97 protein-coding genes, 1 tRNA gene and 1 riboswitch (2 of these 99 only partly in view) are annotated in these 115,064 nt (G+C 67.5%); of the genes, 39 read left to right on the top strand and 59 right to left on the bottom strand.

All coding sequences use genetic code 11. The annotated features are described in order from the left end of the window. From E6O51_RS05390 to E6O51_RS05370, 5 genes are all read left to right on the top strand, one after another. Positions 1–435, top strand: partial view of a dienelactone hydrolase family protein gene (locus E6O51_RS05390; protein WP_136383939.1) — the 3' portion only. Its footprint begins 252 nt before the window's first position; 435 of the gene's 687 nt are visible here — the last part of the coding sequence; its start codon lies beyond the left edge, outside the window; its stop codon occupies positions 433–435. A gap of 109 nt (positions 436–544) precedes the next feature. Further along, positions 545–4,009 carry a transcription-repair coupling factor gene (gene mfd, locus E6O51_RS05385; RefSeq protein ID WP_136383938.1) on the top strand — a complete coding sequence of 1,155 codons (3,465 nt, stop codon included), beginning with the start codon at positions 545–547 and terminating at the stop codon, positions 4,007–4,009. 134 nt (positions 4,010–4,143) lie between these two features. Beyond that, positions 4,144–4,554 (top strand): DUF4332 domain-containing protein, encoded by a 411-nt coding sequence (locus tag E6O51_RS05380; RefSeq protein ID WP_136383937.1) that lies wholly within the window; start codon positions 4,144–4,146, stop codon positions 4,552–4,554. 211 nt (positions 4,555–4,765) lie between these two features. Then, positions 4,766–4,975 (top strand): transcription antiterminator/RNA stability regulator CspE, encoded by a 210-nt coding sequence (gene cspE, locus E6O51_RS05375; RefSeq protein WP_136383936.1) that lies wholly within the window; start codon positions 4,766–4,768, stop codon positions 4,973–4,975. Between the two features lie 135 nt (positions 4,976–5,110). Further along, positions 5,111–6,970 carry a DEAD/DEAH box helicase gene (locus E6O51_RS05370; protein WP_136383935.1) on the top strand — a complete coding sequence of 620 codons (1,860 nt, stop codon included), beginning with the start codon at positions 5,111–5,113 and terminating at the stop codon, positions 6,968–6,970. 87 nt (positions 6,971–7,057) lie between these two features. On the opposite strand, the gene E6O51_RS05365 is transcribed toward E6O51_RS05370, so the two are convergent. The 3 genes from E6O51_RS05365 to yaaA form a co-directional block, all read right to left on the bottom strand. After that, entirely contained in the window at positions 7,058–7,354 is a 297-nt protein-coding gene (locus tag E6O51_RS05365; protein ID WP_136383934.1) for a hypothetical protein, read from the bottom strand. A gap of 169 nt (positions 7,355–7,523) precedes the next feature. Beyond that, a complete protein-coding gene (locus E6O51_RS05360) occupies positions 7,524–8,648 on the bottom strand; it encodes a M14 family metallopeptidase (protein ID WP_136383933.1) in 1,125 nt (374 codons plus the stop codon). Between the two features lie 7 nt (positions 8,649–8,655). Further along, positions 8,656–9,441: a peroxide stress protein YaaA gene (yaaA, locus tag E6O51_RS05355; RefSeq protein WP_136383932.1), complete on the bottom strand. Its 786-nt coding sequence runs from the start codon at positions 9,439–9,441 to the stop codon at positions 8,656–8,658. 145 nt (positions 9,442–9,586) lie between these two features. On the opposite strand from yaaA, the gene bioA reads away from it, so the two are divergent. From bioA to bioD, 5 genes are read left to right on the top strand one after another with little or no spacing between them, the layout of a single operon-like run. Further along, positions 9,587–10,906 (top strand): adenosylmethionine--8-amino-7-oxononanoate transaminase, encoded by a 1,320-nt coding sequence (gene bioA / locus E6O51_RS05350; protein ID WP_136383931.1) that lies wholly within the window; start codon positions 9,587–9,589, stop codon positions 10,904–10,906. Positions 10,907–10,908: 2 nt separating this feature from the next. After that, positions 10,909–12,069 carry an 8-amino-7-oxononanoate synthase gene (gene bioF / locus E6O51_RS05345; RefSeq protein WP_136383930.1) on the top strand — a complete coding sequence of 387 codons (1,161 nt, stop codon included), beginning with the start codon at positions 10,909–10,911 and terminating at the stop codon, positions 12,067–12,069. Then, positions 12,066–12,806: an alpha/beta fold hydrolase gene (locus E6O51_RS05340; RefSeq protein ID WP_136383929.1), complete on the top strand. Its 741-nt coding sequence runs from the start codon at positions 12,066–12,068 to the stop codon at positions 12,804–12,806. The genes bioF and E6O51_RS05340 overlap by 4 nt, the downstream gene beginning before the upstream one ends. Beyond that, positions 12,799–13,581, top strand: coding sequence for a methyltransferase domain-containing protein (locus tag E6O51_RS05335; protein ID WP_136383928.1), 783 nt, complete (start codon positions 12,799–12,801; stop codon positions 13,579–13,581). Before E6O51_RS05340 ends, E6O51_RS05335 begins: the two co-directional genes overlap by 8 nt. After that, on the top strand, positions 13,578–14,258 hold the full coding sequence (bioD, locus tag E6O51_RS05330) for a dethiobiotin synthase (protein ID WP_136383927.1): 681 nt from the start codon (positions 13,578–13,580) through the stop codon (positions 14,256–14,258). The genes E6O51_RS05335 and bioD overlap by 4 nt, the downstream gene beginning before the upstream one ends. A 1-nt stretch (position 14,259) precedes the next feature. On the opposite strand, the gene E6O51_RS05325 is transcribed toward bioD, so the two are convergent. From E6O51_RS05325 to rpsB, 18 genes are all read right to left on the bottom strand, one after another. Beyond that, the gene (locus E6O51_RS05325; RefSeq protein WP_136383926.1) at positions 14,260–14,730 is read right to left on the bottom strand and encodes a hypothetical protein; all 471 of its coding nucleotides are present in this window, start codon (positions 14,728–14,730) and stop codon (positions 14,260–14,262) included. Between the two features lie 108 nt (positions 14,731–14,838). Continuing rightward, positions 14,839–15,642, bottom strand: a complete 804-nt coding sequence (locus E6O51_RS05320; RefSeq protein WP_136383925.1) for a TrmH family RNA methyltransferase — start codon at positions 15,640–15,642, stop codon at positions 14,839–14,841. A 7-nt stretch (positions 15,643–15,649) separates the two neighbouring features. Beyond that, the gene (locus E6O51_RS05315; RefSeq protein ID WP_136383924.1) at positions 15,650–16,105 is read right to left on the bottom strand and encodes a CopD family protein; all 456 of its coding nucleotides are present in this window, start codon (positions 16,103–16,105) and stop codon (positions 15,650–15,652) included. Next, positions 16,102–16,713 (bottom strand): ribonuclease HII, encoded by a 612-nt coding sequence (gene rnhB, locus E6O51_RS05310; protein WP_136383923.1) that lies wholly within the window; start codon positions 16,711–16,713, stop codon positions 16,102–16,104. Before rnhB ends, E6O51_RS05315 begins: the two co-directional genes overlap by 4 nt. After that, positions 16,689–17,861: a lipid-A-disaccharide synthase gene (lpxB, locus tag E6O51_RS05305; RefSeq protein WP_136383922.1), complete on the bottom strand. Its 1,173-nt coding sequence runs from the start codon at positions 17,859–17,861 to the stop codon at positions 16,689–16,691. Before lpxB ends, rnhB begins: the two co-directional genes overlap by 25 nt. A 5-nt stretch (positions 17,862–17,866) precedes the next feature. After that, a complete protein-coding gene (gene lpxA, locus E6O51_RS05300; RefSeq protein ID WP_136383921.1) occupies positions 17,867–18,637 on the bottom strand; it encodes an acyl-ACP--UDP-N-acetylglucosamine O-acyltransferase in 771 nt (256 codons plus the stop codon). After that, positions 18,634–19,071: a 3-hydroxyacyl-ACP dehydratase FabZ gene (fabZ, locus tag E6O51_RS05295; protein WP_136383920.1), complete on the bottom strand. Its 438-nt coding sequence runs from the start codon at positions 19,069–19,071 to the stop codon at positions 18,634–18,636. Before fabZ ends, lpxA begins: the two co-directional genes overlap by 4 nt. Positions 19,072–19,077: 6 nt before the next feature. After that, positions 19,078–20,109, bottom strand: coding sequence for a UDP-3-O-(3-hydroxymyristoyl)glucosamine N-acyltransferase (gene lpxD, locus E6O51_RS05290; RefSeq protein ID WP_136383919.1), 1,032 nt, complete (start codon positions 20,107–20,109; stop codon positions 19,078–19,080). 16 nt (positions 20,110–20,125) lie between these two features. Continuing rightward, on the bottom strand, positions 20,126–20,629 hold the full coding sequence (locus E6O51_RS05285; RefSeq protein ID WP_136383918.1) for an OmpH family outer membrane protein: 504 nt from the start codon (positions 20,627–20,629) through the stop codon (positions 20,126–20,128). 35 nt (positions 20,630–20,664) lie between these two features. After that, positions 20,665–23,013, bottom strand: coding sequence for an outer membrane protein assembly factor BamA (gene bamA, locus E6O51_RS05280; protein ID WP_136383917.1), 2,349 nt, complete (start codon positions 23,011–23,013; stop codon positions 20,665–20,667). Between the two features lie 6 nt (positions 23,014–23,019). After that, entirely contained in the window at positions 23,020–24,384 is a 1,365-nt protein-coding gene (rseP, locus tag E6O51_RS05275; protein WP_136383916.1) for an RIP metalloprotease RseP, read from the bottom strand. Next, positions 24,381–25,571 (bottom strand): 1-deoxy-D-xylulose-5-phosphate reductoisomerase, encoded by a 1,191-nt coding sequence (gene ispC, locus E6O51_RS05270; RefSeq protein ID WP_136383915.1) that lies wholly within the window; start codon positions 25,569–25,571, stop codon positions 24,381–24,383. The genes rseP and ispC overlap by 4 nt, the downstream gene beginning before the upstream one ends. Positions 25,572–25,574: 3 nt before the next feature. Next, a complete protein-coding gene (locus E6O51_RS05265; protein ID WP_136383914.1) occupies positions 25,575–26,402 on the bottom strand; it encodes a phosphatidate cytidylyltransferase in 828 nt (275 codons plus the stop codon). Then, the gene (locus E6O51_RS05260) at positions 26,395–27,183 is read right to left on the bottom strand and encodes an isoprenyl transferase (protein ID WP_168735191.1); all 789 of its coding nucleotides are present in this window, start codon (positions 27,181–27,183) and stop codon (positions 26,395–26,397) included. The genes E6O51_RS05265 and E6O51_RS05260 overlap by 8 nt, the downstream gene beginning before the upstream one ends. 55 nt (positions 27,184–27,238) lie before the next feature. Further along, entirely contained in the window at positions 27,239–27,796 is a 558-nt protein-coding gene (gene frr, locus E6O51_RS05255) for a ribosome recycling factor (RefSeq protein ID WP_136383913.1), read from the bottom strand. Positions 27,797–27,806: 10 nt separating this feature from the next. Then, complete coding sequence (gene pyrH / locus E6O51_RS05250) at positions 27,807–28,523, bottom strand: UMP kinase (RefSeq protein ID WP_136383912.1); 717 nt, start codon at positions 28,521–28,523, stop codon at positions 27,807–27,809. A 10-nt stretch (positions 28,524–28,533) separates the two neighbouring features. Further along, positions 28,534–29,424: a translation elongation factor Ts gene (gene tsf / locus E6O51_RS05245; RefSeq protein ID WP_136383911.1), complete on the bottom strand. Its 891-nt coding sequence runs from the start codon at positions 29,422–29,424 to the stop codon at positions 28,534–28,536. Positions 29,425–29,506: 82 nt separating this feature from the next. After that, on the bottom strand, positions 29,507–30,265 hold the full coding sequence (rpsB, locus tag E6O51_RS05240; protein ID WP_136383910.1) for a 30S ribosomal protein S2: 759 nt from the start codon (positions 30,263–30,265) through the stop codon (positions 29,507–29,509). A 281-nt stretch (positions 30,266–30,546) separates the two neighbouring features. Between rpsB and map the strand changes: the two genes are divergently transcribed. Next, positions 30,547–31,374 carry a type I methionyl aminopeptidase gene (gene map / locus E6O51_RS05235; protein WP_136383909.1) on the top strand — a complete coding sequence of 276 codons (828 nt, stop codon included), beginning with the start codon at positions 30,547–30,549 and terminating at the stop codon, positions 31,372–31,374. Between the two features lie 10 nt (positions 31,375–31,384). Then, positions 31,385–33,973 (top strand): [protein-PII] uridylyltransferase, encoded by a 2,589-nt coding sequence (locus E6O51_RS05230; RefSeq protein WP_136383908.1) that lies wholly within the window; start codon positions 31,385–31,387, stop codon positions 33,971–33,973. Positions 33,974–33,999: 26 nt separating this feature from the next. On the opposite strand, the gene E6O51_RS05225 is transcribed toward E6O51_RS05230, so the two are convergent. Beyond that, on the bottom strand, positions 34,000–34,518 hold the full coding sequence (locus tag E6O51_RS05225) for a TIGR00645 family protein (protein WP_136383907.1): 519 nt from the start codon (positions 34,516–34,518) through the stop codon (positions 34,000–34,002). Positions 34,519–34,653: 135 nt separating this feature from the next. On the opposite strand from E6O51_RS05225, the gene E6O51_RS05220 reads away from it, so the two are divergent. From E6O51_RS05220 to E6O51_RS05190, 7 genes are all read left to right on the top strand, one after another. Further along, entirely contained in the window at positions 34,654–37,035 is a 2,382-nt protein-coding gene (locus E6O51_RS05220) for a serine/threonine protein kinase (protein ID WP_136383906.1), read from the top strand. Between the two features lie 178 nt (positions 37,036–37,213). Beyond that, complete coding sequence (locus E6O51_RS05215; protein ID WP_136383905.1) at positions 37,214–38,050, top strand: GGDEF domain-containing protein; 837 nt, start codon at positions 37,214–37,216, stop codon at positions 38,048–38,050. 25 nt (positions 38,051–38,075) lie between these two features. Next, positions 38,076–38,645 carry a slr1658 superfamily regulator gene (locus tag E6O51_RS05210; protein WP_136383904.1) on the top strand — a complete coding sequence of 190 codons (570 nt, stop codon included), beginning with the start codon at positions 38,076–38,078 and terminating at the stop codon, positions 38,643–38,645. 14 nt (positions 38,646–38,659) lie between these two features. Further along, positions 38,660–39,004 (top strand): slr1659 superfamily regulator, encoded by a 345-nt coding sequence (locus E6O51_RS05205; protein WP_136383903.1) that lies wholly within the window; start codon positions 38,660–38,662, stop codon positions 39,002–39,004. A gap of 15 nt (positions 39,005–39,019) precedes the next feature. Beyond that, positions 39,020–40,564: a PP2C family protein-serine/threonine phosphatase gene (locus E6O51_RS05200; RefSeq protein ID WP_211091326.1), complete on the top strand. Its 1,545-nt coding sequence runs from the start codon at positions 39,020–39,022 to the stop codon at positions 40,562–40,564. Between the two features lie 35 nt (positions 40,565–40,599). Beyond that, positions 40,600–41,367: a substrate-binding periplasmic protein gene (locus tag E6O51_RS05195; RefSeq protein ID WP_136383902.1), complete on the top strand. Its 768-nt coding sequence runs from the start codon at positions 40,600–40,602 to the stop codon at positions 41,365–41,367. Between the two features lie 97 nt (positions 41,368–41,464). Beyond that, positions 41,465–41,549 (top strand) — tRNA-Leu (locus tag E6O51_RS05190). Here E6O51_RS05190 and pth read toward each other — a convergent pair. The 4 genes from pth to E6O51_RS05165 form a co-directional block, all read right to left on the bottom strand. Then, positions 41,504–43,324, bottom strand: coding sequence for an aminoacyl-tRNA hydrolase (gene pth, locus E6O51_RS22480; protein WP_408003397.1), 1,821 nt, complete (start codon positions 43,322–43,324; stop codon positions 41,504–41,506). The genes E6O51_RS05190 and pth overlap by 46 nt on opposite strands. A gap of 257 nt (positions 43,325–43,581) precedes the next feature. After that, a complete protein-coding gene (locus tag E6O51_RS05175) occupies positions 43,582–44,691 on the bottom strand; it encodes a lipocalin-like domain-containing protein (protein ID WP_136383901.1) in 1,110 nt (369 codons plus the stop codon). A 2-nt stretch (positions 44,692–44,693) separates the two neighbouring features. After that, positions 44,694–47,192 carry an ABC transporter permease gene (locus E6O51_RS05170; protein WP_136383900.1) on the bottom strand — a complete coding sequence of 833 codons (2,499 nt, stop codon included), beginning with the start codon at positions 47,190–47,192 and terminating at the stop codon, positions 44,694–44,696. Continuing rightward, complete coding sequence (locus E6O51_RS05165; protein WP_136383899.1) at positions 47,189–47,857, bottom strand: ABC transporter ATP-binding protein; 669 nt, start codon at positions 47,855–47,857, stop codon at positions 47,189–47,191. Before E6O51_RS05165 ends, E6O51_RS05170 begins: the two co-directional genes overlap by 4 nt. Positions 47,858–47,952: 95 nt before the next feature. Here E6O51_RS05165 and hpnC point away from each other — a divergent pair, with 95 nt between their 5' ends. From hpnC to hpnE, 3 genes are read left to right on the top strand one after another with little or no spacing between them, the layout of a single operon-like run. Further along, complete coding sequence (gene hpnC / locus E6O51_RS05160; RefSeq protein WP_136383898.1) at positions 47,953–48,786, top strand: squalene synthase HpnC; 834 nt, start codon at positions 47,953–47,955, stop codon at positions 48,784–48,786. Then, entirely contained in the window at positions 48,783–49,616 is an 834-nt protein-coding gene (gene hpnD, locus E6O51_RS22205) for a presqualene diphosphate synthase HpnD (protein ID WP_230976706.1), read from the top strand. The genes hpnC and hpnD overlap by 4 nt, the downstream gene beginning before the upstream one ends. An 8-nt stretch (positions 49,617–49,624) precedes the next feature. Continuing rightward, entirely contained in the window at positions 49,625–50,935 is a 1,311-nt protein-coding gene (hpnE, locus tag E6O51_RS05155; RefSeq protein ID WP_230976705.1) for a hydroxysqualene dehydroxylase HpnE, read from the top strand. A gap of 9 nt (positions 50,936–50,944) precedes the next feature. Here the strand turns inward: hpnE and E6O51_RS05150 are convergent, their stop codons facing one another. From E6O51_RS05150 to E6O51_RS05130, 5 genes are all read right to left on the bottom strand, one after another. Beyond that, entirely contained in the window at positions 50,945–51,442 is a 498-nt protein-coding gene (locus tag E6O51_RS05150; RefSeq protein WP_136383897.1) for an HAD domain-containing protein, read from the bottom strand. 177 nt (positions 51,443–51,619) lie between these two features. Then, positions 51,620–51,949, bottom strand: a complete 330-nt coding sequence (locus E6O51_RS05145; RefSeq protein ID WP_136383896.1) for a DUF3301 domain-containing protein — start codon at positions 51,947–51,949, stop codon at positions 51,620–51,622. A 31-nt stretch (positions 51,950–51,980) separates the two neighbouring features. Then, entirely contained in the window at positions 51,981–53,564 is a 1,584-nt protein-coding gene (locus tag E6O51_RS05140; protein ID WP_136383895.1) for an inorganic phosphate transporter, read from the bottom strand. Positions 53,565–53,648: 84 nt separating this feature from the next. After that, positions 53,649–54,005: a nucleotide pyrophosphohydrolase gene (locus tag E6O51_RS05135; RefSeq protein WP_136383894.1), complete on the bottom strand. Its 357-nt coding sequence runs from the start codon at positions 54,003–54,005 to the stop codon at positions 53,649–53,651. Then, on the bottom strand, positions 54,002–54,847 hold the full coding sequence (locus tag E6O51_RS05130; protein WP_136383893.1) for a 23S rRNA (adenine(2030)-N(6))-methyltransferase RlmJ: 846 nt from the start codon (positions 54,845–54,847) through the stop codon (positions 54,002–54,004). Before E6O51_RS05130 ends, E6O51_RS05135 begins: the two co-directional genes overlap by 4 nt. A 196-nt stretch (positions 54,848–55,043) precedes the next feature. On the opposite strand from E6O51_RS05130, the gene E6O51_RS05125 reads away from it, so the two are divergent. The 4 genes from E6O51_RS05125 to E6O51_RS05110 all read left to right on the top strand — a co-directional run bounded on the left by E6O51_RS05125 (position 55,044) and on the right by E6O51_RS05110 (position 57,498). Continuing rightward, on the top strand, positions 55,044–55,583 hold the full coding sequence (locus tag E6O51_RS05125) for a gamma carbonic anhydrase family protein (protein WP_136383892.1): 540 nt from the start codon (positions 55,044–55,046) through the stop codon (positions 55,581–55,583). A gap of 81 nt (positions 55,584–55,664) precedes the next feature. Next, on the top strand, positions 55,665–56,363 hold the full coding sequence (locus E6O51_RS05120) for an SIMPL domain-containing protein (protein WP_136383891.1): 699 nt from the start codon (positions 55,665–55,667) through the stop codon (positions 56,361–56,363). A gap of 45 nt (positions 56,364–56,408) precedes the next feature. Beyond that, positions 56,409–56,969 (top strand): C40 family peptidase, encoded by a 561-nt coding sequence (locus tag E6O51_RS05115; protein WP_136383890.1) that lies wholly within the window; start codon positions 56,409–56,411, stop codon positions 56,967–56,969. A 94-nt stretch (positions 56,970–57,063) separates the two neighbouring features. Beyond that, on the top strand, positions 57,064–57,498 hold the full coding sequence (locus E6O51_RS05110; RefSeq protein ID WP_136383889.1) for a CBS domain-containing protein: 435 nt from the start codon (positions 57,064–57,066) through the stop codon (positions 57,496–57,498). An 84-nt stretch (positions 57,499–57,582) separates the two neighbouring features. On the opposite strand, the gene ftsB is transcribed toward E6O51_RS05110, so the two are convergent. From ftsB to rluB, 5 genes are all read right to left on the bottom strand, one after another. Further along, positions 57,583–57,909, bottom strand: a complete 327-nt coding sequence (gene ftsB, locus E6O51_RS05105) for a cell division protein FtsB (RefSeq protein ID WP_136383888.1) — start codon at positions 57,907–57,909, stop codon at positions 57,583–57,585. 118 nt (positions 57,910–58,027) lie between these two features. Beyond that, positions 58,028–59,317, bottom strand: coding sequence for a phosphopyruvate hydratase (gene eno / locus E6O51_RS05100; RefSeq protein ID WP_136383887.1), 1,290 nt, complete (start codon positions 59,315–59,317; stop codon positions 58,028–58,030). A 54-nt stretch (positions 59,318–59,371) separates the two neighbouring features. Next, positions 59,372–60,211: a 3-deoxy-8-phosphooctulonate synthase gene (kdsA, locus tag E6O51_RS05095; protein WP_136383886.1), complete on the bottom strand. Its 840-nt coding sequence runs from the start codon at positions 60,209–60,211 to the stop codon at positions 59,372–59,374. An 11-nt stretch (positions 60,212–60,222) separates the two neighbouring features. After that, a complete protein-coding gene (locus tag E6O51_RS05090) occupies positions 60,223–61,854 on the bottom strand; it encodes a CTP synthase (protein WP_136383885.1) in 1,632 nt (543 codons plus the stop codon). Positions 61,855–62,017: 163 nt separating this feature from the next. Then, positions 62,018–63,001 (bottom strand): 23S rRNA pseudouridine(2605) synthase RluB, encoded by a 984-nt coding sequence (gene rluB / locus E6O51_RS05085; protein ID WP_136383884.1) that lies wholly within the window; start codon positions 62,999–63,001, stop codon positions 62,018–62,020. A 198-nt stretch (positions 63,002–63,199) separates the two neighbouring features. On the opposite strand from rluB, the gene E6O51_RS05080 reads away from it, so the two are divergent. Beyond that, positions 63,200–63,556, top strand: coding sequence for a type II toxin-antitoxin system prevent-host-death family antitoxin (locus E6O51_RS05080; protein WP_136383883.1), 357 nt, complete (start codon positions 63,200–63,202; stop codon positions 63,554–63,556). Positions 63,557–63,566: 10 nt separating this feature from the next. Then, a complete protein-coding gene (locus E6O51_RS05075; protein ID WP_211091325.1) occupies positions 63,567–64,190 on the top strand; it encodes an AAA family ATPase in 624 nt (207 codons plus the stop codon). Positions 64,191–64,229: 39 nt separating this feature from the next. On the opposite strand, the gene E6O51_RS05070 is transcribed toward E6O51_RS05075, so the two are convergent. After that, positions 64,230–64,622, bottom strand: a complete 393-nt coding sequence (locus E6O51_RS05070; RefSeq protein ID WP_230976704.1) for a DUF779 domain-containing protein — start codon at positions 64,620–64,622, stop codon at positions 64,230–64,232. A 60-nt stretch (positions 64,623–64,682) separates the two neighbouring features. Continuing rightward, positions 64,683–66,200 carry an aldehyde dehydrogenase gene (gene adh, locus E6O51_RS05065; RefSeq protein WP_136383881.1) on the bottom strand — a complete coding sequence of 506 codons (1,518 nt, stop codon included), beginning with the start codon at positions 66,198–66,200 and terminating at the stop codon, positions 64,683–64,685. A 353-nt stretch (positions 66,201–66,553) separates the two neighbouring features. On the opposite strand from adh, the gene E6O51_RS05060 reads away from it, so the two are divergent. Then, positions 66,554–68,455, top strand: a complete 1,902-nt coding sequence (locus E6O51_RS05060; protein WP_136383880.1) for a sigma-54-dependent Fis family transcriptional regulator — start codon at positions 66,554–66,556, stop codon at positions 68,453–68,455. On the opposite strand, the gene scpB is transcribed toward E6O51_RS05060, so the two are convergent. From scpB to E6O51_RS05025, 7 genes are all read right to left on the bottom strand, one after another. After that, the gene (gene scpB, locus E6O51_RS05055; RefSeq protein WP_136383879.1) at positions 68,452–69,045 is read right to left on the bottom strand and encodes an SMC-Scp complex subunit ScpB; all 594 of its coding nucleotides are present in this window, start codon (positions 69,043–69,045) and stop codon (positions 68,452–68,454) included. The genes E6O51_RS05060 and scpB overlap by 4 nt on opposite strands. Then, positions 69,023–69,856 (bottom strand): segregation and condensation protein A, encoded by an 834-nt coding sequence (locus E6O51_RS05050; protein ID WP_136383878.1) that lies wholly within the window; start codon positions 69,854–69,856, stop codon positions 69,023–69,025. Before E6O51_RS05050 ends, scpB begins: the two co-directional genes overlap by 23 nt. 23 nt (positions 69,857–69,879) lie before the next feature. Continuing rightward, the gene (locus E6O51_RS05045) at positions 69,880–71,082 is read right to left on the bottom strand and encodes a tryptophan--tRNA ligase (RefSeq protein ID WP_136383877.1); all 1,203 of its coding nucleotides are present in this window, start codon (positions 71,080–71,082) and stop codon (positions 69,880–69,882) included. A gap of 3 nt (positions 71,083–71,085) precedes the next feature. After that, positions 71,086–71,751 (bottom strand): site-2 protease family protein, encoded by a 666-nt coding sequence (locus tag E6O51_RS05040; RefSeq protein WP_136383876.1) that lies wholly within the window; start codon positions 71,749–71,751, stop codon positions 71,086–71,088. A 68-nt stretch (positions 71,752–71,819) separates the two neighbouring features. Beyond that, the gene (locus E6O51_RS05035) at positions 71,820–72,452 is read right to left on the bottom strand and encodes an L-threonylcarbamoyladenylate synthase (protein WP_136383875.1); all 633 of its coding nucleotides are present in this window, start codon (positions 72,450–72,452) and stop codon (positions 71,820–71,822) included. Positions 72,453–72,501: 49 nt separating this feature from the next. After that, complete coding sequence (locus E6O51_RS05030) at positions 72,502–73,335, bottom strand: 3',5'-nucleoside bisphosphate phosphatase (protein WP_136383874.1); 834 nt, start codon at positions 73,333–73,335, stop codon at positions 72,502–72,504. Positions 73,336–73,380: 45 nt separating this feature from the next. Next, positions 73,381–74,253: an alpha/beta fold hydrolase gene (locus E6O51_RS05025; protein ID WP_136383873.1), complete on the bottom strand. Its 873-nt coding sequence runs from the start codon at positions 74,251–74,253 to the stop codon at positions 73,381–73,383. Between the two features lie 74 nt (positions 74,254–74,327). After that, positions 74,328–74,413, top strand: a riboswitch (glycine riboswitch). Between the two features lie 168 nt (positions 74,414–74,581). Between E6O51_RS05025 and gcvT the strand changes: the two genes are divergently transcribed. From gcvT to E6O51_RS05005, 4 genes are all read left to right on the top strand, one after another. Continuing rightward, positions 74,582–75,682, top strand: a complete 1,101-nt coding sequence (gene gcvT, locus E6O51_RS05020) for a glycine cleavage system aminomethyltransferase GcvT (protein ID WP_136383872.1) — start codon at positions 74,582–74,584, stop codon at positions 75,680–75,682. 88 nt (positions 75,683–75,770) lie between these two features. Further along, complete coding sequence (gene gcvH, locus E6O51_RS05015) at positions 75,771–76,151, top strand: glycine cleavage system protein GcvH (RefSeq protein WP_136383871.1); 381 nt, start codon at positions 75,771–75,773, stop codon at positions 76,149–76,151. A gap of 35 nt (positions 76,152–76,186) precedes the next feature. Further along, positions 76,187–79,081, top strand: a complete 2,895-nt coding sequence (gene gcvP / locus E6O51_RS05010; RefSeq protein ID WP_136383870.1) for an aminomethyl-transferring glycine dehydrogenase — start codon at positions 76,187–76,189, stop codon at positions 79,079–79,081. Between the two features lie 147 nt (positions 79,082–79,228). Then, positions 79,229–80,932: a glycoside hydrolase family 17 protein gene (locus tag E6O51_RS05005; protein WP_136383869.1), complete on the top strand. Its 1,704-nt coding sequence runs from the start codon at positions 79,229–79,231 to the stop codon at positions 80,930–80,932. Here the strand turns inward: E6O51_RS05005 and E6O51_RS21800 are convergent. After that, positions 80,831–81,274 carry a hypothetical protein gene (locus E6O51_RS21800; protein WP_168735189.1) on the bottom strand — a complete coding sequence of 148 codons (444 nt, stop codon included), beginning with the start codon at positions 81,272–81,274 and terminating at the stop codon, positions 80,831–80,833. The two genes, E6O51_RS05005 and E6O51_RS21800, sit on opposite strands and share 102 nt — an antisense overlap. Positions 81,275–81,538: 264 nt before the next feature. Between E6O51_RS21800 and E6O51_RS04995 the strand changes: the two genes are divergently transcribed. Further along, the gene (locus E6O51_RS04995) at positions 81,539–84,184 is read left to right on the top strand and encodes a glycosyltransferase family 2 protein (protein WP_136383868.1); all 2,646 of its coding nucleotides are present in this window, start codon (positions 81,539–81,541) and stop codon (positions 84,182–84,184) included. Positions 84,185–84,224: 40 nt separating this feature from the next. Here E6O51_RS04995 and E6O51_RS04990 read toward each other — a convergent pair whose 3' ends face one another. Then, positions 84,225–85,151: a LysR family transcriptional regulator gene (locus E6O51_RS04990; RefSeq protein ID WP_136383867.1), complete on the bottom strand. Its 927-nt coding sequence runs from the start codon at positions 85,149–85,151 to the stop codon at positions 84,225–84,227. Between the two features lie 105 nt (positions 85,152–85,256). On the opposite strand from E6O51_RS04990, the gene E6O51_RS04985 reads away from it, so the two are divergent. The 5 genes from E6O51_RS04985 to E6O51_RS04965 all read left to right on the top strand — a co-directional run bounded on the left by E6O51_RS04985 (position 85,257) and on the right by E6O51_RS04965 (position 92,918). Continuing rightward, positions 85,257–86,033: a ferredoxin--NADP reductase gene (locus E6O51_RS04985; protein ID WP_136383866.1), complete on the top strand. Its 777-nt coding sequence runs from the start codon at positions 85,257–85,259 to the stop codon at positions 86,031–86,033. 163 nt (positions 86,034–86,196) lie between these two features. Then, positions 86,197–87,234: a cytochrome-c peroxidase gene (locus tag E6O51_RS04980; protein WP_136383865.1), complete on the top strand. Its 1,038-nt coding sequence runs from the start codon at positions 86,197–86,199 to the stop codon at positions 87,232–87,234. After that, positions 87,231–89,849: an EAL domain-containing protein gene (locus tag E6O51_RS04975; protein WP_136383864.1), complete on the top strand. Its 2,619-nt coding sequence runs from the start codon at positions 87,231–87,233 to the stop codon at positions 89,847–89,849. Before E6O51_RS04980 ends, E6O51_RS04975 begins: the two co-directional genes overlap by 4 nt. A gap of 59 nt (positions 89,850–89,908) precedes the next feature. Continuing rightward, positions 89,909–91,573 (top strand): energy-dependent translational throttle protein EttA, encoded by a 1,665-nt coding sequence (ettA, locus tag E6O51_RS04970; protein ID WP_136383863.1) that lies wholly within the window; start codon positions 89,909–89,911, stop codon positions 91,571–91,573. Between the two features lie 130 nt (positions 91,574–91,703). Continuing rightward, the gene (locus E6O51_RS04965) at positions 91,704–92,918 is read left to right on the top strand and encodes an ATP-binding protein (RefSeq protein WP_136383862.1); all 1,215 of its coding nucleotides are present in this window, start codon (positions 91,704–91,706) and stop codon (positions 92,916–92,918) included. A 68-nt stretch (positions 92,919–92,986) separates the two neighbouring features. Here E6O51_RS04965 and E6O51_RS04960 read toward each other — a convergent pair whose 3' ends face one another. From E6O51_RS04960 to E6O51_RS04905, 12 genes are all read right to left on the bottom strand, one after another. Continuing rightward, positions 92,987–93,283: a DUF2059 domain-containing protein gene (locus tag E6O51_RS04960; RefSeq protein WP_136383861.1), complete on the bottom strand. Its 297-nt coding sequence runs from the start codon at positions 93,281–93,283 to the stop codon at positions 92,987–92,989. A gap of 56 nt (positions 93,284–93,339) precedes the next feature. Further along, positions 93,340–93,795 (bottom strand): DUF2846 domain-containing protein, encoded by a 456-nt coding sequence (locus E6O51_RS04955; protein ID WP_136383860.1) that lies wholly within the window; start codon positions 93,793–93,795, stop codon positions 93,340–93,342. A 393-nt stretch (positions 93,796–94,188) separates the two neighbouring features. Continuing rightward, positions 94,189–94,485 (bottom strand): colicin immunity domain-containing protein, encoded by a 297-nt coding sequence (locus E6O51_RS04950; RefSeq protein WP_136383859.1) that lies wholly within the window; start codon positions 94,483–94,485, stop codon positions 94,189–94,191. Next, positions 94,485–97,355: a DUF637 domain-containing protein gene (locus E6O51_RS04945; protein WP_136383858.1), complete on the bottom strand. Its 2,871-nt coding sequence runs from the start codon at positions 97,353–97,355 to the stop codon at positions 94,485–94,487. Before E6O51_RS04945 ends, E6O51_RS04950 begins: the two co-directional genes overlap by 1 nt. A 247-nt stretch (positions 97,356–97,602) precedes the next feature. Continuing rightward, complete coding sequence (locus E6O51_RS04940; RefSeq protein ID WP_136383857.1) at positions 97,603–98,226, bottom strand: hypothetical protein; 624 nt, start codon at positions 98,224–98,226, stop codon at positions 97,603–97,605. An 86-nt stretch (positions 98,227–98,312) separates the two neighbouring features. Beyond that, positions 98,313–98,816, bottom strand: a complete 504-nt coding sequence (locus E6O51_RS04935; RefSeq protein WP_136383856.1) for a hypothetical protein — start codon at positions 98,814–98,816, stop codon at positions 98,313–98,315. Positions 98,817–99,358: 542 nt separating this feature from the next. Beyond that, positions 99,359–102,283, bottom strand: a complete 2,925-nt coding sequence (locus E6O51_RS04930) for a hemagglutinin repeat-containing protein (RefSeq protein ID WP_330997909.1) — start codon at positions 102,281–102,283, stop codon at positions 99,359–99,361. A 298-nt stretch (positions 102,284–102,581) separates the two neighbouring features. Continuing rightward, complete coding sequence (locus E6O51_RS04925; RefSeq protein WP_136383855.1) at positions 102,582–103,079, bottom strand: contact-dependent growth inhibition system immunity protein; 498 nt, start codon at positions 103,077–103,079, stop codon at positions 102,582–102,584. A 5-nt stretch (positions 103,080–103,084) separates the two neighbouring features. Further along, positions 103,085–111,331 (bottom strand): two-partner secretion domain-containing protein, encoded by an 8,247-nt coding sequence (locus tag E6O51_RS22040; RefSeq protein WP_136383854.1) that lies wholly within the window; start codon positions 111,329–111,331, stop codon positions 103,085–103,087. Positions 111,332–111,350: 19 nt separating this feature from the next. Beyond that, the gene (locus E6O51_RS04915) at positions 111,351–113,033 is read right to left on the bottom strand and encodes a ShlB/FhaC/HecB family hemolysin secretion/activation protein (RefSeq protein WP_211091324.1); all 1,683 of its coding nucleotides are present in this window, start codon (positions 113,031–113,033) and stop codon (positions 111,351–111,353) included. A gap of 264 nt (positions 113,034–113,297) precedes the next feature. Next, the gene (locus tag E6O51_RS04910) at positions 113,298–114,317 is read right to left on the bottom strand and encodes a M48 family metallopeptidase (RefSeq protein WP_136383853.1); all 1,020 of its coding nucleotides are present in this window, start codon (positions 114,315–114,317) and stop codon (positions 113,298–113,300) included. After that, positions 114,317–115,064, bottom strand: the 3' portion of a protein-coding gene (locus E6O51_RS04905) for a YjgN family protein (RefSeq protein WP_230976703.1). 599 nt of this gene lie beyond the right edge of the window; only the last 748 of its 1,347 coding nucleotides appear in the window; its start codon lies beyond the right edge, outside the window; the stop codon is at positions 114,317–114,319. The genes E6O51_RS04910 and E6O51_RS04905 overlap by 1 nt, the downstream gene beginning before the upstream one ends.

The raw sequence follows: 115,064 nt of genomic DNA, 5'->3' as shown, positions 1-115,064 counted from the left end.
GCGCTGCGCATCGAAGGCGTGCGCGACTGGATCGCCCACCAGCCCATGCTGCGCATGCTCGAAGTCGGCCTGCTGGCCTCGGGCACTGCCAGCGGCGCCACGATCCGCGCCGCTGGCCGCGCCCCCGAACAATACGCGGCGCTGGCCTGCCGCGGCGGGCGGCCGGACCTCGCCGGCGCCAAGCCGCTCCGCGTACTGGCGACGCCAGTGCGCTTCGTGGTCGGCGGGCGCGATCCGGGGCTGGCCATGCTGCGCCAGTCCTACGAACACCTCACCGGCGAACGCGACTGGCAGGCGGTGAGCGACTGCGACGACGGCTTCGCCGTCCCCGGCGCGCTCGCCGCCTACGCCCGCCTGGCCACCGAGTGGCTGCTGCGCCACCCGCATGCGCCGCAGCCGGTGCCGGACGCCGTGCCCGACGCCGCCGGGCAGTAGCCGCAAGCCGGTCGGCGGGTTCGCCCGGGAACGGCCGCGCCACTCTCTTCCTTCCCCTATAATTCGCCCCCTCCACGCTCCATCCGGCGCGGCCCTGCCGTGCACCGCCATGTCCACCGAATCTTCGTCCCAGCCCGCCGCCCGTCCCGCCCTTCCGCTGCCCGAACTGCCCCAGGCAGGTGCCGGCCAGCGCCTGGATCTGCCATCACTGGCCGGTTCGGCGGATGCGCTGGCGGTCGCGCAACTGGGCGCGCGCGGACGCATGCTGCTGGTGGTCACTGCCGATCCGCTGGACGCCCAGCGCCTGCAGGAGGAAATCGCCTGGCTCGCGCCGCAGCTACGCCTGCACCTGCTGCCGGACTGGGAAACCCTGCCCTACGACAGCTTCTCGCCCCACCAGGACCTGATCTCCGAGCGCCTGTCCACCCTCTACGCCATCGGCCGCGGCGAGGCCGACGTGGTGCTGGTGCCGGCCTCCACCGCGCTGTACCGCATGGCGCCGCCCGCCTTCCTGGCGGCCTACACCTTCTTCCTCAAGCAGGGCGAACGGCTGGACGTGGAGCAGTTACGCGCCCAGATGGCGCTGGCGGGCTACGCCCACGTCACCCAGGTGGTGAGCCCGGGGGAATTCTCCGTGCGCGGCGGGCTGATCGACCTCTATCCCATGGGCTCGCCACTGCCCTACCGCATCGACCTCTTCGACGACGAGGTCGAAAGCATCAAGACCTTCGACCCGGACACCCAGCGTACCGTCTACCCGGTGCAGGAAATCCGCCTGCTGCCGGCGCGGGAGTTCCCCCTCGACGACGCCGGGCGCAGCCGCTTCCGCAGCCGCTTCCGCGAGACCTTCGAGGGCGACCCGACCCGCAGCCCGGTGTACAAGGACGTCTCCAACGGCATTGCGCCCGCCGGCATCGAGTACTACCTGCCGCTCTTCTTCGACGACACGGCCACCCTCTTCGACTACCTGCCGGCCGAGGCGCCGGTGCTGCTGCACCGGGACGTGCCGGGGGCGATCGCCGAATTCTGGCGCGACACCCGCTCGCGCCACGACCTGCTGAAGGGTGACCGCAGCCGCCCGGTGCTGGCGCCGGAGGAACTGTTCCTCACCGAGGAGGCCTTCTTCGTCGCCCTCAAGGACCGGGCGCGCTACCAGCTCCCGGCCCAGAGCGAGGCGGGCCCCGCCGTCCCGCTGCCGCCCGTGGCCGTGGAAGGCAAGGCCACCGACCCGCTGCACCGGCTCAAGGCGTTCTGCGCCGGGTTTGGCAACACGGGCGGCCGCGTGCTGGTGCTGGCCGATTCGCCGGGCCGGCGCGAGACCATGGCCGAGTACTTCGGCGAGTACGGCCTCGCCTTCGCCCCCAGTGCGGACTTCGCCGGCTTCGTGGCCGCAGGCGCGCCGCTGGCGCTGGGCGTTGGCCCGCTGGCGGCGGGCTTCATCCTGCCCCAGGCGCGCCTGGCGGTGGTCACCGAAGCCGAACTCTACGCCGCCACCGCCCGCACCCGCGGGCGCCGCGACCAGCGTCGCGCTACCACCATGGAGGGCTGGCTGCGGGATCTCTCCGAGCTGAAGCCGGGCGACCCGGTGGTGCACGTCTCCCACGGCGTCGGCCGCTACATCGGCCTCGTGCACATGAACCTGGGCGAGGGCGACACCGAGTTCCTGCACCTGGAATACAGCGGCGGCGACAAGCTCTACGTGCCGGTGTCGCAACTGCACGTGATCACCCGCTACGCCGGCGCCGACCCGGAGGCCGTGGACCTGCACCGCCTGGGTTCCGGCCAGTGGGAGAAAGCGAAGAAGAAGGCCGCCATGCAGGTGCGCGACACCGCGGCGGAACTCCTCGCCCTCTACGCCCAACGCGCCGCGCGCCCCGGCCACCGCTTCGACTTCAAACAGCACGACCTGGACGCCTTCGCAGAAGGCTTCGGCTTCGAGACCACGCCCGACCAGCAGGCCGCCATCGACGCGGTGGTCGCCGACATGAAGACCGGCCGGCCCATGGACCGCCTGGTGTGCGGCGACGTGGGCTTCGGCAAGACCGAGGTCGCCCTGCGCGCGGCCTTCGTGGCGGTGGCCGACGGCAAGCAGGTGGCGGTGCTGTGCCCCACCACGCTGCTCGCCGAGCAGCACTGGCAGACCTTCTCCGACCGCTTCGCCGATTGGCCGATCAAAGTCGCCGAACTCTCCCGATTCAAGAGTGCCAAGGAACAGAATGAGGCCCTCGCCCAACTCGCCGAAGGCAAGGTGGACATCATCATCGGCACCCACCGCCTGCTGCAGAAGGACGTGCAGTTCAAGCGCCTGGGGCTGGTCATCATCGACGAGGAGCACCGCTTCGGCGTGCGCCAGAAGGAGGCGCTGAAGGCCCTGCGCAGCGAGGTGGACATCCTGACCCTGACCGCCACCCCCATCCCCCGCACCCTGGGCCTGGCGCTGGAAGGCATGCGTGAGTTCTCCGTGATCGCCACCGCCCCTTCCCGCCGGCTGGCCATCAAGACCTTCGTGCAGCGCTGGAGCAAGGGCATCGTGCGCGAGGCGGTGCTGCGCGAATTCAAGCGCGGCGGGCAGGTGTACTTCCTGCACAACGAGGTGGACACCATCGAGAACATGCGCAACGCCCTGGCCGAGATGCTGCCCGAGGCGCGCATCGTCGTCGGCCACGGCCAGATGCCGGAGCGCGAACTGGAGCGCGTGATGCGCGACTTCACCCAGAAGCGCGCCAACCTGCTGCTGTGCACGACCATCATCGAGACCGGCATCGACATCCCCACCGCCAACACCATCGTCATCAACCGGGCCGACCGCTTCGGCCTCGCCCAGCTCCACCAACTGCGCGGCCGCGTCGGGCGTAGCCACCACCAGGCCTACGCCTACCTGCTCACCGATGCGGAAGCCAAGCCCACCTCCCAAGCGCAGAAGCGCCTGGAGGCCATCACGATGATGGAAGAGCTGGGTTCCGGCTTCTATCTGGCCATGCACGACCTGGAAATCCGCGGCGCCGGCGAGGTGCTGGGCGAGCACCAGTCTGGCGAGATCCAGCAGGTGGGCTTCAGCCTGTACACGGAAATGCTCAAGCGCGCGGTGCACGATCTGCAGGCCGGCAGGGAACCGGACCTCTCCCAGCCCCTGGAGGTGGTCTCCGAGATCAACCTGCACACCCCGGCCCTGCTGCCCTCCGACTACTGCCCGGACGTGCAGGAGCGCCTCACGCTCTACAAACGCCTCGCCAACTGCGAGACCGACGAGGACCTGCGCGCCCTTCAGGAAGAACTCATCGACCGCTTCGGCGAACTGCCGCCCCAGACCCAGGCCCTGCTGGAAACCCACCGCCTGCGCCTGCTGGTGCGGCCCTACGGCGTGGCCAAACTGGACGCCTCGGAGGCGCAGATCAGCGTGCAGTTCGGCCACGCGCCGGCCATCGACCCGGGCAAGGTCATCCTGCTCATCCAGCGCGACCGCAACACCCGCATGGCCGGCCCGGACCGACTGATCCGCAAGGTGGCCGTGCCGCAACTGCGCCAGCGCGCGCAGGCGGTGAGGGAACTGCTGGAGTCGGTACGCGCGGCCTGACGCGCAACTTGTCACGAAGTGCCCTCCGCCCGAGGCAGACGTCATGCCCCGCATCGGCTAAATTGAAACGGCCGGCGCGCGTCGGCACGGCCGCAGGCATGCCGGCCGGTTTTCAAACACCCCAGGAGGTCACGATGGCAAACAAGAAGATCGAGGATGTGGAAGGCATTGGCCCGGCGATCGGCGCGAAGCTGCGCGAAGCCGGCATCAAGGATACGGATTCCCTGCTGGCCGCCAGCACGACCCCCGCGCAGCGCAAGCAACTGGCCGAAAAGACCGGCCTCACCGACAAGCAGGTGCTGAAGTTCGCCAACCTGGTCGATCTCTACCGCATCAACGGCATCGGCTCGGAGTATTCCGAACTGCTGGAAGCGGCCGGCGTGGACACGGTGCCGGAACTGGCCCAGCGCAATGCGGGCAACCTGGCCGCGGCCCTGCTCAAGGTCAATGAAGAGAAGAAACTCACCCGCCGCGTACCCAGCGAAACCGAAGTTGCCAAGTGGATCGAGCAGGCCAAGAGCCTGCCCCGCGTGCTGCAGTATTGATTCCGGCCGGGCGTGGGGTGAAAAAAAGCCACCACGCCCGCGTAAAACCGTGTATCGTGCGCGTTGCAGTCGATTCAAGCGGTATGTCCTGGCGGTTTTCTGGCAGTACGTTCTTCCCGGAACGGTTTCGGTTCGAATTCCCTCGCATGATTCTTGATCGTTCCTGCGCCCGGGCGTCTTGCCCACAATCTTCATATGGAACGCTAAACAAATGAGCACTCAAACCGGTACCGTCAAGTGGTTCAACGACGCCAAGGGCTTCGGCTTCATCACCCCCGAAGGCGGCGGCGAAGACCTGTTCGCCCACTTCAGCGAAATTCAGGGCAACGGCTTCAAGACCCTGGCCGAGAACCAGCGCGTCGAGTTCGAAGTCAAGAACGGCCCCAAGGGTCTGCAGGCCGCGAAGATCCGCGCCCTCTGAGCCCAGGCGCTTGACGCACGGAAACGCGGCTTCGGCCGCGTTTTTTGTTTTGTGGTCGTCCGCCTGCCACACTGAATCGTTTTCCCGCCCTTCCCCGCCAGCCCTTCCCGCCACAGCCCCTCTCCGACCGCCCCGATGACCACTCCCATTACGAGCTTCCGCGACCTCGAACTGCCCGCGCCCCTGCTGAGCGCGCTGGCCGAAGTCGGCTACGAAACCCCTTCGCCCATCCAGGCCGCCTGCATCCCCCACCTGCTGGCCGGGCGCGACCTGCTCGGCGAGGCGCAGACCGGTACCGGCAAGACGGCCGCCTTCGCACTGCCTGCGCTGGCCCGCCTCGATCTCGCCAATTTCCGTCCCCAGGTGCTGGTGCTGACGCCCACGCGGGAGCTCGCCATCCAGGTCGCCGAAGCCTTCCAGAAGTACGCCCATCACCTGCCGGGCTTCCACGTGCTGCCCCTGTACGGCGGCCAGAGCATGGTGGTGCAGTTGCGCCAGTTGAAGCGCGGCGCCCACGTCATCGTCGGTACGCCGGGGCGGATCATGGACCACCTGGAGCGCGGCAGCCTGGTGCTGGACGGCCTTTCCACGCTGGTGCTGGACGAAGCCGACGAGATGCTGCGCATGGGCTTCATCGACGACGTGGAGTGGATCCTGGAGCACACCCCGGCGGAGCGCCAGACCGCGCTCTTTTCCGCCACCATGCCGGAAGCCATCCGCCGCGTCGCCCACCGCCACCTGCGCGAGCCGCAGGAAGTCAAGATCCGCGCTGCGACCGCCACCGTGGCGGCCATCCGCCAGCGCTACTGGCAGGTGCGCGGCGTTGACAAACTGGACGCCCTCACGCGCATCCTGGAAGTGGAGGACGATTTCGACGCTGCCATCGTCTTCGTGCGCACCAAGACCGCCACCGTGGAACTGGCCGAGCGCCTGGAAGCGCGCGGCTACGCCGCCGCCGCGTTGAACGGCGACATGACCCAGGGCCTGCGCGAGCAGGTCATCGAACGGCTCAAGAACGGCTCGCTGGACATCGTCGTCGCCACCGACGTGGCCGCCCGCGGCATCGACGTGCCGCGCGTGAGCCACGTCATCAACTACGACATCCCCTACGACACGGAAGCCTACGTGCACCGCATCGGTCGCACCGGGCGCGCGGGGCGCCAGGGAACGGCGATCCTGTTCGTCGCCCCGCGCGAGACCCGCATGCTCAAGTCCATCGAGCGTGCCACGCGGCAGCCCATCGAGGCCATCGCGCTCCCCACCCGCGAGGCCGTGGCCGGCCGGCGCGTGGCCCAGTTCCGCCAGCAGATCGTGGACACGCTGGAAAAGGAAGATCTGGCCTTCTTCATGGACGTGATCAACGGCGTCGAGGAGGAGGAAGGTTTCAAGGCCCACGAGATCGCCGCCGCGCTGGCCTTCCTGGCCACCCGCGACCGTCCCCTGCAGATCGAGGAGACCGGCCGCGGCTGGGACGTCGCCACCGCGCCGCAGTCCGCCGGCAGGGCGGAGCGCCCGCCCCGGGAGCGCCGCGACGAAGCCCCCGCCCGCCGGCACGCCTTTTCCGACGGTCAACTGACCCGCTACCGCATCGAGGTGGGCCGCGAACACGGCGTGAGCCCCAAGGAAATCGTCGGCGCCATCGCCAACGAAGGCGGCATCGAGGGCCGCTACATCGGCCAGATCCACCTCTTCGACGACTACAGCACGGTTGAACTGCCCAAGGCACTGCCGGCCGAACTGCTGGGCCTGCTCAAGCGCGTGCGCGTGCGCCAGCGCCCGCTGGCGATCCGCGAACTGGGTGCGGCCGAAGCCGAAGCCCTGCCGGAACGCCGCCGCCCGACCGGCGGCTTCAAGGAACGCGCCGCGGGCGGCGAACGCCCCCCGCGCAAGTGGGAAGGCGGACAGGAGCGCCCGCGGGCCAAGCCGTCCGGCGAGCGGCACGGCGCGCCGAAGCCGCACGCCGGCAAGCCGGTGAAGCGCTTCCGCAAGGACTGAACGCCCCCCTGCCAATGAAAAACGCCGGCGCGAGGCCGGCGTTTTGCCATCTGCCAGGCAGCGGGCGCGGCGCCCGCTGCGGAAGATTCAGAGGCGCCCGCTGGCGCGGCGCTGGGGTCCGTCTCCCCAATGGGCGTCGCTCGGCGCCTCCTCGAACTGCGGGAAGCGGCGGTCGTGTTCCATCAGCAGGCTCATGATCGTCAGCGCATGCTCGCGCGGAAAACCCTGGCGGGTGCCGCCGCGGGTGTCGGTCATAAGCTGAAGGATATAGTTGCGACATTCGCGGCTGCCCCAGATATGGTCAATCTTGCGCAGATGCGGGAAGCGCGCGTAGAGCGACATCGTGTCGGTTTCAGTGACACTTTCGCGGATTGGTGCGTTCATTTCCGGAATCTCTCGATACCCACTTCGGGCAGTCCCTGCGTTTATAGCGCAAGTATCACCTTAGTACAATTGCGGATATCACGCTGAGGCAGTATTCCGGCGCGCGCGGCGCACCGTCGCCGATATTGCACCTGAGCCGCCGATTCAGCGGCGTGGCGGGGAATGGTGTTCAGGCATCACCGACGTGCGCCAGCACGGCATTGAGCATGGCCGCGCCCAGGCGCTTGCTGCGCAGGCCGCTCCAGCCGGTCTGGCCGTCCGGCAGGTTGGCGTTGTCCTTGAACGGCATCTCCAGCGTCAGCGATACGCAGGCGAAATGGTTGGCGACCCACTTGCTCGCCAGGGTCAGCAGTTCTTCGCCGAAGCGCCCCGGCTTGTAGCCATGCTCGGTCTGGAAGTCGGGGCTGGCCGCGCGGAAAGACTCGACGAAGCGCGCCTGGCGCTGCGCCAGTTCCGGCGTGAAGGCCGGCACTTCCTCGGCAGTGGAAAAGAACACGTAGGGCAGTTCCTCGTCGCCGTGGATGTCGAGGAAGAGTTCGCAGCCGGTGTCCATCATCGCCTGGCGCACCAGTGCCACTTCGGGCGAGGCCTGGGGGTCGGGATCGCGCCACTCGCGGTTGAGGTTGCGCCCGGCGGCGTTGGTGCGCAGGTTGCCGCGCACCGCGCCGTCCGGGTTCATGTTGGGCACCACGTAGAGCACCGCGTGCTCGCGCACCTTGCGCGCTACCGGGTCGGCGGCATCCAGCAGGCGCTCCAGCAGGCCTTCGACAAACCATTCGGCCATGGTTTCGCCCGGATGCTGGCGGGCGATGACCCACACCGGGCGGCGGCTCGGGCCGGGCCGGCCGACCACGACCGCGTCAAGGTCGCGCCCTTCCACCGTGCTGCCCAGGTGGCGCACCTGGGCGAAGGGCGACAGCTCCGCCCAGCCGAGCAGATCCAGGTGGCGCTCGAAGGAGTACGGCTCGAAATAGGCGTAGTAGATGCTGTCGCGCTCGGGCGTGTGTTCGACGATCAGCTTGCCGTCCTCGTAGCGCGTGGTGGCGATGCGGAACCAGTTGCGACGGTCGTAGGAGGCCACGCAACGGTAGCCTTCCCAGTTCGGGTAGGCGGCTTCGGCCGCGTTCTCGAACACCAGGCGCACGGCCCGGCCGCCTGCATCGAGCAGGCGGAAATGGAACCACTGGGCGAAGTCCGCGGCGTTGTCCGGACGCAGGCGCAGGCGGATGTTCTGCGGGTCGGCGAGGTCCACCACCTCGATGGCGCCGGCGTCGAAGTTGTGGCTGATCTTCATGGCTGCCTCAGTCCAGCCGGCGGCGGAACACCAGCGTGTCCTCATCCGACGCCCCGGAGGCGAAGGCGTAGCCCTCGCTGTCGAAATCCTTCAGCGCCTCCACGTCCGCCGCCCGCCGCGTGATCGCGTAGCGGCTCATCAACCCCCGCGCGCGCTTGGCGTAGAAGCTGATGATCTTGTAACGCCCGCCCTTCCAGTCCTCGAATACCGGGGTGACGATGCGCGCCCCGAGCCTGTCGGCCTTGACCGACTTGAAGTACTCCTCGGAGGCCAGGTTCACCAGCACCGGGGTTTCGCCCTCCTCACGCTGGTCGGCCAGCACGCGGCGCAGGGCGTCGGTGATGATGTCGCCCCACCAGGCGTAGAGATTGCGCCCGCGCGGATTGGCGAGCCGGGTGCCCATCTCCAGCCGGTAGGCCTGCATCAGGTCCAGCGGCCTCAGCACGCCGTAGAGGCCGGAGAGGATGCGCAGGTGGTCCTGCGCCCAGGCCAGCTCGTCCTCGCCCAGGCTGGCGGCGTCCAGCCCTCCGTAGACGTCGCCGTTGAAGGCCAGCACCGCCTGCTTGGCGTTGCCGGTGTCGAAGGGTCGCGACCAGGCCGTGTAACGCGCCGCATTGAGGGTGGCGAGCTGGTCGGAGAGGTCCATCAGCTTCGCCACGTCCTGGGGTGCGAGTTCGCGCAGGATGCGGATCAGCTGTTCGGACTGGTCGAGGAAATCCGGCTGGGTATGGCGGGCGGTGGAGGGAGGGGTCTCGTAGTCCAGCGCCTTGGCGGGGGAAATGACGAAAAGCATGGCGTTGTGCACCGGTTGGGGGATGGCGGGATGGTAGCAAAAGCGCGGCGGCTGCACCGCCTCCGCGCTCCCGGCCCGGCCGACGGGGTTTGACACTGCCGGGGCGATTGCGCACCATTGTCCGGTTTTGCCCACGCCCGCCTCCATGCCGCAACCCGACCTGCTCCGCCGCTCGCTCGCCTCCGTCTGGCACCCATGCACCCAGATGAAGCGCCACGAGACCCTGCCGCCGATCGCCATCGTGCGCGGCGAAGGCGCCTGGCTCATCGATGCGGACAGCCGTCGCCTGCTGGACGGCATCAGCTCCTGGTGGGTCAATCTCTTCGGCCACTGCAACCCGCGCATCAACGCGGCGCTGCGCGAACAACTGGACACGCTGGAGCACGTGCTGCTGGCCGGCTTCACCCACGAACCGGTCGTGGCGCTCTCGGAACGTCTGGCCGCGTTGACCGGCCACCGCCTGGGCCACGCCTTCTACGCTTCGGACGGCGCCTCGGCCACCGAGATCGCCCTGAAAATGAGCGCCCACTACTGGCGCAACCACGGCCAGCCGGGCAAGCACCGCTTCCTGAGTTTGGCCGGCGGCTACCACGGCGAGACCGTGGGCGCGCTGGCGGTCACCGACGTGGCGATCTTCCGCGATGCCTACGCCGATCTCGTCAAACCCGGCACCACGGTGCCCTGCCCCGATGCCCGCCTGGCCGAGCCCGGCGAGACGCCGGCCGACGTGGCCCGCCGGGCGGCCGCCGCACTGGAAGCCCATCTGGCCGAACACCACGCCGAGACCGCGGCGCTGATCGTCGAACCCCTGGTGCAGGGCGCGGCCGGCATGGTCATGTACGACCCGGAATACCTGCGCCTGGCGCGCGCCCTGTGCGACCGCTACCGCGTGCATCTGGTGGCCGACGAGATCGCCGTGGGCTGCGGGCGCACCGGCACTTTCTTCGCCTGCGAGCAGGCCCACGTGTGGCCGGACTTCCTGTGCCTGTCCAAGGGCATCTCCGGCGGCTACCTGCCCCTGTCCCTGGTGCTCTCGACGGACGACATCTACGCCGCCTTCTACGCCGACGACACCGCACGCGGCTTCCTGCATTCCCACTCCTACACCGGCAACCCGCTCGCCTGCCGCGCCGCGCTGGCCACGCTGGACATCTTCGCCGAGGACGGCGTGCTTGCCGCCAACCGGAGCCGCGCTGCGCGCCTAGGCGAGGCGATGGAAGAAGGTTTCGGCGGCCACCCGGCAGTGCGCCATCTGCGCAGCCGCGGCATGATCCTCGCCTTCGACGTGGCGGGCGCCGGCGCCGACTTCGGCCGCCGCTTCTTCGCCGCCGCGCTGGAGCACGGCGTGCTGCTGCGCCCCATCGGCAACACGGTGTACTTCATGCCGCCCTATGTGGTGGACGAAGCCGAGATCGCCCACCTCATGCGCGGTGCCCGGGCGGCGCTCGACGCGGCGCTCGCCTGACCATGCTGATCGACCGCCTGCAGGCCGATCTGGCCGCCCTCGACGCCCAGGCCCTGCGCCGCACCCGGCGCAGCCTGGAGAGCCCCTGCGGCCCCCATGCCGTGGTGGACGGGCGCGAGATGCTGGCCTTCTGCAGCAACGACTACCTGGGGCTGGCCGGCGAACCGCAACTGGCCCAGGCCCTGGCCGAGGGCGCCGCACGCTGGGGTGCGGGCTCCGGCGCGTCGCATCTGGTGAGCGGCCACTACCGCGTGCACGACGAACTGGAAGCACGCCTGGCCGCTTTCGTCCGCATGGAGGCGGCGCTCTACCTCTCCACCGGCTACATGGCCAACACGGGCGTGGCGCCGGCGCTGCTGGGGCGTGGCGACGCCATCTTCGCCGACCGCCTGAACCACGCCTCGCTGGTGGACGGCGCCCTGCTGTCCCGCGCCGACCTGCACCGCTACCCCCATGCCGACACCGCCGCGCTGGCGCGCATGCTGGAAGCCAGCACGGCGAAGCACAAGGCCATCGTCACCGACAGCGTGTTCAGCATGGACGGGGATGTTGCCCCACTGGCGGAACTGCTGGCGCTGGCCGAACGGCACGATTGCTGGCTGATCGTGGATGACGCCCACGGCTTCGGGGTGCTTGGACCGCAGGGGCGCGGCGCGCTGGCCGCCGCGGGGCTGGAGAGTTGGCGGCTGATCTACGTGGGCACGCTGGGCAAGGCCGCCGGCGTGTCCGGCGCCTTCGTCGCCGGGCACAAGGACGTGGTGGCCTGGCTGATGCAGAAGATGCGCACCTACATCTTCACCACCGGCGCCCCGCCGGCGCTGGCCCATGCCCTCCTCGCCAGCCTGGACCTGATCGAAGGGGGCGACGCGCGGCGCGCGCGGCTCGGCGGGCTGATCGGCCTGCTGCGCGAGGAACTGCATCTGACCCGCTGGCGCCTGCTGCCCTCGCGCACCGCCATCCAGCCGGTACTGGTGGGCGACAACGCCGAGGTGCTGCGGCTCGCCCGCGCCTTGTGGGACGCGGGCCTGTGGGTGCCGGCCATCCGCCCGCCCACCGTGCCCCAGGGCACGGCCCGGCTGCGCATTTCGCTGACCGCCGCCCACGGCGAGGATGACGTCCGGTGCCTCGCCGCCGCGCTGAACCGCCTGGAGGCGACCCTGTGAGCCGGCCGCTGGTGCTGCTGCACGGCTGGGGCCTCACCGCCCGCGTGTGGGAAGCGCTGCGCGCGCCAATGGCCGATGTGCCCGTCTACGCCCCGGACCTGCCCGGCCACGGCGACGCGCCGGCGGTCGGCAGTGCCAACCTGGCGGCGTGGACCGACCGCCTCGCCGCCGGCCTGCCGGATGGCGCCACCGTGTGCGGCTGGTCGCTCGGCGCGCTGCTCGCCCTCGACCTTGCCGCCCGCCATCCCCGCAAGGTCGCCCGCCTGGCGCTGATCGGCGCCACACCGCGCTTCGTCGCCGCGGACGACTGGCCCCACGCCCTGGACGCGGCGACGGTCACCGCCTTCCGCAGCGCCTTCGCCACCGATCCGGCCGCCGTACTGCGCCGCTTCGTGGCGTTGCAGGTCATGGGTGACGCCCGCCGCCGCGACGTGGGCGCCGCGCTCACCGCCGCCCTGAGCACGATGGAACCCGATCCCGCCCGCATCACGGCACTGGCCGATGGCCTGGCGATACTGGCCGGCACCGACCTGCGCGGCACGCTGCCGGGGATCGCCCAGCCGGCGCTGCTGCTCCACGGCGAGCACGACGCGCTGATGCCGGCGGACGCGGCGCGCTGGCTGGCCCCACGATTGCCGGGAGCCCGATTGGAGATCATGGCGCATTGCGGCCACGCCCCCTTTCTCTCCCGCCCGGCGGACTGCGCCGCGCTGTTGGAAAACTTCCACCGTGCTTGACACTCGCGCCGCCAAGGCGCAGGTGCGCCGCGCCTTTCACCGCGCCGCACCCACCTACGACCGAGCCGCGCAGGTCCAGCGCGAGGTCTGCGCACGGCTGGCGGCCCTGGCCGCCGCCCATGCCTGCCGGCGGCCGGTGAAGCGCGTGCTGGATGCCGGCTGCGGCACCGGCCACGCCCTGGACCGGCTGGCCGCCACCCATCCGGGTGCGCAGTTGCTGGCCCTGGACTTCGCCCCCGGCATGCTGGCGCGGATAAGCGGCCATGGGCGCATCTGCGGCGACCTGGAACACCTGCCCCTGGCCGGCGGCTGCCTCGACGCCCTGTGGTCCAGCCTGGCGCTGCAGTGGTGCGCGCCGGATCGGGCACTGGGCGAGATCGCCCGTGTGCTCGCCCCGGGCGGAACCGCCTGGCTCGCCACGCTGGGTCCGCAGACCCTGCATGAATTGCGGGCGGCTTTCCGTGCAGTGGACGGAGCCGCGCACGTCATCGACTTCCATCCTCTCGAGACCTGGCAGACGGCGGCGGAGACGGCCGGGCTGGCCGTGCGCGCGCTGGAGTGCGCACCGGCCTGGGCACTGGCGCCCGACCTGCGCAGCCTGCTCGCCGGCATCAAGGCCATCGGCGCCCACAGCGTGGGCAGCGCTCCGCGCAAGCCGCTCGGCCGGGCGGCCTGGCGCACGCTGGCGGCGCAGTACGAAGGCTGGCGCCGGCCCGACGGCCTGCTGCCCGCAACCTACGACGTGATCCTGCTGGCCGTGGAAAGACCGCAATGAACGCCGCCGCGTGGTTCGTGACCGGCACCGACACCGGAGTCGGCAAGACCTTCGCCACCTGCGCCCTGCTGCACGCCGCGCGCCATGCGGGCTTGCGGGCAGTGGCGATGAAACCGGTGGCGGCCGGTGCGGAATTGGTGGACGGGCGGCTGGCCAACGAGGACGCGCTGCGGCTGCGGGCCGCAGGCAGCTTCGACCCCGGCCTCGACCTGCTCAACCCCTATTGCCTCGCCAGCCCGGTCGCGCCGCACATCGCGGCACGGGAGGAAGGTGTGCGCATCGACCCGGCGCTGATCGCCGCCCGCCTGGCGGATCTGCGCTCGAAAGCCGACTGCGTGTTCGTGGAGGGCGCGGGCGGCTTTCGCGTGCCGCTGGCGGCGGATTACGACATGGCGATGCTGGCGCGCGATCTCGGCCTGCCGGTCATCCTGGTGGTGGGCATGCGCCTGGGCTGCATCAACCACGCCCTGCTCACGGCGGAGGCCATCGCCGCACGCGGACTCGTACTGGCCGGCTGGATCGCCAACCGCATCGATCCGCACATGCTGCACTTCGAGGACAATCTGGACGCGCTGCGCGAACGCCTGGCAGCCCCCCTGCTCGGCGTGCTGCCCTACCGGGCGGACGGCGACGCGGCCGCCGCCGCAGCCGGGTTGACGCTGCCGGAGCGCGGCTGAACTACAGCACGCCGAGGAGTTGCCCCTTCAGCTCGATGGCGCGCAGCTTGCCCATCTTGGTCAGGGAAATGGCATGGAACCAGTCCTCGACGAGCGCCTGCAGATCGGCCGCGCTGCGGCTGTCGTTGATGCGGGTCATCAGGTCGAGGGCGCCATAGGGGCCGTTGAAGGTGCGCAGGGAATTCATCATGAAGTTGCGCGCCTTTTCCAACTGCTTCGGATCGCCTGCGTCCCCGTCCGCCGGAGCGGGCCTGGCCGCAGGCGCGGGGGCGGTCTGCTCCACGTAGCCGTCCCGCTGCAGCAGTTCCAGGGTTTCGTCCAGCCTGGGATCGGGCATCAGCGCACGCACCTCGTCCAACGGGCGCTTGCCGTCGATCAGGATCAGCAGCCTCCTCTCCCGGGGACCCAGGCCGCCGCCCCGTTGTTCGATTTCTTCCTGCCCTTTGCGGGTCTTGGCCAGAATCGCGTTCATCTCGTCTCCTCCGTACAGCCCGTGTTTCGCTGGCAGCAGAAACTCCTGTGCGGCATTTGTAAGAAAACGTTCAGGATTCTGAACGCTTGGAGGACGATGTCAATAGGGTCATCCCCGATGCCCTTCGGTTTTTCGAGCCTGGCGGACCTGCTCGAACAGGCACACGGCGGCCGCGGCACCCACGTTGAGGGATTCCACCGCTGCGTTCATCGGGATGACGATGGTTTCCGAGGCCAGCGCCGCCACGCCGGGCGACAGCCCCTGCCCTTCCGCGCCGAACAGCCAGGCCACCGGGCGCGCGAGATCCACGTCGTACAACGGACGCGCATCGACCCCGAGCGCAGCGGCGATCACCGGCCCCGGAAAACCCTCCAGGCGGGCCGCCGCGTCCGCCTGTTCGTGGATGCGCAGCGCGAAGTGCGCACCCATGCCCGCCCGCAGCACACGCGGCGCCCAGGCCTGCGCGCAGCCGGGAGTGAGCAGCACGTCGGCGACGCCGGCCGCCGCCGCGGTGCGCAGGATGGTGCCGAGGTTGCCGGCATCCTGCACGCCGTCGAGTACGACCACCGTGCCGGTGAACGGCGCGGGCGCCGGTGGCGGCGGAAGGTCGATGACGGCCAGCACCCCGGACGGCGTATCGACCGGGCTGACGTGGGCGAACAGGCGGTCCGGCAGATGCAGCACCGGCACCGCAGCATCGGCGCGCGTGAACAGCGCCTGGATTTCGTCCTGGGCCAGGCCGTGGTCGCTGACCACCAGTTCCTTCAGCGGCCAGTGGGCGTCGAGGGCGGCGGCCACGAGATGCGCACCGTCGAGCAGGGTTTCACCGTATTTGCGCCGCTCGCGCGCGGAATCGGCCAGCGCGTGCAGACGCCGTACCGCGGGGTTTTCGCGCGAGGTGATCGCCTTCACGGATGGTTCAAAGCCCCAGCCCGAGGGTGGCGATGGCGATGGTCGCGACGCCCAGCGCGAGGTTGAAGCCGACGCGCTGGCGGATGGTGTTGAGCGCCACTGCTCCGCTGGCCCAGTCCTCCACCCGTACCGCGCGCTGCAGGCGCTGCCAGGGGCCGAGCCAGATGCCGGCGAACACGGCGATCATCACCAGCCCGGTCAGCAGCATGACGTGCCACGCCCGCGGCGCGCCCGCGAAGCCCCTCTCGATCAGCATGAACAGGCCGGACAGCCCGATCAGCGCGACCGCCGCCCACACCAGCGGGAAGAAGCGCGCAAAGGTCGCCGCCCACAGCGGCAGGCGCTGCGCGGGCGCGAGCTGGGCGGCGGCCGGGCGCAGACAGCCCCAGGCGAAGGCCATGCCGCCCACCCACACGGCAACGCCGAGCACGTGCAGGAACAGCATCAGGTGATGAACGCTCATGCTTCGTCCTCCGGGGACCACAGCGGCGGATTCGCCAGGATGTCCCGCACCGGCGCGAAACTGCGGCGGTAGAACGGCGCCACGCCGTGGCGGCGGATCGCCGCCAGGTGGGCCGCGGTGGGGTAGCCCTTGTGGCCGGCCAGGCCATAGTGCGGGAACTCGGCGTCCAGCGCCACCATGGCGGCGTCGCGCACGGTCTTGGCGAGAATGGAGGCCGCGGAGATGGCCGGCTCCAGCGCGTCGCCCTTGACGATGGCGCGTGCCGGCACGGCCAGCGGCGGGCAGCGGTTGCCGTCCACCAGCACCTCGTGCGGGGTATGCGTGAGGGCTTCGACCGCGCGCTTCATCGCCAGCATGGTGGCGTGCAGGATGTTCAGGCGGTCGATCTCCTCCACCGTGGCCTCCGCCACCGCCCAGGCCAGCGCCCGTTCGCGGATCAGCGGCGCAAGCCGTTCACGCGCCTTCTCGCTGAGTTTCTTGGAATCCGCCAGGCCGGCGATGGGGCGCGCGGGGTCGAGGATGACCGCGGCGGCGACCACCGGGCCGCACAGGGGGCCGCGGCCGGCCTCGTCCACGCCGCAGATCAGATGAGCGCGCGCAGGCGGCATTCCTCGGCTCCGATGATGTAGGGCAGGATGGCGGCGGCCGCCTTGTCCGCGGTGCCCTGGCGCAGGTCGCGGTGCAGGTCGGTGAAGCGTTCGGCCAGCGCCTGGCAGGCGGCCGGATCGGCCAGCCAGCCTTCCAGCGCGTCGGCGAGTTTTTCCGGGGTGGCGTCGTCCTGCAGCAGCTCCGGCACCAGGCTGTCGTGGCACAGGATGTTGGGCAGCCCCACCCAGGGCAGATAGGCCATGCGCTTCATCAGCCGGTACTGCCACTTGCCCATGCGGTAGCTGATCACCATCGGACGCTTGAGCAGGGCCGCCTCCAGACTGGCGGTGCCGCTGGCCACCAGCACCGCGTCGGCGGCGGTCATGGCGTCCACCGCGTGGCCGAACAGCATGCGGATCGGCAGGTCCGTCGCCTCGTTGCGGTGGATGGCTTCGTCGAAGAGCTGGCGGGTCTCGCGCGTGGCGAGCGGGACCAGGAAGAGCAGATCCGGCCGCCGCTCGTGCAGCAGGCGCGCCGTGCCGATGAAGATGTCGGCCAGATTGCGCACCTCGGACTGCCGGCTGCCGGGCAGCAGCGCCACTGCCCTGCTCGCCCTGGGCACGTCGAGCAGTTCGCGCGCCTCGTCGCGGTTGGGAAAGAGCGGAAACACGTCCGCCAGCGGATGGCCGACGTAGCTCACCGGCACGCCGGCCTTCTCGTACAGCGCCGGCTCGAAGGGGAACAGGCACAGCATGTGGGACACCGAGCGCGCGATCCTGCGGATGCGCCCGCCGCGCCAGGCCCAGATCGACGGGCTGACGAAGTGGATGGCCGGCATGCCCGCCGCCTTCACCCGGCCTTCCAGCCACAGGTTGAAGTCCGGCGCATCGACGCCGATGAAGGCGTCCGGCCGTTCGCGGCGGATGCGCGCGAGCAGCGCCTTGCGGATGCCGGACAGCTCGCGGTAACGCTTGAGCGCATCCACGTAGCCGTGCACGGCGAGCAGTTCGCACGGCCACAGGGCATCGAAACCTTCGGCCTGCATCTTGGGGCCGCCGATGCCGAAGAATTCCGCATCCGGCAGATGCCGGCGGATGGCGCGGATCAGGTGGCTGGCAAGCAGGTCGCCGGAGGCTTCCCCGGCGACCATGGCGATTCTGGGCGGCACGTCGGTCAGCGGACGATGCCGCGGGAGCTGTGGGCGATGAAGGCGGCGAAGGGCTCGACTTCCGCGTGTTCGGCGACGATTTCGGCCACCTTCCCGCGCGCCTCTTCCAGCTTCAGCCCGCTGCGGTACAGCGCCCGGTAGGCGCGCTTGATGGCCATGATGGCGTCGGACGAATAGCCGCGCCGCTTCAGGCCTTCGCTGTTGATGCCGTGGGGCTGGGCCGGGTTGCCCGACACGGTGACGAAGGGCGGCAGGTCCTGCAGCAGCACGGTGCCCACGCCGCAGAAGCTGTGGGCGCCCACGCGCACGAACTGGTGCACGCCGGTGAAGCCGCCCAGGATGGCCCAGTCGCCCACATGCACGTGGCCGGCCAGCGTGGCGTTGTTGGCGAAGATGGTGTGGTCGCCCACCTGGCAGTCGTGGGCCACATGCACGTAGGCCATGACCCAGTTGTCGTTGCCGATGCGCGTCACGCCCGCATCCTGGCTGGTGCCCACGTTGAAGGTGCAGAATTCGCGGATGGTGTTGCGGTCGCCGATCTCCAGGCGGGTCGGTTCGTCGTCGTACTTCTTGTCCTGGGGCTGGGCGCCGATGGAGCAGAACTGGAAGATCTCGTTGTCGCGCCCGATGCGGGTGCGGCCCTCGATCACCACGTGCGGGCCGATGCGCGTGCCGTCGCCGATCTCCACGTGCTCGCCGACGACGGAATACGGGCCGATTTCCACGTTGGCGCCGAGTCTCGCGCCGGGATGGACGATGGCGGTCGGGTGAATCATGACTTGGCCTTGAGCGCGCACATCAGTTCGGCTTCGGTGGCGATCTGGTCGCCGACGCGGGCGACCCCCTTGTACTTGTAGATGTTGCGCTTGGCCTGCAGGATTTCCACCTCGAACACGAGCTGGTCACCCGGCACCACCTGGCGCTTGAAGCGCACGTTGTCGATGCCGGCGAACAGCACCACCGAATTCTCGTCCGGCTTCACGCCCATGGTCTTGAACGACAGCAGCGCCGCGACCTGGGCCATGGCCTCGACGATCAGCACGCCCGGCATCACCGGGTGGGTGGGGAAATGGCCGGGGAAGAAGGGCTCGTTGATGGTGACGTTCTTCAGCGCGACGATGCGCTTGCCCTCCTCGATCTCCAGCACCCGGTCCACGAGCAGGAAGGGATAGCGGTGGGGCAGGTACTGCAGGATTTCGTTGATGTCCATGGGAGCTCAGTCGGATTCAGTCGGATCGGCCTTGTCCAGGCCCTGTTCGAGGGCGCGTATTCTATCCACCAAGCTGTCCAGGTGGCGCAGATGCGCGAAGTTTTTCACCCACTCGGGGTGAGGCTGCACGGGGAGATTGGCGGTATACACGCCGGCCCGATGGATGGACTTGGTCACCAGCGTGCCGGCGGACACCACCACGTCGTCGGCGATGGACAGGTGGCCGATGATGCCCGCCTGCCCGCCTATCATGCAGCGCGCGCCGATCACCGTGCTGCCGGCGATGCCCACGCAGCCGGCGACGGCGGTTTTCTCGCCGATGCGCACGTTATGGGCGATCTGGATCTGGTTGTCGAGCTTGACGCCGTTGCCGATCACCGTGTCGTCCAGCGCACCCCGGTCTATGGTGGTGTTGGCGCCCACCTCCACGTCGTCGCCGATGACCACGCGCCCGACCTGCGGAATCTTGATCCACGAGCCGTCGCGGTCGCGGGCGAAGCCGAAGCCGTCCGCGCCAATGACCGCACCGGCGTGCAGGATGCAGCGCGCGCCGATCACGCAGCCGTGGTAAACGGTGACGTTGGCATGCAGACGGGAGCCGGCGCCTATCGTCACGCCGCGCCCGATGTGGCAGCCGGGGCCGATCACCACGTCCTCGCCGATGCGGGCGCCGGCTTCCACCGAGGCGCCGGCACCGACACTGGCCGAGGCGGGCAGGTCGGCCTCCACCGCGGCCGTGGCATGCACGCCGGCGGGCACGGCCGCGGGCGGGTTGAACAGTTGCGCGACGCGGGCGAAATAGACGTAGGGATCGGCGGTGACGATGCGCGGCAGGGCGGTGAGTTCGCGCGCCTCGGGCGCCACGATCACCGCCGAGGCACGGCAGTCGGCGAGCCGCGCGGCGTACTTGCGGTTGGCCAGGAAGGCGAGATCCCCCTCCCCGGCCTGGTCCAGCGTGGCCACGCGACGCACGGCGACGGCGGGGTCGCCCACCAGCTCGCCGCCCAGGTGGGCCACCAGTTCGTCGAGTCGGAACATCCCCGCGCCTGCCCGCTTACTTGCCTTCGGCAAGCGCCTTGATCACCTTGTCGGTGATGTCGATGCGCGGGCTGGCGTACACCGCTTCCTGGAAAATGATGTCGAAGTTCTCGTTCTCGGCGATGCGCTTGACCGCCGCATTGGCCTTGTCGAGCACGGTGGCGAGTTCCTCGTTGCGGCGCTGGTTGAGGTCCTCGCGGAATTCGCGCTGCTTGCGCTGGAAGTCGCGGTTCAGGTCGTTGAACGCGCGCTCCTTGTTGCGCCGGTCGGACTCGGCCATGGTCAGGCCGCTGCGTTCGAGCTCCTCCTGCATCGCCTGCAGGTCGGCGGCCATGCGCTGCAGCTCCTGGTCACGACGCTCGAACTCCTTCTCCAGGCGCTGCTGCGCGCGCACCGCGGGGGCCGCCTCGCGCATCACGCGATCGGAGTTCACGAAGCCGATCTTGGATTCGGCCATCGCGCTCTGCGCCGCCAGACCGAGCAGCGCGGCGGCGAGAACGGAAACGGTACGGACTTTCACTTATGCCTCCAACAAAACCGGGCCATGCGGCCGGATCAGAATACCGAGCCCATCTGGAACTGGAAGCGCTGCACCTCGTCGTCGTCCTCCTTCTTGAGCGGGAAGCCGAGGCTGAACTTGAGCGGGCCGATGGGTGAGCTCCACGAGAAAGCCAAACCGGTACTGTAGCGCAGATCGCCGACCTTCAGCTTCTGCTGACGGCCGTTGGCGTCCTCGCCCCAGACGTAGCCGGCATCGAGGAAGGCCGATACGCGGAAGGAGCGGTCCATGCCCGAGCCTGGCAAGGGGAAATAGAACTCGGCGTTGGCGACCAGCTTGCGGGTGCCGCCCAGCGCGTCGCCTTCGTCGTCCTTCGGGCCGATGGAGCTTTGTTCGAAGCCGCGCACCGAACCCAGGCCGCCGACGTAGTAGTTCTTGTAGAACGGCATGGGCTTGCCGTGCAGGCCCTTGGCCCAGCCGGCCTCGCCGTTGAGCATGAGGGCGTAGTCGCGCCCGATCGGGAACCAGTGCTGGTACTGGTAGCCGGCCTTGATGTATTGCAGCTTGCCGGGCGGCGTGGCCAGTTCCGCGTACAGGCTCTGGTACACGCCCCTGCGCGGAAAAAGGAAGCTGTCGCGCCCGTCCCGCGACCAGCCGGCGGTGAGCATCAGGCTGTTCACGGTGACCTTGCCGACGCCGTACTGCGGGTCGTTGCGATCGGTGACATTGGAACTGCAGCCGAAGTCGACGCAGAAGTCGCGGTAGCGGAAGGTGCTTTCCTGGTAGGTCTCGATCTCGGTGCGGTCGGCGGCGATGCCGAAATTGATCTGGTCATCCTCGCTGATCGGATAGCCGATGCGTAGCCCGGCGCCGGTGGACACCGTCTTGTAGGGGGAGATCGAATACGATTCGGACGGATCGTAGGTGCGGTGGTAGAGGTCCCAGCCCAGACTCACGCCGTCCACCGTGTAGTACGGATTGGTGAACGACAGGGCGTAGGTCCGGCTGGTCTTGCTGGTGTTCAGCCCCAGGGTCAGCGCATTGCCGCTGCCGAACAGGTTCTGCTGCGAGATCGAAGCCTGGAAGGTAACCTTTTCCGAACTGGAGAAGCCCGCGCCCAGCATCAGGTTGCCGGTGGGGCGTTCCTTGACGGTGAAATTGACGTCCACCTGGTCGGTGGTGGCCGGCACCGCCGGCGTCTCCACGTTGACTTCGTCGAAGAAGCCCAGGCGCTCGACGCGGGTGCGCGAGCGGTTGATGGCCGCGGCGTCGTACCAGCCGCCTTCCATCTGGCGCATCTCGCGGCGCACGACCTCGTCGCGGGTCTTGGTGTTGCCGCCCACGTTGATGCGGCGCACATACACCCGGCGGCCCGGGTCGACGATGATCATGAACGCGACTTCGCGCTTGTCCTTGTCCACCTCCGGCGCCGCGTTCACGTTGGCGAAGGCGTAGCCCTCGTTGCCAAGCAGGTCGGTGATGGCCTTGGTGGTCTCGGTGAGCTTCTCGCGGGAGAACACGTCGCCGGGACGCAGTTGCGTCACCTCCTGGTACTTGGCCTCGTCGAGCACCAGATCGCCCGTGTAGCGCACGCCGGACACCGTGTAGCGCTCGCCTTCGGTGATGCTCACGGTGATGTAGATGTCCCGCTTGTCCGGCGTGATCGAGACCTGGGTGGAATCGATGTTGAAATCCAGGTAGCCGCGGTCCAGGTAGAACGAACGCAGGGTTTCCAGGTCAGCGGACAGCTTCTGGCGCGAATACTGGTCGTTCTTCGTGTACCAGGTGAGCCAGCCGGGCGTGCGCAACTGGAACAGGTCGAGCAGATCGTCCTCGTCGAAGGCCTTGGCGCCGATGATGCCGATCTGGCGGATCTTGGCGACCTCGCCCTCGTCCACGGTGAAATTGACCGCGACCCGGTTGCGCTCGAGCGGGGTGACCGTGGTGGTGATCACCGCGGAATACTTGCCGCGGGACAGGTACTGGCGCTTGAGCTCCTGTTCGGCGCGTTCGACCAGCGAACGGTCGAAGATGCGCGCTTCGGCCAGGCCCACCTCGGCCAGCCCCTTCTTCAGCGCGTCCTTGTCGAATTCCTTGACGCCGACGAAATCGATCTGCGCGATCGCCGGGCGTTCGTCGAGCAGAACCACCAGCACGTCGTTCTCGACTTCGATGCGCACGTCACGGAAGAAACCGGTGGCGAACAGCGCCCGGATCGCCTCGGCGGCCTTGTCCTCGCTGAAGGTGTCGCCGACCCGTACCGGAAGATAGTTGAATACGGTGCCGGCTTCGGTGCGCTGGATGCCCTCGACGCGGATGTCCCTGACGACGAATGGATCGAACGCGAGGGCCGGCGCGGACGCAAAAAGGGCCACCATCAGCCCGGAAAGGAGCTTGCGATTCATCGGGTATCAGCCGGAAACGAGACGGGATATGTCGTTGTAGAAGGCGAAAGCCATGAGCATTGCGAGGATGACGAGACCAATTTGCTGACCGATCTCCATGACGCGCTCGGGAACGGGGCCGCCTTTGAAAATTTCGATCGTATAGTACATCAAATGCCCGCCATCCAGCACCGGAATGGGCAGCAGGTTGAGCACGCCCAGACTGATGCTGATCAGGGCCACGAACTTGAGGTACTGGCCCCAGCCGAGCTGCGCGGTCTGCCCCGCATAGTCGGCGATGGTCACCGGCCCGGAGAGATTCTTCCACGACACGTCGCCGGTGAGCATGCGTCCGATCATGCGCACCGATACCACGCTGGTTTCCCAGGTCTGGCGCATGGCCTTGACCAGGCTGTCCACCGGCCCGTAGCGCACCACCGCGAACAGTGCGTCGTGCTCGCCGATGGACGGACGCGCCACCGCGACGCCGATGCGGCCGATGCGCTCTCCGCCCTCCTCCGCCACGTCCGGCACCAGGATCACCGCGATGCGCTCGCCGCCGCGCTCCACCACCGCCGGCAGTTCCGTGCCCGCTGCGGCGCGCACGCGGTCCACCAGGTCGCTCCACGAATCCAGCGGCGCACCGCCCAGTTCGACGAAGCGGTCGCCGGCGCGCAGGCCAACGCGAGCGGCCGGACCGTCGGCGACGAGTTCACCGATCACCGGCTCGATCAGCGGGCGCCACGGACGCAGGCCGATGCGCACGATGAGATCTTCGCCATCGTCTATGGCGAAGCCGGAAAGATCCAGCGGGCGGTGGACTTCCACGCCTTCCAGCGTGCGCACCTGCAGGGTGACCCGGCGTTCGTCCAGCGCATGGCGCAGCAGCACCCAGCGCAGTTCCTGCCAGCTATGCACGGCCTCGCCGTCCACCGCCGTCACCAGGTCGCCGTCGCGCACGCCGGCCGCCGCAGCCACGCTGGCGCTCTCCACGACCGCCAGGCGTGGGCGCAACTCCTCCACGCCGGTGGCGAACAGCCCCCAGTAGAGCACGATGGCGAGCAGTAGATTGGCCAGCGGACCAGCCGCCACGATGGCGAAGCGGCGATACACCGACTGGCAGTTGAAGGCGCGGCGGAGCTCATGGGCCGCCACCTCGCCCTCGCGCTCGTCGAGCATCTTGACGTAGCCGCCGAGCGGAAACGCGGCCAGCGCCCATTCGGTGCCGTCCCGGCCGGCGCGCCAGGCTACCAGGGGCTTGCCGAAGCCGATGGAGAAGCGCAGCACCTTGACCCCGCACCAGCGCGCCACCAGGTAGTGGCCCAGCTCGTGGATCAGGATCAGCAGGCCGAGCGCGGCAGCAAAGGGGATCAGGTAGCTGAACAGATTCATTGGCGGTTGCGTATCTCTTGGCGGGCAATCTCACGCGCCCGCGCATCGGTGGCGAGGACGGCCTCCAGCGAGTCGACCGACAGCCCGGATGCACGTTCCAGCGCGGCGGCAATGATTTCCGGAATGCGGCGGAAGCCCAGCTTCCTGTCGAGGAAGGCCGCTACCGCCTCTTCGTTGGCTGCATTGAGCACGGCCGGCGCAGCGCCCTCGGCGCGCAGGGCCTGGTAGGCCAGCGCCAGGCAGGGGAAGCGCTCGAAGTCCGGACGTTCGAAGCTCAGTTGTGCGATCTCGAAAAGATCCAGCGGGCGCACGCCGGCCTCGATACGCTCCGGCCAGGCCAGCGCGTGGGCGATGGGCGTGCGCATGTCCGGGTTGCCGAGCTGGGCGAGCACCGAGCCGTCCACATATTCCACCATGGAGTGGATCACGCTCTGGGGATGGACGACGACGTCGATCCGTTCGGCAGGCGCGCCGAACAGCCAGTGCGCCTCGATGACCTCCAGGCCCTTGTTCATCATGGTGGCGGAATCCACCGAAATCTTGCGCCCCATGACCCAGTTGGGGTGGGCGCAGGCCTGTTCGGGAGTGACCGCTTCCAGATCGGCCGCCGCCGCGGTGCGGAAGGGTCCGCCCGAGGCGGTGAGCAGGATGCGGCGCACGCCGCGGACGTCCGGGTCGCGCCCGAAATCCGCCGGCAGGGCCTGGAAGACCGCATTGTGTTCGCTGTCGATGGGCAGGAGCACGGCGCCGCTGGCGGCCACCGCGTCCATGAACAGGCGCCCGGAAAGCACCAGCGCCTCCTTGTTGGCGAGCAGCACCTTCTTGCCGGCGCGCGCGGCGGCCAGCGTGGGCTGCAGACCGGCGGCACCGACGATGGCCGCCATCACCGCATCCACGTCCGGGTGAGCCGCGACTTCCGTCAGTGCCCGCTCTCCGGCGAGCACCTCGGTACGGCTGCCGGCTCCGGCGAGGCGGGTGCGTAGTCCGGCCGCCGCAGCCTCGTCGCCCAGCACGGCGATGCGCGGCGTGAAGCGCAGGCATTGCTCGAACAGGCGGTCGGCCTGGCGCTGGGCGGTGAGCGCGAAGACCTGGAAACGCTCGGGGTGGCGGCCGACCACGTCCAGCGTGGACATGCCGATGGAGCCGGTGGCACCGAGGATGGTGATGCGCTGTGGGCTGCGGGTCATGAATCAGCGAGCATAGCAGAGCGCCGCAAGGCCCACCAGCGGCAGGGTGGACGTCAGGCTGTCGATACGGTCGAGGATGCCGCCGTGGCCGGGCAGCAGCGTGCCGCTGTCCTTCATGCCGGCCTGGCGCTTGAGCAGGGATTCGAACAGGTCGCCGACGATGCTGACCGCGGTGAGGGCCGCGAGTGCCAGCGCCAGCGCCACCACTCCGCCCACCGACCAGGCCGGCGCAAAGAGCTGCCACACGGCGACGAAGCCGTATGCGAGCACGCCGGCCAGCGCGCCCCAGGCGCCTTCCCAGGTCTTGCCGGGGCTGATGGCCGGGGCCAGCTTGCGGCGGCCGAAGGCGCGGCCGGCGAAATAGGCGGCGATGTCGGCCACCCAGCAGATCGCCAGCGCGGCCAGCAGCAGCCAGGGGCCGAGCTGGCGCAGTTGCGCCAGCACCAGCGCGGGCGGCAGCAGCACGATCGCACCCACGGCGACCGCCGCACCCATGCCCTGCACCTGCCACTTGCGGCGCAGCCACAGCGGCACGGCGACGAGCCAGAACACGGCACCGAGCAGGTACAGCCCACCGAGGGCGAACGGCGCCCGCCCGCCCGCCTCGCCCAGCCCGACAACCCAGCCGACGACCAGGCAGAGCAGCCCGAGCAGCACGGCGAACACGATGCGTGGCGTACCAGCCAGGCGCGTAAGCCCGCCCCACTCCCACCCCCCCGCGCCGCAGATCAGCGCGGACAGGGCCAGCCAGGCCAGCGGGGGCAGATAGAAGACGGCGCCCAGCAGGGCGCCCAGCAGCAGTACCGCCGTGATGACCCGTGTCTTAAGCATGGCCACCCGATTCGGCCGCCGACGGGGATTTCTGCAGTTGTTCGCTGGTGCGGCCGAAGCGCCGTTCCCGGCGCTGATAGGAGGCGATCGCCGTATCGAGCGCCTGGGCGTCGAAATCCGGCCACAGCGTGTCGGTGAAGTACAGCTCGGCGTAGGCCAGTTGCCAGAGCAGGAAATTGCTGATGCGCTGCTCGCCGCCGGTGCGGATGAAGAGATCCGGCTCCGGCGCGTAGTTCATCGCCAGTTCGGCGGCGAGCTCGTCCTCGGTGAACTCGCCGCTCCGCTCCGGATGGAGCTCCAGCATGCGGTTGACGGCCTGCAGGATTTCCCAGCGTCCGCCATAGTTGGCGGCGACGGTGAGGGTCAGGCGGTCGTTGGCGGCGGTGAGTTCTTCGGCGCGGCGGATCATGTCCACCAGCTTGGCATCGAAGCGCGACAGATCGCCGATGACGCGGAAGCGGATGCCGTTCTTGTGCAGGCGGTCCACCTCTTTCTGCAGCGAGCGCATGAAGAGCTGCATCAGGAAGGACACTTCGTCCGGGGGGCGGCGCCAGTTCTCGGAACTGAAGGCGAACAGGGTCAGGTAGGCGACGCCGCGTTCCATGCAGGCGCGGATCACTCCGCGCACCGCCTCGACCCCCCGCGTATGGCCGGCCACCCGCGGCATCATGCGCTTGCGCGCCCAGCGGCCGTTGCCATCCATGATGATGGCGATGTGGCGCGGCACGGCGGACACCTCGGGAATCGCCCGGGTGGAGCTGGTGAAGGAGGAATCCGCCATGTAAGCCGCGCGCCCTGGAGAAAGGAAGGAGCCGTTGCAGAACGATCCTGGCGGATCAGATCTGCATCAGCTCCTGTTCCTTCTGCGCGAGCAGCTTGTCGATCTCGGCCACGGAGCGGTCGGTGAGCTTCTGGATCTCGTCCTCGGCGCGGCGCTCCTCGTCCTCGCTGATCAGCTTGTCCTTGACCGCGTCCTTGAGCTGCTGGTTGGCATCGCGGCGCAGGTTGCGCACGGCGACCTTGGCGGTCTCGCCCTCGTGGCGCACCACCTTGGTCAGGTCGCGGCGGCGCTCCTCGGTGAGCGCCGGCATCGGCACGCGGATCAGCTCGCCCTGGGCGGCCGGGTTGAGGCCCAGGTCGCAGTCGCGGATGGCCTTCTCCACCTTGGAGACCATGTTCTTTTCCCACGGCTGCACGCCGATGGTGCGCGCGTCGATCAGGGTGACGTTGGCCACCTGGTTGATCGGCACCGGGGAGCCGTAGTACTCCACCGTCACGTGATCGAGCAGGCCGGTGTGGGCACGGCCGGTACGCACCTTGGCCAGATCGGCCTTGAGCGCCTCGATCGACTTGTGCATCTTGTGTTCGGTCGTTTTCTTGAGTTCGGGGATCATGCTCGAATCCTCAGGAATGAACCAGGGTGCCCTCGTCCTCGCCCATCACCACGCGCCGCAGCGCGCCGGGCTTGAAGATCGAGAACACGTTGATCGGCAGCTTCTGGTCGCGGCACAGGGCGAAGGCAGTGGCGTCCATCACCGCCAGATTGCGGCCGATGGCCTCGTCGAAGCTGATGCGGTGGTAGCGCTGGGCGTCCGGGTCCTTCTTGGGATCGGCGGTATACACGCCATCCACCTTGGTGGCCTTCAGCACGATCTGTGCGCCGATCTCCGAGCCGCGCAGCGCGGCGGCGGTATCGGTGGTGAAGAAGGGGTTGCCGGTGCCGGCGGCGAAGATCACCACCCGCCCCTCTTCCAGATGGCGGATGGCGCGCCCGCGGATGTAGGGCTCGACCACCTGGTCGATGCGCAGCGCGGACTGCACGCGCGCCTCCAGATCGGCTCGGCGCATGGCGTCGGCCAGGGCCATGGCGTTCATCACCGTGGCCAGCATGCCCATGTAGTCCGCGGTGGCGCGGTCCATGCCGCGGGCCGCGCCGCTCATGCCGCGGAAGATGTTGCCACCGCCGATCACCACCCCCACCTGTACGCCCAGGCGGACCACGTCGCCGATCTCGGCGACGATGCGGCTGACGACGTCCTCGTTGATGCCGTAGGCGTCGTCGCCCATCAGGGCTTCGCCGGAGAGCTTGAGCAGGATGCGCTTGTAGGCGGCGGCACTCATGGACGGCCTCTTACTTCTTGGCGGCAGCGGCGGCCTGTTCGGCCACTTCGGCGGCGAAGTCGGTGACCTTCTTCTCGATGCCTTCGCCGACCACGTACAGCACGAAGGCCGCCACCGAGGCGCCACGCGCCTTCAGCAGGGCTTCCACGGTCTGCTTGTCGTCCTTGACGAAGGGCTGGCCGAGCAGGGTCACTTCCTTGAGGAACTTCTGCACCGTGCCTTCGGCGATCTTGTCCAGCATCGCGTCCGGCTTGCCGGCTTCGCGGGCCTTCTCGATGGCGATGCGGCGCTCGGCGTCGATCAGGTCCTGGGACACGCCGGAAGCGTCCAGGCTCTTCGGCTTGGAAGCGGCGATGTGCATGGCCAGATCCTTGGCGAGCTGTTCGTCGCCGCCGACCAGATCCACCAGCACGCCGATCTTGGCGCCGGCATGCACGTAGCTCGCCACGCGGCCCTTGGCTTCGATACGGGTGAAGCGGCGGATGGTGATGTTCTCGCCGATCTTGCCCACCAGCGCGGTGCGGAAGGCTTCGACGGACTGGCCTTCGAGTTCGAGCGCGGACAGCGCCTCGACATCGGCCGGGTTCTTGGCGGCGACCAGCGCGGCGAGCGAGGCGGCGAGCGCGATGAAGTCGTCGTTCTTGGCGACGAAGTCGGTCTCGCAGTTCAGTTCGACCAGCGCAGCCAGCTTGCCGTCGGCCGACAGGTAGGTGCCGACGATGCCTTCGGCGGTGACGCGCGCGGCGGCCTTGGAGGCCTTGTTGCCGAGCTTGATGCGCAGCACTTCTTCGGCCTTGGCCATGTCGCCGCCGGCTTCGGTCAGTGCCTTCTTGCATTCCATCATCGGCGCATCGGTCTTCTCGCGCAGTTCCTTGACCATGCTTGCGGTGATTTCCGCCATGCTAACTCCTGAGATTCCGTTTAAGACTTGCTGACGCCCCGCCGCGGGCGGCGGGGCGTTCGATTCCTGCGCAGGGCGGCGCTCAGGCTTCCTCGCCTGCGCCCGCCTCTTCCTCGACTTCGACGAATTCGTCGCCGCCGGCGGCCACGACTTCCTGCAGCGACTGGCTGCGGCCTTCCAGCACCGCGTCGGCCACGCCGCGGGCGTACAGGCGGATGGCACGGGACGAGTCGTCGTTGCCCGGGATCAGGTAATCGATGCCTTCCGGCGAGTGGTTGGTGTCCACCACGGCCACCACCGGGATACCCAGCTTCTGGGCTTCGGTCACGGCGATCTTGTGGTAGCCCACGTCGATCACGAACAGGGCGTCCGGCAGGCCGCCCATGTCCTTGATGCCGCCGATGGACTTCTGCAGCTTTTCCAGCTCGCGGGAGGCCAGCAGGGCTTCCTTCTTGGACAGGCGCTCGATGGAGCCGTCCTCGATCATGGCTTCCATTTCCTTCAGGCGCTTGATGGACTGCTTGACCGTCTTGAAGTTGGTCAGCATGCCGCCCAGCCAGCGCTCATCCACGTAGGGCATGCCGGCACGGCGGGCTTCCTCGGCAACGATCTCGCGCGCCTGGCGCTTGGTGCCGACGAACAGGATGGTGCCGCGGTTGGCGGCGAGCTTGCGCACGTAGCCCATGGCTTCCAGGTACTTGGCCATGGTCTTTTCGAGGTTGACGATGTGGATCTTGTTGCGCTGGCCGAAGATGTAGGGGGCCATGCGCGGGTTCCAGAAACGGGTCTGGTGGCCGAAGTGGACGCCCGCTTCGAGCATCTGGCGCATCGTGACAGTCATGGTGAAACTCCGAATCAAAGGGTTGAACCTCCGCCCGGCATGGCTGCCGAACACTCGCGTGCTCGCAGCCCGAACCGTCTCGGGAGCTGGTCTGGCCCCCGCCTGCAGACGGACCCTGTCGGTGCTCTGCCGGGCGTGTGGATTTTGCCTGCCGAGGCCGGCAGACAAGAGCGAGATGATAGCACCTGTTCATTGCCGCACTCAAGGCGCAGGGCCGCCCGGATTTGCCCGGAAAGGGCGCATGCGCTAGCCTTCACGCTTTTACGGTTACCCCCGACGAGATGAGCATCACCATCAAGACCCCCGAAGAAACGGAACAAATGCGCACCGCCTGCCGCCTGGCGGCGGAAGTGCTCGACTATGTGGAACCCTTCATCAAGCCCGGCGTCACCACCGCCGAACTCGACCGCCTGTGCCACGAATACATGGTCCAGGTGCAGAACACCGTACCGGCGCCGCTCAACTATGCCCCGCCGGGCTACACGCCCTACCCCAAGGCCATCTGCACCTCGGTCAACCACCAGGTCTGCCACGGCATCCCCGGCGACAAGGCGCTCAAGAAGGGCGACATCGTCAACCTGGACATCACCATCATCACGCCGGAGGGTTTCCACGGCGACACCAGCCGCATGTTCATCGTCGGCGGCGACGGCAGCATCCTCGCCAAGCGCCTGTGCCAGGTGACCTTCGAATGCATGTGGCTGGGCATCTCGGTGGTGAAGCCCGGCGCACGCCTGGGCGACATCGGCGCCGTCATCCAGAAGCATGCGGAAGGCAACGGCTTTTCGGTGGTGCGCGAATTCTGCGGCCACGGCATCGGCCGCAAGTTCCACGAGGAGCCGCAGGTGCTGCACTACGGCAAGGCCGGCACCGGCGTGGAACTGCTGCCCGGCATGATCTTCACCATCGAGCCCATGATCAACGCCGGCAAGGCGGCCATCTCCGAGTTGCCGGACGGCTGGACCATCGTCACCAAGGACCGCAGCCTGTCGGCGCAGTGGGAGCACACCGTGGTGGTCACCGAGACCGGCGTCGAGATTCTCACCCTGTCCGCCGAGTGCCCGCCGCCCCCCGCCTTCGCCGCCCATCTCCTCGCCCCGGCGGCCTGAGGCCGCCGCGATGAACGCTCCGGCGATCTCCATCGACGGCCTGCGCGACGCCATCGCCACCACGCGCGAGCAGCTCGTGCATGGCGGCGAGGCCCTGCGCGCTGCGTATGAAGCGCATCCGCGCACCGCGACCGTGCTCAAGGGACGCGCGCGCATGGTGGACGAGGCCATCGTCCGCCTGTGGCAGAGCTGCGGCCTGCCCGCCCAGGCGGCGCTGGTGGCCGTGGGCGGCTACGGGCGCGGCGAGCTGTTCCCCTGTTCGGACGTGGATTTGCTGGTGCTGCTGCCCGCGCCCGCCGGTGCGGATCTGCAGGCGCGGCTGTCCACGCTGGTCGGCGCCCTGTGGGACGTGGGCCTGGAGATCGGCCACAGCGTGCGCACCCCGGACGAATGCCTAGACGCCGCGGCGCAGGACATCACGGTGCAGACCAACCTGCTCGAAGCGCGCCTGCTCACCGGCAACGCCGACCTGTTCGACGAGTTCTCCGCGCGCTACCGCGAAATGCTCGACGTGCGCGCCTTCTTCAAGGCCAAGCAGCTCGAGCAGGAACAGCGCTACGCGCGCTACAACGACACCCCCTACAGCCTGGAGCCCAACTGCAAGGAGAGCCCGGGTGGCCTGCGCGACCTGCAGATGCTGGGCTGGATCGCCCGCGCCGCGGGGCTGGGGCGCAACTGGCGCGAACTCGCGCGCCGGCGCCTGATCACCGGCGAAGAGGCGGCCGACCTGCGCAGCGTGGAACGCTTCCTGCAGCACCTGCGCATCCGCCTGCACTACCTGACCCGGCGCTCCGAGGACCGCCTGCTCTTCGACCACCAGGAAAAGCTCGCCCGCATCATGGGCATCGAGGCCACCGCGGCCAAGCGCGCCTCGGAGGTGCTGATGCAGCGCTACTACCTGACCGCGAAGAAGGTCACGCAGATCAACACCATCCTGCTGCAGAACTACGGCACCGAGATCTTCGACGACCGCGGCGGCCCGGCCATCGTCATCAACCCGCATTTCCAGGCCGTGCGCGAACTGCTCGACGTCCGCCACGAACAGGTGTTCGAGCAGCACCCCTCGGCCCTGCTGGAATGCTTCCTGATCCTGCAGCAGCGCTCCGAGCTGAAAGGCATGACCGCGCGCACCCTGCGCGCCCTGTGGCTGGCGCGCAAGCGGATCAATGCCGCCTTCCGCGCCGACCCCGCCAACCGCGCGCTGTTCCTGCAGATACTGCAGCAGAAGCGCGGCATCGTGCACGAGTTCCGGCGCATGAACCAGTACGGCGTCCTGGGCCACTACCTGCCGGCCTGGCGGCGCATCGTCGGCCAGATGCAGCACGACCTCTTCCACGCCTACACCGTGGATCAGCACATCATGATGGTGCTGCGCAACGTACGCCGCTTCACCATGGGCGAGCACGCCCACGAATACCCGCTGATGACGCGGCTGATCCTGGCCTTCGAGCGCCACTGGCTGCTCTACGCGGCGGCGCTGTTCCACGACATCGCCAAGGGACGCGGCGGCGACCACTCCAGGCTGGGCATGGAGGACGCGCGCGAGTTCTGTGAACAGCACGGCCTGTCCGCCGAAGACACCGGACTCGTGGTATGGCTGGTGGAGCACCACCTGACCATGAGCCACGTGGCGCAGAAGGAGGACACCTCCGACCCCGACGTGGTGCGCCGCTTCGCCGACATCGTCGGCGACGAACGCCGGCTCACCGCGCTCTACCTCCTCACCCACGCCGACATCCGCGGCACCAGCCCCAAGGTCTGGAACGGCTGGAAGGGCAAGCTGCTGGAAGACCTCTTCTTCGCCACCCAGCGCCTGCTGCGCGGCGCCACGCCCCAGCAGGCCCTGGGCCTGGACGACCGCCTCGAGGACGCCCGCAACATGCTGCGTTTCTACGGCCTGCGCCCGGGCGTCGAGGACGCCCTGTGGGAGCAGCTCGACGCGGTGTACTTCATGCGCCACTCGGCCGAGGAGATCGCCTGGCACACCCGCGTGCTCTACTACCGCACCGAAGCCGACGAGGCGGTGGTCAAGGCGCGGGTGGCGGAGGAAGAGGATGGGGTGCAGGTCATGGTGTTCACCCGCGACCAGGCCGATCTCTTCGTGCGCCTCACCGGCTTCTTCGGCCGCCTCGGCTTCAGCATCCTGGACGCCAAGGTGCACACCACGCGGCACGGCTACGCGCTGGACAGCTTCATGCTGCAGAGCGCCGGCCCGGACACGAACTACCGCGACGTGGTGACCCTCATCGAGCACGAACTGGCCCAGCGCCTGAACCGCCCCGATGCGCCCATCGAACGCCCGGCCGACGGACGCCTGTCGCGCCAGGTCAAGCATTTCCCCATCACTCCGCAGGTGAGCATCCGTGCCGACGAGGCCGGACGGCACCATATTCTGTCGCTGACCGCGGCGGACCGCCCCGGGCTGCTCTTCGGCGTGGCCGAAGTGCTCGCCAGGCACGGCATCAACGTGCAGACGGCGAAGATCGCCACGCTGGGCGAACGGGTGGAAGACACCTTCCTGCTGTCCGGCGGCGGCCTGTCGCAGGAGGCGCAGGTGGTGCGCGTGGAACGCGAACTGCTCGACCGCCTGCACGTCTGACCCGGCCGGAGGCGCCGGCCGGCGCCTCAGTGCCCCTTGCCGCCCAGCCTGTCCATCAGGGCGTACATCACGCCGGAAAAGAGGAAGGTGACGTGGATGCCGACCATCCAGCCGAGGCGCTGATGGTTGATTTCCCCGGTCGTGTGCTCGACGTTCATGAAGGCCTTCAGCAGCTCGATCCCCGAGATCGCCACGATGGAGCCGATCAGCTTGATCTTGAGATCGGAGAAGCCGATGTGCCCCATCCATTCCGGGCGGTCCTGGTGGCCGTGGAGGTCGTCCATCTTGGAGACGAAGTTCTCGTAGCCGCTGAACATGATGATGATCAACAGGTTCATGATCAGCGCGATGTCCACCAGGGACAGCACGCCGATGATCATCTCGCTGCCGGTCGCCGTCATGATGTGGTCGACCAGGCCGAAGATTTCCTTGGCGAACTTCACCAGCAGCACCACCATGGCCAGCACCAGGCCGAGATAGATCGGTGCCATCAGCCAGCGGCTGGAGAACAGCAGGTGTTCGAATGCGTTTTCGATGCGCTTCATGAGTGCTTCCACTGAGAATTCCGGGGCGCGGGGATTCTAGCCGCAATCGGCGGCTTTTTCGCGCTGGACCGTTTCGCACATTTGTAATACGTTGCACGGCTGCAGGCGCAGGCCGCCGGACCACGACAGAGCACCATGGGCGAAAGCATCGGCCGTTTCGAAATCAGGAAGGAACTGGGCCGCGGAACCCAGAGCGTGGTCTATCTGGCCTTCGATCCGCACCTGGAGCGCGAGGTCGCGGTCAAGACCATGCACTTCGCCGAAGCCAGCGACCGCCAGAACGTGGATCTGCTCGCCGAGGCCCGCATCGTCAGCAAGCTGCGCCATCCCGGCATCGTGCCCATCTTCGAGGCCGGCGAACAGGGCGGCGACCTGTACCTAGTGTTCGAGTACGTCCCCGGCGAGAGCCTGGCGCGCCTGACGACGCGCGAAGGCCCCCTGCCCGCTCCGCGCGCGGCCGCGCTGATGGCCGACATTCTCGCCGCGGTCGCCCATGCCCACAGCGAAGGGGTGATCCATCGCGACCTCAAGCCGAGCAACGTGCTCATCGACGGCGGCGGCACGCCGCGGGTGATGGATTTCGGCATCGCCCGGCGCGTGGACCGGGGCGGGGGTACGCCCGGGGAGTTCTCCGGCACGCCCTCCTACATGGCCCCGGAATACGTCTCCGCGCGCACCGTGAGCGAGCAGACCGACGTCTTCGCCGCCGGCCTGATCCTGATCGAAATGCTTACCGGACGGCGCGTATTCCAGGGCGCCAGCGTGCAGGCGATCATGGACCGCATCGCCGCGGCCCCGGCCGCCCTGCCCGCGGACGTGCACGTGGACGAACGCCTCGCCGCCATCGCGCTGCGGGCGGCGGCCCACGACCCGGCCGACCGCTTCCGCAGCGCCGGGGAGTTCCGCCAGGCGCTGCTGGCCTACCTCGCGCCGCCGGAGACGGAAGCCGCCAGGGGCGAAGCGGCGCAGAGCACGGTAGACTTCCTGCTGCGCCGCATGCGCCACAAGAGCGATTTCCCGGCCCTGTCGGAATCGGTCAGCGCCATCAACCGCATCGCCTCGGACGAGACCGAGTCGATCAACAAGCTGTCGCTGACCATCCTGCGCGACTTCTCGCTCACCAACAAGATTCTGCGCCTGGTCAATTCCGCCCACTTCCGCCAGGCCGGCGGCGGCAGCATCAGCACCATCTCGCGCGCGGTGATCGTGCTGGGCTTCGACGCGGTGCGCAACATCGCCATCACCGTGCTGCTGTTCGAGCATCTGCAGGACAAGGCCAACGCCGGCCAGCTCAAGGAAGAGTTCCTGCGCGCGAACCTGGCCGGCCTGCTCGCCAAGGACATCGCCGCGCTGCTCGGTACGCGCGACCTGGAACAGGCGTACATCTGCGCCGTCTTCCACAATCTGGGCCGCCTGCTCGCGCAGTTCTACTTCCCCGAGGAATCGGAGGAGGTCCGCAACCTGATCGTACAGAAGGGCTGCACCGAGACGACGGCCGCCCAGCGCGTGCTCGGCATCGGCTTCGAGGAACTGGGCATCGGCATCGCCCGCAGTTGGGGCTTCCCGGCGCTCATCGTCAACAGCATGCAGCGACCGCCGGCCGGCACCGTGCGCCCTCCGCGCACCCCGGAAGAACGGCTGCGCACCCTGTCGGCCTATTCCAACGACCTGTGCCAGGCCATCGCCACGCTGCCGCCGCACGAACGGGACAAGGAACTGGCCCGCATCAAGGCCCGCTACGGCGAAGGCCTCAAGGTGGAAGACAGGAGCCTGCAGGAGTGCATCGCCCGCTCGATCGGCGAGATCACCGACTTCGCCCAGATCGTCCGCATCAACCTCCGCCAAACCCAGTTCGGCCAGCATCTGCGCCGCTACGCAGGCAACGGCGCGGCCGAGCCGCCCACGATACTCGGCGACGCGGCGCTCGCCGACGCGGTGCTCGGCCACGAGTCGCCGGTGGGCCTGGACACCGACGACTTCTCCGGCGCGGGCCAGAAGGCCGTCGATGCGCAGGCCGTGCTGACCGCCGGCATCCAGGACATCAGCAACACGCTGGTGTCGGACTTCAGGCTCAACGACATCCTGCGCATCATCCTCGAAACCATGTACCGCGCCATGGGCTTCCGCCGCGTGCTGCTGTGCATCAAGGACGCCCGCAGCGACACCATGCTGGGCCGCTTCGGCTTCGGGCCGGAGGCCAACGAACTCGCGCGCAGCTTCCGCTTCACGCTGAAGTTCACGCCGGACATCTTCCACGCCGCCACCTCCAAGGGCGTGGACATCCTGATCAGCGACATCGACGACATCAAGATCGCGGACCGCATCCCGGACTGGTACCGCAAGGCGTCGTCGGCCAGGACTTTCGTGCTCTTCCCGCTCACGGTCAAATCCAACCCGGTCGCGCTGATCTATGCCGACAAGCAGCATGCCAACGAGATCGTGATCACGGAAAAGGAACTGCAGTTGCTGCGTACACTGCGCAACCAGGCGCTGCTCGCCATCAAGCAGTCCACATAGGAACTACGTCACGGTCCACATCAGAGTTGCGCGTGGAACGCGCTTGCGGCATGCCGTTTTGTCATGGAAAATCGCCGGGCAGACAAGCATTTACGCCTCTTCCGCGGCGTATCGGCCGTCTGCATGCACGTCCGGCACCCCCACACCAAGCGAACAACAACAAGCCCCCTCTCGCTTCATGCCCGGCCCCGCCCCCTACGTGAAGGTCCTCGACATCGAGCAGACGCTGGCCGAGCTGCAGGAGATGGTCGACCACCTGCAGCAGGAGCGCAACGACCTGGAGATCGCGCTGACCACCGCGATCGAGCACGGCGACGCGATCGAATCGCAACTGGAGACGGCCAACCGCCAGTTGCAGCAGGAAGTGCGCGAACGCCTGACGGTGGAAAGGCAGTTGCGCGACCTGGTCGCCACCATCACGCAGAAGAGCCGCGACCTGGAAGTGGTGCTGCAGACCATTACCGAGCACGCCGACCAGATCGACCTGCAGTGGCTCGGCCGCTACATCGAAGCGGAAAACGACGCGCGCCAGGACTCGCTCACCGGGCTGGCCAACCGGCGCATGCTCGACGAGGCCATCGCCCGCGAATGGAAGCGCGCCCGGCGCGAACAGCAGCCGCTGTGCATGCTGGTGTGCGACGTGGACCACTTCAAGGACTACAACGACCGCTACGGCCATCCCGCCGGGGACGACTGTCTGCGCGCACTGTCCGAACTGCTGCGCGGCGTGCTGCGGCGCGAGGGCGACCTCGCCGCCCGCTACGGCGGCGAGGAATTCGTGCTGCTGCTGCCCAACACCGATCTGGCCGGCGGCCGCCTGGTCGCCAATCACATCATGGAACGGCTGTCCGGCACCCCGCTCCTGCATGAAGGTTCGCCCTTCGGCGTGCTCACGCTGAGCATCGGCGTGGCCGCCTGTCTGCCGCAGGACGACGACCAGGGCACGCTGTTCGCGGAAACCGACCGCCTGCTCTACCTTGCCAAGCAGCAGGGCCGCAACCGGATCGCAGCATGAGACCCCATCGACCAGGAGCACACCGATGACCGAAGACTTCGGCCACTTCGTCGATATCCGCCCCGGCCGGGACGCCGAATCGCTCAACCTGTCGTTCTGGCCCGGCCATCTCCCCCTCAAGCAGCGCTGGCGCAACAACGGCCTGTCGGCCGATTTCCTGGGCGACTACGTCACCACCTTCTTTCCGCTCGATGACGACATCCCCGAAACCCGCCACCGCCAGGCGGAAATCCGCGGCGCCGTGAGCTACATCGCCAACGAACTGCTCGAGAACGCGATGAAGTTCCACGACGCGGGCCAGCCCGAGCCGATCACCATCCTCAGCCTGGACGACGAGCAGATCGTGTTCCAGGAAAGCAACGGCGCCAGCGCCGACAACGCCGCCGCCTTCCGCGCCTTCATCGCCCGGCTGCGGGAGGCCGACCCCGGCGAACTGTACCTGGAGCAGCTCGAACGCAACGCCCTGTCGGAAGACACGGCCGGGCTCGGCTACCTCACCATGATCAACGACTACGGTGCCGAACTGGCCTGGCGCTTCGAAGCCGGCCACGACGGAGGCTACCGCGTCATCACCCAGGTCACCCTGAAATTATGATGGAGCACGTGCAGATGAAGTCACTCGAAGGCGACGGCTACAAGGTCGATTTCGACAGCGGGGACAGCAGCATCCGGCTCGCCGGCTCGCTGCGTCTGGGCGGGCTCAGCGAATACGCCCCCATTTCGCAACTGCTGGACGAATCCCTCGACGGGCGCTCCACCCTCACCGTAGACCTCACCGGACTCGAGTTCCTCAACAGCTCGGGCATCGCCACGCTGTCCAAGTTCGTCATCAACGCCCGCAACCGCAAGGACTGCGCGCTGACCATCCGCGGCTCCAACGCCATTCCGTGGCAGGGCAAGTCGCTCAACAACCTCAAGCGCCTGATGCCAGCGCTCGAACTCGTGTTCGACTGAGCCCGACCCCCAGCCGTGAGCGCCCCCGACTCCGCTGCCCGCACCGCCGGCGAGCGCACCCCGCTCATGCACGGCCTGACCTTCCGTCAGGCGGCGGCCACCCTGCTCATCGTGCTGCTGCTCGGCCTGCTCGCCGGGGCGATCGAACTCTACTCGGACTGGAAGTCCATGCGCGCCGAGATCCGCGCGCAGACCGAGCGCACGCTGCAGCTCGTACACGGTCCCGCTGCGGAAGCCGCCTATCTGTTCAACGATCAGTTGGCCGCTCAGGTGGTGGACGGCCTGTTCGCCTATCACGAGATGAAGCAGGTCGTGCTGCGCGACAACTTCGGCAAGGTCATCGCCCAGCGCGACCGCGAGGACGGCGCCCCCGCCGGCGCCCTGGTGCATTTCCTGTTCGGCGACATCACCGCCTACGGCATCGCGCTCAAGCACGGCAGCGCCCCGACCGGCGCCAACGACGTCGGCCGCCTGGAAGTGGCGCTCGACGCCGGCGAGATCGCCGCCAGCTTCAACCAGCGCGGCCGCGTGCTGGTGGCGGTGGGGCTGGTCAAGGCGCTGGTGATCTCCGCGCTGGTGGTGCTGATCTTCTACTTCATGATCACCCGCCCGCTGCTCGCGCTGCACGCCGCCATCACCCGCATCGACCCGGCCCGTCCCGGGGCCTGGCCCAGGCCCAGCCTGCGCGGGCACCAGCGCGACGAACTGGGCCAGATCGTGCACAGCCTGGACGAACTGATGCAGGCCTTCCAGCGCGGCCTGGAACAGCGCGACCGCGCCCGTGACGAGAACACCCGGCTGGGCGCGGAGCTCGACGTCTCGCGCCGCATCCAGCAGATCCTGCTGCCCTCGCGCGCCGAGCTGGACGCCATCGAATCCCTCGACATCGCCACCTACATGGAACCGGCCAGCGAGGTCGGCGGCGACTACTACGACATCCTCAGCCATGCCGGCGGCGTGCGCATCGGCATCGGCGACGTCACCGGCCACGGCCTGGAGAGCGGCGTGGTGATGCTGATGACGCAGAGCGCGGTGCGCACCATGCTCACCGCCCGCGAAGAGGACATGGTGCGCGTCATGGACGTGCTCAACAGCACCATCTACAACAACGTCCAGCGCATGGGCTGCGGCAAGAACCTCACCCTGGCCCTGCTCGACTACCACAGCCTGCACGACGGCGCCGCGCGCGGCCGGCTGCGCATCAGCGGCCAGCACGAATCGGTGGTCATCGTGCGCCGCGACGGTCAGGTAGAAATCATCGACACCGACAGCCTGGGCTTCCCCATCGGGCTGATCGAGGAAGTCGCCGAATTCGTCGGCGAAATCCGCCTCGACCTGCACCAGGACGACGTGGTGGTGCTCTACACCGACGGCATCACCGAGGCCGCCGACGAAGCCCATCGCCTCTACGGCCTGGAGCGCCTGGCCGGCCTGGTCGCCGCCCATCACCGCGACAGCGCGGAAACCATCAAGGACGCCATCGTGGCCGACGTCAAGCGCCACATCGGCAGCCAGACCCTGTACGACGACCTGACCCTGGTGATTCTCAAGCAACGCTGAACACGCCCTCCACTCCCCCTTCGCCCGAGGTTTCCATGCCCACTGCCCGCACTGCCTTCCGCACCCTGCTCGCCGCAGCCGCATTCGGCCTCGCCCTGGGCAGCGCCCACGCGCAAGACCGGTCGCTCGAAGAGCTGCAGTGGATCAGCGAGGAATACGCGCCCTACAACTTCAGCGAGAACGGCGTCGCCAAGGGTATCGCGGTGGACGTGCTGGTGAAGATGTGGGAAGTGCTGGGCGTGCCGCGCAGCGCCGCCGACGTGCGCATCCTGCCCTGGGCGCGCGGCTACCGCATGGCGCAGGAGCAGCCGGGCACCTGCCTCTTCTCCATGACCATCACCCCCGAGCGCCGCCAGCTCTTCGCCTTCGTCGAGCCGCTGGTGGATACCAGCGTCACCATCGTCGCGCCGACGGCCAAGCAGCTCCGCGTCGCCGCCGCGAAGGACCTCGACGCGCTCACCATCGGCGTCGTGCGCGACGACATCGGCGAGCAGGCCCTGCACAGCGCCGGCATCAAGAGCGCCCTGGTGCGTACCGATTCGGCCCGCAGCCTGGTGCGCATGCTCGAAGGCGGCCGCTTCGACGCCATCTCCTACGGCCTGGATACCGCGCTGTGGAACATGAAGCTCGAAGGCATCGACACCGCCGGCTACAAGGCGGTCTTCACGGTGCGCGAAGGCATCATGGGCTACGCCTGCCACAAGGACATCGACCCCGCCCTGCTCGCCCGCCTGCAGGGCGCGCTCGACAAACTGCTCGCCGACGGCTCGGTCGAACGCATCAAGCGCCAGTACCTGCGCTGAGCTTCCGGCCACGCACGGCAGGTGGCCAGGTTTCATCCGGCGGCCCACTGCTGCTAGACTCGCGAACCCGGGTCCGGATGACCCGGTGCGAAGTGCAGCCTCGGTGGTGAAATTGGTAGACACGCTTGACTTAGGATCAAGTACCGAAAGGTGTGGGGGTTCGAGTCCCTTCCGAGGCACCACGACATGCCGGCCTGCTGGCCCACAGCATCTCGCCGAGCATGTCGCTTGCGCGTGAAAGCCCCTTGCCCAGGCTGTTCCTTTCCGATGGGGCAAACGGCACGAGCACCAGCAGCCTGGCTTCCTCGTGCTCCCCGTGCCGCCTCACGCCCACCCGTATCCGCCGGAACTGTCCGCTCCCCAGGCTGCCGATGACCGAGCGGACGCCCTTGTGCCCCGCATCCCCGCCCTCGCGCTTGAGACGCACCTCCCCCAGCGGGAGATCCATGTCGTCGTGCACCACGATCAACTGATCGACGCCCGCACCATGGCGTTCCAGAAAACTCCGCACCGGCTCGCCGCTGCGGTTCATGCTGACGCCCGGCTTGAACAGCAGAACGGTTCTCCCGTTGCCTGTGATCAGGCTCAGTTGCCCCTCCGGTCCCGCTTCCCAGAACCCGCCGGCCCCGGCGGCGAGTTGATCGCAGATCCGGTAACCCACGTTGTGCGGCGTGTCCGCATACTTCGGCTCCGGATTGCCGAGGCCGACCACCACCACTAGTCCGGCGGGGTCGGGGACTTCACGGCCCGGCGGCGGCACGGCGAAGCCTCGATCAGTTCCGGCTCGCACGGGAGGCGCCGAAGCTGCCGCGTAGAGTTGATCACAGACTCCGCAGAAGTTGCTTCTTCCGCATTTTTCCTGCCAGCAAGCGATTCGACGCTCGCGGTCCAGGACCAGGCGGACCAGGTGGTCCGTCTTGTGCGAACCCTTGAGCAACACGAGATCGCCCGGCCGCAGGGCGGAATGGAGATACTCCGAGGCGTCCCGCAAGGAAGGGAAGGCACGGAGCTGCCGCGATGGATCGTCCGTCCCGGCCTTCAGGGCCCGCAAGGCGTGGGGTCCCACGAACACGACCAGTTGCCCGATCTCCAGGGCCTGGCGTGCGACCTTGGGATACAGCTTGGACGCCGACAGGGAGTAGTCCGACAGCGTGCCGATGACCAGCACCTTGCGCACGGCCTGCGCATCGCGCATGAATTCGAACGGCGCCTGGATGGACCACAGGGGCGCCTTCCAGTCGTCGCGAACGAAGACGACACCGTTGGAAGACCGCACGATCTGCATCCTCCCCTCGGTGGACCCGACACACATCAGCCCCGGGATCGCTTCTTCCAGGGGAATGCCGAGGGCAATGGCCACGCCCAGCGCGGAGAGCACCGAAAGCGCCAGTTGTCTGCCGTTCAGCCGGGTGGTGACGGTGTAGGCGATCCCCCGGTATTCCACGTCGAGGGTCAGCGGCTCCGGCCAGTTCGAGCGCACACGCAGGAGTCTCAGCGTGGCGCCCTCGGCCTCCCCCACCCAGATCACCCGCCGTCCGCATCGCTCTCCGATGGCGCGGACCAGCGGATCGTCGATGTTGAGGACTGCCGTTCCATCGGGAGGCAGGCTTTCCACCAGCTTGCCCTTTTCCCGGGCAATGGCCTCGACGCTCTTGAATGCGCTGAAATGGTCCCGGGCCACCATTGTCAGCACCGCCACCCGGGGTCTGGCCAGCCGCAGCGGAAGATCGAGATAACCGGGCTCGCCTGCGGAAAGCTCGACGATGCAGAAGCGGTGTTCGGGACCGATTCCGCGGACGGTCTCGGCCACGGCATCGTGCTCGTTCTGGGAACGTCTCGAGCTGTGGACAGGGGCGTGCCCGGCAAGGATGGCGGCGCACAGATCCTTCGTGGTCGTCTTCCCGGCACTGCCGGTGATCCCCACGACGGTGACCTGTCCGCGGGCACGGCGATTCATGAAGGCCAGGGAGAAGCGGACGTAGCGGCGCGCGAGCACCTTGGTCCTCGCGAACGAATGCCCGATTCTTCCGTGAATGGCGGACCAGGTATGCCCCACATGCGCAAAGCCCATGCTCTCCCTCCCGTCCCCCATGTCGAGGGTGCCAGCCTGTCCATCATAGGCATCGCAAACGGGAGTCGTCACCGGACCAATGGCGCGAACAAGTGCAACTTTTTGTGCAGGCACCGCGACCGCGGGCGGCGCATCACAGCCGCCTACATCCGCAGCCGCTCCGCGTAGCCGGTCATCTCCAGGTAGCCGCGGCCGATCTCCCGCCCCCCTTCCAGCAGGCGCACCGCCCCTTCCCAGTACACCGCGCCGGTAGAACGCCGGCTGTCCAGTTCCTGGTCGTCCATCAGCGGCTGGATTTCCAGCGTGCGGGGAGCGGCCCCGGCCGGGTTCAGCTCCAGCCGCCACGTCACCGCGTAGTCCGCCCCGGTGCGCGACGAGCGCCAGCGCCGCAGCGGCGTGAAGCGCAGTTCCTGCGGCGCCAGGCTGCGCTGGCTGCCGTCCGCGGCACGCAGGGTGCCGCCGGCCCAGCGCGGCTCGCCCTGCTCGTCGCGCATGCGGAAAGCCATCAGCGCCCCGCCGTCGTGCAGGTTGATGCCCAGCCAGTCCCAGCCGCGCACCCCCTCCGGCATCAGTTCGCTGGACCATTCGTGGTCCAGCCACGCCCGCCCGCTCACTTCCCGGTCCTGCCCGTCCACGCGCAGGGTGCCGCGCGCAGCCAGTTGGGGGCGGCTGTAGTAATGGCTGGCATGCCTGGGATCGGCATCCTTGCGGCTGAAGCCGGCCTCTCCGTTGAGCATCGGGGCGGCGGTCGGATCGAAGCGCAGGTCGAAAGCGAAATCCTCGCCGGCGGCACGGGCGAGGTAGTGGTCGCCCTCCCAGGCAATCGACCAGTCGCCCACCCAGGCATGGGTGCGGCCGGTCTCGAACCCCACCAGCGGCGGCAGCGCCCGTGCGGCCCGTTCTGCATGCAGCAGGCGGCCGGCCTTGGGGTCGGCCACCGCGGCGTGGGCCAGCACCAGCTGGCGCGGCGCGAAGCGGCTGGGGTTGCCCTCGCCAATGCGGGTGCGTACGCGGAAGAAGGTGATCTGGAAACCGCGCTCGATACCCTCGCCGTCGGCGAGCCAGCCGGTGACGTACCACCACTCGGTGCGAAAGGCCGGGTGTGCGCCGGTGTCGGCCGGAAACTCGATGGCGCGGCCCGGCAGCACCGGCGGATAGTCGGCCGGCAGTTCGTCGGCGAAGGTTCCGCCCGCCAGCAGCGCGAACGCGGCGCAGGCGACGGCGGCCAGGCGGCGAATCCAGCGCGCCGCCATGCCTACCAGTCCTCCCGCACCGCCAGCACCGCCGGGCGGCGCATCGCGTGCGCCCCCGCCAGCCGGGCGGCGAGCGCGGCCAGCGCCACCAGCACCGCTGCGAACAGCGCCAGTCCGCCGGCCGGGACGCTCATGTCCATGCTCCAGTGGAAGCTCTGGCGGTTGACCACCTCCACCAGCACCCAGGCCACCGCCGCCCCGGCAGCAAGCCCCACCGCCACGCCCAGCGCCGCGGCCAGTGCCCCCTCCAACGCCAGCAGGCGGCCGATCTCGCCCCGCGTGAAACCCAGGTGGCGCAGCATGCCGAACTCGCGCCGGCGCGCGGTGGCCAGCGCGGCGAAGCTGGTGGCGATGCCGGCCAGGCCGATCAGCACCGCCGCCGCTTCCATCAGATAGGTCACCAGGAAGCTGCGGTCGAAAATCTCCAGGCTGCGGGCGCGCACCTCGCCCGTGGTGGCGACGCGCACGGTGCGCTCGCCCAGCGCCGCCACCGCGGCCTGCGCCACGGCGGCGGGGTCCGCCCCGGGCCGCAGGCGGATCGCCAGGTCGTTGGCGCGGTGGTCGCCGCCGAGGGCCTGGTACACGGCCAGATCCACCGCCACCGCGCCGTGCTGGCGCGCGTAGTCGCGCCACACACCGGCCACGCGGAAGCGCTGCAGGCGGCCCGCCATCGGCACCGCCAGTTCGTCGCCGGTGGCGAGGCCGAACAGGTCCACCATCGCCTCGGAAATCCAGGCCTGCGGCAGGTCGTCCGGCGGGACGGCGATGTGGCCCTCCACCAGCGGCAGGTCGCCCTCGGCGCGGATCGTGCGCGCCAGCAGCGTGACCGGCGCCCGCTGCCCGTCCAGCCGGATCTGTTCGAAGCGGATCGGCTCCACGGCCGCCACCCCCGGCAGCGCCGCCACCGCGGCCACCGTGTCCTCGTCCAGATAGCCGCTCGCCGCCGAAGACGAGGCCTGCAGGTAGAGGTCGGCCGGCAGCATGCGCGCCAGCCAGTCGTCCAGGGACAGGCGGAAGGAATTGACCATGATGGCCATCGCTGCAGCCAGGGCCACGCTGGCAACGACCGCCGCGCCGGCCACCACGGTCTGCCCCGGCGCGGCGGCCAGCCGCGCATGGGCCAGGCGCCACAACACGGCACGCCCACGGGCCAGGACACGCGCCACTGCGGCCGTCACGCCGGGCAGCGCCAGCACGGCAGCGGCCAAGATGCAGGCCACCGCCGCGTAGCCCGCCACCGGCACCCCGCCCAGGGCCGGCAATCGGCTCAGAACCGCCGCAGCCAGCGCACACGAAAAAGCAGCGACCCAGCGCGGACGCGCATCCAGCCCGGCCTCGTCGGCTGCCCGCAGCGCGCGGGCCGGCACCAGGGCCGCCGCATCCCGCGCCGGCACCCAGCTCCCGGCGACGCCGGCGGCCACGCCCAGCGCCGCATAGGCCAGCGCCGGCAGCGGCTCGAAGCGCAAGGCTGGGCGCAGACCCTCGAAAAAGCCCGCACCCAGATCGCCGCCCACGAGGCGGAAGGCCAGCGCCGCCAGCCCATGCCCCAGCGCCACGCCGCCCAGCCCTCCGAGCAGGCCCAGCGCCGCGCCCTCGGCCAGCAGGCCGCGCTTGAGGCCGCTGCGCTCCAGGCCCAGGGCGCGCAGGAAGGCGAATTCCTGCCGCCTGCGCGCCACCGCCAGCATCTGCGTGGAGAACACCAGAAAGGCCCCGGTGAGCAGCGCGATGGCCGCCAGCATGCCCAGATTGACCCGGTAGGCGCGGGACAGGCCGGCCACCTGGGCGGCGGCGGCCTCCGGCGCCAGCAGTTCCACACCGGGCGGCAGCAGCGCGGCCAGGCTGCGGCGCGCCTCCTCGCGGGCCACGCCGGGCGCCAGGCGCAGGTCGATGCGGGTGAGCAGGCCGGGACGGTCGAAAAGCTGCTGGGCCGCGGCGATGTCCATCACCCCCAGCGCCTGCCCCGCCCCGGCACCCGGCACGCCGCCCGAAACCGTCAGCGCATGCTCGACCACACCACTCTGCACGGCCAGCACGTTCCCGGGGGCAAGACCCAGTTCGGCGCTTGCCGCGGCGCTGAGGAAGATGCGCCCCGCTTCCAGCGCCGCGAACTGCCCCACGCCCTCGGCCGGCACCGGCAGCAGCGCCGGCTGCACGCCGGGCAGGCGGAAGATGTCCGCGCCCAGGATGCGCAGGCTGCCGTCGCGCCCCGGCAGGCGGGCTTGTACCTCCAGCAGCGGGCTGGCCTCGGCCACTTCGGGGCGGGCGGCGAGTGCGAGGTAGAGCGCGTCGTCGAAGCCGCCGCGGGGCCCCAGCACCTGCAGGTCGGATTCGCCTGCGAGCAGGCGCAGTCCGCGGCCGAACTCGTCCAGCGCGGCGTCGTGGATCAGTTGCACCGCCAGGCCCAGCGCCACGCCCAGGGCGATGGCGGCCAACGACAAGGCGGTCGCCAGCGGCCGGCGCCGCAGGCTGGCGAGGAAGAGACGGCGCAGGGCGGCGCTCACGGTTCCGGCGCCAGGCCGCCGGCGGTGAGGCGCAGCACCCGGTCGGCGCGCGCCGCGGCAGCGGCCGAATGGGTCACCAGCACGCCCGCCGCGCCCGCTTCGCGTACCGCCTCCAGCAGCAGCTCCAGCACCGCCGCGGCACGGCCGGGGTCGAGATTGCCGGTGGGTTCGTCGGCCAGCACCAGGGCCGGCCGATGCACCAGCGCGCGGGCGATGGCCACGCGCTGCAGTTCGCCGCCCGACAGATGGCGGGGCCAGTCGTCGGCGCGCGCGGCGAGGTCCACGCGCGCCAGCATGGCCCCGGCGCGCTCCCGCGCCTCGCCCTCGGCCACGTCCAGCAGCCACAGGGGCAGCGCCACGTTCTGCGCCAGCGTGAGGTGCGGCAGGATGTGGAAGGCCTGGAACACGAAGCCGTAGCGGCTGCGCCGCAGGCGGGCGAAAGCGTCGTCGTCCAGACCGGCGAGTTCCCGCCCTTCCAGGCGGATGCTGCCACTGTCCACCGATTCGAGTCCGGCCAGGCAGTTGAGCAGCGTGGACTTGCCCACCCCGGATTCGCCGACGATGGCCACGCACTCGCCGGCGGCGACGTCGAGATCCACGCCCTCGAACAGGGCGGCAGGTGCGGCGGGGTCGAAACGTTTGGCGAGACGGCGGATTTCGAGCATGGGAGAGAGATTGCGGGAAGCCCGGAAAGTGCCGGGCCGCGCTTTGGCTTATACTCCGGGCGCCCGGCAGCCGCCAAGCGCGCCGCCCGCCCGTCATGCCCGTCGAACACTACGAGAACTTCCCCGTCGCCTCATTGCTGCTGCCCGCCCGCCTGCGCGAACCGGTGGAGGCGATCTACGCCTTCGCGCGCGGCGCGGACGACGTGGCCGACGAGGGCGACGCGGCGCCGGCCGAGCGCCTGGCACGGCTGGACGAGTACCGCACGGCGCTGGCCGCCATTGAACGGCACCAGCCCTGCCCTGTCGCCGATCTCGCCCCCCTGTTCGAGCGCCTGGAACGCAACGTGCGCGCCCACGCCCTGCCGCTGCAGCTCTTCCGCGACCTTCTGGACGCCTTCAGCCAGGACGTGGTCAAAACCCGCTATGCGGACTTCGCCGAAATCCTCGACTACTGCCGCCGGTCCGCCAACCCGGTGGGCCGGCTGCTGCTGCACCTGTACGGAGTGAGCGACGAAACGGCGCTGGCCCAGTCCGACGCCATCTGCACCAGCCTGCAACTGATCAACTTCTGGCAGGATGTGTCCATCGATTGGGACAAGGACCGCATCTACCTGCCGGCCGACGACATGGCCAGCTTCGGCGTCACCGAGGCGCAGGTCGGACAGGGCCGGGTGGATGAGCCCTGGCGCGCGCTGCTGGACTTCCAGGTGCAACGTGCGCGGGCCATGATGCGCGCCGGCGCACCGCTGGCCCGCCGCCTGCCGGGACGCATCGGCTGGGAACTGCGCCTGATGGTGCTGGGCGGGCTGCGCATCCTGGAAGGCATCGAGGCGGCCGGCCACGACGTGTTCGCCCACCGCCCCACCCTGCACCGGAACGACTGGCCGCTCCTGGCTTGGCGCGCCCTCAACTACGACAACAACACATGAATCCGCACGCCTACTGCCAGGACAAGGCCGCGAAGAGCGGCTCCAGCTTCTACTACAGCTTCCTCTTCCTGCCGGCCGAGCGCCGCCAGGCCATCACCGCCCTGTACGCCTTCTGCCGGGAGGTGGACGACGTGGTGGACGAATGCCACGACCTGTCGCTGGCGCAGACCACGCTGGAGTGGTGGCGCCAGGAAGTGGCGCGGGTCTACGAGGGCCAGCCCACCCATCCGGTCGGCCTCGCCCTCAAGGACGTGCTCCCGCGCTTCGACCTGCCGCGGGAGCAGTTGCTGGAAATCATCGACGGCATGGCCATGGACCTGCAGCAGACGCGCTACCTGGACTTCAAGAACCTCCAACTCTACTGCTACCGCGTGGCGAGCGTGGTGGGCCTGCTGGCGGCGGAGATCTTCGGCTACACCGACCGGGCCACGCTGAAGTACGCTCACGACCTGGGGCTGGCCTTCCAGCTCACCAACATCATCCGCGACGTGGGCGAGGACGCCCGGCGCGGGCGCATCTACCTGCCCATCGAGGACCTGCAGCGCTTCAACGTGCCGGCCGCGGACATCCTGGAGGCGCGCCACAGCGACAACTTCCGCGCCCTGATGGAATTCCAGGCCGAACGCGCGCGCCACTACTACGCCCAGGCCTTCGCCCACCTGCCCGCGGCCGACCGCAAGAGCCAGCGCCCCGGACTGGTGATGGCGGCCATCTACCGCACTCTGCTGGACGAGATCGCCCGCGACGGCTTCCAGGTGCTGGACCGGCGCACCTCCCTGACCCCGCTGCGCAAGCTGTGGATCGCCTGGCGCACCTGGATGAAGGCCTGACGCGCGGCATGGTCCCCCATCAGGTCGCCATCATCGGTGCCGGCTACGCCGGGCTCGCCTGCGCCGTGGAACTCGCCCGCCACGGCGTGCAGGTCACCGTGTTCGAACGTTCCCACACCCTGGGCGGACGCGCCCGCGTGGTGGCCAAGGACGGCCACCGCCTGGACAACGGCCAGCACATCCTGCTGGGGGCCTACAGCGAACTCACCCGCCTGCTGCGTACCACCGGCGTGTCGCCCAAGACGCTGGAACGCCTGCCGCTGCTGCTGCACGTGCCGGGCGAACTCCACCTGCAGGCCGCGCACCTGCCCGCGCCCTTCCACCTGGCCGTGGGCCTGCTGCGCGCCCGCGGTCTCGCCTGGGCGGACCGGCTGGCCATGCTGCGGCTGATGCGGGGGCTGAAGAAACGGGCGTGGCGCGTGGAGGCGGCGCAGAGCGTCGCCGAACTCCTGCGCCAGACCCGCCAGACGCCCCGGCTGATACGGCTGATCTGGGAGCCCCTGTGCGTGGCCGCCCTCAACACCCCGGCGGCCGAAGCCTCGGCGCAGATCTTCGCCAACGTGCTGCGGGACAGCCTGGGGGCGCACACCGCCGCCAGCGAACTGCTGATCCCGCGTATCGACCTGTCCGAACTCTTCCCCGTGCCGGCCGCACGCTTCCTGGCCGTGCGCCGCGGCAAGCTGCGCACCGGCACCGCGGTGGAAGGCATCCGCCGGGAAAACGGGGAGTTCTTCCTCGATGGCGACCCGGGCCGCGGCGGCTACCGCCAGGTGGTCATCGCCACCGCCCCGCACCACGCCGGCGCCCTGCTCGCCTCGGCCGGCGATTGCGAACGCCTGGCGGCGCAGATCGACGCCCTGCCCTCCGAACCCATCGTCACCGTCTATCTGGCCCTGGGCGACGGCGTGCACCTGCCCCATCCGATGATCGGGCTGGCCGGCGCCCCGGCCCAGTGGGCCTTCGACCGCGGCCGGCTGGGCGGCCGCGCCGGCCTCGTCGCCTGCGTGATCAGCGCCCATGGCGCCCACGAGGCCCTGTCCCGGGAGGAACTGATCCTCGCCGTGCACAAGCAACTGGAAGACGAACTCAGCCGCCGCCTGCCCGCCCCGCAGTGGAGCCAGGCCATCACCGAGAAGCGCGCCACCTTCGCCTGCCGGCCGGGGCTGGTGCGCCCCGGCTGCCGCACCCCGGTGCCGGGGCTATGGCTGGCGGGGGACTACCTGGATTCGGATTACCCGGCCACGCTGGAATCGGCCGTACGTTCCGGCACGGCCGCGGCGGAACGGGTACTGCGCTTCGCCGCCCGCACCGGGCACTGAGCGCCCGGCTCAGGCCCAGCTCAGCGCCGGGTTGACCGGTTCGGCCGTTGCCTTGCCGGCACGAAGATCGGCCAGCATGCGGCGCAGCGCACCGGCGTCCTCTTCGGTGAAGCCACGCTTGAAATCGGTGAGAACCAGGCGGGAGCGGGTCAGCCAGTTGCCCGGCGCGTCGTCCACCGCACACCAGGCGGCGGTGGTGAAATCCGCCGTGTGCTGGGACAGCCACAGCATGGCTTCCCGTTCGCGCAGGCCGTGCAGCTCGCTGCCCCGCTTCGGGATGAGCTGGGGCGTGGTCCCCGCGACGCGCGGCCGGATGTCCTCCGCGAAGCGCAGGCTCAGGGCGGACAGGGGGAAAAGCATGCGCTGGTCCGCGGCGATGACGATGCGCGCTTCGTCGAACTCGCGCATCACCGCCTCGACGGCGGGCAGACAGCGGAAATCCTCCACCTCGCCCCAGGGGTGGGTGACACCGTCGAAATCCATGAAGATGTACGTGTACTTGCTCATTGCTTGCCCTCGATCCGGAAAGATCGCTCCGGAAGTACGGGTTTATTTATGCTGCAGTGCAGAATACACGCTATTTGTGCTCCTTGGAAGCGAGCAAAATCACGCCGAAAGGCCCGAATCCATTGGCTTATGATTCCGATCAAGTATGATGCTGCAGTGCAGCATGTCCGACTGTTCTCAATGCAGCGGCTGGCCGGCGCGCCGGTGCTCGCCCACGTCGAGCATGACCACCTCGCGCCCCAGCAGCACCACGGCGCCGTGGTAGCGGTCGTCGCCGCTGCCGGAGTATTCGAACTCATATACGCGCCGCAGTGCGGCGTGGCCGTCGTCGTCGCGCGCCAGGCGCAGAGAACGGCAGGCCACCGTCTCGTCCAGCAACTGCACCCCTTCCCGCCGGCAGGCCGCGCGCGCCTCCGCCATGCCCGCCTCGCGGGCCTTCAGGCTGTCGAGCCAGAACCAGGCAAGGGCGGCGAGGAGGACGAGCGCCGAGAGTTCGAATCCGGTCATGCCGCCGATGATACCCGCTCGCGCGGAGGGTTCAGGGCAGCAGCATGCCGCGGATCATGTAGAACAGCATCGCCGCCATCAGCGCCGACGCCGGTACGGTGATGATCCAGGCCGCGGCGATGCGCATCACGTGCGAACGCTTGACCAGTTCGCGCTTGTAGACCTTGCGCAGGCCCTTGCGCTCGCCCTTGGACAGGTTCAGCGGATCTTCGCGCAGCTTGGCCTTGCGCTTGAGGTCGCGCAGCATCTCGCCCTTGCGCTTGATGGAGGCCTTGGCGAACTGCGCCAGAAAGGCATCCAGCGCCACTTGGTCGCCCTCCGGATGGTGCGCCTTGATCTCCGCCACCATGCGGTCGTAGTTGCGCTTGAGGTATTCGCGCAGGAAGCCGACGCCGAACACTCCGCCCACCGCGATGTGGGTGGAACTCACCGGCAGGCCGAGCTGGCTGGCGAGAATCACCGTCAGCGTGGCCGCCATGGCGATGCAGAAGGCGCGCATCTGGTCGAGCTCGGTGATCTCGGAACCCACCGTGCGGATCAGCTTCGGGCCGTAGAGCGCCAGGCCCAGGGAGATGCCCAGCGCGCCCACCATCATCACCCACAGGGGAATCGGCGCATCGGTGCTGATCTGCGTCTGGCCCAGGGTCACGATGTCCACGATGGCGGCCAGCGGACCCACCGCGTTGGCCACGTCGTTGGAGCCGTGGGCGAAGCTCAGCAGGCCCGCGGCGAAGATCAGCGGCACGGTGAGCAGGCTGTTGACGCTCTGCTTGGAATTGCTCATCTGGCGCGAACGGCGTTCGACGGCCGGCTTGACGATGAAGTAAACCACCACCGCAAAGGCCAGGCCGAGCAGGACGGCAGCGAAGAAGCCGACCGTCACCAGCTTGCCGAGCCCCTTGAGCAGGAGATAGGTGCAGAACACCCAGGCCATCAGCGCCACCAGCAGGGGCACCACCTTGCGCGCCGCGGCCACCATGTCCGCCTGGTAGGTGACGCTGTGCTTGATGAGGTACAGGAATCCGGCGGCGATCAGCCCGCCCATCAGCGGCGAGACGACCCAGCTTGCCGCGATCGACCCCATGACCGACCAGTTCACCACGCCGAAGCCGTTCGCTGCGACGCCCGCGCCCAGCACCGCGCCGACGATGGAATGGGTGGTGGACACCGGTGCCCCCACGGCGGTGGCGACGTTCAGCCACAAGGCCCCGGCCAGCAGCGCGGCCATCATCAGCCAGACGAAGGTATCGTTGTTCTGGATGCTGGCCGGATCGATGATGCCGCTGCGAATGGTGCCGACCACCTCGCCGCCGGCGATGAGCGCGCCTGCCGCCTCGAAGATGGCCGCGATCACCAGCGCGCCGCCCATGGTCAGCGCCCTGGAACCGACTGCCGGGCCGACGTTGTTGGCCACGTCGTTGGCGCCGATGTTCATCGCCATGTAGCCGCCGATCAGCGCGGCGATCACCAGCACCAGGCTGGGCTGGCCGTCGCCGCGCATCGTCGCGTAGAGCATCACGCCGACCAGGAAGAGCAGGCCGAGGCCCAGCCTGAAGAGTTCGGAGCGGCCGCTTTCCGTCGCCCGCTCGATTTCACTGATGTGCTGAAGTTCCACGCGCCGATGCCCGCCCGCTGCAAAAGCGCGTATTGTTTCAGAAATATTCCCTTAACCCAAACGTAACAATACCCGCCGCGCCGCTCACAGGCGGTCGTACTTGTCCGCGCGGCCGCGCGCCGCCTCCACCGGGTAGCGCTCGGCGTTGATCGCCAGCTTGCGCCGCGCCGCCTCGGCCAGGTCGATGCCGAGCACGTCGGCCAGGCGCACCAGGTACAGCAGCACGTCGGCCAGTTCGAGGGCCACCTCGCCGCGCACCCCGTCGGGCAAGGCCGCCGACTGCTCCGCCGTCAGCCACTGGAAGTGCTCGATCACCTCGCCGGCCTCGCCGGAAAGGGCCATGGCCAGGTTCTTGGGGGTGTGGAACTGTTCCCACTCCCGCGCCGCGGCGAACTCGCGCAGCGCGTCGCGCAGGGTTTCGAGGCTGTCGGTGGGTGTCATTCGATGTGGTGCTCCAGGTCGAAACCGGCGCCCTCGTCCTCGGCCAATTGCTTCACCAGCCAAGGCATCACCGCCTCCAGGCGTTCGGGCAGCACCCAGGGCGGATTGACCACGAACACGCCGCTGCCGAACATGCCGAAGCCGTCGCGCGGCGGATGGCGCACCGCCAGGCGCACGTCCAGCCAGCTCTCGGCGCCCAGGGCCGCGAGCCTGTCGGGCAGCTTGCGCGCGTCCGCCCGCGCAAGCATGGGATACCACACCGCGAAGGTGCCGGTGGGGAAACGGCGCAGACCCTCGGCGAGGACGTCCACGACGCGGCGATAGTCGTCCTTGACCTCGTAGGGCGGGTCGATCAGCACCACCGCACGCCGGCTCGGCGGCGGCAACAGGGCGCGCAGGGCGGAAAAGCCGTCGGCCTTGCGCACGCTCACACGCTCCTGCTCGCCGGCGAAAGTCCTCTGCAGCAGTTCCACGTCGGCCGGATGCAGCTCGAACAGGTGCATGCGGTCCTGCGCCCGCAACCGGGTCATCGCCAACGCCGGGGAGCCGGGATAGAAATTGAGCCGGCCGTGGGGGTTGAACTGGCCCACGGCTTCCAGATAAGGCTTCAGCAGTTCGGGCACGTCCTCGCGTTGCCACAGCCGTCCTACCCCGGCCGCGTGCTCGGCATTCTTCGCCGCCTGCTCGCTGTCCAGCGCATAACAGCCCGCCCCGGCGTGGGTATCGATGTACCACCAGGGCTTGTCCTTGCGGTTGTAGTAGTCGAGCAGTTCGATGAGCAGGAAATGCTTGAGGACGTCGGCGTGATTGCCGGCGTGGAAGGCGTGGCGGTAGCTGAGCATGGAGGGGTTGCGAAGAAAGGTTGCGGCGAAAGCGTTCGCCCCATGTTAACACCCCCATCACCACGGCATCGGAAGTGCTTGATGCAAGGCGGCTTTTGACGTTACGGCAGGTTTTCACGCGGCGCAGCAATTGCTATGATTGCGCCCCTTTCCGCGGGTGAACGCCTCGCCTGCCGGAGAACCGAGAGAACAGTCAATGGCAATCTACGCACTGGGCGACCATGCGCCGCGCTTCGGCGAAGGCTCCTGGGTCGCCGACAACGCCACCGTGATCGGCCGGGTCGAAGCCGGGCGCGACGTCAGCATCTGGTACAACGTGGTGATCCGCGGCGACAACGATCCCATCACCATCGGCAACGGCACCAACATCCAGGACGGCTCCATCCTGCACAACGACGACGGCGTGCCGCTCGTCATCGGCGCGGACGTGACCATCGGCCACATGGTGATGCTGCACGGTTGCACCGTGGGCGGCGGCAGCCTGATCGGCATCAACGCGGTGATACTCAACCACGCGGTGATCGGCAGGAACTGCATCATCGGCGCCAACGCGCTGATTCCCGAAGGCAAGGTCATCCCCGACCGCTCGCTGGTGGTCGGCTCCCCGGGGCGCATCATCCGCGAACTCTCCGACGAGGACATCGCCAAGCTCAGAGCCAACGCCGCCCACTACGTGGACAACGCCCGACGCTACGCGGCCGAATTGCGCCACATCGATCCGTTCAACGGGCGCTGACAAGCGCTTACACCCGGAGCACGCGGCAGGCGGGCAGCCGTGCGGTATAAATGGCCTTCCTCCCATCCGGAAAGGCCCGCCATGTCCCTGACCACCCGCACCCTGCCCGTCCTGCTCCTCGCCGGTGCCCTGTCCGCCGGCAACGCCTGCGCCCAGGCGCCCGCCGCGAACCAGGCCACGACGATAGACCTCGCAGCCGCCGCCACGCGCCCGGCGGCCAACGACCTGGCAGTCGCCACCGCCTACTTCGAAGCCAGCGACGCCAGCCCGGCCGCGGTGGCGCGCCAGGTCAACCGCGCCATCGCCGCCGCCCTCGACACCGCGCGCGCCTACACGACCGTCAAGACCCAGTCCGGCAGCACCCAGACCTGGCCGGTGTACGGCAAGAACGGCCGCCAGATCGAGGGCTGGCGCATGCGCTCGGAAATCCGCCTGGAAAGCCGCGACATCGCCGCCCTGTCCGAACTGCTGGGCAAGCTGCAATCCACGCTGGCGGTGTCGCAGATCGGTCTGGAGCCGGCGCCGGAAACCCGCCGCAAGGCCCTCGACGACGCCACGGTGGATGCCATCCGCGCCTTCGAGCAGCGCGCGCAACTGGTGGCGAACACGCTGGGCAAGCCCTATCGCATCCGCCACCTGGGCATCGGCGAGTCGGGTTACCAGCCCATGCCCCGCATACGCGCCGCCATGGCCGCCGCGGAAGCCGCGCCGGCCCCCATCGAGGCGGGCGAAAGCCAGGTCGGCGTGACGGTGAACGGCACCATCGAACTCACCGAGTAAACCCGCGCTGGACGACGGCCGGGCGGCTGGACTATCTTTGCGCCCATGCGTCCGTCCGCCGCCCAGCCTTCCGCTCCGCAGCTTCGCATCCGGCACCTCCTGCCGGCCGCGGCGGCGGCACTGCTGTCGGCCTGCACCACCCTTCCGCCCCCCACGGCCGATACCAGCGCCACGCCACGCCGCAGCGCGCCGCAGAACAGCTACTTCACCCTGGAAGACCAATCCCAAAGCCGGGAGATGGTGATCTTCGCCCTCGGCCTGCTGGACGTGGGCTACCGCTTCGGTGGCCGCAACCCGGAGGCCGGGCTGGACTGCAGCGGCATGGTGAGCTACATCGTCGAGCAGGTGTCCGGACAACGCCTGCCCCACAACGCCGCGCAGATCGCCGAACGCACCCGTCCCATCGGCGTCGCCGACCTGCAGCCCGGCGATCTCGTCTTCTTCAACACGCAGAACCGCCGCCACAGCCACATGGGCGTATACATGGGCGACGGCCGCTTCATCCACGCACCGTCGAGCCGCGGGCGCATCCGCATCGAACGGCTGGACAACCCGTACTTCGCGCAGCGCATCGACGGCGCCCGCAGCCTGCTGGCGAGCAACTGATCCAGACCTGCAGCGGCATCCGCGGAATGCCATGCATGAACAAGAAGCCCGGATTCACCGGGACGACGACACCACCACCCAAGGAGAACGAGACATGCCTGCACGCAAGATCAGCGAAGTGGTACGCGGCCAGCCCATCCTGACCGCCCGGGGAACGATTTCGGTGCGGGAGGCCAGCCGGCTGATGACGGAGCGCCGCGTCGGTTCCATCATGATCGTCGCCGGCGACGGACGTCTGGCCGGCATCTTCACGGAACGGGACGCCCTCGCGCGGGTGCTGGCCGACGGGCTGGACCCGGACCGCACCCCCATCGAAGATGTGATGACCCGCGATCCCCTCGCCCTCACGCCGTCCCAGCCCCTCGGCCATGCGCTGCACCTGATGCACGACAACGGCTTCCGCCACGTGCCGGTGGTCGAGGACGGCCGGCCGGTGGGGATGATCTCGGCGCGCGACGCGCTGGGACTGGAGATGGTCGCCTTCGAGGCGGAACTCGAACAGCGCGAGACGATCACCGAACTGCTGTGAAAGCTGGCCGGTATCGTAGGAGCGGCCTTGGCCGCGATACGGCTGGCGGGAATGCAAAGGCCGCCATCGCGGGCAAGCCCGCTCCTACTCGACGGCTGCCCCGGAAGAGGCCTTTTCGTCCGCGCCCTGCTTCGTACCCGGTTTCTGCGGCACATGCACGTAGATTTCCCCCGGCCGGGTCAGGCCCAGTTCGTAGCGCGCCCGCTCCTCGACGGCCTCGTTGCCGGACTTGAGGTCGTCCACCTCGGCGGCCAGCGCCGCGTTGCGCTGTTCGAGCTGGTGATTGGCGGCACGCTGGGCCTGCAGTTGGGAGTCCACTTCCCAGACCCGCAGCCAGCCTCCCTTGCCCAGCCATAGCGGGTATTGCAGGACGACCGCCAGCAGGGCGAGGATGATCAGGGGCCAGCGCATGAAGGGGCGAACGAATGCCTGAATGCAAGGAAGGCCAGCGGATCGTCCGCCGGCCTTCGGGTTTTTACCATGCGACGCCCGCCGCGGCGAGCATCGTTTTCAACCGGTAACGCGGTTATTAACGCGCACGCAGGTTGAAGAAGGCCTTGCGGCCCGGGTAGCTGGAAGTGTCGCCCAGATCTTCCTCGATGCGCAGCAGCTGGTTGTACTTGGAGATGCGGTCCGAGCGGGAGAGCGAACCGGTCTTGATCTGCATGGCATTGAGGCCGACGGCGATGTCGGCGATGGTGGCGTCGTCGGTCTCGCCCGAACGGTGGGAGATCACCGAGGTGTATCCGGCGCGCTTGGCCATTTCCACCGCGGCGAAGGTCTCGGAGAGCGTCCCGATCTGGTTGATCTTGATGAGGATGGAGTTGGCGACGCCCTGGTCGATCCCCTGCTCCAGGATGCGGGTGTTGGTGACGAAGAGATCGTCGCCCACCAGTTGTACGCTCTTGCCCAGGCGGTCGGTCAGCACCTTCCAGCCGGCCCAGTCGCCTTCGGCCATGCCGTCCTCGATGGAGACGATGGGGAACTTGTCCGCCAGCGTGGCGAGGTAGTCGGTAAAGCCTTCGGCGGTGAGGCTCAGACCCTCGCCGACCAGTTCGTACTTGCCGTTCTTGTAGAACTCGCTGGAGGCGCAGTCCAGGGCCAGCAGCACGTCGCGGCCCGGCTCGTAGCCGGCGGCGGCGATGGCGTCCTGGATCAGGTTCAGGGCCTCTTCGGTGCCGGAGACGTTGGGCGCGAAGCCGCCCTCGTCACCCACGGTGGTCGGGTAACCCTTCTTGTCGGTGATCTTCTTCAGGTGGTGGAAAATCTCCGCGCCGCAGCGCAGGGCCTCGCGGAAGCTGGCCTGAGACACCGGCATGATCATGCATTCCTGGATGTCCAGGCTGTTGTTGGCGTGCGCGCCGCCGTTGATGACGTTCATCATCGGCACCGGCAGGGTCATGGGGCCGGAGCCGCCGAAGTAGCGGTACAGGGGCAGGCCGGCCTCTTCGGCCGCGGCCTTGGCCACCGCCATGGACACCGCCAGCGTGGCGTTGGCGCCCAGGCGGGACTTGTTCTCGGTGCCATCCAGCTCGATCAGCGTGCGGTCGATGAAGGCCTGCTCCTCGGCGTCCAGGCCGATGATGGCTTCGGAGATTTCCGTGTTCACGTTCTCCACGGCGCGCAGCACGCCCTTGCCCAGGTAGCGGGCGCTGTCGCCGTCGCGCAGCTCGATGGCCTCGCGGGAGCCGGTGGAGGCGCCGGACGGCACCGCCGCGCGGCCCATGACGCCGGATTCCAGCAGCACGTCGGCCTCGACGGTGGGATTGCCGCGGGAATCCAGAATCTCGCGGGCGATCACGTCAACGATTGCACTCATGGTTCTTCCTGTATCGGTTGGAAACGGGGAATTCTTTCAGGCGAGCCTGGCAGGTCAAAGCTGCTGTTCGATGAAGCCCTGGGACTTCACCAGGCGGTCGATGTCCCGCAGCACGGCCAGCAGCGCCTTCATCTTCGGCAGCGGCCACGCGTTGGGGCCGTCGGACAGGGCCTTGGCGGGGTCCGGGTGGGTTTCCATGAAGAGCCCCGCCACGCCCACGGCCACCGCGGCGCGCGCCAGCACCGGCACGAACTCGCGCTGCCCGCCCGAGGCCGTGCCCTGCCCGCCCGGCAACTGCACCGAGTGGGTGGCGTCGAACACCACCGGGCAGTTGGTCTCGCGCATGATGGCGAGGCTGCGCATGTCGGACACCAGGTTGTTGTAGCCGAAGGAGGCGCCGCGCTCGCACACCAGGATGGTGTCCGCGCCGCCGTTGGCTTCCTTGGCCTTGTCCACCACGTTCTTCATGTCGGCGGGGGCGAGGAACTGGCCCTTCTTGATGTTCACCGGCTTGCCGGAAGCGGCCACCGCGTGGATGAAGTCCGTCTGGCGGCACAGGAAGGCCGGCGTCTGCAGCACGTCCACGACGGCCGCCACCCGGGGGATTTCCTCCACGGTGTGCACGTCGGTCAGCACCGGCAGGCCCAGTTGCTTCTTCACCGCTTCGAGCATTTTCAGGCCGGCATCCATGCCGTGGCCGCGAAAGCTCTTGCCCGAGCTGCGGTTGGCCTTGTCGTAGGACGCCTTGAAGATGTACGGGATGCCCAGTTCGGCGCAGATTTCCTTCATCTGCCCGGCGATGTCCAGGCACATCTGTTCGGATTCGGCCACGCAGGGGCCGGCAATCAGGAAGAAGGGCCGGTCCAGGCCGGCCTCGAAACCACACAGCTTCATCGTGCTACTCCTCAGCCCGCCTTGCGTGCCAGCGCCGCCTTCACGTAGGCGACGAACAGTGGATGGCCCTTGCGCGGATTCGAGGTGAATTCGGGATGGAACTGGCAGCCGACGAACCAAGGGTGCACGTCGGAGGGCAGCTCCACCATCTCGCACAGGTCGGTGACCGGCGCACGGCCGGAGACGACCAGCCCCTTTTCTTCCAGACTGGCCAGCAGGGTGTTGTTCACTTCGTAGCGGTGGCGGTGGCGCTCGACGATGTCGTCCTCGCCGTAGATCTGGCGCGCCTTGGAGCCCGCCTTCAGGTGGCAGGTCTGGCCGCCCAGGCGCATGGTGCCGCCCAGGTCGGAATTCTCGTTGCGCTTCTCGATCTTGCCGGTACGGTCCTTCCATTCGGTGATCAGGCCGATCACCGGATAGGGGCTGGCCTTGTCGAACTCGGTGGAGTGCGCGCCTTCCATGCCGGCCACGTCGCGGGCGAATTCCACCACGGCGAGCTGCATGCCCAGACAGATGCCCAGGTAGGGCACCTTGTTCTCCCGCGCGTAGCGGATGGCGGCGATCTTGCCTTCCGTGCCGCGCTTGCCGAAGCCGCCCGGCACCAGAATGGCGTCCATGTCCTTCAGCGCGGCGCAGCCCTCGCGCTCGATGTCTTCCGAATCGAGGTAGTGGATGTTCACCTTGCTGCGGGTGTGCATGCCGGCGTGGTTGAGCGCCTCGATCAGCGACTTGTAGGACTCGGTGAGATCCACGTACTTGCCGACGAAGGCGATGTCCACCTCGTGCTCGGGGTTTTCCAGCGCGTGGATCAGCTTCTCCCACGCGGAGAGGTCCGCCGCGCGGGCCAGGATGCCCAGCTTGTGGCAGACGATCTCGTCCAGCATCTGGTCGTGCAGCGCACCGGGGATCTTGTAGATGGAATCCGCATCCAGGCACTCGATGACCGCTTCCGGCATGACGTTGCAGAACAGCGCGATCTTGCGCCGCTCGTCGGCCGGAATGGAGCGGTCCGCGCGGCACAGCAGGATGTCCGGCTGGATGCCGATCTCGCGCAGTTCCTTGACCGAGTGCTGGGTGGGCTTGGTCTTCAGCTCGCCCGCGGTGGGGATGTAGGGCAGCAGCGTGAGGTGGATGGAGCAGGTGGCGTTGCGGCCTTCCTCGATGCCCATCTGGCGGATGGCTTCCAGGAAGGGCAGGGATTCGATGTCACCCACCGTGCCGCCCACCTCGACGATGGCCACGTCCGCGCCTTCCGCGCCGCGCTTGATGTAGTGCTTGATCTCGTCGGTGATGTGGGGGATGACTTGCACCGTCTTGCCCAGGTACTCGCCGCGGCGTTCCTTCTTCAGCACCGACTCGTAGATCTGGCCCGTGGTGAAGTTGTTGCGCTTGCTCATCTTGGCGCTGGTGAAGCGCTCGTAATGGCCGAGGTCGAGATCGGTTTCCGCGCCGTCTTCGGTGACGAACACCTCGCCGTGCTGGAACGGGCTCATGGTGCCCGGATCGACGTTGATGTAGGGATCCAGCTTGAGGTGCGTGACCTTGATGCCGCGGGATTCCAGGATGGCCCCCAAAGAGGCCGCTGCGATGCCTTTGCCCAGGGAGGACACGACACCGCCGGTAACGAAGACGTATTTGGTCATGGGAATGCGACTGCGGGAAAGCGCGATGATAACCGAAGAGCCCCTGCGGCCGGAAGCGGGCGACGGCCCGTTACGGGTCCCAAGACACCCTTCGGCACCGTTGCAAAATGCAGCGGGCGGGCGCCCGAAGGCCCCGCCCGCCGGGGATTTGCGGCCTGCCGAGTCAGGTGCGCGGCACGGTGCGATGCAGCCGGGCCTCGCGCTTGCGCTCACCCGGTTTCACGACCGGCGGCGGCAGGCCGGCGAGCTTGCAGGCGTCCTCGTCCCCCATTTCCATCCACATGCCGCGCTTCAGGCGCGAAGGCAGTTCCACCGGGCCGTAGCGCACGCGGATCAGCCGGCTCACGGTGAGCCCGACCGCCTCGAACATGCGCCGCACTTCCCGGTTGCGCCCCTCGGAAATGGTGACCCGGTACCAGTGGTTCACCCCTTCCCCGCCCGCGTCCACCAGGCTGTTGAAACGGGCTTCGCCGTCTTCGAGCTGGATGCCAGCCTTGAGGGAGGCGATCTGCTCGTCGTCCAGGGAACCGAGCAGGCGCACCGCGTACTCCCGCTCCAGTTCGTAGCGCGGGTGCATCAACCGGTTGGCCAGTTCGCCGTCGTTGGTGAACAGCAGCAGGCCGGAGGTGTTGAAGTCCAGCCGCCCCACCGCGATCCACCGCCCGCGGCGCAGGATGGGCAGGCGCTCGAACGCCGTCGGGCGGCCTTCCGGGTCCTCGCGGGAAACGATCTCGCCTTCCGGCTTGTGATAGAGCAGCACCCGCGGCGCGCGCTGGGCGAAGCGCAGAGGCACCATCCTGCCGTTGACCTTGACCCGGTCGCCCGGCCCGATCTTCTGCCCCGGCACCGCCGGTGCGTCGTTGACCAGGATGCGCCCGGCCTCGACCAGGGCCTCGATCTCACGCCGCGAACCGACCCCGGCCGCGGCCAGCACCTTCTGCAGGCGCTCCGGCTCGATCTGCGGCTCCGCACTGCGGGCTTGTCCGGCCGATGCCCGGCCACGCGGTGCGTGCGCCGGCCTGGCCTGCGCCGACTCGCCTCCCGCCGCGGAGCTGCGGCGCGCACGCGCGGGGTCGGCCTGCTCGCGCGACGGCTTCTTGCTGGTCGGGGGGCGCAGCGGACTGCGGGTCTTGCGGGGGGAGGACAAAGGCTTGCTTCCTGTGGGATGAAGCGGCCTTATACGGTACGGCCGCTGAATTGGCGGATTATAGCCCGCTGCATCGCCTATCAAGACCGTATCGCTTCGCATCCGGGCGATATCGGCGACAAGTTCCTCTTCCCGGTTTCTTTGGCCAAATTTGGGAAATTTGGGTATATTTCCCCCACGTTCCACCGGAGCACCGCCATGGCCCAGACCCTGCGAATCGACGCCCTAGACACCCTGCCCCGCACCCCCGCCGCCGATGTCAAGAAGCATGGCTGGCGCGGCGTGATGAAAACCGTGGGCAGCAAAGGCAAGGTGCTCGTCACCAACCACAACGAACCCGAAGCGGTCATCCTGTCAACCGCGGAATACACCGCCATGGTGCAGGCGCTGACCGAAGCTCAAACCGCCAGCGCCTCCGCCCTGGAAACCCTGCGCCGCCGCTTCGACCAACGCCTCGCCGCGCTGCGGGCCGACGACGCCGGCGAGCGCCTGCGCGCCCTGATCCGACAACCCGCCACCCTCGGCGGCAAGGTCAAGGCCGGCACCGGGCACTGACGGCCTGGCCGTGGCCCGCCCCGTCCTGTACGTGCTGGCCGGCGTCAACGGCGCCGGCAAGAGCTCGGTCGGCGGCCACCTGCTCCGGCAGGCCGGCCTTGCCTGGTACAACCCGGACGCCTTCGCCCGCGAAATCGTCGCCGCCACCGGCTGTACTCAGGAGGAAGCCAACGCCGCCGCCTGGCAGGAAGGCATGCGCCGCCTCGATCAAGCCCTGGCGCAACATCATGCCTATGCCTTCGAGACCACTTTGGGCGGCGACACCGTCGCCGCGCGCATCCAGGCCGCCGCCCGGTCCCACGACGTCCTGATGTGGTTCTGCGGCCTCGCCACGCCCGAACTGCACCTCGCCCGGGTCCGCGCCCGCGTCGTCGCCGGCGGCCACGACATCCCGGAAGAAAAAATACGCCAGCGCTGGATCAGTTCTCGGGCCAACCTCATCGCCCTGATACCGCACCTGGCCTATCTGAAGGTCAGCGACAACAGCGCCCACGCAGGGCCCGGCGAAGCCATCCCCGACCCCTTGCCGGTGCTGGAGATGGAGAACGGGCGACTGTTGTGGCCTACCGAAGCAGCGGACCTGCTGCACACGCCGGAATGGGCCAAGCCGCTGGTGGAAGCGGCACTGGAATGACGGGCCTCCGCCCCGCCACCACGAACGTCCAGCCCCCGGTTACACGCCCTGCGCCTCGCGCGCCTTCAGCGCCGCCCATTCCCCATCCTCGAACAAGCGCGAACGGGTCAGGAAGCGCAGTCCCTCCGGCCCTTCCAGGGAGAACATCCCCCCGCGGCCGGGCACCACGTCGATGATCAGGTGGGTGTGCTCCCAGTACGCGAACTGGGCACGGCTCATGTAGAAGGGGCAACTGCCGATCTCGCCCAGTTGCACGTCGGCATCGCCGATCTGGAACTCGCCTTGCGGGTAGCACATGGGCGAACTGCCGTCGCAGCAGCCGCCGGACTGGTGGAACAGCAAGGGGCCGTGGCGCGCCTTCAGGCGGGCTATGAGTTCGAGCGCGGCGGGCGTGGCCGATACGCGGCTCGCTTCGGTCATGGCTTCGTCCATGGTCTCGTCCTCCCGCTGCGGGCCGGTGCATGGCGCCGGCCCGCATGCCTTTGCGTCAGGTCAGAAGAAGCCGAGCGCGTTGGGCGAGTAGGACACCAGCAGGTTCTTGGTCTGCTGGTAGTGCTCCAGCATCATCTTGTGGTTCTCGCGCCCGATGCCGGACTGCTTGTAGCCGCCGAAGGCCGCGTGGGCCGGATAGAGGTGGTAGCAGTTGGTCCATACCCGCCCGGCCTGGATGCCGCGTCCCATGCGGAAGGCGCGGGACATGTCGCGGGTCCACACGCCGGCGCCCAAGCCGTAGAGGGTGTCGTTGGCGATCGCCAGGGCGTCGTCCTCGTCCTTGAAAGTGGTCACCGACACCACCGGGCCGAAAATTTCCTCCTGGAAGATGCGCATCTTGTTGTGCCCCTGGAAGATCGTCGGCTTGATGTAGAAGCCCTTGGCCAGGTCGCCGTCCAGGGTGTTGCGCTCGCCGCCGATCAGGCACTTGGCGCCTTCCTGCCGGCCGATGTCCAGGTAGGCCAGGATCTTCTCCAGTTGTTCGGAGGAAGCCTGGGCGCCGATCATCGTCGAGCTGTCCAGCGGGTTGCCCTGCTTGATCTTCGCCACCCGGTCCACCGCGCGGGCGATGAACTTGTCGTAGATCGACTCCTGGATCAGCACGCGGGACGGGCAGGTGCACACCTCGCCCTGGTTCAGCGCGAACATGGCGAAACCTTCCAGGCACTTGTCGAAGAAGGCGTCGTCGGCCGCCATCACGTCCTCGAAGAACACGTTGGGGCTCTTGCCGCCCAGTTCCAGCGTGACCGGGATCAGGTTCTGCGAGGCGTACTGCATGATCAGCCGGCCGGTGGTGGTTTCGCCGGTGAAGGCCACCTTGGCGACGCGGCTGTTGGTGGCGAGCGGCTTGCCCGCTTCCAGGCCGAAGCCGTTGACCACGTTGAGCACGCCGGGCGGCAGCAGGTCGCCAATGAGCTCCAGCACCACCAGCAGGGAGGCCGGGGTCTGTTCGGCCGGCTTGAGCACCACGCAGTTGCCTGCCGCCAGCGCCGGCGCCACCTTCCAGGCAGCCATCAGGATGGGGAAGTTCCACGGGATGATCTGCCCCACCACGCCCAGGGGTTCCTTGAAGTGGTAGGCGTAGGTCTCGTGGTCGATCTCGCCGATGGAGCCCTCCTCGCCGCGGATGCAGCCGGCGAAATAGCGGAAGTGGTCGACGGTGAGTGGCAGATCCGCCGCCATGGTCTCGCGCAGGGGCTTGCCGTTGTCCAGGGTTTCGGCGGTGGCGATGAGCTTGAGATTGGCCTCGATGCGGTCGGCGATGCGGTTCAGGATGTTGGCGCGCTCGGCCGGCGGGGTGCGGCCCCAGGCCGCCTTGGCCGCATGGGCGGCATCCAGCGCGAGTTCGATGTCCTTCTCGTTGGAACGGGGCACCGCGCACAGGGTGCGATCCGTGATCGGGCTGTGGTTGTCGAAGTACTGCCCGTCCACCGGCGGTACCCATTCACCCCCGATGTAGTTCTCGTACTGGACCTTGTAGGGGTTGTCGATGGTGATGTCGTTGATGCGCAGGCTCATGTCTCTTACTCCTCCGATGGATTCTTGGTTTGGCGTCTCCGCCGTCGGGCGGGTAGGGACCTGCAGCAGGCGGCGTGCCAGGAAGCCGCCCTTGCGCGGCGCACCATTCGCCCGTCCGCCCCGCCGGCTGCGATGCGGGCAAACGTTCCGCAACGCAGCACGACGGAATGACGATCGGCCTTGCGCAACCGAGCGGCAATGGGCTAAATGAAGCGATACGAATCAATGATTTGTCGCGATCTGCGACAAATCCCGGGCGAGGTGCCGCGACAGGCTGCGACACCCCGCCCGCAGGGCCCGCAGAAGGCCGGCAGCCCGCCTTGCGCGCTGCGACACCCACGGAGGAGACCGGGATGATCGAACTTTCGCCCACCGCTGCCCGCCCTGCGCCGAGCGAGGCCGAACTGGCACGTGCCCGGCGCGACTTCTTCCTGCGCGGCCGGCCGCCCAGCGTTTCCCTCGGCCGCCAGGTGCTCGGTTCCTGGACGCGCTGCGTGCAACGGGGGCTGGTGGCGGAACGCGCCTGCCCCGTCGAGCCGCTGACCGCCGCCGCGCTGACCGAAGCGCGCGAACGCGCCGAGTTGCTGCGCCGGCTCGCCGAGCCGGAACTGGAATTCCTCGCCGAGACGCTGGCCGACACGGCCAGCCAGGTCATCCTCGCCAATGCCTACGGTCTGATCCTGGAAACCCGCGGCGACACCCGCGCCATGGACCGCGCCACCCGGGTTGCGCTGCTGCCCGGCGTGAGCTGGGCGGAAGCGGCCATGGGCACCAACGCCATCGGCACCGCGCTCACCGACAACGAACTCACCGAGATCTGGGGCAGCGAGCACTTCCACGACCAGCACCACCGCCTGTGCTGCACGGCCGTGCCCATCCTCGACCACGCCGGCCGCCCGGTGGGCCTGCTCGACGTCTCCGGCGACGCGCGCCTGCCGCGCGGCTACGCCCGCAGCATCGTCATGCGGGCGGCGCGGGAGATCGAGCACCGCTGGCTGCTCAACGCGCCCGAACAACTCGCGCGGCTGCGCTTCCATCCCGCGCGCGCCTGCGTCGGGGCCTATCAGGAAGGCGTGCTGCTGCTGGACGAGGACCGCATCGTCGGCGCCAACCGCAGCGCGCTGCAGTGGCTGGATACGGACTGGAGCCTCGTCGGCCGCCGCGTGGACGAGGTGTTCGACCATGCCGAGGTGTCGGCGGAGCGCCTGCGGACCCATGGGGGACGACAGTTGTTCGGCCAGTTGCAGGCGCCCCGCCGGGTGCAGATCGACCCACCGGCACCTGCGGAAGAGAGCAGCCTGTGGCTGGGCGAAGCCCAGCGCAGCGCCCTCGCCCGCCTTCGGCGCGCCATCGACGCCGGTCTCGCCACCGTGCTGCTGGGCGAGACCGGCTGCGGCAAGGAAGCCCTGGCCCGCCGCGCCCATGCCCTGTCCGCGCGGGCGAGCGGCCCCTTCGTGGCCATCAACTGCGCGGCCCTGCCGGAAACACTGATCGAAGCGGAACTGTTCGGCTACGTGGAAGGCGCCTTCACCGGCGCCCGACGCCGGGGTTCGCCGGGGCGCATCGCGGAAGCCGACGGTGGCATCCTCTTCCTGGACGAGATCGGCGACATGCCGCTGCCCCTGCAGAGCCGCCTGCTGCGCGTGCTGCAGGAGCACCGCGTGGAGCCCCTGGGCGGCGGAGCGCCCCGGACCGTCGATTGCGTGGTGCTGTGCGCCACCCACTGCGACCTGGACGCCATGGTGGCCGAAGGCCGCTTCCGCGCCGACCTGCTCTACCGCCTGCAGGAACACCGGGTGGAACTGCCCCCCTGGCGCAGCCTGCCCGAAGCCCAGCGGCGCGACGCGCTCGCCCTGCTATGGCGGCAATCCGGCGGCCCGGCGCGGGGCATGGTCCTGAGCGCCGCCGCCTTGGAATGCCTGCTGGCCCACCCCTGGCCGGGCAATTTCCGCCAGTGCGCCGCCGCCCTGCGGGCGCTGGCGGCGCTCGCCGACGACGGCGCGAAAATCGGCCCCGCCGACCTGCCCGCCGAACTGCGTCCGGCACCGGCTCCGCCCAGAGTTTCACTCGACGAACTCGGCCGCGGCGCCATCGTCGCGGCCCTGGCCCGCCATGGCGGCAAGGTGGCCCCGGCCGCCACGGAACTGGGCATCCACCGCGCCACGCTGTACCGGCAAATGCGCCGGCTCGGCATCGCTGCGCGCGAACCGGGCGCAACGGCACAGGCTGTACGGAAAGGAAATGCGGGCGCCTAGGCTTCGGGCTCGGGCCTGGCCTCGACGCCTTCCAGAACCGGCAGTTCCACCAGGTCCATGATGCGTTCGATCTCCGTGAGCGCCGGCAGCTCGGTGAGGCTGCGCAGGCCCAGGTCGTCGAGGAAGCGGCGGGTGGTGGCGAAGAGCGCCGGGCGGCCGGGGGTGTCCCGGTGGCCGACCTCGTCGATCCAGCCGCGGGATTCCAGCGTCTTCAGCACGTTGGGCGAGACGGCCACGCCGCGGATGTCCTCGATGTCGCCGCGGGTGACGGGCTGGCGGTAGGCGATGATGGCCAGCGTCTCCAGTACCGCGCGGGAATATTTCGGCGGCTTCTCGTCCTTCAGGCGGTCGAGGAAGACCTGGTATTCCGGCCGCGTCTGGAAGCGCCAGCCACCGGCGGTCTGCACCAGTTCCACGCCGCGGCCATCCCAGTCCGCGCGCAGTTCGTCCAGCAGGCGACGGACCAGGTCCGGGCCGGCGTCGTCCTCGAACAGGCGGCGCAACGTAGCCACCGGCAGCGGCGCCGGAGCAGCGAACAGCGCGGCCTCAATGACGCGCTTGAAGTCCTCAGGCGTGCTCGGTGCTTGCATCGGCGAGCCTGACGTAGATGGGGGCGAAGGCGTCGTTCTGGGTCACGTGTACGAGCTTTTCCTTGACCAGTTCCAGCATGGCGAGAAAGCTCACCACCAGCCCGGCCGGCCCCAGCTTCGGGTCGAACAAAGTGTCGAACACCACGAAGGCACCGTCCGAGAGCCTGCGCAGGATCCCGGTCATGTGCTCGCGCACGGAGAGTTCCTCCCGCTGCACCCGGTGGTGCTGCTTGAGGCGGGCCTGCTTCATGATCCGCAGCCAGGCGAGCTGCAGGTCGTGCAGGGTCACGTCCGGCAGGCGCTCGACGACCTTCTCGGCCACGAACACGCTGACCCACTCGAAGTCGCGCTCTACCCGCGGAATGGCGTCCAGGCGCGCGGCGGCCTGCTTCATCTGCTCGTATTCCAGCAGGCGGCGGACGAGTTCGGCGCGGGGGTCGGCGGCCTTCTCTTCGGTTTCCCGCGGGGGGCGCGGCAGCAGCATGCGGGACTTGATCTCCAGCAGCATGGCTGCCATCAGCAGGTAGTCGGCCGCCAGTTCCAGGTTGGTCGCGCGCATGGCCTCCACGTATTCCAGGTACTGCACCGTGAGCGGCGCCATGGGAATGTCGAGGATGTCCAGGTTGGCCTTGCGGATCAGGTAGAGCAGCAGGTCCAGCGGGCCTTCGAAGGCTTCCAGGAAGACTTCCAGCGCGTCCGGCGGGATGTAGAGATCCTTGGGCAGCTCCAGCACCGGCTCGCCGTACAGGCGCGCCACCGCGGCCGCTTCGCGGTCGGTCTCGGTGGGCGCGAGATCCAGCGGCATGTTCATGGGCGGGCTGCCGTCGGGACTACTCAGCCGTAGGAGAGGCCCATGGCCGCACGCACGTCCTGCATGGTTTCCTCGGCCAGCGCGCGGGCGCGCTCGCTGCCCTCGGCGATGATGCGGCGTACCAGGGCGGGGTCTTCCTCGTAGGGCCGGGCGCGCTCGTGCATCTCGGCCTGTTCCTTGAGCACCGCGTCGATCACCGGCTGCTTGCATTCGATACAGCCGATGCCGGCGCTGCGGCAGCCCTGCTGCACCCATTCCCGCGTGCCGCCGTCCGAGTAGATGAGGTGGAACTGCCACACCGGGCACTTCTCCGGGTCGCCCGGATCGGTGCGCCGCACCCGCGCCGGGTCGGTCTGCATGGTGCGGATCTTCTTGGTGACGGAGTCCGGGTCCTCCCGCAGGAAGATGGTGTTGTCGTAGCTCTTGGACATCTTCTGCCCGTCCAGGCCGGGCATGCGTGAGGCCTCGGTGAGCAGCACGCCCGGCTCCACCAGGATCATCTTGCCGCCGCCTTCCAGATAGCCGTACAGGCGCTCCCGGTCGTCCAGGCTGAGGCTTCCCGCCTCGCCCACCAGGGCGCGGGCCTGGGCCAGGGCCGCCTCGTCCCCGTCCTGCTGGAAGCGGGTGCGCAGGTCCAGGTACTGGCGGGCGCGCTTGCCGCCGAGCTTCTTGACGGCGGCCTGGGCCTTGTCCTCGTAGCCGGGTTCGCGGCCGTACATGTGGTTGAAGCGGCGCACCAGTTCCCGCGTGAATTCCACGTGGGGAATCTGGTCCTCGCCCACGGGCACCTTGTCGGCGCGGTAGATCAGGATGTCCGCGCTCATGAGCAGCGGATAGCCGAGAAAGCCGTAGGTGGTCAGGTCCTTGTGGCTGAGCTTCTCCTGCTGGTCCTTGTAGGTGGGCACGCGCTCCAGCCAGCCCAGCGGCGTCATCATGGACATCAGCAGATGCAGCTCGGCGTGCTGGGGCACGCGGGACTGGATGAACAGCGTGGCCTTGGCAGGATCGACACCCGCCGCCAGCCAGTCGATCAGCATGTCCCAGACGCTCTCCTCGATGACCTGCGGGTTGTCGTAGGCGGTGGTCAGCGCATGCCAGTCGGCGACGAAGAACAGGCAGGGGTATTCCTCCTGCAGCTTGACCCAGTTCTTGAGCACGCCGTGGTAATGGCCCAGATGCAGGCGGCCGGTGGGCCGCATGCCGGAGAGAACGCGTTGTGCGTACATGTCTTAACCGTAAAACCCGAAGATGATTGCGAGAACGTAGCGGAACACGGCGATCAGCGGCCACAGGATGGCCCCCAGGATGCCGGTGAACAACAGGATGAGGAGGATGGGAAAACCGTAGGGTTCGATGCGGGCGAACTGCCAGGCGAACCGGCCCGGCAGCAGGCTCACCGCGATGCGCCCGCCGTCCAGGGGCGGAATGGGCAGCAGGTTGAGGAACATCAGCACCGCGTTGATCGTCATGCCGGCTTCGGCCATCAGTTCCAGCGGCAGCGTGTAGGAGGTTTCCGGGCCGCCGCTGGCGAACTTGAACACCACCGCCCAGGCCAGCGCCATGACCAGGTTCATGAACGGCCCGGCGGCGGCCACCCACAGCATGTCGGCCTTGGGCTTGCGCAGCAGGCCGAAGTTGACCGGCACCGGCTTGGCCCAGCCGAACAGGATGCCGCTCCCGCCCAGCAGCGTGGACAGCGTGAGGATGGCGATGGGCACGATCACCGTGCCCACGGGGTCGATGTGCTTGAGGGGATTGAGGGTGATCCGCCCCGCCAGGTGTGCCGTGGGGTCGCCGAAATGGCGCGCCACGTAGCCGTGCGCCGCCTCGTGCAGCGTGATGGCCAGCAGCACCGGCAACGCCCAGATGGCAAGCGTGGGGATCAGGGATTCCATGAAAGCTCGGCTCGGAAAGCGGGCATTCTAGCAGAGCGGGGCGTCCGCCCTGCCCGGCCTCCACCCCCTCATTCCGCTTCCAGCCCGAAGGGCGCGAGGCTGCCCCGCCCGGCCCGCACCAGTTCGGGCACGCCGGAGGTGAGGTCGATCACCGTGGTGGCCTCCGGCCCGCAGAAGCCGGCCTCGATCACCAGGTCCACCTGCTTTTCCAGGCGTTCGCGGATTTCCTCGGGGTCGGTCAGGGGCAGGTCCTCGTCGGGCAGCAGCAGGGTGGAGCTGAGCATGGGCTCGTTCAGCTCCTCCAGCAGCGAGGAGACGACCGGGTGTTGCGGGATGCGCAGGCCTATGGTCTTGCGCTTGGGGTGCAGCACGCGGCGCGGCAGCTCCTTGGTACCTTCCAGGATGAAGGTGTAGGCGCCCGGCGTGGTGGCCTTGAGCAAGCGGTACTGGGCGTTGTCCACGCGGGCGTAGGTGGCGATCTCGGACAGGTCGCGGCACATCAGCGTGAAGTGGTGACGCTCGTCCACGCCGCGGATGCGGCGGATGCGGTCCAGCGCGCGGGCGTCGCCGGTGAGGGCGGCCAGGGCGTAGGCCGAATCGGTGGGCAGGGCCACCAGGCCGCCGTTGCGCATGATCTCCGCGGCCTGGCGGATGAGGCGCGGCTGCGGGTGTTCGGGATGCAGGGAAAAGAACTGGGCCATGATCTCAAGGATGTTGTTGTTTTGTGTTGCCGCCGGCGCTGCGCGCCGGCTACTGCAGCAGGCGCGACCACACGGGCGTGAGATCGGGCGGCAGGGGGTTGCAGCGCCCCAGGTCCACCGCGCTCTCCTTCTCGCCGTGAAAGTCGGATGCGCGCGAGGCCAGCAGGCCGCGCCGACGCGCCTCGGAGGCGAAGCGGGCGGCCTCCTCGGGCGTGTGCGCGCCGGACACCACCTCTACCGCCTCGCCGCCGGCGGCCTGGAAACAGTCGAACAGGCGGGCCATGTCGGCGTGGGACAGGCGGTAGCGCGCGGGATGGGCCACCACGGCGATGCCGCCCGCGGCACGGATCCAGCCCACCGCCTCGTCCAGCCGCGCCCATTCGTGCTCGACGAAACCGGGCTTGCCGCGCGCCAGGTAGTGGTCGAAGACGGTCTTCACGTCCGGCATCACTCCGCTGGTGACGAGGAAGCGGGCGAAGTGCGCACGGCTCACCAGCGCCGGATTGGCAGCAAAGCCGCGCGCGCCTTCCAGCGCCCCGCGGATGCCGATGCGGGCGAGCTCCTCGCCGATGCGCACGGCGCGGGCGTCGCGTCCGTCGCGCACCTGCGCCAGACCTGCGACCAGCAGCGGATGGGTGTGATCGATACCCAGCCCGACGATGTGGATGGTCTCGCCGGCGAAGGACACCGAGATCTCCACCCCCGCCACGAAGGCCAGCCCCAGTTCCGCAGCCGCCGCCCGCGCCTCCTCCACCCCGCCAACCTCGTCGTGGTCGGTGAGCGCGAGCAGGTCCACGCCGTTGGCGTGGGCCCGCCGCACCACCTCGGTGGGCGACAGCAGGCCGTCGGAGACGGTGGAATGGCAATGCAGATCGGCGTTCATGGGGTTTCCGGGGAATTTCCGTATTCTAACGCCGTGCCCGCGGCGTCAGAGGTGGGACAGCAGGAAATCCTCGATGATCCGTGCCACGTCGGCCGGGCGGTCGTGGTGCAGGTTGTGCCCGCAATCGGGCAGTACCACCTCGCGGAAGTCGGGGAAACAGGCCTTGGCTGCCTCGTGGGCCTGGTCGTCCACGCCCAGCCGCCGGCGCAGTTCGGCACCGTCCGGCACCAACCACAGCACCGGCGCCGAAACCCGGCACCAGCAGGCTTCCGCCTCGGCGCGGCGGTACAGCGTGGCATTCGTCCGCCGGTGCGCCGGGTCGCCCAGCAGGCGGACGCCACCGGCACCGTCGGGCTCGGCCAGTTGGTGCGCCAGCCAGTCCGCGCACTCGGCACCCAGGCGCGGGTTGTCGCGCGTCAGGCGGGCCGCCAGCGCGGCGAAATCCGCGTAGGGGCGAAAGGACACGGGCCGCGCCAAGTCGTCCAGCCACTCCGCGTAGCGCGCCGGCGCCTCGTCCGGGCTCCGGTCGGCCAGACCGAAAGCGTCCAGCGCCACCACCGCGGCCACCCGCTCCGGGCGGATGCCGGCGTACAGGCAGGCCACGTTGCCGCCCATGCTGTGCCCCACCAGGCGCGCCGGCTCGTCCGGCGACAACAGGCGCAGCAGCGCATCCAGGTCGCCCAGGTAGTCCGGGAACCAGTAGGCGTCGCCCGCCCAGGCGCTGCGGCCGAAACCGCGCCAGTCGGGGGCGATGACGTGCCAGTCGCGGGCCAGCTCGTCCACCACGAACTGGAAGGTGGCCGACACATCCATCCAGCCGTGCAGCATGAAGAGTCTGGGCGCGCCGGCCTCGCCCCACTCCCGCAGGTGGCAGGCCAGGCCGCGCAGTTCGATGGAGCGCGAACGGGAAGCTCTCATGGGGACATCCGGCAGGTTTGCAGGGTGGGAAAGATAGCACCTTGCTCCCCTCCCCTCGCCGATGCTATCGTGCGCCTCGTCGCGCGGGAGAGAACTCCCATCGAGTCGCCGAAGGCGTAACCCCCCGGAACCGCTCAGGCAAAAGGACCGCGCACGGCAAGAACAAGTCTGGAGAGCGATGCGGGCGCGGGTTGCGCCGGCGCATCCACCGAAGGGGCACCCGGCAGCACACGTCCGGAATCTCTCAGGTACAAGGGACAGATGGGGCGATGCGGGCAGGACTGCCGGTTTCGCCCCATTTTTCGTTCACCCCTTGCCGGAGCCCCCCATGAGCAACCCCCAGGCCACCCCCGCCCAGCGCACCGCGCTCCATTCCGCCCACCTCGCCGCCGGCGCCCGCATGGTGGATTTCGCCGGCTGGGACATGCCGGTGAACTACGGCTCGCAGATCGAGGAGCACCACGCCGTGCGCCGCGACGCGGGTATGTTCGACGTCTCCCATATGCTCGCGCTGGATCTCACCGGTGCCGGGGCCACGGGCTTCCTCCGCAGTCTGCTGGCCAACGACGTGGCCCGCCTGAAGACCCCCGGCAAGGCCCTGTATAGCTGCATGCTCAACCCGGAAGGCGGCGTCATCGACGACCTGATCGTCTATCGCTTCGCGGACGACGACTACCGCATCGTGGTCAATGCCGGCACCGCCGACAAGGACCTGGCCTGGATGCGCGGGCACATCGCCGCCACCGGCGCCAACGTCACCCTCGAATCCCGCCGTGACCTGGCGATGATCGCCGTGCAGGGCCCCAACGCGTTGGCGCGCGCCGCGCAGGCGATTCCCGAACTCGCCGCCGCCACCGTGCCGGCCCCCTTCTCCGCCTCGCGCCTGGGCGATCTGTTCATCGGCCGCACCGGCTACACCGGCGAGGACGGCATCGAGGTCGCCCTGCCCAACGAGCGCGCCGTCGCCCTGTGGGACGCCCTGCGGGCAGCCGGCGTGGCGCCCTGCGGCCTGGGCGCCCGCGACACGCTGCGCCTGGAAGCGGGCATGAACCTCTACGGCCAGGACATGGACGAAACCGTGTCGCCGCTGGACGTGGGGCTCGCCTGGACCATCGATCTGCGCGACGAGGCGCGCGGCTTCGTCGGCAAGGCAGCACTGCTGGCCCACGGCGAGCACAAGGCCTTCCTCGGCCTGGTCCTGGAAGACCGGGGCGTGCTGCGCGCCCACATGAAGGTCGCCACCGCCAGCGGTGCCGGCGAGACCACCAGCGGCAGCTTCGCGCCCAGCCTGGAAAAATCCATCGCCTTCGCCCGCCTGCCGGCCGGCACGGAGGCCGGCGAAACCGTGCAGGTGGACGTGCGCGGCAAGGCGCTCGCCGCCCGCACCGTGAAGCTGCCCTTCGTGCGCAACGGCAAGGCGCTGGTCTGAGCGACCGCCCTGCCCGATGCCTCGGGCAGCCCCCCTTCTGAGCCCCCTCGAACACCCCTGAAAACGCCTCTCCAACGGAGCCCTCACCATGAGCAACATTCCCGCCGAACTGAAGTACACCGCCTCCCACGAATGGGTCCGCGTCGAAGCGGACGGCACACTGACCGTGGGCGTCACCGACCATGCCCAGGAAGCCCTGGGCGACGTGGTGTTCCTGGAACTGCCGGAAGCCGGCCGCCAGACCGCCGCCGGCGACGCCGTGGCGGTGATCGAGTCGGTCAAGGCCGCCTCCGACATCTACGCCCCGGTGGCCGGTGAGGTCATCGAATCCAACCAGGCCGCGGTGGATGCGCCGGAAAGCGTGAACGCCGACGCCTACGCCGCCTGGCTGTTCAAGCTGCGCCCGGACAACGCTGCCGACCTCGGCAGCCTGCTGGATGCCGCCGGCTACGCCGCCGCCATCGCCTGATCCACGCCCCGACACCCACGGCCCGGACCCCGACCATGCAGGAACTCCTCACCGCCCCGCTCGCCCGCCTCGAACAGCGCGACGCCTTCCTCGAACGCCACCTGGGCCCCAATCCGGCGGAGATCGCCACCATGCTGGCCGCCCTCGGCGCCCCCAGCCTGGACGCGCTGATCGACCAGACCGTGCCCGCCGCCATCCGGCTGAAGGAGCCGCTGCCCCTGCCCGGCCCCCGCCCGGAGCAGGAAGCGCTGGCAGCCCTGCGGACCATCGCGGCGAGGAACGTGGTGAAGAAGTCCTTCATCGGCCTGGGCTACCACGGCACCCACACGCCGACGGTGATCCTGCGCAACGTGCTGGAGAACCCCGGCTGGTACACCGCCTACACCCCCTACCAGGCCGAGATCGCCCAGGGCCGGCTGGAGGCGCTGCTGAACTTCCAGCAGATGGTGATCGACCTCACCGGCCTGGAACTGGCCAACGCCTCCCTGCTGGACGAAGCCACCGCCGCCGCGGAAGCCATGGCCATGGCGCGCCGCGTCTCCAAGGCGAAGTCCAACGCATTCTTCGTGGATGAGGGCTGTCTGCCCCAGACCCTGGACGTGCTGCGCACCCGCGCCCAGTACTTCGGCTTCGAGCTGGTCCTCGGCCCGGCGGTGGAAGCAGCCGGCCACGACGTGTTCGGCGCCCTGCTGCAGTACCCGGACGCCAACGGCGAAGTGCGCGACCTGTCCGCCCCCCTCGCGGCACTGAAGGCCAAAGGCGCCATCAGCGCCGTGGCCTGCGATCCCATGGCCCTGGTACTGCTGAAATCCCCCGGCGAACTGGGCGCGGACATTGCGCTGGGCTCGACCCAGCGCTTCGGCGTGCCCATGGGCTTCGGCGGCCCCCACGCGGCCTTCTTCGCCACCCGCGAACACTACGTGCGCGCCATGCCCGGCCGCATCATCGGCGTGTCCAAGGACCGCCACGGCAAGACCGCGTTGCGCATGGCCCTGCAGACCCGCGAGCAGCACATCCGTCGCGAGAAGGCCAACTCCAACATCTGCACCTCCCAGGTGCTGCTCGCCAACATGGCCGGCTTCTACGCCGTGTACCACGGCCCGCAGGGCCTGAAGACCATCGCCGCGCGCATCCACCGCCTGGCGGCGATCCTGGCCGAAGGCCTGCGCCGGGCCGGCGTCCATGTCCGCGGCAGCCGTTTCTTCGACACCGTGGTGGCTGAAACCGGCGCCCGCACCGCGCAACTGCTGGCCGCCGCCGAGGCCGCCGGCTACAACCTGCGCCAGGTCTCGAACGAGGCCGTGGGCGTGGCACTGGACGAAACCGCCACCGCGGAGGACGTGGCCACCCTGCTCGCCCTCTTCGGCGCCGGCAGCGACGTGGCGGCGCTGGACGCCGCGGTCACCGCGGCCGGCGGTGCGCTGCCCGCCGAACTATTGCGCCACGACGCCATCCTGGCCCACCCGGTGTTCAACACCCACCACACCGAGCACGAGATGCTGCGCTATCTGAAGAAGCTGCAGAACCGCGACCTCGCGCTGGACCACTCGATGATCTCCCTGGGCAGTTGCACCATGAAGCTCAACGCCACCAGCGAGATGATCCCCATCACCTGGCCGGAATTCGCCAACCTGCACCCCTTCGCGCCCCGCGCCCACGTGCTGGGCTACCTGGAGATGATCGAAGGGCTGTCGGACTACCTCAAGGCGGTCACCGGCTTCGACGCCATCTGCATGCAGCCCAACTCCGGCGCCCAGGGCGAATACGCCGGCCTGGTGGCGATCCGCCGCTACCACGCGAGCCGGGGCGAGGGACACCGTACCGTCTGCCTGATCCCGAAATCCGCCCACGGTACCAACCCGGCCTCCGCCCAGATGTGCGGTCTGGAAGTGGTGGTGGTCGATTGCGACGACAACGGCAACGTGGACCTGGAAGACCTCAAGGCCAAGGCCGCCCGGCACGCCGAACGCCTGGCCGCGCTGATGGTCACCTATCCGTCGACGCACGGCGTGTTCGAGGAGAACATCCGCGAGATCTGCGCCGCGGTGCACGCCCACGGCGGCCAGGTGTACATGGACGGCGCCAACCTCAACGCCCAGGTGGGACTCACCTCCCCGGCCACCATCGGCGCGGACGTCTCCCACATGAACCTGCACAAGACCTTCGCCATCCCCCACGGCGGCGGAGGCCCGGGCATGGGGCCCATCGGCCTCAAGGCCCACCTCGCCCCCTTCATGTCCGACCACGCCGTCGCCCCCACCGGTGCGCCGGACCGCAGGAACAAGGGCCAGGGCGCCGTGTCCGCAGCGCCCTTCGGCTCCGCCAGCATCCTGCCGATCTCCTGGATGTACATCGCCATGATGGGCGGCGAAGGGCTCAAGCGCGCCACCGAGGTCGCCATCCTCAACGCCAACTACATCGCGGCGAAGCTCGGCCCCCACTACCCGGTGCTCTACACCGGCAGCCAGGGCCGCGTCGCCCACGAGTGCATCCTGGACATCCGCCCCATCAAGGCAGCCACCGGCATCACCGAGGTGGACATCGCCAAGCGCCTGATGGACTACGGCTTCCACGCCCCCACCATGTCCTTCCCGGTGCCCGGCACCATCATGGTGGAGCCCACCGAATCGGAAGACCCGGGCGAACTGGACCGCTTCATCGGCGCCATGATCGCCATCCGCGGCGAGATCGCCCGCATCGAGCGCGGCGAACTGCCGGCGGACGACAACCCGCTCAAGAACGCGCCCCACACCCAGTTCGAGGTCGCCGCGTCCGAGTGGAAGCACGCCTACAGCCGCGAGGAAGCCGCCTACCCGCTGCCCTGGGTGGCGGAGAACAAGTTCTGGCCCGGCGTCGGCCGCATCGACGACGTCTACGGCGACCGCAACCTGTTCTGCGCCTGCGTGCCGGTGTCGGCCTATGCCGATTGAGCGGCGGGGGCAATCCGCTCCCTAGCCGCCGAAACCGCGGGCCGGCCGTGCCACGACCGGCCCGCGGCACATTTCGCACGGCCCAGCGCCGCCTGCGCTAGAATCCGCGCCCGGTTCCTCCCCCTTCCAGCGGGCATCGTCCTTCCCATGCGCAGATACTTCGACTCCCCGTCCACTCGCTGGCGCATCCTGCTCGCGGCCAACCTCGCCGCGCTCGCCGGCCTGCTCGCCTGGCTCGCCTGGCAGAGCCGCCCGGTAGCCATGCACGACCTGCATCTGGCCGAAGGAGAGAAGCTGCAATGCGTGTCCTACGCGCCCTTTCACCTGCCCGGACAGACCCCTTTCGACCCCGAGCTGCGCATCCCCCGTACGCAGATCGCTGCCGATCTCGCCGCCCTGGCGAAGATCACCGCCTGCGTGCGCCTGTACTCCATCGACCAGGGCCTGGACGCAGTCCCTGAACTGGCACGTGACCTGGGGCTCAAGGTAATGCTCGGCGCCTGGATCGGGCGCGACAAGACCAAGAACGCCGTCGAGCTGGATCGCGCAATCCAGCTCGCCAACGACAACGCCGACGTGGTGGACGTGCTGATCGTCGGCAACGAAGTGCTGCTGCGCCGGGAGCGCACGCAGGCCGAGATGCGCGAACTGCTGGCCTACGCCCGCGCCCGCGTCCGCGTGCCGGTGACCTATGCGGACGTGTGGGAATTCTGGCTGAAGAACCGGGAACTCGCCGCAGAGGTGGACCGGGTCACCGTACACATCCTGCCCTTCTGGGAAGACGAGCCGGTCCATATCGACCATGCGGTGAGCCACGTCACCGCGGTGCTGGAGGAAGTCCGCCGCGCCTTCGACAAGCCGGTGACGATAGGCGAGACCGGCTGGCCCAGCGCCGGCCGGCAGCGGGAGGAATCTCTCCCGTCGCGGGTGAACCAGGCGCGCTACGTGCGCGAGTTCGTCCACCAGGCCCACGCCGAAGGCTGGCGCTACAACCTCATCGAAGCCATCGACCAGCCGTGGAAGCGCAACCTGGAAGGCACCGTGGGCGGCTACTGGGGCATGCTCGATCCGGCCCTCGCGCCCAAGTTTCCCCTTGCCGGTCCGGTGAGCGAGCGCACGGGCTGGGTTCTGCCTTCGGCCGCGATGCTGGCCGGTGCCCTGCTCTGCCTGGGGCTCGCCCACGGCGTGCGCGCCGGCGGCCTGCAGCGCCTGGGGGCGGCCGCGGGCGGCGCGATGGGCGGGCTGGTCGCCGTGCTGCACGGGGAGCACGCACTGCTGGCCTACCGCAATGCGCTGGAATGGAGCGTGCTCGGCGGCGTGGGCCTCGCCGCGACCCTGTTGCCGCTCATCCTGGCACGCTGGCGCGGCGATGGCATCGTGCCCGCCGCGGGCGCCGCCTGGCGCAGCCTGCGCGGCGGGCGGGCGTCGCTCAGTCAGGCGATACCGTTCGCCCTGAGCTTGTCGAAGGGCGGTTGCCGTAAACGGGCTTCGACAAGCTCAGCCCGAACGGGCCGTTGTGTATTCAACGACCCTTTGCTCCTGCTCGGCCTGCTGCGCGGCGTGCTGCTGTTTGCCGCCGCAATCGCCGCGCTGCTGCTGGCCGTCGATCCGCGCTACCGGGATTTCCCGCTCGCGCTGTATCTCATCCCGGCGCTCCATCTCGGCCTGCTCGGCGTGCTGGCCGCCGGCAACGGCAATGAGGAACGCGTGTGCGGCGCGATCATCGTCGTGGCGACGATCGCCCGCTGGTCAAGCGAGCCGGCCAACCCCCAGGCCCTCGCCTGGCTCGCCACCGGGCTGGCCCTGGGCCTGCCCGCGCTGTTCGGGCGCCGCGCGGGCCAGGGTCAGTAGCGCCAGCAGCGCCCCCACCGCGGCCGGATCGAAGCTGTACAGCACCAGCCCGGCCACGCCGGCCAGCCAGCCGGCCCAGGCCGGCGCACGCCGGCCGCTGACGAAGGCGACCACCCCCAGGACCAGGGCCGCCCAGCCCAGACGCTGCTGCAGGAAGGACTGCACCAGCACCCACTTCACCCCGCACCAGCCGGCGATGCCTTCGACCAGGCTGCCGCCGCACTCGCGCGGCAGCGCGTCGGCCTCGAGCAGTCCGTAGCGCAGCCACAGCGCCAGGCCCAGCACCGCAGCCGTGGCTATTACGAATGTTGCACCGCCGCATTTCTGCAAGATTTTTGGCATCGACCGGTTTTTCCCCTTGGAAATCAGAATTGCGCCGAACGGCGTACTTTCTGTTGCAAATACAGCCTTTGGAACGGGGCCCCACCCCTCGTAATAAGGCGTAGACTGCCGATCGCCGAGACCGGGTGGTGCTGCGTGTGCATTCTTCCACAAAGCGTTTCGGCGCGGATGTTGCAATGCGCAACCTCCGCTTCCAGACTTCGAGCGACGACGCACACGGTACCGCACCGCTACAACCTTGGTCATACATATACAGAGGCCTCGATGAAACAAACCGCATCGCTGATCTACCGTGTGGTGGTCGCGACAGCGATTGCAGCCCTGGTTGCCTACGCGCAATACGGACTGTGGCAATACTTCAACCGCGGCGCCGAACTCATCGGCAGCGCGCAGAGCATCAAGGGCTTCGCCTACACGGGCTTCCAGCGCGACCAGAGCCCGCTGGCCGGCACCTACCCCACCGCCGAGCAGGTCGGCGCCGACATGGACCTGCTGGCCACTTCGGCCGATGCCATCCGCACCTATGGCGTACGTGACATTCCGGCGACGCTCACCGAAGCCGGCGAACGGGATCTACTGGTCACCGCCGGGGCGTGGATCTCCACCGATCAGACTGAAAACGAACGCGAAGTGGGCGCGCTCATCGACGCCGCGCGCAAGATGCGCCACATCGAGCGCGTCATCGTCGGTAACGAAGTGCTGCTGCGCGGCGATCTGGAACTCGACGAACTGATCGTCCACCTGGACCGCGCCCGCAAGGCGCTGAAGAAGCCGGTCTCCACCGCCGAACCCTGGCACGTGTGGCTGAAGAACCCCGAGCTGGTGCGCCACGTGGACTACATCACCGTACACCTGCTGCCCTACCACGAGGGCATCCCGGTCGAATCCGCGCTGGAATACGCCTTCCTGCGCTACGACGAACTGGCGCGCACCTTCCCGAACAAGCGCATCGTCATCGGCGAAATCGGCTGGCCCAGCCGCGGCCCCACGCTCGCCAGCTTCGACGGCGCCACCCAGGCCGTGGCCTCGGTGGAGAACCAGGCCCGCTTCATCCGCGAACTGCTCGCCCACCCGCGCACCGCGCGCCTGGACTACTACCTGATGGAAGCCATCGACCAGCCCTGGAAGGTGGAAGTGGAAGGCTGGGCCGGCGCCTACTGGGGCCTGTACAACGCCGACCGGGAGCAGAAGTTCGCCCTCGAAGGCGTGGTGGTGCGCGATCCCCACTGGCAGAAGAAGGCCAGCACCGCTGCCGCGCTGGCCCTGCTGCCCATGCTGCTGGTGGCCTTTTTCCTGTCGGACTGGAACGTCTTCGGCCGCATCTTCCTCGCCGGCCTGATCCAGGCCTGCGTGTCCACGCTGATCATCGGCATCAGCGTGCCCATCGACTACTACCTCAACCAGCGCGACCTGGTCGGCCTCACCCTGCTGATCGCCGCCACCGTGCTCACGGCCGCGGTGCTGCTGTCCCACGGCTTCGAGTTCGGCGAAGTGCTGTTCAAGCGCCGCTGGCAGCGCCGCTTCATGCCGCTGCCGCCCCACGCGCCGGCAGACCAGCCCTTCGTCTCCATCCACCTGGCGTGCCACAACGAGCCGCCGGAGATGGTGATCGCCACCATCGACAGCCTCGCCAAGCTCAACTACCAGAACTTCGAAGTTCTCATCCTCGACAACAACACCCGCGACGAGGCCAAGTGGAAGCCGCTGGAAGTGCGCTGTGCCGAACTCGGCCCCCGCTTCCGCTTCTTCCACCTGATGGATTGGCCCGGCTTCAAGGCCGGCGCGCTCAACTACGGCCTCCAGGTCACCGATCCGCGCGCCGAGGTGGTGGGCGTGGTGGACGCCGACTACGTGGTCGATCCGGACTGGCTGGCCGGCCTGATCCCCCACTTCGACAAGCCCGACGTGGCCGTGGTGCAGGCGCCCCAGGCCCACCGCGACTGGGAAACCCACCCCTTCCGCCGCATGTGCAACTGGGAGTTCGACGGTTTCTTCCGCATCGGCATGCACCACCGCAACGAACGCAACGCCCTGATCCAGCACGGCACCATGACCCTGGTGCGCCGCCTGGCGCTGGAGGAAGTGGGCGGCTGGTCCGAGTGGTGCATCTGCGAGGACACCGAACTGGGCCTGCGCCTGATCGAGAAGGGCTACGACACCCGCTACGTGGACCACATCTACGGCCGCGGCCTGACGCCCTCGGACTTCGCCGCCATCAAGAGCCAGCGCTTCCGCTGGGCCTTCGGCGCGATGCAGATCCTCAAGCACCACATCCCGCAGATGCTGGGCAAGAGCCGGCTCAACCTGGCCCAGCGCTACCACTTCCTGACCGGCTGGTTCGCCTGGCTCGGCGACGCCCTGCAACTGGTGTTCGCCCTGGCCAGCCTGGCCTGGACGCTGGGCATTCTGCTCTTCCCCAAGGCCTTCGGCCTGCCGGTGACCGCGCTCGCGCTGCCGGTGCTGGCCTTCATGGCCTTCAAGGCGGCGCTCGGCCCCATCCTCTACCGCCGCACCATGGACTGCCCGTGGCGCGACATCCTGGGCGCCTCCGTCCTCTCGGTGGGCCTCGCCCACGCCATCGCCCGCGGCGTGTTCGCCGGCCTGTGGAAGAAGCACGGCACCTTCGTGGTCACGCCCAAGGGCTGGAAGGCCAAAGGCGCGCTGGCCTTCTTCGGCCCCATCCGCGAGGAGCTGACCCTGCTCTCCCTGCTGCTGGGCGGCATCGCCGCGATCCTGTGGGCGCATGGCACCGCCCAGATCGAGACCCGCCTGTGGGTCGGCATCCTGGGCCTGCAGTGCATTCCCTACCTGGCCTCGATCGCCTGCCAGGTGGCGGCCTACATGCCCGAACGCGGCAGCCCGCCGCCGTCCAAGGCAGGGTCGGCGACCACGCCCGCGCTGCAGCCGTAACAAAGCCGTCCGGCCTACGGGCCGGCGCGCCGGCTCCTCCTCACTTCACCGGCGGCAGCGGAATCTCGTGGCTGTGGCGTGCGCCGGCGGTCATGCGCCGGCACGCGTCGAGGAAGGCGCGGATCGCCGCGGTGTGGTACTTGCCGCGGTGCCAGACGAAGTTGAAGCGGCGGGCCAGGTCGAGCTCAGGCGCCTCCAGCGCTACCAGGCTGCCGCGGCGGAAGGCGTCGCGCAGCGCCAGCCGCGAGATGCAGCCGATGCCCAGCCCGCTTTCCACCGCGCGCTTGATCGCTTCGGTGTGTTCCAGTTCCAGGCGCACCTGCAGGCCGTCCGGCCAATGGCGCAGCGCCTGCTCCAGGGTTTCGCGCGTGCCGGAGCCGCGCTCGCGCAGGATCCAGGCCTCGCGCGCCAGCTCTTCCAGGCTCACCGTGGCCCGCCCGGCGAGTGCATGGGTGGGCGCGCAGAACGGCACCAGCTCGTCCTCCACCCAGGGCTCCACCTCCAGCTCCGGGGCGTCCGCCCGGCCCTCGATCAGGCCCAGATCGATCTCGTAGCGCGCCACCTGGGCAACGATGGTGGCGGTGTTGTGTACGGTGAGCGCCACCTGCCCGGCCGGATGGCGCTGCAGGTAGTCGGCCATGATCAGCGGCGCGAGATAGTTGCCGATGGTCAGTGTCGCGCCCACCTTCAGGCTGCCGGGAGCATCGTCCGCGCGCAGCAGCGCTTCCAGTTCCTGCGCGCGATCGAGCAGTTCCACCGCCCGCGGCAGCAACTGGCGGCCGAGTTCGTTGAGCCGCAGGCGCTTGCCCACGCGGTCGAACAGCGGCCGCCCGAACTGGTGCTCCAGCTCGGCCAGCGCCGCGCTGGTGGCCGACTGGGACAGGGCCAGCGCCTCGGCCGCGCGGGAGACGTTCTCGCCGCGGGCGATGGCCACGAAAACCTCGATCTGGCGCAGCGTGAAACGCATATCGATTCAGCAACTATGGGATACGCGAATTATCCATCAAACAGATATGCGATGGGGCCTAGAATTCCACGCGATCCGAATTCCCGAACCAGAGCACAACCCGTCATGAGCAACCTCGCCACCGAACGCGTCATCAGCGTGCACCACTGGAACGACACGCTGTTCAGCTTCCGCACCACCCGCAATCCCGGCCTGCGTTTCGAGAACGGCCAGTTCGTGATGATCGGGCTGGAGGTCGATGGCCGTCCGCTCACCCGTGCCTACAGCATCGCCAGCCCCAACTACGAGGAACATCTCGAATTCTTCAGCATCAAGGTGCCCAACGGCCCGCTCACCTCGCGCCTGCAGCACCTGCGCGAAGGCGACCCCATCGTCGTCAGCAAGAAGCCCACCGGCACGCTGGTGCTGCACGATCTCAACCCGGGCAAGCGTCTCTACCTGCTCGCCACCGGCACCGGCCTCGCCCCTTTCCTGAGCGTGATCCAGGACCCGGAAACCTACGAACGCTTCGAGAAGGTGGTGCTGATCCACGGTGTGCGCTACGTGTCCGAACTGGCCTACGCCGACTTCATCACCGAGATGCTGCCGCAGAACGAATTCTTCGGCGACGCGGTGCGCGAGAAGCTGCTCTACTACCCCACCGTGACCCGGGAACCCTTCCGCAACCAGGGCCGGCTCACCGAACTGCTCGACAGCGGCAAGCTCAATGACGAGCTCGGCCTGCCCCGGCTCGATCCTGCCCACGACCGCGCGATGATCTGCGGCAGCCCGGCCATGCTGCAGGACTGCTGCGAACTGCTCGACCGGCACGGCTTCCTCATCTCGCCGCGCATCGGCGAACCCGGCGACTACGTCATCGAACGCGCCTTCGTCGAACGCTGAATCGCCCTCTCCCGCCACGCCCGGCGCAACGCCCCGCAATGGGCAGCCCACACTGAGCGCAATCACCGGCAGCGGGTAGAATACCGGCCGCCTCACCGGCGTCGGGGTCAATTTCCTTGATACGCCTCAAGAATGGTGAGTCGGTCAAGGATATGATTCGCCGGTGATCCCTCGCAGCCCCCATCTCGCCATTGCCGCACTCCTGTCGGCCTTTGCCGCGGCGCTCGTCTTTCTGACCTGGCGCGAATCCCCGCCCGCGTCGATTCCGCCGGCCACCACGCCGCCCATGTCCGACGCGGTGCGCCGCCTGGAACCCATTTCCCCGCTACCGCGCATGGCCGAAGCGGTGGACAGCGGGCGTGCAGCGCTGGGCGAACGGCTCTTCCACGACCCCCTGCTGTCCCACGACCGGAGCATTTCCTGTGCGAGCTGCCACCCGCTCGACCGCGGGGGCATGGACGGGCTGCCGCGCTCGCGCGGCGTCGGCGACGCGGAAGGCGTGATCAATACCCCCACCATCTTCAACACCCGCTTCAATTTCGTGCAGTTCTGGGACGGTCGCGCGGCCACGCTGACGGAGCAGGTCGCCGGCCCCATCCACAACCCGGTGGAGATGGCCTCGAACTGGGACGAAGTCGTCGCCCGCCTGTCCGCCCACGAGGACTACCGCGCCGCCTTCGCGCGCCACTACCCGGGGCAGCGCATCGCGGCGGAAACCGTGGCCGACGCCATCGCGCACTTCGAACGCACGCTGATCACTCCCGATTCCCGTTTCGACCGCCACCTGCGCGGCGAAGCCGACGTACTCAGCGCCGATGAACGGGAAGGCTACGCACGCTTCAAGAACCTGGGCTGCGCGAGCTGCCACCAGGGCGTGAACGTGGGCGGCAACCTGTTCCAGCGTTTCGGCGTGGTGGGCGACTACTTCGCCGACCGCGGCGAGCCGACCGAGGCCGACCTGGGACGCTACAACGTCACCGGCGAGGAAACCGACCGCCACGTGTTCAAGGTGCCCAGCCTGCGCAACGTGGCGCTCACCGCCCCCTACTTCCACGATGCCGGCGCCGCCACGCTGGAAGAGGCCGTGGACATCATGGCGCGCTACCAGCTCGGCCGCACGCTCACCGACGAAGACCGCCAGCTCATCGTCGCCTTCCTGCACACCCTCACCGGCACATGGCGCGGCGAGCCGCTGAAATGAGCGCTGCGTCACGCCCCTCGCCCGAGCGCGCCATCCTCGGTGTGGCACGCTCCCGCTTCGTGTGGACGCTCGCCGCCATCGCCGCGGCCGCCAGCCTGCTGAGCTGGCTCTTCCTGCAGGCCGACGCCATCGACACGCGCGCCCACCAGGAATACAGCCGCGAACTGCGCCTGCTGCGCCAGGCAGACGCCGAACTCAACGCCGCCATCCTCGCCAGCCGCATCGGACTGCAGACCGACTTCGACACCATCGTCGCCGCGGTCGCCGCGCTCGAAGGCATCATCGACCGGCTCGACCACATCCCCGCCTTCCTGCCCATGGAAGACCACCTGCGCGTGCACGACGAGATCGCCGGGTTCCGCGCCGCGCTGGCCCACAAGACCCGCCGCATCGATCTGTTCAAGCGCGAGAACGCGGTGCTGCGCAACTCGCTGGCCTTCCTGCCCCTGGCCACCGACGCCGTGGTGGGCGACCCCAACGCATCGATTGCCTACACCCGCCCGGTCGGCATCTTCGTGCGCGGCGTGGTGACCCACGCCCACAACGGCGACATGGATCTCGGCCGCCAGCTCGCCCTGCGCCTGGGCGATCTGGAAAACCACATCGACAGCCTGCAGGGGCCCGAACGCGACCGCCTGCGCAACGTGCTGCTGCACGGCCGCGTGGTGCTGGAGCGCAAGCCCGCGGTGGACACGCTCACGCGCGAAATTCTCGCCATCCCCACCGCCTCGCTGGGCGAAACGCTCAACCTCAGCTACGCGCTCGGTTACGAACGCGCCTCGCGCCACGCCCACAACTACCGCACCGTGCTCTACGTGCTGGCGCTCGCGCTGGCGGGCTATCTCGCGCTGGCGATGCTGCGCGTCGGGCGCACCTCCCATGCGCTCGCGCAGGCCAACCGCGACCTGGAAGAGCGCATCGACGCCCTGCACCGCGCGCAGAACGACCTCAACCTCTACGCCACGGTATTCACCAATGCCGCCGAAGGCATGACCATCACCGACGGCGAGGCGCGCATCGTGGCCGTCAATCCCGCCTTCACGCAGATCACCGGTTACGCCCTGGACGACATCGCCGGACGCACGCCCGCGGTGCTCGGCTCCGGCCGCCAGGACAAGACCTACTACCGCGAGATGTGGGCCACGCTGGCACGCGAAGGCCAGTGGCAGGGTGAAATCTGGAACCGCCGCAGCAACGGCGAGGTGTACCCGGAGTGGCTGTCCATCACCGCAGTATTCAGCGCAGACGGCTCGCCCGCACACTACATCGGCATCTTCTCCGACATCACCGAGCGCAAGGCGGCCGAAGCGCGCATCCACCACCTCGCCCACCACGACCCCCTCACCAACCTGCCCAACCGCATCCTGCTGCAGGACCGCCTGGAGCAGGCCATCCTGCAGTCGCGGCGCAACCGCCGCCATGCGGCGGTGCTGTTCATCGACCTCGACCGCTTCAAGCTCATCAACGACACCCTGGGCCACGAAGTGGGCGACGGCCTGCTCATCCAGGTGGCCAACCGCTGTCTGGGCGAAGTGCGCGAAACCGACACCGTGGCACGCCAGGGCGGCGACGAATTCGTCATCGTGCTGCCCGTACTGGACCACCCCCAGGATGCCGCCACGGTGGCGCGCAAACTGGTGTCCGAACTGGGCAAACCCTACCGCCTCGGCCCGCACGAACTCACCGTCACCGCCAGCATCGGCATCGCCGTGTACCCGGACGACGGGCGCAACGCATCGGTGCTGCTGCGCAATGCCGACGCCGCCATGTACGGCGCCAAGAGCGACGGGCGCAACGGCTTCCAGTTCTATTCCACCGACCTGAACACCGCCTCCCTCGGCGAACTGCTGCTGGAGAACCAGTTGCGCGGGGCGCTGGACCGCCGCGAACTGCTGCTCTACTACCAGCCCAAGGTCAGCGCCGCCTCCGGCCGCGTCACCGGCGCCGAAGCCCTGCTGCGCTGGCAGCACCCGGAACTGGGCCTGCTCAGCCCGGGACGCTTCGTGCCCGCCGCCGAAGAAGCCGGCCTCATCGTGCCCATCGGCGAATGGGTGCTGCGCACCGCCTGCCGCCAGTTGCGCGAATGGCTGGACGGCGGCCTGGAACCGGTGTGCGTGGCGGTCAACCTTTCGGCCCAGCAGTTCGCCCACCAGGACATCGTCGGCCTGGTGCAGAAAGTACTGGAAGAAACCGGCTTGCCCCCCGCCCTGCTCGAACTGGAACTCACCGAAACCATGCTGATGCGCGACGTCGAGCACACCACCGAGGTGCTCGGCAAGCTGCGCGCCCTCGGCGTGCGCCTCGCCATCGACGACTTCGGCACCGGCTATTCCTCGCTGGCCTACCTCAAGCGCTTCGACGTCCACGTGCTCAAGATCGACCGCAGCTTCGTCAACGACATCCGCAGCGACGGCGCCGACGGCACCATCGCCGCCGCGGTCATCGCGCTGGCCCACAGTCTGGGCCAGGAAGTGGTCGCCGAAGGCGTGGAAACCGAATGCCAGCGCGACTTCCTCGCCCGCCACCGCTGCGACCTGTTCCAGGGCTACCTCTTCGGCCGCCCCATGACGGCGGAAGACTTCGCCGGCCAGATCGGCGCCGTCGCCCACGGCTGAACGCCGCCGCGGGCGGTGGTATCCTCCCGCCTTTCCTTCGAAACCCCGGATTGCGCACCATGGCCCAGTACGTCATGTCGATGCTGCGCGTGAACAAGACCGTTCCGCCCAAGCGTCAGATCATCAAGGACATCTCCCTCTCCTTCTTCCCCGGCGCCAAGATAGGCCTGCTCGGCCTCAACGGCTCCGGCAAATCCACCGTGCTGCGCATCATGGCCGGCGCGGACAAGGAATACGACGGCGAAGTACAGTGGCAGCCCGGCGTGCGTATCGGCTACCTGCCCCAGGAGCCGGAACTCGACCCGGCCAGGACGGTGAAGGAAGAAGTCGAATCCGGCCTCGGCGAAATCATCGAGGCACGCAACAAGCTCGAAGAAATCTACGCCGCCTACGCCGAGCCTGACGCCGACTTCGACAAGCTCGCCGAAGAGCAGGCCAGGTACGAAAACATCCTCGCCGCCGCCGGCAACGACGTGGAAAACCAGATGGAGATCGCCGCCGACGCCCTGCGCCTGCCGCCCTGGGACGCCGTCATCGGCAATCTTTCCGGCGGCGAAAAGCGCCGCGTCGCCCTGTGCAAGCTGCTGCTCTCCAAGCCCGACATGCTGCTGCTGGACGAACCCACCAACCACCTGGACGCCGAATCGGTGGACTGGCTGGAACAATTCCTCACCCGCTTCCCCGGCACCGTCGTGGCCGTCACCCACGACCGCTACTTCCTCGATAATGCCGCCGAATGGATCCTGGAACTGGACCGCGGCCAGGGCATCCCCTGGAAGGGCAACTATTCCAGTTGGCTGGACCAGAAGAGCGAACGCCTGGCCCAGGAGGCCAAGCAGGAAGCCGCCCACATGAAGGCCATGAAGCAGGAACTGGAATGGGCGCGCTCCAACCCCAAGGCGCGCCAGGCCAAGTCCAAGGCCCGCCTGGCCCGCTACGAGGAAATGGCCAGCGTCGAATACCAGCGCCGCAACGAGACGCAGGAAATCTTCATCCCGCCCGGCGAACGCCTGGGCGACAAGGTCATCGAGTTCAACAACGTATCCAAGGGCTTCGGCGACCGCCTGCTCATCGACAAGCTCAGCTTCCAGATCCCGCCCGGTGCCATCGTCGGCGTCATCGGCCCCAACGGCGCCGGCAAATCCACCCTGTTCAAGCTGATCCAAGGCCTGGACCAGCCGGACAGCGGCGAAGTCGTCGTCGGCCCCACGGTCAAGATCGCCGCCGTGGACCAGAGCCGCGCCGGGCTGGCCAACGACAAGACCGTATTCGAAGCCATCGCCGACGGCGCCGACGTACTCACCGTCGGCCGCTTCGAAATGCCCAGCCGCGCCTACATCGGCCGCTTCAACTTCAAGGGCGGCGACCAGCAGAAGATCGTCGGCAACCTCTCCGGCGGCGAGCGCGGGCGGCTGCACCTGGCCAAGACCCTCATCGCCGGCGGCAACGTCCTGCTGCTGGACGAACCCTCCAACGACCTGGACGTGGAAACCCTGCGCGCCCTCGAAGACGCCCTGCTGGAATTCGCCGGCTGCGCGCTCGTCATCAGCCACGACCGCTGGTTCCTGGACCGCATCTGCACCCACATCCTGGCGGCGGAAGGCGATTCCCAATGGACCTTTTTCGCCGGCAACTACCAGGAATACGAGGAAGACAAGAAGAAGCGCCTGGGCGAGGAAGGCGCCAAGCCGAAGCGGATCCGGTACAGGCCGATCACGCGCTGAGGGCCATGCCCGCCGCCGCCCCAGGGCACGGCGCACGCCCGGGGGCCGCGCATGTCGCGGCTCTTTTTATCTCGGCCTGCGCAAGCCATTTACGTCTAAAATGCAAAGCCATTGCATTTTAGACGTCGCCATGCAGAAACCTCGCACCCTGGCCCCCTTCATCACCCAGGCATCCGCCCACTTTCCGGTCCTGCTGCTCACCGGCCCCCGCCAGGTGGGCAAGACGACCCTCCTCAAGACCCTGGCTCGACCGGATCGGGGCTACGTGACGCTGGACGACCCCCTGCTGCGGGAACTGGCCCAACATGATCCCGGGCTCTTCCTGCAACGCTTCGCGCCCCCCTTGCTGATCGACGAAGTGCAGTACGCTCCCGGCCTGCTGCCCCACATCAAGATGGCGGTCGATACGGCAGGACGGCCAGGAGACTACTGGCTGACGGGCTCCCAGCCCTTCGTGCTGATGCAGGGCGTAACCGAATCGCTGGCCGGCCGCGTGGCCGTCATCAGGCTGCTGGGCCTTTCGTGGGCCGAACTGCACGGCAGAGCGGTGCAGCAGCGCCCATTCCTGCCGGGTCCACGGCACTTCGACGACACCCCGCCCAGCCCCGATCTGCTCACCCTGTACCGGCACATCTGGCGCGGCAGCTTTCCGGCCGTGGCCCTCGATGCCGCACTGGACCGGGATCTGTTCTACGGCTCTTACGTGCAGACCTACCTGGAGCGGGACATCCGCAATCTCACCCAAGTGGCCGATCTACAGACCTTCACCCGTTTCTTGCGCGTCGCCGCAGCCCGTAGCGGACAGATGCTCAACATGGCCGAAATGGCCCGCGACGTGGATGTAGCCCCCAACACCTGCAAAGCCTGGCTGAGCGTGCTGGAGGCCTCCGGGCTCGTCTATCTGCTGCACCCCTGGCACAGCGACACCACCAAACGCCTCATCAAGACGCCCAAGCTCTATTTCCTGGATACCGGGCTGGCGGCCTATCTCACCCAGTGGAGCAGCCCTGAAACGCTGGAAGCCGGCGCCATGTCCGGCGCCCTGTTCGAAACCTGGGTGGTGACGGAAATCCTGAAAAGCTGGTGGCACAACGGCAAACGCGCGCCGCTGTACTACTACCGCGACAAGGACCAGCGGGAAATCGATCTGCTGATCGAGCAGGACGGCACCCTGTTCCCGGTGGAAATCAAGAAATCCAGCGCACCGGGCCGCGACGCCACACGCGTCTTCGCCGCCCTGAACACGCTGGGCATGCCCGTAGGCCATGGCGCCGTAGTCGCGCCGGTGGCAACGGAGGTGCCATTGAATACGCGAGTAAGCGTACTGCCGATCGGTGCCATCTGAGAGGCATGAGAGCGCAATAGTGAAAAGAGGCCAGACCTTTTCTTGCAAGCCGGGTTATTGCCCACAAATCATTTCTGCTGCATCTGCTGAAGACGCTCGGCCTCCGCCTTGATCATCGCCTGGAGTTCGTGGATGTTGTTCTGCACGCGGGTGGCACCGAGCCTCGATCCTTGCGCCATCACATCCGGGAGCTTCCGGATGACCTTTTTTCCGACCGCCGAACCATAGAAGACATTGATTTCCGGGCCAACGCCGGATGCAGAGGATTGAAAATCAGCGTGGCACTGATTACCCAGGCAAGAGCCCGATTGATTCGGGTGCGCAGCTTCACCGGAAACCACATAAACCCCAAAGGGGTGGGTCATTCGAGTTCTTTTGAGAAAAATCACCCCACCCCCTTTGTTACTCAACCTGCCCGTTATTAACTACCGCATTTCCCAGACTGCGCCATGTTCAGCTTCGCAACATCCGCCTTGCCTTGCTCTTCCGAAACTTCTTCCAGATCAGCACCACCAACGAAAGCGCCCATCTTGATGAACTGCCGGATGAAATAATTTTTCCCTGCAACAAACATTAATTCCAGCGCATTCGGAGAGAATTCAGACTCCGTCTCGATCTTGTGTTTCTCTCCGCCCTTTACCTCGGTATAGAAAAAGACATCGGGCGCACTCTCTCCAACGCACTCGCCATCGATCCACAGGTCTTTCTTCAGCGATTTGCCAGCAAAACTGTTCCGGTAAAGATAAACGCCGGCCTGCCCTGCACTCGGCGGGTCAAAGCGTTTGGCCTTGTCCGATGCCTCCTTCGAAGCCATGTCGACGGATGCGCAGCCAGTCATCAGCATGGCTACGAGGGCGAGGATGGTAAATTTGCTCATGAAGATACCTTTCAGTGGATGGTGGTGGATAAAAATGTAGATAACGCTAAAAACTCAGCCAGCTGGTTGACCTGCTCCGTGGGCGAGATCGGGTGGAGGCTGCGGGCTCAATGCGACGCCGGAGATCGTGGCCGACGCGACGCCAGACCGTGCCGGCATGGCACCTGCAACGGTGGGCGGTTGATCCGGGAGCGCTGGTCCACAGAAACTACACTGATCCGCAAGGGGCAGAGTCATTCAAAGTCATCTGAAAGGAAATCACTCTGACCCTTTTGGTTTTCTCGACGACTGATGGGGTCACGCTTTGTTGTTCCCGACCGAGATCTCCTCGTAGCACTTGATGATGGTGTTCCGATCATCATTCGAGCGCCTTTGAAATATTTATCTTTATATTCATTTAGAATTTTCGAAATATATAAGCACTGACAGTCGATTTGCTACGTTCTGAACTTTCTCGCGAAGCCCTTTTTCATCAAGGTAGAACTCAGGGTTCTCGTCGAGCAATTCTTGGTCTGTGGTGAATGAGTCTACATCACCAAAAAGCTCGTCAAGAAGATTAAACAGTGGCTCATTCAACCTTCCTTCATTTTTGAATCTATCAAAGTAGGTTACCCTGAACTCATCGACCGATATTGCACCGTCAAGGAATTTCTTGAGTAGTAACCCGTATTCGACAGCAGCATTGCTCATCAACCGCCTCCCAGCTTTCCGGTAGTCAACACGTGCTCTAGTTGCTGTGGACTCAACCTCCAGCCAGACAAAAAGTTACCCGAAGAATCTCGAATGACATTCAAACCGGTGCTTGGATCGACATGGTGGGTTACCGGATTGCCACGATACGTCCCTTTGATCGCACGAGTACCGGCAGCATCAACATGTGATTGCAGCGCCGAACCAAACTCTGACAATGTCTTGTTGTTCGCATTGCCGCTGATGCCAAAGTCCTTCGCGTGCTTGAAGGCATGTTGAAGTTGCGATCGTGTAAAGCTAAGCCCCTCTGCCACGCCCTGTGCAACATTCCCCTTATTCAAAAGACTCGCAATCCACCCCGAAATCGTACCGCTATTCTTCACCGCACCGGCCAGTCCTCCAACGACACTGGCCCCGGCACCCACAAGCTCAGCCCTCTCGATGAAATCCAGCCGCTGCTGTTCCGACGCGGTCGGTATGTACAAGACGTCCCTGAGCCCCGGAGACAGCGTGAACATGTAGTCATTGACGAAGGCAAGAGCTTCGGGCTTGACCTCCTCGAAGCCGATCCCGTGTTGTGCCTCGGCCTCCATCGCAGCCAGCACATCCTCGGTCGTCAGTCCGACAAAACGCAGGTCGCACTGCTCCGGCCTGCTCTTGCAGTGATCCAGCGCCTGCTCGGCAACAGTACCTGCGTCCTTGTGCAATTCGTGGTTGTACTGCGTATCGTAGTTGGCAATATCCGCAGCCAATTGCGGATCGCCCTCCGAGACCGCCGACGACACCGCCCCGACCAGTTGCGAAGCCATGGACAGCAATTCCGGATCATGGTCCACCAGCTCCGCCAGATGATGGACCAGCGTTTCGTTGGCCCCGGCTGCCAGCGCTCCCGTGGCGAAGTCCCCCGTGGCCGCCTGGCTGATCAACCCACCCACCAAGGCTTTCGCCGCGATCTTCTCGATGCTGCCGTTTTCCAGTCCGAGGTTGCCCACCTGGTTGAAGGCCGCAGCCGACACGGTATGCACCGCCGCCGAAGTCAGCGCCTGGGCCAGGTTGTCGCTGAAGCTGCCGCCGTTGATCGCCGTGCCGACCCCGGCCGAGACCACCGCCCGCGTGCCCTGGTAGGCGGCAAACCGGCCTACGCCTGCCACGGTGTTGAGGTCGAACCCCGAGGCCGTGCCGGTGGCCGCGTTGGTCTTGGCGCCGAAGGCCTTGTCGATGTAGCCCGCAGTAATGCCGGCCACGATGGCGCTGGTCGCGTAGCCCTTGAGCGCGTCTTCCGAGAGACTCAGTTCGAGCGCCTCACCCAGGTCGCCGCCGCTGTTGATGGTGTTGATGGCCATGTTCGACATGGCCGAGGTCGCCGCCGCGGTCAGGGCCGCGTTGCTTGCGGTGCCCACGGCTGCATTGGTGAGGGTGGCAACCGCGCCGCTGGCCGCGCCCCAGGTAAGCACCGTCACCACGATGGCGATCACCAGCGCCAGCCCCGCGCCCAGCCCCGAATGGCTGTACTTGAAGCTGTCGTGCACCTCCTTCACGCGCTGCCAGTCCACGTCCCCGCGCGCTTCCATCTCCTTCAACCACGCGAGCTGCGGTTCGGCTTGCACCAGCGCGTCGATGGTCTGGGTGACGGTCTGCGCATTGACTTCCTTGACGTCGATGCTGATCCGCCCCGCGGCCCGGATCGCCAGTTCGCCACCGGCCACCAGTTCGCTCTGGCGCAGGGTCTCGTCCGTCTTGCCCTTGCCCTTGGCCGAGGTCCACGCCCAACTGCTGCTGCTCTTTTCGTGGCTTTCCTGCTTGAGGTCTTTCACGCCCTCGAAGGCGATCTCACCGCCGGACTCCAGCGTGAGGTCGCCGAGGCTCGCGAGCTTCGCCACCTGGTAGGTTTGATCGCCCCCGCTCTCGAGGGTGAGGTCCGTGCCGGCGCTCACTTGGCTGCCCACCTGGGTGACGGTGGTCACTTCGTCGCGCCGCGTCTTCTTGCTGCCGAAGCTGCCCTTTTTCTTCTTGTCGTACAGGGTGTAGTCCTGGTTCGCGGCCGCGAGCAGGGCGAGCTCGCCGCCCGCGTAGAGGTAGGCTTCCTCGCCCGCCTGCGCGGCGCTGGCCACCACGGTGAGGTCCTGTCCGGCCGCCACGGTGAGGTTGCCGCCGGCTTGCACTTCGGTTTGCTGCTGGCGCACGCTCAGCGTTTCTCTGTGGATCTTCTTGCTGCTGCCCTTGTAGCGGTAGTCGGTGTGGGAGACGTCGGCGGCGGCCGCGAGCGTCGCGTCGCCTCCGGCCAGCAGCAGGGCGTCGCCGCCCGCCTTCACCTGGCTGGCGATGACCGCCAGGTCACCGCCCGCCACCATGGCCAGACTGCCCCCGGCGCTCACTTCGGCGCCCAACTGGGTGACGTGCTCGCTCGTGCGCCGGGTGCGCGGGGTGCGGGCAACGCTGCTTTGCCGGTCTTCGGCCGCGGCGATGACGAGGTGCCGCCCGGCCGACAGGTCCATGGCGCCGCCGGCGCCGAGCACGCTGCCCACGTTGTAGAGGTCGCGCCCGGCCGACAGGGCGAGGTCCCCGGCCGCTTCGATGCGCGCGGCCGCGTCGACCAGGCTGTGGGTGAAGGTCAGCCCGCTGGCCTGGGCCGTGAAGGCCGTGACCGTGCGTTCGTTGATCAGATCCCCGCTGAGCGCGGTGACGTCCACGTCCCGCCCCGTGAGGAGGCCGCCGCGGGTGTTGATCACGCTGTCGGCCGCCAGCACGGAGAGCCGACCGACCGCTTCCATCAGCCCCCCATTGACGACGAGACCGGCGGTGGCCGACAGGTCCTCCGTGGCCCGCAGCGTGCCCCGGTTGGCGAGCGTGCCGCCGCTGATCAGGTCCACGTCCCGGCCCTGGATCAGCGCGCCACCACCGCTTCGCGGATCAGGCGCTGCTCATATAGGCCGTCGCCCAGGCGGTGTCGCCGTCTTCTCCCAAGAGACCCCGCAGGTAGGGTTCGGATGCCAGAGGCAATGCCCATTATCGTTTGCCGATTGTTAAAGAACTTCAGAATTTCGGGTTTTCACTCAAGACACCCATACGTCCAGGAGCAAAATTACTCCGACTCCTTTGAGTCTTTGACTCTCTGGGCTATTGTTTCACCGGCTTCACGGCAAAAGCATTGATCCTTCCCACTGGATAAGCCTGCATGTGCACGAGCACGGGCACAACCGGAGTGTTCGATCCCGGCATCAGCAGATTGTCGAAGACGATCGTCTGGCCGAGATACTTGTTGTCGGCAAGTACGATCAAGTAATAAACCCCAGCCTCGGGTGCGACGCCCGACATGGTGATGCGAATGTATCCGACCACGGCCTGAATCGCGGACGGACGAGACGAGAGTACAGCGCCGTCCTTGGCGACTACCATCGCATAGGGCTTGAGTGCGTATTTAAGAAAGCCAAAACAGCCATTCACGCAGAGAGACGTAACCTGAAAGTTAAAGGGTTCACTTTGCTGCAATGGGATGGAGAACACCCGGTAGTTGGAGGGAATTCCATCCACCAACATTCGCGGTTCATTCACCGTAATCTGCCATTGGGGTGGCATCCAGCCCGGATTAACTGGCAAGGGCTCAACGCTCGCATTACGGACGGCCTCCATAGGAGTTGTCGCCAGAGGCGTGCTGCTGTAACTGACCTGCTCCCTGAAAACCGTCTTGGGATTGGCCGCGCACGCCGCAAGCACGAAGGCAAGGCTCCCATAGCCAAGCATCCTGAGCAGAGTTCTACATCCTCTGCGCCAAAAAAACGAAAATCCCCCCCTACACTCGTGGATGCCGGCTTCGAGTCCTGTCCGTCTCATTTCTCGGAAGCAAACTGACCCGCGTATCTCCGGGATATCGGCGAATGTTGGATATGTATCGAGAGATCGCCCGCCTTCACCGGAATCGGCCTCTGCGACGGGATCAAAGCGCTCGACCGAACAATCGTATCCTCCCTCATCCGTCTGATATCGATACGGTTCCATCTGTTGTACCCATTATACATTTTACATGCAAGATGGGGATAGTCACCGCTACGCCCGACACATTCCGTCACCAAGTTCGTCAACTGCGCGTGAAATCCACCACCGTACTTGACGTGATAGCCACCGCCCTGCACCGACTGAATCTCGACAAAGCCGATTTCATCCTCACGCCCGCCGGTATCAGTAATCAGAATCCGTCTATCCTTGAAAAACGCTATGACTTCCTGTGTCTCCGCAGCATGAAGCCTCACCTGCTCCTCGTTCAACACTATCTTGTCTGAACTTGCGCAGGCGGTTAGCAGCACCGTCAGCATTGTAAAATGCATGTACTTCATTCACATATCCTTCCACTAATGGTTAGCAATCTACCAAAAAGACGCATCGATGTAATCGAACAGACCGTGACCATCTGACTCAAAAAAACAGCTTACACAAATATGGATAACCCACATCGACCGCTCTTATATCAATTATCAAAGGCAAATTCTGTCAGCCAACAACTCCCAATAACCACGATAAGTCGTGACAAAAAACCTTTAACTCTTAGTACAAGCCTGTCGCGGCTCCTCCTCCCCCTCGAAGCGCCATGAGATTATGGTGCCATCTGGACTGACGAGCAATGAGTACAGACAGTACTGTGTCCAACGAATATAGTAACGAGTATTCGGAGGCTCTTGCTCCATATGATAGTAAATCGCCTCCCCCTCTGGAATAAAAGCTCTGTATCTTGTTCCTTTTTCACTCCTGTTTTTCTTTGTATCGAATTTTGTTCCAATCATCCCATCTATATCTTCTTTCCAATACCCATGATATGAGCACCCCCCAACAAGGAACAAGCATATCAACATCGATGAAATCGATATTACCTTCGTACTTTTCATCTATCATTTCCTCGTGATTGATCGACCACTGGCTTTAGCCAATAGTATTGGCTAGCAAAACTGCCATAGTTCAGCATTATGGCAGGGGGCATTGTTCCAATATTCGTTATCATGTTCGTCATTTTATTTACATCCAACCAATTCATCCAAGTGTCGTGCAGTGTAGCAAATGAATTGAATCCAGGAACTGCGTTCAGAGCATTACTAATAGGCGTTCCATGACAAATAGCCAATAAAGATGTACACACCCTATTTAGCCCGATATTTTTCCCCGCCATTTCTACCCCATCAACAACAACTTTCGGCACCCGGTAAAAACCTTCTTCCGGTATTTGGGTAAATTCAGGCCCATCGGGCCGATCCACCCCGGGCCGAATATCAGCTTCACTACCCACCCAATACTGGTACGCCTCTCCCGCCAGTCCAATACCGGCCACGGTCGCCCAATCCTCAGGGCTGTCCGCACCAGTCAGAATCCCCTTAGCAGCGGTATTGAGTGCATAAGCCTTGGCACGTTCGGGCAGATCGGTCAGTATCGTGTTGCCGTTTTCCGTTGTCGTGCGGCCCCACATATCCGTGTACGCCCCCAGGCCGGCGATCGCTGCGGCGCTTGCATAGCTCTTCAGGGCATCGTCCGAGAAACTCTGTTCCAGAGCCTTGCCAATGTCCCCGCCGTTGTTGATGGTGTTGATGGCCACGTTCGAGGCGGCCGAGGTCGCCGCCGCCGTCAGCGCCACGTTGGCCCAGCCGGCCGGGACTGCCGCCACAGCGGCCGTCGTGGCCGTGGCGGCGGTGGCCGGCACCGCCGCGGCCATCGCGCTGCCGGCTGTCGCGCCCGAGCCGAGCCACGCGCTCACGTAGGGCCCGACCACCACCGCCGCCACGATCGCCACCACCAGCATCAGCCCCGGCCCCATGCCCGAATGGCTGTACTTGAAGCTGTCGTGCACCTCCTTCACGCGCTGCCAGTCCACGTCCCCGCGCGCTTCCATCTCCTTCAACCACGCGAGTTGCGGTTCGGCTTGCACCAGCGCGTCGATGGTCTGGGTGACGGTCTGCGCATTGACTTCCTTGACGTCGATGCTGATCCGCCCCGCGGCCCGGATCGCCAGTTCGCCACCGGCCACCAGTTCGCTCTGGCGCAGCGTCTCGTCCGTCTTGCCCTTGCCCTTGGCCGAGGTCCACGCCCAACTGCTGCTGCTCTTTTCGTGGCTTTCCTGCTTGAGGTCCTTCACGCCCTCGAAGGCGATCTCCCCGCCGCTGTCCAGCGTGAGGTCGCCGAGGCTCGCGAGCTTCGCCACCTGGTAGGTTTGATCGCCCCCGCTCTCGAGGGTGAGGTCCGTGCCGGCGCTCACTTGGCTGCCCACCTGGGTGACGGTGGTCACTTCGTCGCGCCGCGTCTTCTTGCTGCCGAAGCTGCCCTTTTTCTTCTTGTCGTACAGGGTGTAGTCCTGGTTCGCGGCCGCGAGCAGGGCGAGCTCGCCGCCCGCGTAGAGGTAGGCTTCCTCGCCCGCCTGCGCGGCGCTGGCCACCACGGTGAGGTCCTGTCCGGCCGCCACGGTGAGGTTGCCGCCGGCTTGCACTTCGGTTTGCTGCTGGCGCACGCTCAGCGTTTCTCTGTGGATCTTCTTGCTGCTGCCCTTGTAGCGGTAGTCGGTGTGGGAGACGTCGGCGGCGGCCGCGAGCGTCACGTCGCCTCCGGCCAGCAGCAGGGCGTCTTCGCCCGCCTTCACCTGGCTGGCGATGACCGCCAGGTCACCGCCCGCCACCATGGCCAGACTGCCCCCGGCGCTCACTTCGGCGCCCAACTGGGTGACGTGCTCGCTCGTGCGCCGGGTGCGCGGGGTGCGGGCAACGCTGCTTTGCCGGTCTTCGGCCGCGGCGATGACGAGGTGCCGCCCGGCCGACAGGTCCATGGCGCCGCCGGCGTCGAGCACGCTGCCCACGTTGTAGAGGTCGCGCCCGGCCGACAGGGCGAGGTCCCCGGCCGCTTCGATGCGCGCGGCCGCGTCGACCAGGCTGTGGGTGAAGGTCAGCCCGCTGGCCTGGGCCGTGAAGGCCGTGACCGTGCGTTCGTTGATGAGGTCCCCGCTGAGCGCGGTGACGTCCACGTCCCGCCCCGTGAGGAGGCCGCCGCGGGTGTTGATCACGCTGTCGGCCGCCAGCACGGAGAGCCGACCGCCCGCTTCCATCAGCCCCCCATTGACGACAAGACCGGCGGTGGCCGACAGGTCCTCCGTGGCCCGCAGCGTGCCCCGGTTGGCGAGCGTGCCGCCGCTGATCAGGTCCACGTCCCGGCCCTGAATCAAGGCCCCGGTCGGCGCCAGCCGCCCTTCGGCCTGCGCCAGGTAGAGCACCGGTACCAGCACTTCCTCCCCATTCACTTCCATCGCTTCCAGCCACACGATGTCGTGCGTGAGGGCGGCCACCTGCTCGGCCGTCAGCCCCACCCCCACCGAGAGGTCGAGCGCTTCCTTGCTGGCAATGGCGTTGTCCATCAGGTAGCGGTACAGGGCTTCGTCCGAGGTGAGCCCCGCCAGAAACCGCTGCCCGGTGCGCGCCACTACCGCTTCACGGATCAGGCGCTGTTCGTACAGGCCGTCGCCCAGGCGCCGCCACGTGGTGTCGCCGTCCTCGCCCAGCAGATTCAGCAGGTAGTCCGAGCCGAGGAAGTTGGCCAGCTCGGTGAGCACCGGGTTGGCTTTGATGAGGGGGCCGGGCGACGGGCCTTCGGTGAGCAGGAACAGCCCATTCTGGCCGCTGGGAAGGCTGAAACCGGGCAAGGTCAGCGGGTTGACCGCCTGCTGGGAAAGATCGGCAAAAGTCGCCATCCGGGCGAACGCAGGATGCAAAGGGTTGGCGATCAGCGTGATGCTGATTACCCAAGCGAGGATGCGGTTGATCCGGGAGTGCTGGTCCACAGAAACTACGCTGATCCGCAAGGGGCAGAGTCATTCAAAATCATCTGGAAGGAAATCACTCTGACCCCTTTGGTTTCCTGACCCCTTTGGTTTCGGGAGGAACTGCAATCCTGGCCAGCGCCGGGTTCAAGGGGTTTGCGACCAGCGTGGCACTAATCACCCAGGCAAGGACGCGGCTGGCCAGAGTGCGGAGACTCATCGAAGGCAATGGGAAACGGGACGTGCGGAAGGCTCGAAGAGACACAGGATCGGCGCAGGCGTCAAGGAAATATTAATCTTCAAATACCGTTCCAGCATATCATGTACAACGACTAACAGCCAACCTCAAAGCCTGCCCAACATCAACAGGATGACTCTGAGAGGGAATAACAACATAATCTGTCTCAGCAATCCCTTTCCCACTCCAAGCTTCCAATTTCTCGTGATGCATTGGTTGCATAATAATTGAATCACAAACCATTTCAACTAAACAATTTCTCATACCTTTAAACATATCACGCCTATTTTTGTAGCCAAATTCCGCAATTATCTTATCAACCCAAGAATGGTATTGTGGAACAACTCTACCTCCGATATCAAAAAACCCAGGATCGTTCTTAGGATTAATTTGTCGACTAGCAGCGAGTCCATCCAGAACGGCAAAACCTAATTCCTCATCAGTGACACCGGGTTTTAGAATGAACTGCCTCCCCAGATCATCCGGCAAACAATTCCAGTATCCAGAATACGTCTCGATAAAGAAAAAATCCTTATTCGCCTTTACACAAACCCACGACTTCTTATCCGGCTCAACCATGATTATCACTTTATAGAACTAATGACAACATTAACCCCTTGAGACTTACCATACTCTATCGCGCGATTAATCTGAACCCACTGAGCAGAGGTCGTTCCAGAGGGCACAGCAACATACAATTCACGAACACCAATCATATTTTTATTCAAAGGAACATTGTTTAACGCATATGAATCAAAGTTAGCAACCGCATCAACGTTCCCCTTCAATGAACTATAGATTTGGTTTGGATTTGCAATCTTGGCCGCAGTAGTCGTATCGAGAGTCTTAGCACTAATCGCCGTTCCAGTCGACGCATCATAGAAATCAAAAGTTTTGAATCCCTGAGGCAATCGTGTTCCCGACGGGAGTTGCGAGGCAAGATAGTCCTCCCATGGCATCCCTTGATTCTGAATACCTTTCCCCCATTCAATTCCTGTCGACTGCCGATCTACAGTACTATTCACCCACGCGGGAGTATTGTCCGGCAAATTTCCTGCGCGTGCCGCTTTGCTGTCCGCTACTGACCCCAGAACCTTGCCTAATCCTTTAGCGGCAAGAACTCCACCCACCTCCGAAAGCGGAAGCCCAATTACGGTCAAACGCTGCGTTGTTGCCCAGTCATACTCGGAGATATAACCTGCTTCTACCCCACGCCCTTGCAGCTTAAGCAAGGTCTGATAATAACTCTGCATTTGAGCATCATCAAATGGGCCAGTCTCATCACTGAGCAGCGCCTCCTTGATATATGCAGGAGCCTCCACCAATGCAGACAGCAAGGTTCGCATATCTTCAAGTAGGCTGGCATTCTTGGATGCATCTTCATACCCAGCCAATTGCCCAGCCTGATAGTCTGTAGCCCAATTCGTCAAGCGCTCAGGATCGAAGTTATTTTCCAGATAACTCCTGACTTCAGTATTGTTTTCATATGCACTGAAAAGCGGTTTCAGGTTTATCAGTTCGTTTCGATACTCCTCCGCCGTCACTGAAAACAGCTTGTGGAATTTTCCATCATTGTCCACATAGGCATCAGGCACTTTGGCCGCTTCAGTCAGGATAAAGGCTTCAGTGGCTGCATCACGGCCATTGACGCTCGTCCAGCCGACGTCGGCCATTGCTGCGCCGTAGCGATCCAACGCCTGCCTAGCTTCCGTTTCGGTCAGAGATACTCCACGCTCCTCCATGTATTCGATGTAGCGCAGTACCCGCTCTCCGTCGGCTAAGAATGCAATTTCTTTCGGGTGCAATTGCCGGTTGTACTGCGTATCGTAGTTGGCGATGTCCGCGGCCAGTTGGGGATCGCCCCCCGAGACCGCCGACGACACTGCCCCGACCAGTTGCGAGGCCATGGAGAGCAATTGCGGATCATGGTCGACCAGCGCGGCCAGGTCTTCGACCAGCGCTTCGTTGGCCCCGGCCGCCAGCGCTCCCGTGGCGAAGTCCCCCGTGGCCGCCTGGCTAATGAGCCCGCCCACCAGGGCTTTCACCGCGATCTTCTCGAAGCTGCCGTTTTCCAGTGGAAGGTTACCCACTTGGTTGAAGGCCGCCGCCGACACCGTATGCACCGCCGCCGCAGTGAGCGCCGTCGCGAGGTTGTCGCTGAAGCTGCCGCCGTTGATCGCCGTACCCACCGTCGCCGACACTCCCGCCCGCGCGGCCTGATGCACGGCGAAGCGGCCCACGTCCGAGAAATCACTCAGGTTAAAGCCCGAGACCTTGCCGGTCACCGGGTCGGTCTTGCCGCCCAAGGCACCGTCGATGTAGCCCGCGGTGATGCCGGCCACGATGGCGCTGGTCGCGTAGCCCTTGAGCGCGTCTTCCGAGAAGCTCTGTTCGAGGGCTTTGCCCAGGTCCCCGCCGTTGTTGATGGTGTTGATCGCCATGTTCGAGGCGGCCGAGGTGGCCGCCGCGGTCAGCGCCACGTTGGCCCACCCGGCCGAGACCGCACTCGCGGTTGCGGTAGCCGACAGCCCCGCGGCCATTGCCGTGCCCGAGCCGGCCGTCGCGCTGGCCATGCTGCCGATCGCCGCGCTGGCCGCGCCCCAGGTAAGCACCGTCACCACGATGGCGATCACCAGCGCCAGCCCCGCGCCCAGCCCCGAATGGCTGTACTTGAAGCTGTCGTGCACCTCCTTCACGCGCTGCCAGTCCACGTCCCCGCGTGCTTCCATCTCCTTCAACCACGCGAGCTGCGGTTCGGCTTGCACCAGCGCGTCGATGGTCTGGGTGACGGTCTGCGCATTGACTTCCTTGACCTCGATGTTGATCCGCCCCGCGGCCCGGATCGCCAGTTCGCCCCCGGCCACCAGTTCGCTCTGCCGCAGGGTTTCGTCCGTCTTGCCCTTGCCCTTGGCCGAGGTCCACGCCCAACTGCTGCTGCTCTTTTCGTGGCTTTCCTGCTTGAGGTCTTTCACCCCTTCGAAGGCGATCTCCCCGCCGGACTCCAGCGTGAGGTCGCCGAGGCTCGCGAGCTTCGCCACCTGGTAGGTTTGATCGCCCCCGCTCTCGAGGGTGAGGTCCGTGCCGGCGCTCACTTGGCTGCCCACCTGGGTGACGGTGGTCACTTCGTCGCGCCGCGTCTTCTTGCTGCCGAAGCTGCCCTTTTTCTTCTTGTCGTACAGGTAGTAGTCCTGGTTCGCGGCCGCGAGCAGGGCGAGCTCGCCGCCCGCGTAGAGGTAGGCTTCCTCGCCCGCCTGCGCGGCGCTGGCCACCACGGTGAGGTCCTGTCCGGCCGCCACGGTGAGGTTGCCGCCGGCTTGCACTTCGGTTTGCTGCTGGCGCACGCTCAGCGTTTCTCTGTGGATCTTCTTGCTGCTGCCCTTGTAGCGGTAGTCGGTGTGGGAGACGTCGGCGGCGGCCGCGAGCGTCGCGTCGCCTCCGGCCAGCAGCAGGGCGTCGCCGCCCGCCTTCACCTGGCTGGCGATGACCGCCAGGTCCTGGCCCGCCACCATGGCCAGACTGCCCCCGGCGCTCACTTCGGCGCCCAACTGGGTGACGTGCTCGCTCGTGCGCCGGGTGCGCGGGGTGCGGGCAACGCTGCTTTGCCGGTCTTCGGCCGCGGCGATGACGAGGTGCCGCCCGGCCGACAGGTCCATGGCGCCGCCGGCGTCGAGCACGCTGCCCACGTTGTAGAGGTCGCGCCCGGCCGACAGGGCGAGGTCCCCGGCCGCTTCGATGCGCGCGGCCGCGTCGACCAGGCTGTGGGTGAAGGTCAGCCCGCTGGCCTGGGCCGTGAAGGCCGTGACCGTGCGTTCGTTGATCAGGTCCCCGCTGAGCGCGGTGACGTCCACGTCCCGCCCCGTGAGGAGGCCGCCCCGGGTGTTGATCACGCTGTCGGCCGCCAGCACGGAGAGCCGACCGCCCGCTTCCATCAGCCCCCCATTGACGACGAGACCGGCGCTGGCCGACAGGTCCTCCGTGGCCCGCAGCGTGCCCCGGTTGGCGAGCGTGCCGCCGCTGATCAGGTCCACGTCCCGGCCCTGGATCAAGGCCCCGGTCGGCGCCAGCCGCCCTTCGGCCTGCGCCAGGTAGAGCACCGGGACCAGGACCTCTTCCCCATTCACTTCCATCGCTTCCAGCCACACGATGTCGTGCGTGAGCGCCGCCACCTGTTCGGCCGTCAGGCCCACCCCCACCGAGAGGTCGAGCGCTTCCTTGCTGGCAATGGCGTTGTCCATCAGGTAGCGGTACAGGGCTTCGTCCGAGGTGAGCCCCGCCAGAAACCGCTGCCCGGTGCGCGCCACTACCGCTTCACGGATCAGGCGCTGTTCGTACAGGCCGTCGCCCAGGCGCCGCCACGTGGTGTCGCCGTCCTCGCCCAGCAGATTCAGCAGGTAGTCCGAGCCGAGGAAGTTGGCCAGCTCGGTGAGCGCCGGGTTGGTTTCGACCACGTACTTGTGCGGCTGCGAGGCGTTGCCCGCCGGCATGCCATTGCCCGCCTGGCCCGCGTCGCTGCCGCCTTCGCCGCTGAGCCGGAACAGGCCGTTCTCGCCGCTGGGCAGGCTGAAGCCGGGCAAGGTCAGCGGGTTGACCGCCTGCTGGGAAAGGTCGGGGGGAAGCTGCGGGTTCAGTTGGACGACGGTGGTCGTGACCGACGCAACGGGCACGGTATCGTGCTTTTCGCTGTCCTGCTCACTGGTGTAATCGTGGGAGATGACGCCGTTGTCGAGACTCTCGCCGGCCGTGATGGAGACGCTGCCGCCGGCCTGGATGACCGCATGGCTGCCATCGCCGCCGCTGGTGGAGACTTCCAGGTCGCTCATCAACTTGAGGGAGTTGCCCTCGGCCGGAAATTCCATCAGGTTGTTCGGATTGTATTGGGATTGGGGAAGTCCACCACCAGGCAGGGGATTCACTATGCTGGAAACGGAAAAGGGAATGCTCACATTCCCGCCCGTCACGGCGTCGCGATACACCACCCCATAACGAATATTGTCTTCGTCACCCAGTCCAGGAAATGCAAACAGGTTCGCGATCGCCAGCCGCAGGTTTCCGCCCCCATCCACGTAGTAGGCGTTCGGAAAATCCGGGTTGTTGCGCTGGTTGTATTGATACACCTGGTTTCGGGCAAAGGGGGATACGTACTTGTCCCTGATGTTGTCGTGCCTGAAGATGCGGGTCCGTTCGATGGTGCCGGACATCGCCCCTTCGTTGCTGAAGTGCCCGGTCTCGATGGCGATGTCGCCGGCCGCGGAAACCGTGCTCAGCCGATTGGCGAAGGTGGCGCCGGTAAAGCTGAAATTGCCCCCTGCGGTGATGAACGAAGACTCATCCGCCTTGATCTCGGTCTGGTAGTTCTCCCGGACGAAGTAATCGACCGTGTAGTAGTCGTGCTCGCAGTCGTGGCAGCGTATCGCGACGTAGCCGGATAGGAGCTTGCGGCTGATTTCGAAGACGTCGACGGTGTTCTCCAGGGTCTGCGCCCGGATGTCCATGTCGCCGACGCTTTCGATGCTGCCGGAGCGGTTCTCCACCTTTTCGGCGCTGCCGTTTTCGCCGGCCCCGGTGATCAGCAGTCCGCCCAGGGTGTACACATCGGCATGGCGGTTGGTGAAGCGGTCTACGCGCAGCGCCATGTCCTCGCCGCTGAAAATCAGCCCTTCTTCGTTGAGCAGGTCGGGCGCGTCCAGGGTCAGGTGCTTGGCGCTGCCCAGGGTGCCGCGGTTGTCCAGTTCCGCGGCGCTGAAGGCGAGGTCGCTGGTGGCGGTGATGCGGCCGCGGTTGTCCGCCTTTCCGCTGAAGCCGAAGGTGGCCTTGCCTTTGGCGGCGATGAGGCCCGCGCTGGCCAGATCCAGGCTGGCGGCGGTGAGGCCGAGGTCGCCCACGCTGGTCAGGCGGCCCTTGCCGCCGTAGCCGCCGGTAAGAACCAGCGAGAGCGTGCCGTCGCTGGCGATCAGGCCGTCGTTGGTCCAGTTGCCGCCGCTGCCGGTGAGGGATTTGGTCGCCAGTACCTGGCCGTCGGCGGTCTGGCTGAAGGTGCCGACCTTGAGCGTGAGATTCCTGGCCTGGAGGGTGCCGCTGTTGGTCCAGCTCGCGGCATCGAGGGTGAGATCGCCCTGGGTGAGGATGTGGCCGCCGGCCTCCGTGACCCGCGCCGAGGCGATGCCGAACCCGCCGCTGCCGGCATGCAGCAGGCGGCCGCCCTGGTTGGCCAGGCTGCCGATGGACAGGGTCAGGTCGTGGTTGGCGGTTTCCAGGATACCGCCCTGGTTGTCCAGCAGCCCGTCGAGCACGACCGCGGTTTCGGTTTCGTCGCCGCCGCCCAGGGCACGCACCTGGCCGCCCTGGTTGTCCAGGCTGGCGGCGCTGAGGGCGAGGGTGCCGCCGCTTTCGATGATGCCTTGGCGGTTGTCGAGGGCGCCGGTAAGACGAAGGTCCATGCCGCCGGCGCCGAGGGCGTGGATGCGCCCGCCGTCGTTGAACAGGCTGCCGCCGGCGGTGAGATCGAGTTGCTGCCCCTGGATCAGGCCGCCTCCGCCCTGCCCGGCCACACCGTTCTTCAGCCAGCCGGACAGGATTGCGTGCGCCGTGCCTTTGACGCTGGCAAACGTGCCCTGACGGTTGTCGAAATTGCCGGCGCGGACCTTCGCGTCGCCGGTTTGGCTCAGCAGGGTGCCGCCCGCATTGAGCAGGTCGCCGCCCAGGTCCAGGGACAGCAGGCCCTTGCTTTGCAGGCTGCCGCCCTGGTTGTCCAGTTCGCCGGCGGCCAGGTGCAGGGTGGCGTCGCGGCTGTAGATGAGGCCGTCGGCGCTGTTGTCGACGTCGCCCTCCACGGTGACGTCGAGGGCACCGTTGGCGGCCACGGTGCCGGCCGCGTTGTCCAGGCTGGCGGCGTCGATTTCCAGTGTGCCTTGGCTGGCAAGGGCGCCGCCATGGTTGTCCATCGTGTCCGCCTCGATCTGCAACGGGCCGCCGCTGGCGAGTTGGCCGCCGGCATTGCCCAGGCTGCCGCTCAGTTCGAGCCGCGCGGCGGCATCGGTGCCGATCCGGCCGGCGGCATTGTCCAGTTCGCCACCGACGATTTCCAACGCCTTGGTGGCGAGCAGGCGGCCGTCACGGTTGTCCAGGCGCTCGGCCTCGATTGCCAGGTCCGCGCCGCTGTCGATCTGCCCGCCGCGGTTGTCCAGGGTTGCGCCGATGGTCAGGGTTTGCCCCTTGCCGCTGGAAAGGATGCCTTCCCCGCTGTTGTCCAGGTTTGCCGCGCCGAGGTCGAGGCGGCCGGCGGCGGCCACGGCGCCTTGACCGCTGTTGAGCAGATCGCCGGAAAGCAGCACGGAGATGTCGCCGTTGCTGCTGGAAAGCGTGCCGAGCTGGCGGTTGTCCAGGCTGTCGCCGGTGAGCGTCAGGCCCTCCCAGCCGGAAAGCAGCCCGCCCTGGTTGTTGGTGCTGTCGAGCGTGAGACCGAGCTGGTCGCGGCTGATGATCCGCCCGGCACGGTTGTCCAGGCTGGCGGCGGACAGGGTCAGCGGGCCCAGGCCGGAGATTTCGCCGCTGCGGTTGTCGATCTGTGCGGCTGCAAGGAGCAGTTGCCCCACCGCGGTGAGCAGGCCATCCCCGTTGTCCAGGGTTTCGGTGGCCGTTACCTTCAACTCGCGGCTGGCGGCCACGCTGCCGCCGTTGCGGATGTCCTTGCCGTCCAGTTGGACGTCGCCGACGGCATTGCGGGTGCCATCGGCGTTCACGCCGGCCTCGACGTGGCCCAGGTTGGTGAGCGTTTCCCCGCTGCTCAGGACGATGGCGTCGCGGGCGGCCAGGGCGGCCTGGTTGAGCAGGTCGCCGCGTGCCGTCAGTTCGAGCCGCGATCCGGCATACATCTGGCCCTGCGTTTCCACGCTGCCGGCATGGACGTCGATCCGCCCCTGGGCCGCGGCATTGGCGACGCTCAGCCTGCCGTTGACGTCGATGCGGATATCCCCTGCGGAAGCGGCCATGTCGCCGGCCAGCCGTACGCCGACGCCGGTCTCGGTGCCGAGCAGCATGATGCTGTTGGCGTACATGCCGCCCAGCGCGGCGCTGTCAATCGCCAGCAGCGGCGCATTGCCGTCGGCCGCGAGCGCGGTGGCACTGAGGTCGTCCGCATTCACGTCGTTGCGCCCGGCGATCACGTTCAGCCGCCGGGCGTACAGGTCCGCATTGATCCGGGCGCTGCGGGTGACGAGGTCGAACTGGTCGATGTTGCCGGCGTTGAGCCCCGCGCCGTCGATGGCGATCTCGCCGCCTTCCACGCGGAATCCGGCCAGCCACCCGTCTTCGATTCGCGGCGTGCCGGTGGTGAGCGTCACGCGCGGGGTGTTGAGGAAGCCGCAGCCATTGCAGGAGATGCCCCAGGGGTTGGCGACGACGAGCCGCGCGGCCTGACCGGCGATTTCGGTGTAGCCGTTGAGTTGGCTCGGCCGCCCGCCGGTGACTTCGTTGAGGATGAGGTTGGCCGCCCGGCCGCCGAGATTGGGGTTGCCGACGATGTGTCCGCCCAGTTGGGTGTTCTGCAGGGCAGCCGTGGCATTGTTGAGGATCAGGCCCTGGCTGCCGACGTTGTAGTCGGTGAAACGGTTGTGGGACAGGCCGCGCGTGTTGGGGGCGGCGATGTTGACCACCGGTACGCCGTTGCCCGCCTGGCCGAGCGTGGTGGCACCGCTTGCCACGGTGACCTGCGCCAGCGCGGAACCCATCGGGTTGAGGATCAGCGTGGCGGTGAGCACCCAGGCGATGGTCCGGCAGACCGGGCTGTGCAGGTTCATCGGCGTTTCCAGCAGAGGGGCGGCGGAGTTCTTCATGGCGGGAAAGTCGGCGAGGTCAAAGGAGGAATTCGAGGCGGAAGTGCATCGGATGCTCGCTGTCGGGCAGCGCGTCCGGGCGTGCGAGGGAGCGGGCGTACATCAGGCTGGCGCGCAGATGCTTGCCGCGCGCGGTCAATTCGATGGCACGCCCGCTGATGCGGCCGTGCTGGCCGGTGAGTTCGTTGTGGCGGTCGCGGGCGATGACGCCCACGTCCCATGCCAGGGCGATGCCGAACTCGGCCAGCACCGCGGGCAGCCAGGCCGCGGCGGCTGTGCCCAGCGCGTCCGGGGCCACCGGCGTGCGCCAGCGCAACTGGTTGCGCCAGTAGCCGCCGCTGTCGCCCGACAGGGACTGGTCCTTGAATCCGCGCACCGAACCCGGGCCGCCGATGCTGATGCGGCGCGGGCCGTGGAGTACGTCTTCGCTCTTCTGGGCGAAGACGAGGCTGTCGAAGGTGAAGGACTGGCCCGCCAGCGCGAAGGGCTGCAGGAAACTCGCGGTGAAGGTGTACTTGTCGTACTGCGCGCGCGGGTCGCCGGAGGCCGGATGATGGTCGGTCAGCCCGCCGAAGGCGCCGATGCCCCGCTGCCAGCCGAGGTCGAGGTTGATGAAGGCCGAGCCGATGCGCCGGCCGTGGTTCAGGCCCAGCCCCGCTTCGGACAGGCGCGGGCTGTTGACTTTCACCAGGCTGCCTTCGACGTAGTTGCGCGAGTCCACCTGGCCGATGGAGAGGTTCGCCGCGGTCTTGCCGACGGCATCGCGGTGCAGCAGCCGTTCGGCGCGCAGTTCCTGGCTGCGGCTCTTGCCGGACAGTTCGAAGGCGAAGCCCGTGGCCTCGTTCAGGCTGCGGTAGCGGCTTTCGCTGTAGCTGTAGGAGAAGGTCCACCAGCCCCAGGGCAGGCCGTAGTGGAGAAAGCCGTTGTCGGAGGACGGGTTCTTGCCGCCGTGCGTGTCGGCCCCGCCGCGCACCATGAACTGGTCGGCGAGGCCGAGGGGCGAATCCAGTTCCAGGCCGGCCACCCATTGCTGCTCGCCGGTGCTGCGCTGGCCGTCGTTGTGGCGGGTGAACGTCAGGCGCCAGGGCTTTTCCGGCGAGTTGGCGATCACCGCGCGGCTCGCGCCGACAGCCTCGCCGGGCGTGAGTTCGATGGTGGCACGGTTGGAGGGCAACCGATTCAACTGGTCCACCAGTTGTTCCAGTTCCCGCAGGTTGAGCAATTCTCCTTCGCGGCCGGGGAAGGCCATGTCCAGTTCGCGCGCGGTCAGACCGCTGTCCGGGCCGGGCTCGATGCTCTCCAATTGTCCTTCGACGACGATGACCTCCAGCGTGCCGCTGCCCAGCTCTTGCTCAGGCAGATAGGCGCGCGACGTCACGTAGCCGCGGTCGAGATACCAGTCGGTGATTCGCCGCAGCAGTTCGTTGAGATCGCCCGCGGCAAGGCAACGTCCTTCAAAAGGCGCAACGAGCTGCCGGCGTTCTTCCGCGTCCGGCAGCGTGGCGCCCTTGAGTTCGATCCGGCGAATCTCGAAGCATTTGCCGGGTTCGACAGGAGGCTCGGCGGGTTTGGGAACGGCGCCAGGCAACTGGTGCAGTTCCTGCAGGCGGCGCTGCTGCTCCTGCAGCAGGCGCTCCTGCCGTTCGCGGCTGAGATCGAGGTCGCCAGGCAGCATGGCCTGGGCGTGCAGGAGCGGGGCCACGCCGGCAAGTGCCAGCGGCAGTAGCCGGGCCGCGCGGCGAAGGGTACGGCCAAAGAGGGAAACATGCGGGCAGCGTTGCACGGGCACGGAGCGTGGTCGTCGAACGCCTCGACATCGGCCCGTGGGCAGCCCGTCTCAGACGTTCAATGTCAAGAGGGAAATTGTTTCATCATTTTATGCGAAGGACGTACCCTAACGCATCCTGCTGGCATGTGTCAAAAAAACCGACGTTCATGGCGAACATCGTGGCCCAAGCCGCTCCCTTCACTCAGACTCCAGGATCAACCTCACCCGCTCCGGCGTCGGCGGATGCGTCGCCAGGTAAGCCCCCTTCTCGCTCTTCGACGGATCGAGCCGCTGCAGGATGTCGGCGAAACGCTGAGCCGGGATGCCTTGGCGATTCAGCATCTCCACCGCGTGGCGGTCGGCTTCCCGTTCGAAGCCGCGGGAGTAGCCCAGTTCGGTGAGCATCAGCGGGAGCGCGGTGATGGCCGACGAGACGGAGGAGATGTCGCCCACGACCAGCGTGGCGATGAGACCCATGAAGGAGGCCTGGATGGAGCCGCGCATGGCGTGGCGGTGGGTGACGTGGCCGATTTCGTGGGCGAGCACGCCCATCAGTTCCTCGTCATGCTTGGCCAGGCGCACGAGTTGGTCGGTGAACACGATGGTGCCGGCCGGCAGGGCCAGGGCGTTGGCGCGGATGGAGTCGGCGGCGTCGCGGAACAGGACGCGCACGGGCTGGTGTCGCGCGGCCTCGTCCAGCAGCGGGGCGAAGGCGGCGAGCAGGCGGGCCTGCTCCTTTTCCGGCAGACGGCTGGGTTCGAAGAGCTGGCTGTCGAGGATTTCCAGCACGATGCGGTCGGCGTGGCGGTTGACCTCGGCAGGCAGCGCGAAGGCGGCGACCTTGGCGAGGGCGGGCACGCCCCACTGCACGCTGCCCCAGACGAAGGCGATGGTGACGACGAGGCCGATGAGGACGTAGCGCAGCTTCGATTCCAGCCGGTGGGCGAGCCCGGCGGCGGGCGAGCGCTGCGCGGCGAGGCGGTCGACGGCGTCGTTGTCTTCGGTCTCGAAACTCGCGCCGCCCGGAAAGCGCAGGAAGCGCGGCGTGTTGCCGATGCGCGAGGAGAAGGCGAGGCACTCCAGCGCGACCGGCGGCAGCAACTCGCCGGCCTCGCCTTCCACGCGCGCACTGCCGTCTTCGATGAGCACGCTCGCGCGGTGGGCGCGCGAGCTCGTGCCGTCGAAGAAGCGTCCTTCGAAGCGGTTTTCGATGGGCATCAGATGCCCAGGTCCACGTCGAACACGTCGCCGATCTCGCCGCCCACGGCGGAAACCTCGTCGCGCTGCGCGGCGGCGAATTCGCCCAGGTCGCCGTCGGCCGCCAGCCCGATGTGCTGCGCGGCGTAACGGGCCGTGCGCACCTTCGCCCAGGGGTAGAACAGGCCCAGGGTCAGGCCGATGGCGAGGGTGTTGGTGAGCATCAGCAGGGCGTAGGTGCCGAGCCGGTAGTCGGCCTGCAGGGCGTGGCTGCCGAGCGTGGTGTTGTTGAAGCGCAGGTTGGTCATCATGACGGTGGAGAGCGCGAAGATGAGCAGGTAGGTGGCGATCATGATGAACGGCCCCACGAGCGGAAGGACGACGGAGACCAGCCCCATCAGCAGACCGCCGCCGAAACCCACGCCGATCACGGCCAGCGCGATCAGGTAGAAATTGCTCGCTTCCCCGCCGAAGCGGAAAGGTTCCACGCCGTAGCGGCTGTTGCCGATGACGAACTGCTGCTGGCGATACATGGCGTAGGGGAACAATATGCCCGCGGTCAGCAGGCCGAGCAGCGGCCACAGCAGGAAGACCTTGTAGGCTTCGCCGATGCGTCCGTCGAAGCCGAAGCGCACGCCGCGCCAGGCGGAGTTGTGGTTGCGGAAGGCCAGCCCGCGCACCATGATCCACGGGAAAATGGCGAAGAAGAACAGCATCAGCACCACGCCGAGCAGCGGCACGAACTGGTCCGCCAGCATGTAGATGACC

This window comes from Pseudothauera rhizosphaerae (genome assembly GCF_004801305.1).
Taxonomy (GTDB): domain Bacteria; phylum Pseudomonadota; class Gammaproteobacteria; order Burkholderiales; family Rhodocyclaceae; genus Pseudothauera; species Pseudothauera rhizosphaerae.
The sequence above is the reverse complement of the archived record's forward strand: the minus strand, read 5'-3'. Positions and strand labels throughout refer to the sequence as shown.

Excerpts from the sequence above, each read along its gene's own strand:
- mfd (WP_136383938.1), top strand. The coding sequence starts at position 545 with ATGTCCACCGAATCTTCGTCCCAGCCCGCCGCCCGTCCCGCCCTTCCG.
- E6O51_RS05380 (WP_136383937.1), top strand. The coding sequence starts at position 4,144 with ATGGCAAACAAGAAGATCGAGGATGTGGAAGGCATTGGCCCGGCGATC.
- cspE (WP_136383936.1), top strand. The coding sequence starts at position 4,766 with ATGAGCACTCAAACCGGTACCGTCAAGTGGTTCAACGACGCCAAGGGC.
- E6O51_RS05370 (WP_136383935.1), top strand. The coding sequence starts at position 5,111 with ATGACCACTCCCATTACGAGCTTCCGCGACCTCGAACTGCCCGCGCCC.
- E6O51_RS05365 (WP_136383934.1), bottom strand. The coding sequence starts at position 7,354 with ATGAACGCACCAATCCGCGAAAGTGTCACTGAAACCGACACGATGTCG.
- E6O51_RS05360 (WP_136383933.1), bottom strand. The coding sequence starts at position 8,648 with ATGAAGATCAGCCACAACTTCGACGCCGGCGCCATCGAGGTGGTGGAC.
- yaaA (WP_136383932.1), bottom strand. The coding sequence starts at position 9,441 with ATGCTTTTCGTCATTTCCCCCGCCAAGGCGCTGGACTACGAGACCCCT.
- bioA (WP_136383931.1), top strand. The coding sequence starts at position 9,587 with ATGCCGCAACCCGACCTGCTCCGCCGCTCGCTCGCCTCCGTCTGGCAC.
- bioF (WP_136383930.1), top strand. The coding sequence starts at position 10,909 with ATGCTGATCGACCGCCTGCAGGCCGATCTGGCCGCCCTCGACGCCCAG.
- bioD (WP_136383927.1), top strand. The coding sequence starts at position 13,578 with ATGAACGCCGCCGCGTGGTTCGTGACCGGCACCGACACCGGAGTCGGC.
- E6O51_RS05325 (WP_136383926.1), bottom strand. The coding sequence starts at position 14,730 with ATGAACGCGATTCTGGCCAAGACCCGCAAAGGGCAGGAAGAAATCGAA.
- E6O51_RS05315 (WP_136383924.1), bottom strand. The coding sequence starts at position 16,105 with ATGAGCGTTCATCACCTGATGCTGTTCCTGCACGTGCTCGGCGTTGCC.
- rnhB (WP_136383923.1), bottom strand. The coding sequence starts at position 16,713 with ATGCCGCCTGCGCGCGCTCATCTGATCTGCGGCGTGGACGAGGCCGGC.
- lpxA (WP_136383921.1), bottom strand. The coding sequence starts at position 18,637 with ATGATTCACCCGACCGCCATCGTCCATCCCGGCGCGAGACTCGGCGCC.
- fabZ (WP_136383920.1), bottom strand. The coding sequence starts at position 19,071 with ATGGACATCAACGAAATCCTGCAGTACCTGCCCCACCGCTATCCCTTC.
- lpxD (WP_136383919.1), bottom strand. The coding sequence starts at position 20,109 with ATGTTCCGACTCGACGAACTGGTGGCCCACCTGGGCGGCGAGCTGGTG.
- bamA (WP_136383917.1), bottom strand. The coding sequence starts at position 23,013 with ATGAATCGCAAGCTCCTTTCCGGGCTGATGGTGGCCCTTTTTGCGTCC.
- rseP (WP_136383916.1), bottom strand. The coding sequence starts at position 24,384 with ATGAATCTGTTCAGCTACCTGATCCCCTTTGCTGCCGCGCTCGGCCTG.
- ispC (WP_136383915.1), bottom strand. The coding sequence starts at position 25,571 with ATGACCCGCAGCCCACAGCGCATCACCATCCTCGGTGCCACCGGCTCC.
- E6O51_RS05265 (WP_136383914.1), bottom strand. The coding sequence starts at position 26,402 with ATGCTTAAGACACGGGTCATCACGGCGGTACTGCTGCTGGGCGCCCTG.
- E6O51_RS05260 (WP_168735191.1), bottom strand. The coding sequence starts at position 27,183 with ATGGCGGATTCCTCCTTCACCAGCTCCACCCGGGCGATTCCCGAGGTG.
- frr (WP_136383913.1), bottom strand. The coding sequence starts at position 27,796 with ATGATCCCCGAACTCAAGAAAACGACCGAACACAAGATGCACAAGTCG.
- pyrH (WP_136383912.1), bottom strand. The coding sequence starts at position 28,523 with ATGAGTGCCGCCGCCTACAAGCGCATCCTGCTCAAGCTCTCCGGCGAA.
- tsf (WP_136383911.1), bottom strand. The coding sequence starts at position 29,424 with ATGGCGGAAATCACCGCAAGCATGGTCAAGGAACTGCGCGAGAAGACC.
- rpsB (WP_136383910.1), bottom strand. The coding sequence starts at position 30,265 with ATGACTGTCACGATGCGCCAGATGCTCGAAGCGGGCGTCCACTTCGGC.
- map (WP_136383909.1), top strand. The coding sequence starts at position 30,547 with ATGAGCATCACCATCAAGACCCCCGAAGAAACGGAACAAATGCGCACC.
- E6O51_RS05230 (WP_136383908.1), top strand. The coding sequence starts at position 31,385 with ATGAACGCTCCGGCGATCTCCATCGACGGCCTGCGCGACGCCATCGCC.
- E6O51_RS05225 (WP_136383907.1), bottom strand. The coding sequence starts at position 34,518 with ATGAAGCGCATCGAAAACGCATTCGAACACCTGCTGTTCTCCAGCCGC.
- E6O51_RS05220 (WP_136383906.1), top strand. The coding sequence starts at position 34,654 with ATGGGCGAAAGCATCGGCCGTTTCGAAATCAGGAAGGAACTGGGCCGC.
- E6O51_RS05215 (WP_136383905.1), top strand. The coding sequence starts at position 37,214 with ATGCCCGGCCCCGCCCCCTACGTGAAGGTCCTCGACATCGAGCAGACG.
- E6O51_RS05210 (WP_136383904.1), top strand. The coding sequence starts at position 38,076 with ATGACCGAAGACTTCGGCCACTTCGTCGATATCCGCCCCGGCCGGGAC.
- E6O51_RS05205 (WP_136383903.1), top strand. The coding sequence starts at position 38,660 with ATGAAGTCACTCGAAGGCGACGGCTACAAGGTCGATTTCGACAGCGGG.
- E6O51_RS05195 (WP_136383902.1), top strand. The coding sequence starts at position 40,600 with ATGCCCACTGCCCGCACTGCCTTCCGCACCCTGCTCGCCGCAGCCGCA.
- pth (WP_408003397.1), bottom strand. The coding sequence starts at position 43,324 with ATGAATCGCCGTGCCCGCGGACAGGTCACCGTCGTGGGGATCACCGGC.
- E6O51_RS05175 (WP_136383901.1), bottom strand. The coding sequence starts at position 44,691 with ATGGCGGCGCGCTGGATTCGCCGCCTGGCCGCCGTCGCCTGCGCCGCG.
- E6O51_RS05165 (WP_136383899.1), bottom strand. The coding sequence starts at position 47,857 with ATGCTCGAAATCCGCCGTCTCGCCAAACGTTTCGACCCCGCCGCACCT.
- hpnC (WP_136383898.1), top strand. The coding sequence starts at position 47,953 with ATGCCCGTCGAACACTACGAGAACTTCCCCGTCGCCTCATTGCTGCTG.
- hpnD (WP_230976706.1), top strand. The coding sequence starts at position 48,783 with ATGAATCCGCACGCCTACTGCCAGGACAAGGCCGCGAAGAGCGGCTCC.
- hpnE (WP_230976705.1), top strand. The coding sequence starts at position 49,625 with ATGGTCCCCCATCAGGTCGCCATCATCGGTGCCGGCTACGCCGGGCTC.
- E6O51_RS05150 (WP_136383897.1), bottom strand. The coding sequence starts at position 51,442 with ATGAGCAAGTACACGTACATCTTCATGGATTTCGACGGTGTCACCCAC.
- E6O51_RS05145 (WP_136383896.1), bottom strand. The coding sequence starts at position 51,949 with ATGACCGGATTCGAACTCTCGGCGCTCGTCCTCCTCGCCGCCCTTGCC.
- E6O51_RS05135 (WP_136383894.1), bottom strand. The coding sequence starts at position 54,005 with ATGACACCCACCGACAGCCTCGAAACCCTGCGCGACGCGCTGCGCGAG.
- E6O51_RS05130 (WP_136383893.1), bottom strand. The coding sequence starts at position 54,847 with ATGCTCAGCTACCGCCACGCCTTCCACGCCGGCAATCACGCCGACGTC.
- E6O51_RS05125 (WP_136383892.1), top strand. The coding sequence starts at position 55,044 with ATGGCAATCTACGCACTGGGCGACCATGCGCCGCGCTTCGGCGAAGGC.
- E6O51_RS05120 (WP_136383891.1), top strand. The coding sequence starts at position 55,665 with ATGTCCCTGACCACCCGCACCCTGCCCGTCCTGCTCCTCGCCGGTGCC.
- E6O51_RS05115 (WP_136383890.1), top strand. The coding sequence starts at position 56,409 with ATGCGTCCGTCCGCCGCCCAGCCTTCCGCTCCGCAGCTTCGCATCCGG.
- E6O51_RS05110 (WP_136383889.1), top strand. The coding sequence starts at position 57,064 with ATGCCTGCACGCAAGATCAGCGAAGTGGTACGCGGCCAGCCCATCCTG.
- ftsB (WP_136383888.1), bottom strand. The coding sequence starts at position 57,909 with ATGCGCTGGCCCCTGATCATCCTCGCCCTGCTGGCGGTCGTCCTGCAA.
- eno (WP_136383887.1), bottom strand. The coding sequence starts at position 59,317 with ATGAGTGCAATCGTTGACGTGATCGCCCGCGAGATTCTGGATTCCCGC.
- kdsA (WP_136383886.1), bottom strand. The coding sequence starts at position 60,211 with ATGAAGCTGTGTGGTTTCGAGGCCGGCCTGGACCGGCCCTTCTTCCTG.
- E6O51_RS05090 (WP_136383885.1), bottom strand. The coding sequence starts at position 61,854 with ATGACCAAATACGTCTTCGTTACCGGCGGTGTCGTGTCCTCCCTGGGC.
- E6O51_RS05080 (WP_136383883.1), top strand. The coding sequence starts at position 63,200 with ATGGCCCAGACCCTGCGAATCGACGCCCTAGACACCCTGCCCCGCACC.
- E6O51_RS05070 (WP_230976704.1), bottom strand. The coding sequence starts at position 64,622 with ATGGACGAAGCCATGACCGAAGCGAGCCGCGTATCGGCCACGCCCGCC.
- adh (WP_136383881.1), bottom strand. The coding sequence starts at position 66,200 with ATGAGCCTGCGCATCAACGACATCACCATCGACAACCCCTACAAGGTC.
- E6O51_RS05060 (WP_136383880.1), top strand. The coding sequence starts at position 66,554 with ATGATCGAACTTTCGCCCACCGCTGCCCGCCCTGCGCCGAGCGAGGCC.
- scpB (WP_136383879.1), bottom strand. The coding sequence starts at position 69,045 with ATGCAAGCACCGAGCACGCCTGAGGACTTCAAGCGCGTCATTGAGGCC.
- E6O51_RS05050 (WP_136383878.1), bottom strand. The coding sequence starts at position 69,856 with ATGAACATGCCGCTGGATCTCGCGCCCACCGAGACCGACCGCGAAGCG.
- E6O51_RS05045 (WP_136383877.1), bottom strand. The coding sequence starts at position 71,082 with ATGTACGCACAACGCGTTCTCTCCGGCATGCGGCCCACCGGCCGCCTG.
- E6O51_RS05040 (WP_136383876.1), bottom strand. The coding sequence starts at position 71,751 with ATGGAATCCCTGATCCCCACGCTTGCCATCTGGGCGTTGCCGGTGCTG.
- E6O51_RS05035 (WP_136383875.1), bottom strand. The coding sequence starts at position 72,452 with ATGGCCCAGTTCTTTTCCCTGCATCCCGAACACCCGCAGCCGCGCCTC.
- E6O51_RS05030 (WP_136383874.1), bottom strand. The coding sequence starts at position 73,335 with ATGAACGCCGATCTGCATTGCCATTCCACCGTCTCCGACGGCCTGCTG.
- E6O51_RS05025 (WP_136383873.1), bottom strand. The coding sequence starts at position 74,253 with ATGAGAGCTTCCCGTTCGCGCTCCATCGAACTGCGCGGCCTGGCCTGC.
- gcvT (WP_136383872.1), top strand. The coding sequence starts at position 74,582 with ATGAGCAACCCCCAGGCCACCCCCGCCCAGCGCACCGCGCTCCATTCC.
- gcvH (WP_136383871.1), top strand. The coding sequence starts at position 75,771 with ATGAGCAACATTCCCGCCGAACTGAAGTACACCGCCTCCCACGAATGG.
- gcvP (WP_136383870.1), top strand. The coding sequence starts at position 76,187 with ATGCAGGAACTCCTCACCGCCCCGCTCGCCCGCCTCGAACAGCGCGAC.
- E6O51_RS05005 (WP_136383869.1), top strand. The coding sequence starts at position 79,229 with ATGCGCAGATACTTCGACTCCCCGTCCACTCGCTGGCGCATCCTGCTC.
- E6O51_RS21800 (WP_168735189.1), bottom strand. The coding sequence starts at position 81,274 with ATGCCAAAAATCTTGCAGAAATGCGGCGGTGCAACATTCGTAATAGCC.
- E6O51_RS04995 (WP_136383868.1), top strand. The coding sequence starts at position 81,539 with ATGAAACAAACCGCATCGCTGATCTACCGTGTGGTGGTCGCGACAGCG.
- E6O51_RS04990 (WP_136383867.1), bottom strand. The coding sequence starts at position 85,151 with ATGCGTTTCACGCTGCGCCAGATCGAGGTTTTCGTGGCCATCGCCCGC.
- E6O51_RS04985 (WP_136383866.1), top strand. The coding sequence starts at position 85,257 with ATGAGCAACCTCGCCACCGAACGCGTCATCAGCGTGCACCACTGGAAC.
- E6O51_RS04975 (WP_136383864.1), top strand. The coding sequence starts at position 87,231 with ATGAGCGCTGCGTCACGCCCCTCGCCCGAGCGCGCCATCCTCGGTGTG.
- ettA (WP_136383863.1), top strand. The coding sequence starts at position 89,909 with ATGGCCCAGTACGTCATGTCGATGCTGCGCGTGAACAAGACCGTTCCG.
- E6O51_RS04965 (WP_136383862.1), top strand. The coding sequence starts at position 91,704 with ATGCAGAAACCTCGCACCCTGGCCCCCTTCATCACCCAGGCATCCGCC.
- E6O51_RS04960 (WP_136383861.1), bottom strand. The coding sequence starts at position 93,283 with ATGACCCACCCCTTTGGGGTTTATGTGGTTTCCGGTGAAGCTGCGCAC.
- E6O51_RS04955 (WP_136383860.1), bottom strand. The coding sequence starts at position 93,795 with ATGAGCAAATTTACCATCCTCGCCCTCGTAGCCATGCTGATGACTGGC.
- E6O51_RS04950 (WP_136383859.1), bottom strand. The coding sequence starts at position 94,485 with ATGAGCAATGCTGCTGTCGAATACGGGTTACTACTCAAGAAATTCCTT.
- E6O51_RS04940 (WP_136383857.1), bottom strand. The coding sequence starts at position 98,226 with ATGCTTGGCTATGGGAGCCTTGCCTTCGTGCTTGCGGCGTGCGCGGCC.
- E6O51_RS04935 (WP_136383856.1), bottom strand. The coding sequence starts at position 98,816 with ATGAAGTACATGCATTTTACAATGCTGACGGTGCTGCTAACCGCCTGC.
- E6O51_RS04925 (WP_136383855.1), bottom strand. The coding sequence starts at position 103,079 with ATGGTTGAGCCGGATAAGAAGTCGTGGGTTTGTGTAAAGGCGAATAAG.
- E6O51_RS22040 (WP_136383854.1), bottom strand. The coding sequence starts at position 111,331 with ATGAAGAACTCCGCCGCCCCTCTGCTGGAAACGCCGATGAACCTGCAC.
- E6O51_RS04910 (WP_136383853.1), bottom strand. The coding sequence starts at position 114,317 with ATGCCCATCGAAAACCGCTTCGAAGGACGCTTCTTCGACGGCACGAGC.